The organism is Streptomyces sp. BBFR51 (assembly GCF_044591655.1).
Classification (GTDB): domain Bacteria; phylum Actinomycetota; class Actinomycetes; order Streptomycetales; family Streptomycetaceae; genus Streptomyces.
Map to the genome: position 1 here is coordinate 2,196,912 of NZ_CP172448.1, position 112,338 is coordinate 2,309,249.

Below are 112,338 nucleotides of genomic sequence, written 5' to 3' on the forward strand. Positions count from 1 at the left end.
GCGCTGCAGGTCGACGAGGACCGCCTCGTCGTCGCCGCCCTGGCCGACACCGCCGACGAGGTTGTCCCCGGTGTGGCGCACCGAGCCGTCGTCGCTCACCAGGTGGCGGAAGAAGACGACGTCGACCGGCTGCTTGTCCGCGAAGAGGACCGCGGAGGCGTCCAGGTCGATCTCCCGGGTGCGCGAACCGAACAGGCCGCGCCGGGGAGCCGCCTGCCAGCCGAGACCCATGCGCACCGACGTCAGGCTGCCGCCGTCGCTCTTCTGCAGACTGATGGCCTGACCCTTGGTCATGTTGACGGTCACGCGCTGATCCCCTCTCGAACTGTCCCCTGTTGCCGCGCTACCCGCGGTTGACCAGAACCCTACGCAGGGGCACTGACAGCGCCCCACCCCGGTCCGCGCTTTGTGTCGGTCTTGCAACACAGCGCGTGTCCGGGCGGGCCGTCAGGCCAGGCCCGCCTCCTTCATCTGGCGCAGTTCCTTCTTCATCTCGGAGACCTCGTCGCGCAGCCGGGCCGCGATCTCGAACTGGAGGTCGGCCGCGGCGGCCCGCATCCGGGTGGTGAGGTCCTCGATCTGTCCGGCGAGTTCCGCCGCCGGTCGGTCGGTCACCGCCGTCTCCTTGGCCCTGCCCCTGGCCGCCTTGGTGCCGCCCGTCGCCTGGCCGCCCAGCGCGGGCACGGGGGCCTTGGCGCCCTTGCCGTCCTTCGTCTGGCGGTAGCCCGAGCCGAGGAGCTGTTCGGTGTCGACGTCCTCCCGGGCGATCTGGGCGACGATGTCGTTGATCTTCTTGCGGAGCGGCTGCGGGTCGACGCCGTTCGCCTTGTTGAAGGCGACCTGCTTCTCGCGGCGGCGGTTGGTCTCGTCGATGGCCTTCTCCATCGCCGGCGTGATCTTGTCCGCGTACATGTGGACCTGGCCGGAGACGTTGCGCGCCGCGCGGCCGATGGTCTGGATGAGGGAGGTGCCGGAGCGCAGGAAGCCCTCCTTGTCGGCGTCGAGGATCGCCACCAGCGAGACCTCGGGCAGGTCGAGACCCTCACGCAGCAGGTTGATGCCGACCAGGACGTCGTACTCACCGGCACGCAGCTCACGCAGCAGTTCGACGCGGCGCAGGGTGTCGACGTCGCTGTGGAGGTAGCGGACCTGGATGCCGAGCTCCAGGAAGTAGTCGGTGAGGTCCTCGGCCATCTTCTTGGTGAGGGTGGTGACCAGGACGCGCTCGTCCTTCTCGGTCCGCTTGCGGATCTCGTGCACCAGGTCGTCGATCTGGCCCTCGGTGGGCTTGACGACGACCTCCGGGTCGACGAGGCCCGTGGGGCGGATGATCTGCTCGACGGCGCCGTCCGAGCGGGAGAGCTCGTAGGCGCCCGGGGTCGCCGACAGGTACACGGTCTGGCCGATGCGCCCCTGGAACTCCTCCCACTTCAGCGGGCGGTTGTCCAGCGCGGAGGGCAGCCGGAAGCCGTGGTCGACCAGCGTCCGCTTGCGGGAGGCGTCGCCCTCGTACATGGCGCCGATCTGCGGCACGGTGACGTGCGACTCGTCGATGACGAGCAGGAAGTCGTCCGGGAAGTAGTCCAGCAGGGTGTTCGGCGGGGAACCGGGCAGGCGGCCGTCGAAGTGCATCGAGTAGTTCTCGACGCCGGAGCAGGAGCCGATCTGGCGGAGCATCTCGAGGTCGTACGTCGTGCGCATCCGCAGGCGCTGGGCCTCCAGGAGCTTGCCCTGCTGCTCCAGCTCGGTCAGGCGCTCCGCCAGCTCCTTCTCGATGTCGTTGACCGCCCGCTCCAGGCGCTCGGGGCCGGCGACGTAGTGGGAGGCGGGGAAGACGTAGAGCTGCTGGTCGTCGCTGATGATCTCGCCGGTGACCGGGTGGAGCGTGGACAGGGCCTCGATCTCGTCGCCGAACATCTCGATGCGGACGGCCAGCTCCTCGTAGACCGGGAAGATCTCGATGGTGTCGCCGCGCACCCGGAAGGTGCCGCGGGCGAAGGCCATGTCGTTGCGCGTGTACTGGATGTCGACGAAGCGGCGCAGCAGCTCGTCCCGGTCGTGCTCCTCGCCGACCCGCAGCGGGACCATGCGGTCCACGTACTCCTGCGGGGTGCCGAGGCCGTAGATGCAGGAGACGGAGGCGACCACGACGACGTCACGGCGGGTGAGCAGCGAGTTGGTCGCGGAGTGGCGCAGGCGCTCCACCTCCTCGTTGATCGAGGAGTCCTTCTCGATGTAGGTGTCCGACTGGGGGACGTAGGCCTCGGGCTGGTAGTAGTCGTAGTACGAGACGAAGTACTCGACGGCGTTGTTCGGCAGCAGCTCGCGGAACTCGTTGGCCAGCTGGGCGGCCAGTGTCTTGTTCGGCGCCATCACGAGGGTGGGGCGCTGGAGCTTCTCGATCATCCACGCAGTGGTGGCGGACTTGCCGGTGCCGGTCGCGCCGAGCAGGACGACGTCCTTCTCGCCGGCCTCGACGCGCCGGGCCAGCTCGGCGATGGCCGCGGGCTGGTCGCCGTTCGGCTGGTAGGGGCTGACGACCTCGAAGGGCGCCACCGTGCGTTCGATCTGGGAAACGGGCCGCATGGGTTCCACCGTACGACCCCGCACTGACAACCGGTCCCGATCAGCGGTTCTGCGGGGTGCGGGGGCGCCGGTGGACGAGGGGGCGGCGGGTGTGGCCCACGGGGTGGTGGGCCTGGTGGCGGACACCGCGCGGGACCTCGGTGTGGGCGGGGATGCCCGGCTTCCGCTCGACGGGGACCCCGGCGGGCTTCCCCATGACCATCAGCGGGTCGAACAGGACGACGACGCCGGCGAGGACGAGGAAGGCGAGGGGGCCGATCAGCATGGGGGCGAGCAGTTCGGCCGGGGACCCGCCGACGGAGGGCTCGGACGTGCCGCTGACATGGACGTCGAGGGCGGCCATCCCCGTGTAGTGCATGCCGGTGACGGCCAGTCCCATGATCAGGGCGGCGCCCACGCTCCACAGGAAGCCCCGGACCTGTCCGGCCGCCCACAGGGCGGCGGTGGCGGCGGCCATGGCTATGACGACGGACACGGCGACGGTGAAGGTGTTGTACGTCAGCTGCCCGTCCAGATGCATCCCGGCCATCCCCAGGTAGTGCATCGAGGCGATGCCCAGGCCGGTGACGGTGCCGCCGGTGAACAGGGCCGTCCCGCGCGCGCCCCGGTAGCCGACGATGAAGATCCCCACGCCCACCATGACGATGGCGACGGCCAGGCTCGCGAAGGTCATCAGCCAGTCGTAGCGGATCGGTGTGTGTTCGATCGTGAACCCCATCATCGCGATGAAGTGCATGGTCCAGATGCCGGAGCCGATCGCCGCCGAGCCGAGGGCGAGCCACCCGGGGCGCCAGGAACGGGTGACCAGCATGGCCCTGGTGGTGCAGCGGAGGCCGAGGGCACCGCCGAGGCAGGCCATGAGGTAGGCCACCAGCGGTGTGACGAGTCCGTAGCTGAATCCGTCGACCGTGCTTTGCATGTGCGGCTGCCCTTCCGCCTACTTACGCCCCGGTTACGTCCCGGATTCTCCTGATGTGCGCCCCCTCCCGGGACCGCGCGAACGGTCAGGGTCGAGGCAGAGAGTATGACTTCCACCGGAATGGTCGAACGATTCTCCGGCAAAGAATCACGGTCTCGCCCCAGTTGTGCCGCCCCGGTGAGCGTAGTTGAGCAACTCCATTCAGCCTGTGGCCATTCTGCGCCCCTCTTTCGTTGACTCTCCGATGTCACAGTGGTGCTGTCCGTGATCGTTCGACGCGAGGAGTACGCATGCACGTGCGCGCAGTTGCCGTCACGACCACCGCCCTGCTGGGGGTCGCCCTCACGGCTCCCCTCTCGCACGCCCGAGCCGACGAGGCGGGCGGCGACGGGCCCACGGTCGTCGCCCACCGGGGTGCTTCCGGGTATGCGCCGGAGAACACGCTGGCCGCCGTCGACCTGGCGGCCGAGCTGGGCATCCGCTGGGTGGAGAACGACGTCCAGCGCACCCGGGACGGCGAACTCGTCGTCCTCCACGACGAGAGCCTGAAGCGTACGACCGACGTGGAGGAGGTCTTCCCGGACCGCTCGCCCTGGAACGTGAAGGACTTCACCGCCGCGGAGATCGCGCGGCTGGACGCGGGGAGCTGGTTCGGGTCCCAGTACGCGGGCGCGCGCGTGCCGACGCTGAAGCAGTACGTGGACCGTGTGGAGCACAACCACCAGAAGCTGCTGCTGGAGCTGAAGAGCCCCGGGCTGTACCCGGGCATCGAGCAGCAGACCCTCAAGGTGCTGGCCAACGAGGGCTGGCTCGACCGGTGGCATGTGGCCGGGCGGCTGGTCGTGCAGAGCTTCGACGCCGACAGCATCCGGACGGTCCACGACCTCAAGCCCGCCGTGAAGACCGGGTTCCTCGGCACCCCGGCCGTGTCGGATCTGCCGGCGTACGCGGAGTTCACCGACCAGATCAACCCGTCGTACGGCTCCCTCTCCATGAGCTACGTGTCGTCGGTCCACGCGTTCACGGGGCCGCACGGCAGGCCGCTGGAGGTTCTCACCTGGACGGTGAACGACGCGGACACCGCGCGCCGGGTCGCCGGGTACGACGTCGACGGCATCATCACCAACAAGCCGGACGTGGTGCGCGACGCCGTGGGCTGACCCGGGCGTTGTCAGTGGCCGGCCGTACGGTGGGCGCATGGACAGCCATGGGCAGTACGAGCAGCAGGCCGTGTGGACCGTCGTCGGCACCGACATCGGTCCGCTGCTGCTGGCCGCCACCCGCGACGGCCTGGTCAACGTCGTGTTCCACGCCACCGACGCCGCGCGCGACCGGGCGCTGGAAGGGCTCGCGGCCCGGCTGGGCACGGAGCCCGTCGAGGCGCCCGGCTCACCGTTGCTGGCCGAGGCGATACGCCAGGTGGAGGCGTACTTCGCGGGCGTCAGGCGCGACTTCGAGCTGCCGTTGGACTGGTCGCTGATCTCGGGCTTCAACCGGCAGGTGCTGCGTGAGCTGGCGTCCGGCGTCCCCTACGGCTCGGTCGTCGGCTACGGCGACCTGGCCGACCGGGTGGGCCGGCCGGGCGCCGCCCAGGCGGTGGGCATGGCCATGGGCGCCAATCCGCTGCCGGTCGTCGTGCCGTGCCACCGGGTCGTCGAGAGCGACGGCGGCATCGGCGGGTTCGGCGGCGGCGTGGACACCAAGCGGCGGCTGCTCGCGCTGGAGGGCGTGCTGCCCGAGCCCCTGTTCTGACCCGGTCCCTTGTTCTGACCCGAGCCCTTGTTCTGCGAGGCGGCCCCGGCCGGGCGGGGTCTACTCGTAGTGCCGGGCCTCGATGATGTTGCCGTCCGGGTCGCCGAAGTAGAAGCTTCGCCTGGCCATGCCGCGGGCTCCGTAGGAGTCGTAGGAGAGTTCCGAGACCGGAATCGACTGCTCCTCCAGCCGGACGCGCAGTGCGTCGAAGTCGTGCGGTGCCAGGGACAGGCAGATGTGGTTGACGGGATGGCCCGCACTGGCGTCGGCGCCGGGGACCACGCGCATGCGTTCCGCCATGGAGTGCGGCGCGAGGTCGAGGATGGTCTCGTCGTTGAGGCGCACGGAGGGGAAGCTCACGGTTCCCGCCGCGTACTCGGTGACCCGCAAGGGCTCCAGCCTCAGGTTCTTCTCGTAGAAGGCGGCCGCGGCGACCGGGTCGCGCACCCAGAGGACCACGTGGTCGAGACGTGTCGTGTTGTCCGTCATGGTCTCCAGGCTCGTGCCCCGTCCCGAGAGCCGCAAGGGCCCACTGCGGCTCCGTTGGGGTTTGGGCCGGTCCCCCGCCCGCCAGAGATGAGGTGAGACCGGGCAGCCGAGGGAGAACCGTCGGACAGGAGGCAGGCGCTGATGCTGGTGGTGTCGGAAGAGGTACGGGCGGCGATCGACGCACGCCGCCCCGTGGTGGCCCTGGAGTCCACGATCATCGCGCACGGCTTGCCGCGTCCCCGCAACCTGCTGGTGGCGCGGGAGCTGGAGGAAGCGGTGCGGCGGGAGGGCGCCATACCGGCGACGATCGCCGTGCTGGACGGACGGCCCCGTGTCGGCCTGGACAAGGAGCAGCTGGAGCGGGTCGCCAATGAGGACGGCATCCGGAAGCTGGGCCACCGGGACCTGCCGCTCGCGGCGGCCACCGGCGTGAGCGGGGCGACCACCGTGTCGGCCACCGCCCAGCTCGCGGCGCTGGCCAGCGTACGGGTGTTCGCGACCGGCGGGCTGGGCGGCGTCCACCGGGAGTGGACGGTGACGCAGGACGAGTCGGCCGACCTGGGCCTGCTGGCACGCACCAGGATCACGGTGGTCTGCGCGGGCGTGAAGTCCATCCTGGACGTGCCGGCGACCCTGCAACGCCTGGAGACGCTGGGTGTGGCGGTCGCCGGATACGGTACGGACCGCTTCCCCGGCTTCTACCTGTCCGACTCGGGGCATCCGGTGGACTGGACGCTGGACGATCCGGAGCAGGTGGCGGCGGTCATGCGGGCGCAGGACGCGCTGGGCGGGCCGCAGTCCGCACTCGTGGTCGCCAACCCCGTTCCGGAGGAGGAGCAGCTGGATCCCGCGCTCCACGCGCGCGTGCTGGCCGACGCGCTGCACGCGTGCGAGGCGGAGGGGATCACGGGCCAGGCGGTCACGCCGTTCCTCCTCGACCGTCTGGTGCGGCTCACCGACGGCGCCTCGCTGGACGCCAACCTGGCAGCCGTGCGCGGGAACGTGCGGCTGGCGGCCCGGATCGCCGCGGCCTGGACCGGGGCATGACCGCGAGGCCGGACGGTGCGCTGCTGGTCGTCGGGGACGTCGTCACGGACGTCGTCGCCCGGCACCAAAGACCGCTGGCCGCCGGCACGGACACCGCCGCCTCGATCCGGCGGCTGCCCGGCGGGGCGGGGGCCAACGTGGCCTGCTGGGCCGCGTACGAAGGGTGCGGGGACGTACGGCTGCTGGGCCGGGTCGGTGCCGACACGTCGGTCTGGCACGAGCGGGAGCTGGCGGCGCACGGTGTGCGCCCGCTTCTGGTCGTCGACGCGACGGCGCCCACGGGGACGGTGATCTGCCTGGTCGACACGGGTGACTCCGCCGAGCGGACGTTCCTGACGGACAGCGGGGCGTCGTTGCGGATCGGTCCGGGCGACTGGTCGGACACGCTGCTCGACGGCGTGGCGTGGCTGCACCTCTCGGGCTATCTCCTCTTCTCGGAGCCGAGCCGCGCCCTGGTGTCGGCAGCCCTGGCGGCGGCCCGGGCGCGTGGGGTGCCGGTCAGCCTGGACCCCGCGTCGGCCGGGTTCCTCACCGAACTGGGCGTCGACCGCTTCCTCGGCCTGGTCGAGGGCGTGGACGTCCTGCTGCCCAGTCGTGACGAGGCGTGCCTGCTCACCGGGCTGCCCGACACGGCGGACGCGGCCGCGAAGCTCAGTCGGCACGTACCGCTGGTGATCGTCAAGCAGGGCGCGGAAGGGGCCCTGGTGGCCCGGACCGGCGCCGTGAGCACGCGGGTAGCCTCCGTCACGGCGTCGCCGCGGGACAGTACGGGCGCCGGTGACGCCTTCACCGGTGCGTTCCTCGCCGCGCTGCTCGCGGGCGCGGAGCCGAGGGAGGCGGCGGCCGCGGGGTGCCGGGCAGGAGCACGGGCGGTCGAACGGGTGGGCGGGAGACCGCCAGGAACGGCCGACCGGTGACCGGCCGACCGGTGGGTGTGGAAAGGGGGGGAGGCGTCGGGAGCCGCCGAGGCGGCCGGCGGCGCGGGCGGCTCAGGGCAGGAGTCGGGACCCGCTCCCACGGGCCTCCTTACCCTTTGCGACCCCATGCCGAGATCATCGGGGCCGTCGCGAGGTCCATGTGTCCGGACGCGACGTTCGCGAGGTGGCGGTCGATGTCGTCGTGGGTGGCCACCCCGGCGTCGACCAGCTGGTCGCGGATCTGACGGACCGTCGCGGACTCCAGGGCGGCGCACGCGGGTGAGGTGACCGGGAAGTAGGCGTCGGCCTCGACCCGGCGCAGCCCCGCCTCCCGGAGCAGCCGCGGCAGCCGGCGGCCGTAGGAGAGGTCGGCGCCGCGACGGGACAGCAGCTGGCGGAAGCCGTGCCGCAGCCGGTTCGCCAGCTGCTGCTCGGGTCCGTGCTCGTCGGGGCAGAGCAAGGGCTGGAGCGCAGGGTCGGCGTCCTCGACCAGGAGGCGGCCGCCGGGACGCAAGGCCTTGATCATCGACCGCAACGCCGTCTCCCGGTCGGGGACATGGACGAGTACGAGCCTTGCGTGCACCAGGTCGAAGCCCTCCCCCGGCGGTTCCTCCGCGCCCACGTCGTGCACCCGCACCTCGACCGGCGGCCGGCCGGCCGGAGCGACCCGCGAGGTGTCGATGTCCGTCGCGAGGACCCTGCCGGTCGGCCCCACCTTCTTGGCCAGCCACGACACCACGGAGGTGCCTCCGGCCCCGACCTCCCAGCAGCGCCAGCCGGGGCCGACGCCGAGCGTCTCGAGGTGCCGGAACGTCGTGGGGTCGAAGAGCGTGGCGAAGGCGTCGAAGCGCTCCGCCGCCTCGGTCTGCCCGTTGTCGAGGAGATATCCGTCGGTTCGCGTCATGCCGCGATCATCCCAGTTCTCCCGCTCGGCCGAAGGGGGCGACGCTCCGGCGCGGGCGGCCCTGCGAGTCGGCCGGGCCGAGAGCGCGGGCGGGCCCGAACGGCCCGTCCACAGGCGGGAACAAAGCGGAATCCTCCGTTTCCACAGGCTCGTTCGTCGTATCCGCCGGCCTGGCAAACTGGCGTGCCAAGGCGCGGGAAGCACGGCGCGAGGGGACCCACGCGAGGAGATTCGGATGACCATGGCAGGCAATCTGCGGAAGGTCACGGGACTGGGCAGGGTCGGCGGCCTCCGGAAGGTGGCACGGCTGGCCCGGCGGCGGCCGCGGGTGGACCTGAGCCACCCCGCCCGCTCCCCACTGGGTTCCTCGGTGGTGAACTGCGTGACCTACCGGGACGGTGTCCGCACCCCCGAGGGTGGCGATCCGGTCGACGTGGTGGCGCGGATGCGCAGGCGCGGAGCGGGCTTCGTGTGGCTCGGGCTGCACGAGCCGACGGACCAGGAGTTCGAGGGCGTCGCGGAGCTCTTCGAGCTGCATCCGCTGGCGGTCGAGGACGCGATCGAGGCCCACCAGCGGCCCAAGGTGGAGCGGTACGGAGAGACGCTCTTCGCCGTGTTCAAGACGGTCTGCTACGTGGAGCACGAGGAACTCACGGCCACGAGCGAGGTGGTGAGCACCGGCGAGATCATGGTGTTCGTCGGTCAGGACTTCGTGATCACCGTGCGGCACGGGCGGCACGGCTCGCTGGGACCGTTGCGCGAGGGGCTGGAGTCCGATCCGGCGCAGCTCGCCAAGGGGCCCTCGGCGGTGCTGCACGCGATCGCGGACCATGTGGTGGACGACTTCCTCGGCGTCATCGAGTCGGTCCAGGCGGACATCGACCATGTCGAGACGGAGGTGTTCGCGGAGAACGGCGCACGGGTCGACCCGGGACGCATCTACCAGCTCAAGCGTGAACTCCTGGAGTTGCGGCGGGCCGTGGTGCCGCTCGGCCGGCCGCTGGAGGAGCTGGCCACGCGGCCGTTGCGCGTGGTCGAGCCGGAGATACAGGCCTACTTCCGCGACGTCGCCGACCATCTGCTGCGGGCCACCGAGCAGATCGCGGCCTTCGACGAACTGCTCAACTCCATCCTCCAGGCGCATCTCGCCCGTGTGACGGTCGCGCAGAACGAGGACATGCGGATGATCACGGCCTGGGCCGCGATCGTCGCCGTGCCCACGATGGTCTGCGGCGTGTACGGCATGAACTTCGACCACATGCCGGAACTGGGCTGGCGGTACGGCTACGGCCTGGTCATCGGCGTGATAGCCGTCGGCTGCCTGGCTCTGCACCGGGGCTTCAGGCGCAACGGCTGGCTCTGAGCGGCGACGGGCCCGCCGTGCACCGCGGGCGTCAGCCGTTCCACGCGGGATGCCGAGGATCGTCGGCACGCACCAGGACGTCGGCGGTGCCGGCGGGGTCGCTCTCCTCGTCGTAGCGCTCGTAGGCGGGCAGGGTCCAGTGCTCGGTTCCGGGAGTGCGGCGGCGCAGGGCGCCAGGGGTGAGGAGGAGATGGACGCTCAGATCGAGGGGGAACCAGTGGCGCAGCAGGAAGGGACCGTGGAGCAGCAGCGCACCGCCGGGAGGGAGCTGGGCATAGGGGCTGCGGGTGGCGCGGTCGGTGACCGGGTCCCACAGGTCGGGCAGGACCCGCCCGTTGCCGCCGGGCCCGAGGGGGTCGAAGACCTCGCGCCACAGGGCGCCGGTGTCGTACCAGCCGTTGTAGTAGGACTCGACGTCCTGGTGCCCGTACTCCAGACGGAGCGAGGCGGGGCGCAGGAAGCCCTCCGTCGCGACGACGAAGGAGGGGCGGCCGCGGACACGCAGTGCCTCGGAGACCCGTTCCGCGAGGTCGCCGGGGCGGGCGGCAGGGGCGCCGTCGACGGCGACGCGCGTCCAGGCGCTGCCGTCGGCGGGCTCGAGGTCGAGCAGGCGCTCGGCGAGCCGCTCGCCGAGCCGGTCCCAGGTGATCGCTTCCAGTCGCACCCGCCCATGATGCGTCAGTCGCCGCTCCGTGCGCGTGGACGTTCACGCATGGGCTCGCGGCGCTCGGCCATGGTCACCGTGCCGGTGCGGCGGTTGACTTGGGGTGATCGACGGCCGGCGGTGCCGGGCGGGCAGCTACTCGACGGGTGGGAGTGGACACGACATGATCGACGGACCGTACTTCGTGCTGACGGTGCTGGGCGTGCTCGGGACCGGTCTGGCGGCCGGTGTCTTCTGCGCCTTCTCGACCTTCGTCATGCGGGGGCTCGCCGCTCTGCCGCCGGCGCAGGGGGTCGCGGCGATGAACGCGATCAACACGGCGGCGGTACGGCCGGCCTTCATGTTCGTGTTCCTCGGGACGGCGGTGCTGGCGGCGGTGATCGCCGTGGTGACGTTCGTGCTGTGGCCCGAGGAGGCCGCGGTGGAGCTGCTGCTGGGCAGCGCGCTGTACCTGGTCGGGTCGTTCGGGGTGACCATGGCCGCCAATGTGCCCCGCAACGCCGCGCTGCTCCGGCTGGAGCCGGGCTCCGCGCAGGCGGCCGCCCGCTGGCCGTCGTACGTGCGCGAGTGGACGGCCTGGAATCACGTCCGCACCGGCGCCTCGGCCGCCGCGGCGGTGGCGTACGTGCTGGCCCTCGCCTGAGGGAGGGGCCTGGCGCCGCCACAGCCCGGGGCGCCCTGGTCGGGGAGTCGTCCGGCGCTCTGCGCGCGGGGCGGGCCGGTCGTATCGTGGAGCGCGAGAGCGCCGCCCGACGACGCACGGCCAGCCAGCCCGCACGCAAGGAAGACGGCCATGGCCGATCCCAAGGGTTTCCTGACGACGCCCCGCGAGGAGTGGCCCCGCAGGCCTGCCGGGGAGCGGGTCCGGGACTGGAACGAGGTGTACGTACCGGGCGCGTTGCTGCCGATCGTCGGCGGGCAGGCCGACCGCTGCATGGACTGCGGCGTCCCCTTCTGTCATGAGGCGTGTCCGCTGGGCAACCTGATCCCGGAGTGGAACGACCTGGTCTCCCGGTCGGACTGGCGGGCGGCGAGCGAGCGGCTGCACGCCACGAACAACTTCCCGGAGTTCACCGGCCGGCTGTGCCCCGCGCCGTGCGAGGCCGGCTGTGTGCTCGCCATCAACCAGCCCGCCGTCACCATCAAGAACGTCGAGTGTGCGATCGCCGACCGGGCCTGGGAGGAGGGCTTCACCCCGCCACGACCCCCGGACCGGCTGTCCGGGAGGACGGTGGCGGTGATCGGATCGGGACCCACGGGTCTCGCGGCGGCGCAGCAGCTGACCCGGGCCGGGCACACGGTCGCCGTGTACGAGCGGGACGACCGGATCGGTGGGCTGCTGCGGTACGGCATCCCCGAGTTCAAGATGGAGAAGCGGCACCTGGAGCGGCGCACGGACCAGATGCGGGCCGAGGGGACGAGGTTTCGTACGTCGACGGGGGTCGGACGGGACGTGGGCGCCGCCGAGCTGCGGGCCCGGTACGACGCGGTGGTGATCGCCACCGGGGCGACGGCGTGGCGGGAGCTGCCCATGCCCGGCCGGGAGCTGGCGGGGATCCATCAGGCGATGGAGTACCTGCCGCTGGCCAACCGGGTGTGCGAGGGCGACCTGGAGTCCTCCCCGCTGTCCGCCGCCGGGAAGCACGTCGTCATCGTCGGCGGTGGCGACACGGGCGCGGACTGTCTCGGTACGGCGGTGCGGGAGCGGGCCGCGTCCGTGACGCAGCTGGACATCTACGCGCAGCCGGGCGCGGAGCGTGACGAGGAGGCCGAGCCCTGGCCGACGTATCCGCGGCTGTACCGGTTGTCGGCCGCGCACGAGGAGGCACGGGACCTGCGGTCGGCGCCCGCGGCGGACGCGGACGCGCGGCTGTTCGCGGCGTCCACACTCCGCTTCACCGGTGACGCCGAGGGGCATGTGCGTTCGCTGCACCTGGTCGGGGTGGACGCCGGGCGGCGTCCGCTGCCCGGCACGGAGCGCTCGCTCCCCGCCGACCTGGTCCTGCTTGCCCTCGGCTTCTCGGGGCCCGACCGCGAGGACGGGCTCGTCGACGGGCTGGGGCTGGAGATGGAGCCCCGTGGCACGATCGCCCGGGACCGGGACTTCGCGACCAACGTCCCCGGGGTGTTCGCCGCCGGGGACGCGGCGCGCGGGCAGTCGCTGGTCGTATGGGCGATCGCGGAGGGGCGGGCGGTGGCGGCGGCCGTCGACCGCCACCTGTCCGGCGGCAGCACCCGGCTGCCGGCCCCGGTCGGCCCGTACGACCGTCCGATGACGGCCTGAGCGCCCGTCACCGGCGGCCCCGCCCGGTCACGGTTTGCGGGCGACGGCGCCGTACCCCGGGATGACCCCGTCCTCCTGTCCGGCGACCGGTTCGCCCAGTTCGGGGTGCCACAGGTGCGGCACCTCGACGCCGGGCTCGACAAGGTCGAGGCCGTCGAAGAAGCGGGTGAACTCCTCGCGTGAGCGCAGGGCCAGGGTGACCCCGGCGGCCCGGAGCTTCTCGGTTGCCGCCCGTGACTCCTCCGGCGTGAAGTCGGCCGTCGCGTGGGTCATCACCAGGTGACTGCCCGAGGGCAGCTCGGCCAGCAGCCGGCGGACCAGCTCGTGCGCGCCGTCCTGGTCGGAGACGAAGTGCAGCAGCGCCACCAGGGACAGCGCGACGGGCCGCTCGAAGTCCAGGATCTTCCTGGCGCCCTCCAGGATGGCGTCCGGATCCCGGACGTCGGCCTGGAGGTACTCGGTCGCCCCCTCGGGCGTGCCACGCAGCAGGGCCGCCGCGTGGGCCAGCACGATGGGGTCGTTGTCGCAGTAGACGACGCGGGCGTCGGGCGCGATCTCCTGGGCGACCTGGTGCAGGTTGGGCTCGGTCGGGATACCGGTGCCGACGTCCAGGAACTGCCGTGTGCCCTGGCCCGCCAGCCATCGGGTGGCCCGTTGCATGAAGGCGCGGTTGACCCGCGCCATCACGGGCACCCTCGGGTCGAGGGTGAGCATCTGCCGGCCCATCGCCTCGTCGACCGGGTAGTTGTCCTTTCCGCCGAGATACCAGTCGTACATCCGCGCGGGGTGCGGCTTGCTCGTGTCGATCTCGGAGCGGTTCTGCCCGGTCATGGCGCACTCCCAGGTGTTGAGTCCTCGTCGCGATGGGTGATCAACTCTGTGTCAAATCTGTGCCAAACAGCTTAAGAACAAGAACAAGAACAACAATCAACAGGGCGCGCGTTTCAGGACAGCAGGAAGTCCGCCTCTCCCGCCTTCGCTCCCTCGATGAAGGCCGTCATCTCGGCCGAGGTGTAGATCAGCGCCGGCCCGTCCGGGTCGGTGGACTGCCGTACCGCGATCCGGCCGTCGGAGAGCTTCATCGCCTCCAGGCAGTTGCCTCCGTTGCCGCCGCTCCACGGCTTGTGCCAGCCCTCGCTGCCCAGCTCACGGGCGGGCATGCCGTTGTAGATCCGCTCGGCGCGGTTGCGTGGCGAGCGCTGGGGCTTGATGCGATTCATTCACAGCTCCTTGCGGAGATCCCGGAGGATCTCCTTCGTGCGATGTGCCGTGGCGGCCTGCGCCGCCATGCGGTCCATGACCTCGAGGTGGGTCGCCACCTCGGAGCGCGCGTCGAGGTAGACGGCGCCGGTCAGGTACTCGCTGTAGACCATGTCGGGCAGTTCCGGCATGGCGAATCGGAACAGCACGAAGGGCCCGTACGTGCCGGGGTGCGGCCCGCTGGAGAACGGCGCGACCTGCAGCGTCACGTTGGGCAGCTTCGTGGCCTCGAGCAGCCGGTCGATCTGGGCCCGCATCACCTCCGGGCCCCCGACGGGGCGGCGCAGCGCGGTTTCGTCCATCACGACCCACAGCCGGGGTGCGTCCTCACGGGTGAGCAGTTCCTGGCGTTGCATGCGCAGGTCGACATGGCGCTCGATGTCGTCGGGCCGGGTCTGTCCGATGGCGCCGGAGCGCAGCACCCCGCGCGCGTAGTCCTCGGTCTGCAGCACCCCGGGGACGAAGTGGGGCTCGTAAGCGCGGATCAGGGCGGCCGCGCCCTCCAGGCTGACGTACAGCGAGAACCAGCCCGGGAGGATGTCGTGGAAGCGCTGCCACCACCCCGGTTTGTTGGCGTCCTCGGCCAGCCGGACGAACGCGTCGGCCTCCTCGTCGCCGACGCCGTAGGCCTTCAGCAGCAGCTGGAGGTACGGGATCTTGAGGGCGACCTCGGCCATCTCCATCCGGCGGACCGTGGCGGGGGCGACACGCAGGATGCGGGCGGCTTCCTCGCGCTTGAGACCGGCACGTTCCCGCAGTTCCAGCAGGCGCCGGCCGAGTACGACCTGGCCGACCGTCGGCGCGGACCGCGGCTCGCTCACCGCCCACCTCCTGAAGAGTCCCGAAAGAGTCCTTGCGTCCCTGTGCCCTCGTGCGGACAAGCCCGGTGTGTCCTGGTGCGGACAGCCCCGCGGTGCCCCGGTGCGGACAGCCCGGCGGCGCCATTCGAAGACCTGTTCGAAAACCCGGAAAGGGCCTTCGACGGCCTGAAGTGGCGCCGCTCGACGTGCTGTTGCGAGCAGTGTGCCACGGCCGTCCAGAACGTCACACAGCACTCTGCATTTTTCAGAGTGACACTTGCCAAGTGTTCACGGCGGGGCGATAGTGGCAAGCGTGATTCCGTCCGCGCCCTTAGGAACAGACGCCACCGCGGGCTCCCTGGGCCTCGGTGCCGCCATGGGAGCCGGCTCCTCGGGGGCCGCCGCCGTCGAGCGCCGGTTCCGTTTCGAGCTGGCCGCTCATCCGGGCTCTCCCTCACAGGCCAGACGCCTGACACGGGCCCGGCTGAGCGGCTGGTCGGTGTGCGAGGACACCTGTGACACCGCGGCCCTGGTGGTCTCCGAGCTGGTGACCAACGCGATCGTGCACACCGCGAGCAGACACATAGTGTGCGAGCTGCACGACGTCGACGACCTGGTCCGCATAGCCGTGCGCGACGAGGGCTGCGCTCCCGGCCAGCCCCACCCCTCGGCCGATCAGCAGCCCGAGGACGAGCACGGCAGGGGACTGCTCCTCGTCGACGCCCTGTGCGATGCCTGGGGGGCCCACGAGCACGGTCCCGGACTGCTGGTCTGGGCCGAGCTGCCGCGCAAGGCCGACGGACCGCGCGACCCGTCGGAGCCCCACAACGACCTGGGCTGGGGCGCCCGCCCGAAGCCCGGCCCCGCGGGGGACGAGGGCGAGGCGGAGGCGAGTCGTCGCGAGGCATTCCGCGGAACGGGGACCGAATGGCTATGAGGGCTGCGTCCGGGATCCGGCCGCTGGGTCTGGACACGATGGTCCGCCTCCAGCGCGGCCGAAGCGCTCCCGGGACACCCCTGAGGCTGCCCGTGCCGGACGGCATGACGGCGCCGCTGGGCTGCGACGCGGTGGCGGTGCCCGCCCGGCTCGGTCCCCTGGTACTGCCGCGGCTGCCGCGGGTGGGGTGCGTCTACGCCGATGAGACGCACTGGTGGTGGATCGTTCCGTCCGACTCCGACTACGCCCTGGAGTGGCCCGCGCCCGCGCGTTACGCCACCGGTGCGGTCGTACCCGACGGCCCGGGCCTGCCCGGCCTCATCCACCGCTCGGACGGCACGGTCCCCTACACCCCGCCGATTCCGCTCTACCTGGCCCTGTGCCGGCTGACGAACACGACGCCCACCTGGTCGCGCCCGGTGAGCGCGTAAGCCCACCCTGCGCTACGAGGCGGGCCGACCGCAGCACCGGACCGCGACCGCGTACCGGGCCGTCAGGCCGCCGCGCCGCCGGCGGTGTCGCCACCGCGCACGACGACCAGGAACATGTCCGTGGCGAGGTCCATGACGACCTCGGCGGGCAGACCCTCAAGACGCCGCGCCTGTGCGAACTCCTCCGCCGGCCAGGACCCCCGCGGCCCGCCGGCGGGAAAGCGTTCGAGCACCGTTCGCCCGTTCACCTCGCACCTCCATGTAGCGCTGTACTCGTAGAGTTAAACGCCAACCATGGAGCGAACGCCTCGCGCGGTGATGGTACTGAGACATAGTTGACACCTGTTCACCGCAAAGTGTGAGCGGCGCCTCGGCCGTTCGGCCGTTTTCGCTACGGAGCGTCTCAGTCCTCGTACTCGTCGTGGTGGCGGACCCTCCCACGTCCCGCGGGCGCACCGAGAGCCGACGCGCGTCCCTCGGGTTTCTCCCACGGCTCCTGCCGGCCCAGCGCGGTCAGGTCGAGCAGGCTGGTGGTCGAGCCGAGCCCGTCGAGGCCGCGCTCGTACGTCGAGTAGGTGTGGAAGACCCGGTCGCGGTCCCGCAGGAAGCAGCTGATCCCCGGCCTTTCGACCAGCTCGCCCTCGTGCTCGAGGGTCACCTCGAAGTCGCTGTTGAAGTCGCTGACGTACGACGAGTACCAGGGCACTGTCCAGCCCATCCGCGCCTTGAACGGCAGGATCCTCGGATACGGCGCCCGGGAGACGGCCGCGAACGACGTGCCGCGTGCCCTCAGGTGCGCGAGGTGGCCGATCTGGTCCAGGAAGGCCGAGCAGTTGGGGCAGCCCGCGTCCCACTCGGGCGCGAACATGAAGTGGTGCACGACCAGTTGGTCGCGGCCCTCGAAGAGGTCGAGCAGGGTGGTCTTGCCGTCGCCGCCCTCGAACACGTACTCCTTGTCGATCTCCACCATGGGCAGCCCGCGTCTGTCGGCGTTGAGGGCGTCACGCGCGCGGGTGGCCGCCTTCTCCTTGGCCAGTAAGGCCTCGCGCGCCGCGCGCCAGTCCGCGCGGGTGACGATCTCGGGCAGCGACATGGCTCCAGCCTCCTGTGCGGCGTGCTTCGGTCCGAGGACCCGACGGTCCGTCGGGGTGGTGACCGAAGGGCGGAGCGGAACTCATCGCTGCCCGGCAAGATTCTTTTCAGAGCGCCGTTGAGCCGGTCCTTCAGGTGTCGTACTCCTGGACGCGCCGGCCGTGCCCGCGGTCGGTCAGGGCGGGCAGCCGCTCCCCCAGCTCCCGCACCACCTCGGGCACGTCCACGGTGAGCAGTTCGCGGTCCCGCATGAGCACGCGCCCGTCGACGATCGTCGTCCGCACGTCGGCGGAGCGCGCACTGTGGACCAGGGTGGCGGCGAGGTCGTGCACGGGCTGGGTGTGCGGTCCGGTGAGGTCGACGAGGATCAGGTCGGCCCGCCGCCCCGGCGCGATACGGCCGACGGCGTCCCCGAGCCCGACCGCGTGGGCGCTCTGCACGGTGGCGTGGTGCAGGGCCTGACGGGAGGTCAGCCAACGGGGGTCGTTCTCGGTGGACTTCTGGATCAGGGACGTGAGCGCCATCGACTCCCACACGTCGAGGGAGTTGTTGGAGGCGGCGCCGTCGGTGGCGAGCCCTACGGGGACGCCGATGTCGCGCAGGGCGCGCACGGGTGTGGTGCTGGGCTAGGCGAACTTGAGATAGCCGCGGGGCGCGGTCGCCACCGCCGTACGGCCGCTCGCGCGCGCGAGGAGCGGCAGGTCGCCCTCGGTGATGCCGGTGCCGTGGGCGATGAGCACGTCGGTGTCGAGGATGCCGGTGCGTTCCAGGACCTCGATGGGCGTGACCCCGTACCGGGCGAGGCTGGTGTCGGTCTGGTCGCGGTTCTCGGCGGCGTGCAGGTGCACGGGCAGGCCGTGGGCGCGGGCGAGTTCCGCGGTGGCGGCGAGGTCGCCGTCGGTCACCGTGTAGGGGGCGTGCGGGGCGAGGGCGGTGGTGATCCGGCCACCGGCGGCATCACGGCGCCGCAGGGCGAACTCCAGTGACGCCTCCAGAGCTTCGGGCCCCTGCGAGGAGAAGTACGCCTGTCCCAGCTGCGCCCGCATCCCGCACTGGGTGACGACCGCTGCCACGGCGTCCATGTGGAAGTAGCTGTCCGCGAAGGTCGTGACCCCGGCGCGGATCATCTCGGCGCAGGCCAGTCGGGCGCCCAGGATCACGTCCCGTACCGTGAGGTTGGACTCGACGGGCCAGACGACGTCGTTGAACCACTCCTCGGTGGGCAGGTCCTCGGCGAGACCGCGCAGGGCGACCATGGGCGTGTGCGTGTGGCAGTTGATCAGGCCGGGGAGGGTGACCTGGCCCCGGGCGTCGATGCGGTCGGCGGCGGCCAGGCCGTCCACGGCCGCGGCGGTCGTCACGGACTCGACGACTCCGTCCCGTACGACGACGGCGGCGTCCTCCCGGAATCCGATCTCCTCCCGGTCGTCGTGCACGAGGACGGTGCAGCCGGTGATGACGAGATCCGCGGGCTTCCCGTGCGAAGAAGGCGTCATCACGCCAACGTACGGGGCGGGCGGCGGTCCGGCACCGGTCCGGCACGGACGCTCACCCCGCGAGCGGCAGTTCCGCGTCTCGCCGGCCCACGCGTCCGCGCCGCTCGGCGAGTTCGTCCCGCAGGGCGGCGAGCCGCTCGGTGTGGCGCGGGGTGAGCCGGCCGGTGTCGTCGAGGTGCACTGCGCAGGCGGTGGTGGTGTCGACGAGCCGTTCGAGGACCGCGGCGACCTCGTCCGTGCCCGCGGAGTGCCGGGCGAGGGCGGGCAGTTCGGCGGCGGCACGGGCGCCGGCGGCGCGGGCCTGAGCGAGGGTGCGGTAGGCCTCGCGGCGCAGCGTCCACCGGGTGGCCCGGTCGTCGGACTCGCTCAGTACGTGGGCGAGGTAGGCGTGCGCGGCGGCGTCGGCGGCCTCGAGGCCGGCCCGGATGCCGGCGCCGCGCCGCCCCGGCATCGGCAGGTGTCCGACGACCAGCACGATCGCGCAGGCCAGCAGCGTCTCCCCGATGCGGCCGGTGGAGGCCTGGGGTTCGCCGCCCATCATGACCAGGGCGAGGACGAGGACGGTGACGACCGTGGTCTGGGCGGCGAAGTGCCGGGCGGCGACCGGCACCAGGGCACCGCAGACGGCGACGAGCGCGACGAGCCCTCCTGGCCGGGGCAGCACGGCCGCGAACCCGGCGAACAGCAGCGCCCCGAGCACGGTGCCCGCCGCCCGGCACAGCACCCGGGACACGAGCGGGCCGAGGTCGGGCTTGACGAGGAAGACGGCGGTGGCGGGCAGCCAGTACCAGTGCTGGTGCGACCCGTGCCAGTGGCCGTGGTGCAGCATCTGGGCGACGGCGGCGCTTGCCCCGAAGCACAGCCCGACCCGCATCCCGTACTCCCTCCCGCCGGCCCCGAGGACGGCGCGGGCCAGGGTGCGGGGTGACCGCCTGCGGGTGTGCAGGTCCTGTCCGCCGCCGCGGTCGAAGGCCTCCGCGGCATGCAGCAGGGCGTCGTCCAGGGCACGCAGGGCGGGTTCGGTGCGGGTGGGCGCGGGCAGCGGGCCGGCGGGGGCGTTGCCGCGGACGGCCGCCGCGAGCCGCCTGGGTCCTTCGGCGGCTCGCGCGGACACCGCCTGCTCCGCCCAGGCGAGCGCGGTGGCCGCCTCGCCCAGGGGCAGTGCCGCGGCGTACTGGGCGTGCAGCCGCCGTTCGACCGCGGTGGAGGCACGGCGCCGCAGCCGGGGTCCGGCGAGCGCGTCCTGCGCGTGGTCGAGCGCGGCGGTGAGCGCGGCCCGGCGGGCCACGGCGTGCTCCGTGCCGACCGCGTCAAGGAGCGCGGCGACGGCTTCGTAGACGTCGGCGACGGCCGCCCGCTCCCCGTCGAAGCGGTAGTCGAGACGGAGATCGAGCCGTAGTTCGCCGCTGAGGGACCCGGGAGTGGGCAGGACCAGCCGCAGCACGAGCAGCCATCCGGCACCGGCGAGAAAGGCCAGCACGCTCTGCCATCCGGGGTCGGGCAGCGGCATCCCCGCGCCCACGGCACCGCCGACCAGCAACTGCGTCCCGGTCGCCGACGCCACGGGCCCCACCGCGCTGACGCCTCCGGCGACCAGTCCGAGCCCGGTCAGCACCAGGGTCAGCGCGACGGCCCCCAGGTGCTGCCCGGCGTACGTCCCGACGAGCAGCCCGGCCGCTCCCGCGAGCGCGGGGACGCCGATCCGCAGCACGGAGGTACGGCGGCTGCCCGGCCGGTCGTTGATGCCGGCCAGCATGGCGGCGATCGCGGCGACGACTCCCAGGGAGGCCCGGCCGGCGAGCAGCGCGGCGAGCAGCAGCGGTCCGCCGGCCAGCGCACCCCGCGTGACCGCGCTCCAGGGCACGGGACCGCGCTGGGCACTCAGGGCGTGCGCGAGCCAGGGAGGAAGCGCTTGGGCGGCGCGGCGAGCGGTACGGAGCACGGGGTGCGGGCCTCCTGTCGTCCGGTCGAGGGCGGGGGTGAGCCTTCGGACGACGGTGGCCGGGCTTGGGTGCGTGGTGCGTGGTGCGTGGTGCGTGCTTTCAACGATAGGGGAGCTTTTGGGCGAAGCGGGAACGCGCGTGTTGCGTGGGCGTGACGATCGTTTGTGTACCTTGTTCGGGCGAAGTCGACTCCGTCGACGCTGTCCGGGTCGAAGGGCGCCCCGACCCGGTCCGGCTCGTCGGTCCGGACGGCGCTTCCGTCACCTCCGACCCGGCGTGCGCGTCAGTCCGAGGCGCCCGAGGAGTTCGTCGAGCATCCGGTCGAACAAGGGGAGGCAGTCGTCGAAGGCGGTCGCCAGGTGCCCGTAGACCGCCATGCAGGTGAGACCGTAGATCTGCCGCCAGCAGCTGATCATCACGAAGGTGACACCCAAGGGCAGCTCAGGGCTGCGCATCAGGCGACGGTAGGCGGCCAGCTGCCGCGCCAGGTCCGGGGCGATCTCGCCGTCGGCCGGGTAGTCGAACCCCCTCTCCTTCAGCACTCGTCCGAACAGGGACGCGTACAGGCCGCCGAGCTCGCGCAGAAACACTGCGTCCATGGCCTCCACGGAGGCGGCCAGGCGCGCGTAGCCCGCACCCGTGAGCAGGTCGAACTCCGCAGGGTGGGCGACGGACCAGTCGAAGGCGGCACGGGTCGCCGCGTACAGACAGGCGGCCAGGTCCTCCTGGTCCTTCTGCCGGACGGCCTCGGCCACGACCGCCACGAACTCCGCGGTCACGTCCTCGTAGACGGCGAGCGCCAGCCCCTTCTTACCGTCGAAGTACCGGTAGAGCGCCGGCGGTGTGACCCCGACCGCCCTCGCCACCGCCGACAGGCTGAGACCGTCGATGCCGTGCGAGGCCGTCAGTCTCCGTGCCTCGGTCTTCGCCTCGCGTTCCAGTTCGGCGCGCAGACGTTCACGCCGCTTGCCCGTCAACTCTCCACCGCCATCTGCCTCTTGGGATGCACCACCGGCTTGCCTTCCACCCATCGTAGGTGGTTAATGGTCTTCACTTAATTTCACCCCCTCACGTGATCCCCGGAGTACGGATGACGACCACCCAGCCACCCGAACGCCCTCAGCACGCGCCTCCACCGGTGGAGCTCCCGCCACCCCCACCCCCCTCGGCCCCTCCGCCGGTCGGGTTGGCCACGTCGGTGGAACTGCGCATCAGCAGGCGGCTGCTGTGGATCGGGACCGCCGCGTATCCGCTTCAGAACATCGCACGGGTCTACACCCTCACGCTGCAACCGCGGCGCAAGGAGGCGGTCATGCGCTTCCTGAAGCGCTCGGGACTGATCGTGGCCGTGGCCATGATCGCCACTCTCCCCGCCATGGCCGACGCCGCACTGTCCGGCAACGGCACCTTCCTGGCCCTGATCTGGTTCGTCGCGGTGGGCCTGTGGATCTTCTGCCTGGTCGACATGATCATCGTCCTGAGCGCTCCCTCCCACTACGTTCTCGCCGTCGAGACCAACGGGGCGTCCACCGGCGTGGTGACCAGCCGGCACCCGCACTACCTGAACCAGCTCGTCGGGCAGATCTCGCACGCCATCGACCACCCGGACACCGAGCTCCACGTGACGGTCGAGAGCATCAACATCTCGCCGAGCCACTACTACTTCGGCGACAACGTCAACATGTACGGCGGCAGCGGGAACGTGGGGATGGCGGCATGAGCGGGAACAGCTACTACTACGGCGACAACGTGAACATGCACGGCACGCACAACAGCACCGGCATGGTCAAGAACCAGACGGGCGGCGGGGCCGAGCAACTGCCGCCGGCCGTGGTGGCGGCCATCGGCGAGCTCCACCGCATGATCGAGGAGTTGCGCACCCGGCTCGACGGGCCCGACGCCCAGCTCATCACCGAGTCGCTGCCCGCCCTCGACGCCGGGGCGGACGTCCCGGCGCAGGAGCGGCGCCGCGCCCTGATGACTGTCGCCGGTGTCGCCGGCACCCTGGGCGCGGTGGGCCAGCCGGTGGCCGAGGCCGTGCAGGCGGTTATCGGAATGCTGGCCGGCTAGCCGGCCGTTCAGCGCGGCTCCCCCTGGTTTCCCCCAGGTCGATTCGGTGCGTACGCCGCGTGTCCCCACGGCAGTGCAGTGAGCCACGGGCCCGCCACGTCGCGTCACCCGTGCCGGGCTGCATTCACTGCTCGGCCGAGCAGCGTCTCGCAGTCATCGATCGCCCGTGCCAGGCTCTCCGGTTCCGGTGTCAGGCCCGCCACCAGTGCGTCGACCGCGCTCAGCCCGGCCCGCCGGACCATCCCCTTCTCGTTGGTGACCCACTCACCGCGGGCGGCCAGTACCGCGTGTGCCGTCTGGGTCGCGGCGAGGGCGATCGCGCCGGCGACCTGGGTGAGCGCGCCCTTGGGTGCGTGGCCCGCCTTGGCGTAGGCGAGGGTGGCCGTGGCCGCGCCGTACCAGCGTTCGGGAGCGGTCGCGCGCAGGGCCTGCGGGTGGGCGGGGCGGGGCAGTACGCCGCGCAGCACCTCGTTGATAGCCAGTTCCGCGACCACGAGGTACGTCGGGATGCCCGCGAGGTGGAACATCAGCGGCTCGACGCCGAAGCGCCCGGCCTCCGCCTCGGCGGCCTCGTGCTCGACGACGTCGAGGTCGCGGTAGTGCACGTCGACCCGGCGCTCGTCGATCGTCAGCCAGGCGCCCCCGTTGAAGACCCCGCCGCCCCACGCGCCGATCTCCGAGACCTCGCCCGCCCAGCCGAGGGCGCGCAGGTCGTCCGGGTCGAAGGCGCCCCGGTAGTAGACCGCCAGGTCCCAGTCGCTGTCCGGTCCGTGGGTGCCCTGGGCCCGGGAGCCGCCGAGGGTGACCGCCCGGACGGTGGGCAGGGCGGCGAGCCGGTCGGCGGTCGTGTCGAGGAAGGCCTGGTCCGTGAGGGTGGGCACTGCTGCGGGCTCCTGATGGTTGGGGGGCGGGGTGGGACGGACGCCGGAAGCCTAGGCGGCCCGGTCGTGGGTCGCGAGGGAAATTCGGGTGCGCCGGGCGGGCGGAGCACGGACGATCGGGAGGTTGTCCGATCGCCGTCGGCCGTTCGCCCACCAGGAGCCCTCGTGATTCAGCGCGTCACCGTGCCCGGTCTGTTCCCGCCGCCCACCTACTCCCACGCCTCCGTCGTCGAGGCCGGGACCAGGCTCGCCTTCCTCGCCGGGTCCGTCCCGCTGGACGCGGAGGGAAAGCTGGTCGGCGAGGGCGATCCGGTCCGCCAGGCCCAGCAGGTGATCGCGAACCTCACCGAGCAGTTGCGCGCCGTCGGGAGCGGCCTGGAACACGTGCTGTCGACCGACGTGTACGTCGTGAGCACCGAGACAGCCGCGCTGTCCGCCGTCTGGGACGTCGTCGAGGCGTCGGGCCTCAGCGCCGGTCCGCACTCCTCGACGCTGCTCGGGGTGAGCTGCCTCGGCTATCCGGGGCAGCTGGTGGAGATCACGGCGACCGCGGTCGTGCCTGAGGAGCGCCGCCCGTGAGCCGGGATGCGAGCGCCGCGGCGGTCGTCCTGCGGCGCGCCTCCGCCGCCGACGCGCGCGCCGCCGCCGACGTCTGGCTGCGCTCCTTCACCGCCGCGCTGCCGACGGTGGTACGGCCCCGCACCGACGCGGAGGTCCGGGAGTACTTCCGGCACGTGGTGGTGCCCCGGCACGAGACATGGGTGGCGGAAGGGGCCGACAGCGCCGTCGTCGGCGTGATGGTGCTGGAGGGCGAAGAGCTGTCGCAGCTGTATCTCGCCCCCGACCTGCGCGGACACGGGATCGGGGACCGTTTCGTCGCCCTGGCCAAGGAACACCGGCCGGCCGGGCTGTCGCTGTGGACCTTCCAGGTCAACGCGCCCGCGCACCGCTTCTACGCGCGGCACGGTTTCACGGCCGTGGAGTGGACGGACGGCGCCCGGAACGAGGAGCGGGAGCCGGACGTGCGCTACGTGTGGCGGCCCTAGCCAGGTCTTCGCTCCTCGCGTGAGCGGGCGTCAGGCGTCGCCGCGCGCGTACCTGTCGGTCGCCGCGCACAGGACATCGTCCCCGGTCGCTCCGGCGTCGTGCCCCGCCTCGTCCACGATCACCAACTCGCTGTCCGGCCAGGCGTGGTGAAGGCGCCAGACGATGCCGAGGAGGTTGCCGAAGTCGAGGCTGCCCTGGACCAGGGTGCCGGGGACGCCCTTCAGCAGGTGCGCGTCCCTCAGGACCACGTCCTCGTCGTTGCCGTCACCGAGGAAGTGGTCGTTGCCCCAGTAGTGGGTGACGGTACGGACGAAGCCCATGCGGAAGTCCGGGTCCTCGTAGCGGGCGACCGAGCGGGGCGGCGCGGGGATCGTCGCCGTCTCCCAGTCGGTCCAGGCGCGCGCGGCCCGTTCGCGTACCGCAACATCCGGTGACTCCAGCAGCCGGTTGTACGCGGCGGCCACATTGCCGTCGCGTTCGTCCGGGGGCAACTCGGCGAGGAACCGCTCGTGCGCCTCGGGGAAGATCTTTCCCAACCCCCGGGTCAGAAGGGCCACCTCGGCGTTGGAGCCGGTCGCGACGCCGGTCAGCACCAGCTCGGACACCACCCCGGGGTGCGTCTGCGCGTACCGCAGGCCCAGGACCGAGCCCCACGACACGCCCCACACCAGCCAGCGCTCGATGCCCAGATGGGCACGCAGCCGCTCCAGGTCCGCCATGAGGTGCCTGGTCGTGTTGACGCTCATGTCCGTGTCGTGGGCGCTCGCGCGGGGCAGCGACCGTCCGGCGCCGCGCTGGTCGACGAGCACGATCCGGTAGGCCGCCGGGTCGAAGTACCGTCGGTGTCCCGGACTCGTGCGGGATCCCGGTCCGCCGTGCAGCACCAGCGCCGGCTTGCCGTGCGGGTTGCCGCTCGTCTCCCAGTAGACGTGGTTGCCGTCGCCGACGTCGAGCATGCCGTGGTCGTACGGTTCGATCTCCGGATACAGGCTCATCGGAGCATCGTAACCGCGGCGGCCCGGGCCGCTCACCTCCTTTGCCGGGCGGCCCTCACCTGACGGGCAGGCCCGCCGTCTCCGCCGCCGTGCGCAGCACGTCCCTGAGCATCTCGGGAGTGAGCCGGCCGGTGAACGTGTTGCGCTGGCTGACGTGGAAGCAGCCGAAGAGACGCAGGCCGGGCCCGTCGGCGGCGTCCAGTGTGACCTGCCCGCCGTGGGCGAAGGCGGGGCGCGGGCGGGGCACGGTCCAGCCGGCCCCGGCGAACGCGGGCAGCGCGGCCTGCCAGCCGAAGGCGCCGAGTACGACCACCGCCCGCAGCGTCGGCCGCAGCAGTCCCAGCTCCTGGACGAGCCAGGACCGGCAGGTGTCGCGTTCGGTGGGCGTGGGCTTGTTGGCGGGCGGGGCACAGTGCACCGGTGAGGTGACGCGCACGCCGTACAGCTCCAGGCCGTCGTCGGCGGAGACGGCCGTGGGCTGCGAGGCGAGTCCCACGTCGTACAGCGCCTGGTACAGGACGTCTCCGGAGCGGTCGCCGGTGAACATCCGGCCGGTGCGGTTGCCGCCGTGGGCCGCGGGGGCAAGACCGACGATCAGCAGCCGCGCGTCCGGCGGACCGAAGCCCGGTACCGGCCGGCCCCAGTACGTCCAGTCGGCGAAGGCGGCCCGCTTGGTACGGGCCACCTCCTCCCGCCAGTCGACCAGCCTCGGACAGGCCCGGCACCCCACGATCCGCTGGTCGAGCACGGAGAGGCCGCCGGTGTCCATGCCCCCACCGTAAGACCATCTCCGGGTACGCGATGGATCCGGTACGTCTGGAATCCGGTACGCGACGGCGCCCGTACCGGAGGGGCCCGGGCGCCCCAGCGGAAAATGCGGCCCCTCTCGCCGGCCGGGGCGGTTAAGGTCGAAGCATGGCTTCCGAGCATGACGAAGGCAGGAGTGACGGGGTGGCCGCCCCGCAGGCCGGTGCCCCTGCCGCCGCCCAGACACCGGACCCCAAGGCCACTGCCGCGATCGCCGCCGCCGAGGCGGCCGGGCCGAAGAACGGCGAGAGCGTCCGGGTGGACAGCTGGATCTGGGCCGTGCGCCTCATCAAGACCCGCTCCCTGGGCGCGACCGCCTGCCGCGGCGGCCATGTCCGGGTGAACGGCGAGCGTGTGAAGCCCGCGTACTCCCTGCGTGTCGGCGACGAGGTGCGCCTGCGGCAGGAGGGCCGGGAACGCGTCGTCGTCGTGAAGCGGCTGATCCGCAAGCGGGTCGGCGCCCCGGTCGCCGTCCAGTGCTACCTCGACAACTCCCCGCCGCCCCCGCCCCGCGAGGCCGTCGCCCCGGCCGGCATCCGCGACCGCGGCGCCGGCCGCCCGACCAAGCGCGACCGCCGCGAGATGGACCGTCTGCGCGGGCTGGAGAGCCTGAGCAGCGCCCGGAGGGACGCCGAGACCAGGCCCTGATCCGGCCCATGGGCCGCCGTCCCGGACGTCGTCGCCGGACCGCTACCCCCGCCGCACGGGAACCGCCCTGGCCCACGTCCCGTCGTCGGTCAGATAGCGGTCCACCGCGAGTCCCGCCTCTCCCAGTGCCTCCTCGAACTGTTCCCTGGTCAGCGGCCTGGCCCGGAAGGTCTGCGTCCAGACAGCGTCCGGGAACTCGTACTCCGCGCGGACCGAGTTGACGCCGTCGCCCACCGGCTCCGCGGACACGATCCGGACGGTGAAGCCGCTGGGGTCCACCCGCTCACGCGGCAGATTCGAGTGGTAGTCCGCGCCCTCCCGCTGGATCAGTACACAGCCGTCCTCGGCGACATGCCGGGCACAGGTGCGCAGCAGCCCCCGCCTCACCTCGACGTCCCCGGCGTGCACGAGGAACGACGCCAGCATCACGACGTCGAAGCCCTCGCCGAGGTCGAGCTCCTCGATCGGGCCGCATATGGTCCGCGCCCCGCGCACGTGCTCCAGCATCTCGGCGGACTCGTCCACCGCGGTGACGGTGAACCCCCGCTCCAGCAGTGGGTGGGTCATGCGCCCCACCCCACAGCCCAGCTCCAGGATCCGCGCACCGTCGGGCGCGGCGGCGGCGATGATGTCCGGCTCGGCTCCGGCGGGCAGCCGCGAATAGAGCTCGACCGCACAGCCGTCCGGGGTGATGGCTCCGGGTCCCGTGCCCTGGTGTCCCTCTCGCATTTTCAGCTCCATGCCCGTCCAACGGCCCGCTCCCGCACACCCGTTCCCACTCGACATGGGTTCACCCGACCGAGTGAACGCGGCGGTCCTGTGGCGCGGTCGGTCCGGTGGTGCACCTTGCCCTCCCTCGTGGCTTCCCCGCCGCGGCCCACCGGAGTACGTTCTTGACAGGAGTGGTGAACCGATGCGTACGGGCAGTGAACCGGCGACCGCGCGCAGTGCGCTGCGAGCGCGGTTCTGGCTGAGCCTGTGGGGGCTGGTCTGGGCGATCTTCGGCACGGCCGCCTTCGCGCTCACCGGGCGGTTTTGGTGGGCGCTCGCCTGCGGGGTGCTGTGGCTCGTCGTCACGGTCGACCTGACCGTGATCCTGCGGCACCTCCGCCAGGGCCCGCACTACCAGCCCGGCCGGGACATCCCGCCGTACCTGCCCCCGAGGCGCCGACAGCCCTGAAGCGCCCTCCGTCAGGAGTCGAACCGCGCCTGCTGCAGGTAGTCCGGATTCGGGTCCAGAGCCGCCGCCAGCCGGAAGTGGCGCCGGGCCTGGTCGGGGCAGCCACGGCGCTCGTAGGTGCGGGCGAGCGCGAAGTGGGCGAAGGCGTTGTCCGGCTCACGCTCCAGGACGATGGTGAACTCCAGCTCGGCCGGTCGCAGTTGCGCCGCCGCGAAGAAGGCACGCGCGCGCAGCAGCCGCGCGGCGGTGTTCTCGGGATGCGCGCCGATGACTCCGTCGAGCAGTTTCACCGCGCCCCGCGGGTCCCGCGCCGCGAGCAGATGCTCGGCGGCACGGAAGTCGATGACATCCGTCTCCGGAGTACGTCCGGTCGATCCGCTGGTCTCGGGCACGGCAGAGTCCTTCCCTCACTGAAAGGGATCAACGCCCGCGCGGGCACCGCTATTCCGTGTGCGCTCTGCGCACCAGTTCGGCCCAGACCTCTTTCACCCGGCGCCGCAGCTCCTCCAGCGGTACGTCGTTGTCGACGATCAGGTCCGCGATCGCCCGGCGCTGCTCCCGTGTCGCCTGGGCGGCCATGCGGGCGCGGGCGTCCTGCTCTGTCATGCCGCGCAGCCGGACCAGCCGGTCGAGCTGGGTGGCGGGGTCGGTGTCCACGACGACCACGAGGTCGTACAGCTGTGCCAGGCCGTTCTCCGTGAGCAGGGGGACGTCGTGGACGACGACGGCGTCCTCGGTGGCGGCCTCCTCGAGGGCGCGGGAGCGCTCACCGACCAGGGGGTGCACGATGGAGTTCAGGACGGCCAGCTTCTCCGGGTCGGAGAACACGATCGAGCCGAGTTTCGGCCGGTCCAGGCCGCCGTCCTCGGCGAGGACCTCCTCGCCGAAGGCCGCGACGACCGAGGCGAGCCCGGAAGTGCCCGGCGCGACGACCTCGCGCGCGATCCGGTCCGCGTCGATCAGTACGGCGCCGTGCTCCACGAGCAGCCGCGACACCTCGCTCTTGCCGGCGCCGATCCCGCCGGTCAGGCCCACGGACAGCATGACCGCGCCTCCACCTCACCAATCCCCGCAGGTGCGGGGAGCAACTTACCGACTCCGATACCGCCGGTCAGGCCCACCGGATCATCCCCGCTACGGCGGGGAGAGGTGGGGCGCGCTCGGCCGCCAGGATACGGGATCAGCCGTCGCCCTCCCGCTCCGCCAGGAACCGTTCGAACTCGCGCCCGATCTCGTCCGCCGAGGGGATCTCGACGGGCTCGGCGAGCATGTTGCCCCGGCTCTCGGCGCCCGCGGCCGCGTCGTACTGGTGCTCAAGGCCCTGGACGAGGGCGGTGAGTTCCTCGTCGCCCTCCTGGATCTGCCGGTCGATCTCCGTCTGGGTGCGGTGGGCGTCGGTGCGCAGGGAGTGCGCGATGCCCGGCAGGACCAGGCCGGTCGCCGCGGTGATCGCCTCCAGGACGGTCAGCGCCGCGTCCGGGTACGGGGAGCGGGCGATGTAGTGCGGGACGTGCGCGGCGACACCGAGCGCGTCGTGGCCGGCCTGCATCAGCCGGTACTCGACCAGCGCCTCCGCGCTGCCGGGGACCTGCGCCTCCTCGAAGGGGCTTCCGTGGCCCGGCACCAGGTCGGTGCGGCTGCCGTGCGGAGTGATGCCGACGGGACGGGTGTGCGGGACACCCATGGGGATGCCGTGGAAGCTGACCGCCAGGCGGACGCCCAGCCGCTCCACGATCTGCCCGACGGCGGCCGCAAAGCGCTCCCACTCGACGTCCGGCTCGGGGCCCGACAGCAGCAGGAACGGTGCCCCGGTGGCGTCCTGGACGAGCCGCACCTCGATGGTGGGCTCCTCGTAGTCCGTCCAGGTGTCCCGCTTGAAGGTCAGCAGCGGCCGGCGCGCCCGGTAGTCGACGAGCCGGTCGTGATCGAAGCGGGCGACGACCTGGTGGGGCAGCGAGTCGAGCACCTGGTCGACGATCTGGTCGCCGGTCTCGCCGGCGTCGATGTATCCGTCGAAGTGGTACAGCATGACCAGTCCGGCCGACTCCTGGGCAAGTGCCATGTCGACGACGGCCAGGCCCTTCGGCTCCCATGCGTACAAATCCTGCGGATCAAGCACAGTGACCGCTCCCCTCCTCGTGTTCGTATGTCACAACACCCTTGCGGGGTGCGGCATTCCCGGCGGGAAACACTGAAGGGGCCGCACCTCGAAAGGTGCGGCCCCTCAGTCAACCGCTGTACTTCAACCGCTGTGCGTCAGCGGCTGGTGTTCAGCTTCAGCTCTGACCGCCGGCCAGCTTCTCGCGCAGCGCGGCCAGCGCCTCGTCCGACGCCAGGGCGCCGGAGTTGTCGCCGCCCTCGGAGGAGTACGAGCCGCCGCCGCCACCGCCGCCGCCACCGGACGCGGCCGGAGCCGCACCCGCGGTGTCGACACCCTCGGCAGCGGCCTTCTCGTCCGCCTCGCGGGACTTGATGACCTGCGCCTGGTGCTGCTCGAAGCGCTGCTGGGCCTCGGCGTACTGCGTCTCCCACACCTCGCGCTGGGTCTCGTAGCCCTCGAGCCAGTCGTTGGTCTCGGGGTCGAAGCCCTCGGGGTAGATGTAGTTGCCCTGGTCGTCGTACGACGCGGCCATGCCGTACAGGGTCGGGTCGAACTCGACCACCGACGGGTCGGCACCGAAGGCCTCGTTGGCCTGCTTCAGCGAGAGGCTGATGCGGCGGCGCTCGAGGTCGATGTCGATGACCTTGACGAAGATCTCGTCGTTGACCTGGACGACCTGCTCCGGGATCTCCACGTGGCGCTCGGCCAGCTCGGAGATGTGGACCAGACCCTCGATGCCCTCGTCCACGCGGACGAACGCACCGAACGGAACCAGCTTCGTGACCTTGCCGGGCACGACCTGGCCGATCTGGTGGGTGCGGGCGAACTGCTGCCACGGGTCTTCCTGGGTCGCCTTCAGCGACAGGGAGACACGCTCGCGGTCCATGTCGACGTCGAGGACCTCGACGGTGACCTCCTGGCCGACCTCGACAACCTCGGACGGGTGGTCGATGTGCTTCCAGGACAGCTCGGAGACGTGGACCAGACCGTCGACGCCACCCAGGTCCACGAAGGCACCGAAGTTGACGATCGAGGAGACGACGCCGGAACGGACCTGACCCTTCTGGAGGGTGGTGAGGAACGTCTGGCGGACCTCGGACTGGGTCTGCTCCAGCCAGGCACGGCGGGACAGGACCACGTTGTTGCGGTTCTTGTCCAGCTCGATGATCTTCGCCTCGAGCTCCTTGCCCACGTAGGGCTGGAGGTCGCGGACGCGGCGCATCTCGACCAGGGAGGCCGGGAGGAAGCCACGGAGGCCGATGTCGAGGATGAGACCACCCTTGACGACCTCGATGACGGTACCGGTGACGATGCCGTCCTCTTCCTTGATCTTCTCGATGGTGCCCCAGGCGCGCTCGTACTGGGCGCGCTTCTTCGAGAGGATCAGGCGGCCTTCCTTGTCCTCCTTCTGGAGAACAAGGGCTTCGATCTCGTCACCGACGGCGACGACCTCGTTGGGGTCGACGTCGTGCTTGATCGAGAGCTCGCGGCTCGGGATGACACCTTCGGTCTTGTAACCGATGTCGAGCAGGACCTCGTCCCGGTCGACCTTCACGATGACGCCGTCGACGATGTCGCCGTCGTTGAAGTACTTGATCGTCTCGTCGATCGCGGCGAGGAAGGCTTCCTCGTTACCGATGTCGTTGACCGCAACCTGCGGGGTGGTGGCGGTGGTCTCGGTGCTGCTCGTCATGTGGGAAAGGGCTCCGGTACGGACATTGAAGTCGTAGGTACTGCTTACGCCGGGAGCCCGTTTCGCTCTGAAGAAGCCGGACAGCTTAGGAAGCGTCACCGAAACCAGGGGTGACACCTCGAGAACCGAGGGGACATACAACAGATGCGAGCGCGACCTGCTACGTCTGAGGTGCGCAGGCCCGCAGCGCAACTTGTAGCATACGGGGGCAGCCGGGCAGGGTCAATGCGCGAAGCCGCACACCCGGGGCGGATCGCCGCATACCCGGCACAAAAGCCGTCTCCCGAGGCCACGTGGACCCCCGGACGCCCCATGCGTGACACGGGGCAGGCGGCACGGAAGAGCCCGCAGACTAGTACGAGGGAGCCGGTCATCCAAGAGCCCGTAACGTCCGAGGCCGCATCCGGAGCCGCACCCGGGGACGAAGGAGCCGAACCCGAGGCCACCCGGCGTGCCGCCGGTGTCACGGAGAGTTCCCGCGCCAACCGCGGCTGGTGGGACCGGAACGCGGACGAGTACCAGACCGAGCACGGCACCTTCCTGGGCGACGACCGCTTCGTATGGTGTCCCGAGGGCCTGGACGAGGTGGAGGCCGAGCTGCTCGGTCCCCCGGAGGACCTCAAGGGCAAGGACGTCCTGGAGATCGGCGCCGGCGCGGCCCAGTGTTCGCGCTGGCTGACCGCCCAGGGTGCCCGGCCGGTCGCCCTGGACCTCTCTCACCGCCAGCTCCAGCACGCCCTGCGCATCGGCGGCTCGTTCCCGCTGGTCTGCGCCGACGCGACGGTGCTGCCCTTCGCGGACGGCTCGTTCGACCTGGCGTGCTCGGCGTACGGGGCGCTGCCCTTCGTGGCCGACCCGCGGCTGGTGCTGCGGGAGGTGCGCCGGGTGCTGCGGCCGGGCGGCCGTTTCGTCTTCTCGGTCACGCACCCGCTGCGCTGGGCGTTCCCGGACGAGCCGGGCCCCGAGGGGCTGTCGGTGGCCTCCTCGTACTTCGACCGCACGCCCTACGTCGAGCAGGACGACGAGGGCCACGCGGTCTACGTCGAGCACCACAGGACGCTCGGTGACCGCGTGCGGGACGTGGTGACGTCGGGGTTCCGGCTGGTGGACCTCGTGGAGCCGCAGTGGCCGGACTGGAACACCTCCGAGTGGGGCGGCTGGTCGCCGCTGCGCGGGCAGCTGATCCCGGGGACGGCGATCTTCGTGTGCGAGCGCGACTGACCCGTACCCACGGTGCGTGTGCACGCGCGCGTGGAGGAGTCGTTTCCCCGGCGTACGACACTGGGGGCGTGATCCGTTACGACGCCCTGGACGCGCTGCCCGTACGCGGTGCCCTGCCCGCGCTGCACGACGCCCTGGAGGGGCACGGCACGGCGGTGCTGGTCGCGCCGCCCGGCACCGGCAAGACGACACTGGTGCCGCTGGCGCTGGCCGGGCTGCTGGGCGAGGGTCCCGCGCGGCGCGTGGTGGTGGCCGAGCCGCGGCGGATCGCGGCGCGGGCGGCGGCCCGGCGCATGGCGTGGCTGCTGGGTGAGCAGCCCGGCGCGAGTGTCGGGTACACCGTGCGCGGCGAGCGGGTCGTCGGGCGCCACGCGCGCGTGGAGGTCGTCACGACGGGTGTGCTGTTGCAGCGGCTCCAGCGGGACCAGGAGCTGACGGGCGTCGACGTGGTGGTGCTCGACGAGTGCCATGAGCGGCATCTGGACGCGGACACGACGGCGGCGTTCCTGTGGGACGTGCGGCAGGCCCTGCGGCCGGAGCTGCGGCTGGTGGCCGCGTCGGCCACGACCGACGCGGAGGGCTGGGCCCGGCTGCTGGGCGGGGCGCCGGTCGTCGAGGCCCGGGGCGCGTCCTACCCCGTGGAGGTCGTGTGGGCGCCACCGGTGCGTCCGGTGCGGCCGCCGCACGGGATGCGGGTGGACCCCGCACTGCTCTCACACGTGGCGTCGGTGGTGCGGCGGGCACTGACCGAGCGGGACGGGGACGTGCTGTGTTTCCTGCCGGGGGTCGGGGAGATCTCCCGCGTCGCCGGACAGCTGGGCGCTCGCGGGGACGTGGACGTGCTCCAGGTGCACGGGCGGGCGCCGGCGGCCGTGCAGGACGCGGTGCTGGCGCCCGGGGCGCGGCGCCGGGTGGTGCTGGCGACGTCGGTGGCCGAGTCGTCGCTGACCGTTCCCGGCGTACGGGTGGTCGTGGACGCGGGGCTGGCGCGGGAGCCGCGGGTGGACCACGCGCGCGGACTGAGCGCGCTGACGACGGTACGGGCCTCACGGGCCGCGGCGGGGCAGCGGGCGGGCCGCGCCGGGCGTGAGGCGCCGGGGGCGGTCTACCGCTGCTGGGCGGAGGCGGAGGACGCCCGGCTGCCGCGGTTCCCGGCACCGGAGATCAAGGTGGCCGACCTGACGGCGTTCGCGTTGCAGGCGGCCTGCTGGGGCGATCCGGACGCGTCCGGTCTCGCACTGCTCGATCCGCCGCCGGGCGGGGCGATGGCGGCCGCCCGGTCGGTGCTGACGGCGGTCGGCGCGGTGGACTCCGCCGGCCGGGCCACAGAGCGCGGAGTACGCCTGGCCCGGCTCGGCCTGCACCCCCGGCTGGGCCGGGCACTGCTGGACGCGGAGGAACTGGCCGCGGGAGTGTCACCCGCGGCCGCCCCAGGAAGGGGAGCGGGGGCCTCGGACACACGGCACACCCGTGGAGGCGCCGCCCGACCGACCGCCGCCGGTGCGGGTGCGGGTGCGGGTGCGGGTGCGGCCAAGGGAGACGCGTCGGAGGTGGTGGCCGAGGTGGTGGGGCTGTTGAGTGAGGAGCCGCCGCGGGAGTACGGGGACGACCTGGTGTCCGTACTGCGGGCCGCTCGGCGGGGCGGGGACGCCTACGGGGCGCGGTGGCGGGCAGAGGTGCGGCGGCTGCGGGCCGCGGTGGAGCGCGGGAGCGCCGGGCGGGCTGGGCGGGCGGGGCGGGCGGGGCGGGCCACCGAGGACACTCTTGCCGGGCTGGTGGCCGCTCTGGCGTTTCCCGAGCGCGTGGCCAGGAAGGACGGCGGTTCGTATCTGATGGTCTCCGGCACCCGCGCCGAGCTGCCGGAGGCGTCGGCGCTGCGCGGAGCACCGTGGATCGCCGTCGCCGTGGCCGACCGGCCCGTGGGGAAGGGGCACGCGCGCGTACAGCTCGGCGCGGTCGTCGACGAGGGGACGGCCCGGCTCGCGGCGGGGGCGCTGCTGACGGAGCGGGACGAGGTGCACTGGGCCGACGGAGACGTGGTGGCCCGGCGTGTCGAGCGGCTCGGGGCCGTGGAACTGGCGGCGCGGCCGCTCACGGGCTCCGACCCCGCCCTCGTACGGGGCGCGCTGCTGGAAGGGCTGCGGCGGGAAGGGCTCGGGTTGCTGCGCCGGTCGGGCGAGGCGGACGTACTGCGCGGGCGGCTCGCGTTCTTGCGGCGGCATCTCGGTGAGCCCTGGCCGGACGTCCGCGACGACGCGCTGCTCGCGCGCGTGGACGAATGGCTGGAGCCCGAGCTGAGCCGGGCCCGGCGACGGGCCGACCTGGGCCGGATCGACGCCGGGCAGGCGCTGACACGGCTGCTGCCCTGGGCCTCCGGCGAGGCGGCGCGGCTCGACGAGCTGGCGCCCGAGCGGATCGTGGTCCCCAGTGGGTCCAGGATCCGGATCGACTACGCCGACCCTGAACAGCCGGTCCTCGCGGTGAAGTTGCAGGAGATGTTCGGGCTCCAGCGGTCGCCGGAGATCGCCGGGGTGCCGCTCCTCGTCCATCTGCTCTCTCCCGCGGGCCGTCCTGCCGCGGTCACCGCGGACCTGGCCTCGTTCTGGAAGGACGGCTACAGCGGCGTGCGGGCGGAGCTGCGCGGCCGGTATCCGAAGCATCCGTGGCCCGAGGACCCGGCCACGGCGGAGCCGACGCGGTACACGAAGGCCCGGCTCGGGAAGTGACGGCCCGGCGGCGGGGCGAAGGGCGCCCCGCCGGCCGGGACGGTGCCTACGCCTCCGGCTCGGTCGACGGCTCGGTGGAGGGGTTCTCGGACGGCTCCGTGGACGGGTCCGGTGTCGGTTCGGACTTGGCCGCCACCTTCAGGGTGACGTTGAGCGTGGCGCCGCCGGCCGTGGCGAGGTGGAGGACGTACGTGCCCTCGGCGTCGTCGGCGTACAGCTCCGGCAGCTTCAACTGGCCCTTGGCGTCGGTCTTCAGGCCGGACAGCGTACGGACGGCCTTTCCGTCGGCGTCCTTGAAGTAGGGGCCCTTGTCGTTCTCGGTCGGGTCGAGCACCGACTTGACGAGCGTGGCGGTGACGGCGACCTTGTCCGCGGCGGCGCCCTTGTGGGTGGCCTTCACCTCGACCCGGTCCGCGAACGTGCCACCGGGCGTGCATGTCAGGTCGGTCTCACCGGTGCGGGTGAGGGCGTCGGCGACGCGCTCGGTGACGGTGGCCTTGTAGTCGAGGCCCGCGACGGTACGGCCGATCACGGTGGCCCGGACGGTGAACCCGCCGGTCTTCTCACCCGCCACCAGCGCGGGCGCGACGGCCACGCCGGAGGCGTTGGTGGTGACCGCGGCGACCTTGTCGCCGCCGGTGAAGGTGGCGTCCGTGTCGCCCAGGACGGTGAAGCGGACGCGTACCTTGCCGACGGCCTCTCCGGTCTTGGTCTCGGCGCGGGTGCTGATCTTCTTTGCGAACGTGTCGCCCGCGATCGCGGTGAGCCCGGTGGTGCCGGCGTTCTCCAAGTGGTGGACCGTGTCGGTGGGGGTGGGCGTCTCCGTCGGCGGGTCCGGCTCCGTCGGAGGCTTGGGGTTCGAGGTGCCGGGGCTGGTGGGCTCGCCCGGCTGCGACGGCTTGCCCGGGCTCGGGCTGGGCGACGCCGTGCCGGGGGTCTGGGGCTTGCCGCTCGCGCCCGTCCGGCCCGGTGAGGGGCTGGAGCCGGAGCCGAACGTGTCGTCGCTGCGGCCGACCGGGAGGCTGCCGGTGCCGTCCGGGATCTCGTGGGTGCCCTTGCGGTAGTGCTCCAGCCACGACAGGACCGTGCTCAGGTAGTCCTGCGAGTTGTTGTAGCTGAGGATCGCGCTGTCGAGGTCGTCCTGGTCGGACAGGTCCCAGTCGAAGCGGCACAGGTAGTGGCCGGCGGCGAGCGCGGCGTCGTAGACGTTGTTGGGGTCTTCCTTGCCGTCGCCGTTGCCGTCGCGGCCCGCCCACGCCCAGGTGGAGGGGATGAACTGCATGGGGCCGACGGCGTTGTCGTAGCTGCTGTTGCCGTCGTAGACGCCGTTGTCGGTGTCCTTGATGAGCGCGAAGCCGTTGCCGTCGAGTTGCGGGCCGATGATGCGGCCGATGGTGGTGCCGTAGGCGTCGACGTGCCCCCCGCGGGCCTGTCCGGACTCCACCTTGCCGATGGCGGCGAGGAGTTGCCACGGCAGGTTGCAGCCGGGCTTGGACTGGCGCAGTTCCGACTCGGCCTTCTTGTAGGCGTCGAGGACGGTCGCCGGAATGCCCGCCTCGGACGAGCCCGGGGAGGAGGGGGTGCCTGCGGTCGGGGCGGGGCTGGGGCTGTTGAGCGGCGGCAGGTCGGTGTAGTAGGGCGAGTTGCCGGTGGCGCTGTCCTGGGAGGACGTGTCGGACGTCGGCGCGTTGTCGGCGGTGGTCCGTCTGCCGTTGCCGTCGGCCGTCACGTCGGGGGCCTGGGACGCGGACAGGGCCGCGACCGCGACCGCCGCCACGGTGGTGGTGACCGCCGCCTTGCGGAGCCTCCTGTCGAAATGCGCCGCCATAGAGTGAACCCCTCCCGTGGACGCTCGCGCGCGCCCTTCTCCGTACGTCTTCGGCTGTCGTACTCGCCCGTCGTACCGCTGCGCTCGACCTGTTGTGACGATCGGTTCGCGCCGACGGTTGCACCACAACTTTCCGAGCACGGTGTTCGTCTGTTCGACCAGTACGGTGCCGCAGGCGACCCTACGACAACTTGCTTTGCACGGGCACCCGTTCGCGCCCGATATTCACCAGTTGGCCATATGAGGAGTTCTGTTGCCGTTCACCCTCAGTCACGCCGCCGCCGTGCTGCCCGCCGTGCGGGGCGACGGCGGCGGCCGCGGGCGGCTGGTACCGGCCGTGCTGGTCGCGGGCTCGTTCGCGCCCGACTTGACCTACTACGCGGCGAGTTTTCTGTCCGGGGCGATGGAGTTCGGGGACGTCACGCACTCCTTCCCGGGCGTGTTCACCGTTGATGTGATCATCGCCTGGGCGCTGGTGGGGCTGTGGCTGCTGCTCCGTGAGCCGCTGGTGGCGCTGCTGCCGAGGGCCGGGCAGGGCCGGGCCGCCGCCCTGCTGCGCTGCGGGACGCCACGCGCGCGTGTGCTGCCGTCCCTGGTGGTGCGGTGGTACGTGTCGGCGGTGCTGGGGGCGTTGACGCACGTGGTGTGGGACGCGTTCACGCACCTCGACCGCTGGGGGATGCGGGTGTTCCCGGTCCTCGGCCGGGAGATCGCGGGCTCGCCGCTGTACTGGTATCTCCAGTACGGCGGTTCCGCGGTGGCCGCGGTCGTGATCGTCGTTTTCCTGGCGCGGTCGCTGCGCCGGGTGCCCCGGGCGGCCGAGCCGCCGGGTGTTCCGGTCCTCTCGGTACGGGACCGGTGGTGGGCCGGGGCGGTCCTCGGCGGCTGCGCGGTGGCCGGGGCGGTGCGGCGGGCGACGCGGTGGTGGGACTACTGGGGGGACGTCGCGAAGCCCTGGGAACTGATCCCGACGGTGTGCTTCGGGGCGGGCGCCGGTCTTGTACCGGCGCTGCTGCTGTACGCCGTGGGGGTCAGGGTGTGGCGCCCGGCCCCGGTCCCCACCAGCCCGTGGGGCGCCGGTACGGAACCGGACCGCCGGGTCGCGCGCTGAGGGTGTCGGCGGTCGCGACGAACACGGTGAAGGTGTGGGCGGGCCGTGACCGCGGCAGCAGGGTGAGGGCCAGCGCGAGGTAGCCGCGGGCCAGGTCGGCCCACAGGCGCCAGGGCGGTGTCTCGCGCGGGGCGGCGGTCGCCGGGGTCCGGTGGGCGAGTCTGCGGCGGAGGTCGGTCGCGGTGCGGCGAAGGACCGTCGCGACGGTGGCGGGGATGCGGCCGGTACTTGCGCCCGGCGCGAAGACCGGGACCGGGAGGAGTGGCACGCGGGCGGGTCCGTCTGTGCTTGCCCGTGCCGGTGTCGTCCGGTGGTGGAGCATGCGTATACCCATGCCCGCATCCTCACGGGAGACGTCGGCCGGGGCGTTTCGTCGGGGGCCACCGGAGTGACGGTCCCTGGGGAGGCGAGGCGCGGGTACCGTCGCGGCGGGCGGGGCGCGGGCGCTGCCCAGCCGGGCGAGGGCACCGACCGGGTGCCCTCACGGACCGACGCGGCGCGCGACCTCCGTGCCAGTACCGACCCACGTGTCCGCACCGACCGGCGCGTCCATACCGCCCGCGTGCGCCTACCGACCCGTGCCGGGCGGCGCGGCAGGCGGGAAACTTTGCGCCGCCGCCCGCTCCGCGCCGTGCCGCCAACCGCCGGAGGCTAGTGGGCCGCCGACTCCCAGTCCCGGCCGTCGCCGACCGAGACGCCCAGGGGGACGCTGAGCCGCACCGCGTTCGCCATTTCGCGGCGGACGAGTTCCTCGGCGGACGCGCGCTCGCCGGGGGCGATCTCCAGGACGATTTCGTCGTGGACCTGGAGCAGCATGCGGGACTTGAGGTCCGCCTCGCGCAGCGCCTTGTCGACGTTGAGCATGGCGATCTTGACGATGTCGGCCGCCGTGCCCTGGATCGGCGCGTTCAGGGCCATGCGCTCGGCCGCCTCGCGGCGCTGGCGGTTGTCGCTGTTGAGGTCGGGCAGGTAGCGGCGGCGGCCGAAGAGCGTCGCCGTGTAACCCGTGGCCCGTGCCTCGTCGACGACCCGGCGCAGGTAGTCCCGTACGCCGCCGAAGCGCTCGAAGTAGGCGTCCATCAGGCCGCGGGCCTCGGCCGCCTCGATGTTCAGCTGCTGGGACAGGCCGAAGGCGGACAGGCCGTACGCCAGGCCGTAGGACATGGCCTTGATCTTGCGGCGCATCTCCGCGTCGACCGCGGACTGCTCGACGGAGAAGACCTGGGCGGCGGCGGTGGTGTGCAGGTCCTCGCCCGACGTGAACGCCTCGGTCAGGCCCGCGTCCTCGGAGAGGTGGGCCATCACCCGCAGCTCGATCTGGCTGTAGTCGGCCGTCATCAGGGACTCGAAGCCCTCGCCGACCACGAAGCCGCGGCGGATCGCGCGGCCCTCGTCGGTGCGGACCGGGATGTTCTGCAGGTTCGGGTCGGTGGAGGAGAGGCGGCCGGTCGCGGCGACCGTCTGGTTGAACGTGGTGTGGATGCGGCCGTCCGCGGCGATCGTCTTGATCAGGCCCTCCACCGTGACGCGCAGCTTGGCCTGCTCGCGGTGGCGGAGCATGATCACCGGGAGTTCGTTGTCCGTCTGGGCGGCCAGCCAGGCCAGGGCGTCGGCGTCGGTGGTGTAGCCGGTCTTGGTCTTCTTGGTCTTCGGCAGGTTCAGCTCGCCGAAGAGGACTTCCTGGAGCTGCTTGGGCGAGCCCAGGTTGAATTCTCGTCCGGCCGCCGCGTGCGCCTCCTTCACCGCCTGCTGGACGGCGCCCGCGAACATCTGCTCCATGGCCTGGAGGTGCTCCCGGTCGGCCGCGATGCCGTGCCGCTCCATGCGGGCGAGCAGCGCGGACGTGGGCAGCTCCATGTCGCGCAGCAGGTTCGCGGCGCCGACGTCCGCCAGACGGCCCTCGAAGGCCTCGCCCAGGTCGAGGATCGCGCGGGCCTGCACCATCAGCACCTCGGCCTCGGCGCCCTCGTCCGCGCCGAACGCGAGCTGTCCGTCGGCCGCGGCGGCGGGGGCCAGCTCGCGGTGCAGGTACTCCAGGGACAGCGCGTCCAGGTCGAAGGAGCGGCGGCCCGGCTTGACCAGGTAGGCGGCGAGGGCGGTGTCCATGCCGACGCCGGCGACGCTCCAGCCGTGCTCGGCGAAGACGCGCATCGCGCCCTTGGCGTTGTGGAAGACCTTCGGCCGGTCCGGGTCCAAGAGCCAGGTCCTGAAGGCCGTCTCGTCGGCCTCGTCGATCTCCGTGGGGTCGAACCAGGCGGCCGTGCCGTCGGACGCGGCGAGCGCGACCTCGGCGACCGAGCCCGTGCCCAGTGCCCAGGTGTCGACCGTGGCCACGCCGAGTGGCTGCGCGCCGTGCTCGGCGAGCCAGCCGGCCAGCTCGCCGGTGCCCAGCACGGTGCCGTCCAGCTCCACGCCGTCCGCCACCACCGGGGTGGCCTCGGCCTCCTCGGCGCCCGGATCGACGGCGTAGAGCCGCTCGCGCAGGGAGGGGTTGCGGATTTCCAGGGTGTCCAGGATCACCGCGACGCCCTTGCGGTCGTACGCCGTCCGCTCCAGGTCGGTGACGGTCCTCGGCAGCTCGACGCGCCGCTCCAGCTCGGTGAGCCGGCGGTTGAGCTTGACGGACTCCAGGTGGTCGCGCAGATTCTGCCCGGCCTTGCCCTTGACCTCGTCGACGCGCTCGACCAGGTCGGCGAACGACCCGAACTGGTTGATCCACTTCGCGGCCGTCTTCTCGCCGACGCCCGGGATGCCCGGGAGGTTGTCGGAGGGGTCGCCGCGCAGGGCGGCGAAGTCGGGGTACTGGGCGGGGGTCAGCCCGTACTTCTCCAAGACCTTCTCCGGTGTGAAGCGGGTCAGCTCGGAGACGCCCTTGGTCGGATACAGGACCGTGGTGTGCTCGCTGACCAGCTGGAAGGAGTCCCGGTCACCGGTGACGATCAGCACGTCGAAGCCCTCGGCCTCGGCCTCGGTGGCGAGCGTGGCGATGACGTCGTCCGCCTCGAAGCCCTCGACGGCGAAGCGGGGCACGTGCATGGAGTCGAGCAGCTCGCCGATCAGCTCCACCTGCCCCTTGAACTCGTCCGGGGTCTTGGAGCGGTTCGCCTTGTACTCGGTGAACTCCTCCGAGCGCCAGGTCTTGCGGGAGACGTCGAACGCCACCGCGAAGTGCGTGGGCGCCTCGTCACGCAGGGTGTTGGCCAGCATCGACGCGAAGCCGTAGATCGCGTTGGTCGGCTGGCCCGTCGCGGTCGTGAAGTTCTCCGCGGGCAGCGCGAAGAACGCGCGGTACGCCAGCGAGTGCCCGTCCATGAGCATCAGCCGCGGGCGGGCGCCGCCGGAGGTGCTTTCGGTCTTCTTCGATGCTGTCTTCGCCACAACCCCGATCCTGCCACGGACCACTGACAGTCGGTCCCGGCCGCGCCCCTTCCACGTCGTGGGCGCGGCGGTGCGCGCGAAATCCGCGAACATCACTCACGATCTCCGCCCGGCCCGGCAGGACGAGTTGTCGGCGGGGCGTGCGAGGATCGGAGACGTACCTCACATGTGTAGGCGAAGGAGCGCGCGATGGCCACCAAGCCGCCCAAGGGTGATCCGGTTCAGGACGCGCCGCAGGTCTCGGAGCCCCAGCACGCGGCGGCGGGCATCCCGGCGATCGGTCACACCCTGCGCATCGCACAGCGGCAGATGGGCGTGAAGCGCACCGCGCTGACGCTGCTGAGTGTCAACCAGAAGGACGGCTTCGACTGCCCGGGCTGCGCCTGGCCGGAGGGGGACCACCGGCACAAGGCGGAGTTCTGCGAGAACGGCGCGAAGGCCGTGGCCGAGGAGGCCACCCTGCGCCGGGTCACGCCGGAGTTCTTCGCCGCGCACTCCGTGGCCGACCTCGCGACCCGCAGTGGCTACTGGCTGGGCCAGCAGGGCCGGCTGACGCACCCGGTGTACCTCCCGGAGGGCGGCGAGCACTACGAGCCGGTCACCTGGGAGCGCGCCTTCGACATCGTCGCTCAGGAGATCGCCGCGCTCGACTCGCCGGACGAGTCGGTCTTCTACACCTCGGGGCGCACCAGCAACGAGGCGGCGTTCCTCTACCAGCTCTTCGCGCGCGAGTTGGGTACGAACAACCTGCCGGACTGCTCCAACATGTGCCACGAGTCGTCCGGTTCGGCCCTGTCCGAGACCATCGGCGTCGGCAAGGGCAGTGTCCTTCTGGAGGACCTGTACAAGTCCGATCTGATCATCGTGGCGGGCCAGAACCCGGGGACCAACCACCCGCGGATGCTCTCCGCCCTGGAGAAGGCCAAGGCGAACGGCGCGAAGATCATCAGCGTCAATCCGCTGCCCGAGGCAGGCCTGGAGCGCTTCAAGAACCCGCAGACCCCCAAGGGGCTCACCGCGGGCGCCGCGCTCACCGACCTGTTCCTGCAGATCCGCCTCGGCGGCGACCAGGCCCTGTTCCGGCTCCTGAACAAGCTGATCCTCGACACCGAGGGCGCCGTCGACGAGGCCTTCGTCGAGGAACACACGCACGGCTACGAGGGGTTCGCCGAGGCCGCCCGCGCCGCCGACTGGGACGAGACGCTCGCGGCGACCGGTCTCACGCGCGCGGAGATCGAGGAAGCGCTGCGCATGGTGCTGGCCTCGAAGCGCACCATCGTGTGCTGGGCGATGGGCCTCACGCAGCACAAGCACTCGGTGCCCACCATCCGCGAGGTGGTGAACTTCCTGCTGCTGCGCGGCAACATCGGCCGCCCGGGCGCGGGCGTCTGCCCCGTGCGCGGCCACTCCAACGTGCAGGGCGACCGCACGATGGGCATCTTCGAGCGGCCCGCGACCGCGTTCCTTGACGCCCTGGAGAAGGAGTTCGGCTTCGCCCCGCCGCGCGAGCACGGCTACGACGTCGTACGGGCCATCCGCGCGCTGCGCGACGGCGAGGCGAAGGTCTTCTTCGCCATGGGCGGCAACTTCGTCTCCGCGTCCCCCGACACGGAGGTCACGGAGGCGGCCATGCGCCGCGCGCGGCTCACCGTGCACGTGTCGACGAAGCTGAACCGCTCGCACGCGGTCACGGGCGCGCGTGCGCTGATCCTGCCGACGCTGGGCCGTACGGAGCGGGATCTCCAGGGCGGCGGCGAGCAGTTCGTGACCGTCGAGGACTCCATGGGCATGGTGCACGCCTCCCGGGGCCGGCTGGAGCCCGCGAGCGGGCAGTTGCTGTCCGAGCCGGCGATCGTGTGCCGGCTGGCGCGCCGGGTGCTGGGCGAGGACAGCCGCACGCCGTGGGAGGAGTTCGAGAAGGACTACGCGACGATCCGCGACCGCATCGGGCGGGTCGTCCCCGGCTTCGAGGACTTCAACGCGCGCGTGGCGCACCCCGGGGGCTTCGCCCTCCCCCACGCCCCGCGCGACGAGCGCCGCTTCCCGACCGCCACCGGCAAGGCCAACTTCACCGCCGCGCCGGTCGAGTACCCCGAGCTGCCCGAGGGGCGGCTGCTGCTCCAGACGCTGCGCTCGCACGACCAGTACAACACCACCATCTACGGCCTGGACGACCGCTACCGGGGGATCAGGAACGGCCGCCGGGTCGTCCTGGTCAACCCGGAGGACGCCCGGAAGCTGGACGTCCGGGACGGCGCGTACGTCGACCTGGTCGGCGAGTGGAAGGACGGGGTGGAGCGTCGGGCGCCCGGTTTCCGCGTCGTGCACTACCCGACGGCCCGCGGCTGCGCGGCGGCGTACTACCCGGAGACCAACGTCCTGGTGCCGCTGGACGCCACCGCGGACACCAGCAACACCCCGGCCAGCAAGTCCGTGGTCGTCCGTCTGGAACAATCGGCGACCGACTGAGCGTTTGCTCAGCCGAACCGCCGGCCGCAGCGACCGGCCGGCGGACCGGACAGACGGAGAACGAAACGGAGCCGGCCCATGGGCGAGCAGCAGCAGGTGCAGTTCCCGCAGGAGGTCATCGACGAGTACGCGGCGCTCGGCGTCGACCTCGTCGCGATGTTCTCGGCCGGGCACCTGGGGACGCGCATGGGCGTCCAGATCGTCGAGGCGTCGGCCGACCGGGTCGTCGGCACCATGCCGGTGGAGGGCAACACCCAGCCCTACGGTCTCCTGCACGGCGGCGCGTCGGCCGTGCTGGCCGAGACGCTCGGGTCGGTCGGCTCGATGCTGCACGGCGGCAGTTCAAAGATCGCCGTCGGTGTCGACCTGAACTGCACCCACCACCGCGGGGCCCGCTCCGGCCTGGTCACCGGGGTGGCCACGCCGGTGCACCGGGGCCGGTCGACCGCGACGTACGAGATCGTGATCAGCGACGAGCAGGACCGCCGGGTGTGCACCGCCCGCCTGACCTGCCTGCTGCGGGACGTGAACCCCGGCGACGGAGCGCGGGCGGGCGCGGCGGGCTGAGCACCGGCCCGGGCCGACCACCGCGTCACCCGGCGCCGCCATTGCTCCCGGCCGTCGGGCACCCATAACGTCGGGGCATGGGACGGGGCGGGGCCCTCGGGCCGGGGGCGGTGGTGGCGGCGTCGCTGATCGCCGTCGCGGCCGTCGGCTGCGGCGACTTCGGTGACGGGGCGGGCGGTTCCGGTGCCCCCGGGCACCACGCGAGCGCGTCGTCCGTACCCCCGCGAGCCGTGTCCGGCGCGCGGTTGTGCGTGAGCGCCGTCGGGTACTGGGCGCGCGAGATGCTGGACGGCGGGGAGCCCTACGGCGACTATCAGTCGATGGGGCTGTCCAACCGGCAGTACGACGTCCTGCGGGAGGTCGTGGACACGGCGCGGGCCACGAGGCGCGATCAAGGCACCCGGGCCGCCCGGAAGTTGATGGACCGCCAGGTGCGGGCGGCGTGTGCCGAGGCGTACCGCGACGGCGGTCCGAGCGACGGTCCGTGGCAGTGACGAGCGGCGTCGGCCCCGTCGAGCCGGGCGAGGACACCCACGCCCGGGACACCCCGCGACCCCGGCCGCGCAGCCCGCTCGCCCGGCGCTACGACCGTCACCGCCGGACCGTCCTCGCGTCCGTCGCGGCCTTCGTCGTACTGGCGGGCGCCGGCTACCTGTACGCGAGCCGGCCAGAACCGCGGCCCGCTCCCCCGCCGCCCTACCCGTCCCAGGCGGTCGGCCTCGCCTACGTGTCCCCCGTGGCCGGTTCGCCCGGGGCCCCGGCCGGCGGCTTCAGCTTCGCCGTGCTGCTGAGCGTGCGGTCCGGCCCGCCCGTCACCCTGACGCGGCTGACCCAGCCCTACGACGGTCTGTCGCTGACGTCGTCCCCCGCGGCACCTTTCCAGACAAAATCGCATTCCTCCCGCAAGATCATCGTCACGCTCCGGGTGACGGAATGTGAAAAAGCGCCCCGGAATCCCGGACTCCCTTTCTTGGATGTAACACTGCGTAATGCACGCGCAATACAAGCGCACAGTTTCATCCTGGGGACGCGCTATGCGCAGGACCTCTCCCAGGCCCTTGAGGTCGCCTGCAGCAACGATTCGGGGTAATCACCAAAACGCCCCAGACACCTGAACGCGGGCCACCGGTCCTGCAAGTTCTCAGCATGTGGACAGGGCGAATCGGCCTGAATTCCGCCCTTCTTCCCACCCAGTACCGCTCTGCATTACCCGGTGTCATAACAAGAGAGTCACAGCATGAGTCAGACTCTCCTCCACCTTCCCCACACCCGCTTAGAGTCACGGCCAGTCACCGCGCCGTCGGATTGTCACTTCGGCCCAGCGCTCGACTCGACCGCCTCCACGGGGAAGCGGCCGTGCCAGGGAAAGGACTGATCGTGCGTCAACGTTCGCTCATCGCCATCACCGCCGCTCTGGCGGCGGGAGCGCTCACCCTCACCGCCTGCGGCTCGCGCGACGACGACGGCGGCTCGGACTCCGGCAACGGCGGCGGTGGCACCACCGTCGTCATCGGCGTCGACGCCCCGCTGACCGGCGACCTGTCCGCGCTCGGCCTCGGCATCAAGAACTCGGCGGACCTCGCGGCCAAGACGGCCAACAAGGAGAAGACCGTCGACGGCATCACCTTCAAGGTCGAGGCCCTCGACGACCAGGGCCAGCCCTCCGTCGGCCAGCAGAACGCCACCAAGCTCGTCGCCGACGACGAGGTCCTCGGCGTCGTCGGCCCGCTGAACTCCTCGGTCGGCGAGTCCATGCAGAAGGTCTTCGACACGGCCAAACTGGTCGAGGTCTCCCCGGCCAACACCAACCCTTCGCTCACCCAGGGCGTGGACTGGCAGACCAAGAAGGTCCGGCCGTACAAGTCGTACTTCCGCACCGCGACCACGGACGCCATCCAGGGCCCGTTCGCCGCGCAGTACGTCTACAACGACTCCAAGAAGCGCAAGGTCTTCGTCATCGACGACAAGAAGACCTACGGTGCCGGCCTCGCCGCCACCTTCACGCAGGAGTTCAAGAAGCTCGGCGGCAAGGTCGTCGGCACCGAGCACATCAACCCGGACACCAAGGACTTCAACGCGGTCGCCACCAAGGTCAAGAACTCCGGCGCCGACGTCGTCTACTACGGCGGCGAATACCCGCAGGCCGGTCCGCTCAGCAAGCAGATCAAGGCCGCCGGGGCCAAGATTCCGGTGGTCGGCGGCGACGGCATCTACAGCGCCGACTTCATCAAGCTCGCCGGCGCGAGCGGCACCGGCGACCTCGCGACCTCCGTCGGCGCCCCGGTGGAGGAGCTCCCCTCCGCCAAGGAGTTCGTCGCCAACTACAAGACGGAGGGATACAAGGAGGCCTACGAGGCGTACGGCGGCTACTCCTACGACTCCGCCTGGGCGATCATCGAGGCCGTCAAGAAGGTCGTCGAGGACAACGACGGGAAGCTTCCCGACGACGCCCGCGCCAAGGTCGTGGACGCCATGCAGAGCGTCTCCTTCGACGGTGTGACCGGCAAGGTCTCCTTCGACGAGTTCGGTGACGCCACCAACAAGCAGCTCACCGTGTACGCCGTCGAGAACGGTGCCTGGAAGTCGGTGAAGTCCGGCACCTACACCGGCTGACCCCCGCACCACTGAGACGAGCCGCGCGGGGCGCTGTTCCACTGGCGCCCCGCGCGGACTCGCATCCGGCCACACTCATCCGTCGAACGTCCGAAAGTCTCGGAGGACATGCGGTGAACGAACTGCCGCAGCAGCTGGTCAACGGCCTGCTACTGGGATCCATGTACGGGTTGATCGCCATCGGCTACACAATGGTCTACGGCATCGTCCAGCTCATCAACTTCGCCCACGGCGAGATCTTCATGACCGGGGCCTTCGGCGCGCTCACGGTCTACATATACATCCTGCCCGACGGCACCTCCATGCTGATCGCCCTGCCCCTGATGCTCCTCGGCGCCATGGTGGTCTCCGTCGCCGTGGCCGTCGGGGCGGAACGGTTCGCCTACCGGCCGCTGCGCGGCGCTCCCCGCCTCGCGCCCCTCATCACCGCCATCGGCCTCTCCCTCGCCCTCCAGCAGGCGGTGTGGGCCTGGTACCCCGAGGCCAAGTCGGCGCGGACCTTCCCCCAGATCGACGGCGGACCCTTCCACATCGGCAGTGTCACCCTCCAGACCGGCGACATCTTCCTGTTCATCGCCGCGCCGGTCAGCATGGCCATCCTCGGCTTCTTCGTGATGCGCACCCGCACCGGACGCGGCATGCAGGCCACCGCCCAGGACCCGGACACGGCCAAGCTGATGGGCGTCAACACCGACCGCATCATCGTGGTCGCGTTCGCGCTCGGCGCCGTCTTCGCCGCCGTGGGAGCCGTGGCCAACGGCCTCAAGTACGGCCAGATCGACTTCAAGATGGGCTTCATCCTCGGCCTGAAGGCCTTCACCGCGGCCGTTCTCGGCGGTATCGGCAACATCTACGGCGCCATGATCGGCGGCATCACCCTCGGTGTCGCCGAGACCCTGGCCACCGCCTACATCGCCGACATCCCCGGCCTGGACAAGTTCGGCAGCCAGTCCTGGTCCGACGTCTGGGCCTTCATCCTCCTCATCCTCGTGCTGTTGTTCAGGCCACAGGGCCTGCTCGGCGAACGCGTTGCGGACAGGGCGTGACACCGATGACCACACAGACCACCGCGCCGAAGAGCGCCGGCACCCCCGCCGCGGGCGACGCGTCCGGCCTCATCGGGATACCCCCGCACCTCGGCCGTGCCCTCGCCACCGGCGGCGGCGTCCTCACCGTCGTCTCCACGTTCCTCGCCTGGACCTGGACCGCCGAGTTCCCCGGTGACCTCACCGTCTACGGCTACCCGGGCGGCCTTCAGGTCCTGGTGCTGATCGCCGGCGCCCTCACCGCCCTGTTCGGCCTCGCGTCGTACGGCGTCAAGGGGCTGCGCTGGCTCGCGCCCGCGGGTGCCGACGCCGCGCTCAAGTTCGCCGCGCTCGCCGCCTTCGCCACCACCTGGTACACGGTCGTCGCGATCAGCGCCCAGCTCGGCGGCGTCGTCAACCTCGAACCCGGCGCCTACGTCGCCGCGGCCGTCACCCTCATCGCGTTCCTGGGCTCGCTCGCCCTGCCCTTCGAGCGCCCCGAGCCGGATCCCTTCGACCCCGACGACACCGGCTGGGACCGGTTCAAGCACAGCAGCTCGCAGAACTGGCAGACCGTCAGGGCGGCCTTCTCCTCGGACGACCCGCGCCCCGTGCGCGCGCTGCCGTCCTACGTCGAGATCCTGGTCATCGTCGCGATCCTCGCCGTGGCCCTGCTCGTGTTCACCTACGGCATCGGCACCGAGTACGACGAACTCTTCGTCGGCTTCCTGATCGTCGCCGGCTTCGGCTTCACCGCCCTGCACCGGTCCGGTCTGATCAGCCACGCCACCGAGATCACCTCGCGGCACCAGAACATCACCGTCTGCGGCGCCTTCATCGCGGCGGCCTGCTTCCCCTTCACCCAGTCCGACGACCAGTACGCCACCCTCGGCGTCTACATCCTGATCTTCGCGACGGTCGCGCTCGGCCTGAACATCGTCGTCGGCCTCGCCGGCCTGCTCGACCTCGGTTACGTGGCCTTCCTCGGCGTCGGCGCCTACGCCGCCTCCATGGTCTCCGGCTCCCCCAGCTCGCCGTTCGACCTGCACCTGCCCTTCTGGGCCGCCGTCCTCGTCGGCGCCGCCGCCTCCCTGGTGTTCGGCGTCCTGATCGGCGCGCCGACCCTGCGGCTGCGCGGCGACTACCTCGCCATCGTGACCCTCGGCTTCGGTGAGATCTTCCGGATCACCGCCAACAACCTGGACGGCACCTCGGGCCCGGACGTCACCAACGGCTCCAACGGCATCTCGTCCATCCCCGATCTCAACGTCCTCGGCTTCGACCTCGGGGTCGCGCACGACATCGGCGGCTTCACCCTCGGGCGGTTCGCCAACTACTTCCTGCTGATGCTGATCATCACGGCCGTCGTCGTCCTCGTCTTCCGGCGCAGCGGCGACTCCCGCATCGGCCGTGCCTGGGTCGCCATCCGCGAGGACGAGACCGCCGCGCTCGCCATGGGCATCAACGGCTTCCGCGTCAAGCTCATCGCGTTCGCCGTCGGCGCCTCGCTGGCCGGACTCGCCGGCACCGTCCAGGCGCACGTCACCTACACCGTCACCCCCGAGCAGTACCTCTTCGCCGGCACCACGCCGCCCAACTCGGCCTTCCTGCTCGCCGCGGTCGTCCTCGGCGGCATGGGCACCATCGCGGGACCGCTCATCGGTGCGGCGCTGCTGTTCCTGATTCCCAACAAGCTCCAGTTCCTCGACGACTACCAGCTCCTCGCCTTCGGACTCGCGCTCGTCCTGCTGATGCGCTTCCGCCCGGAGGGACTCATCGCCAACCGGCGCCGCAAGCTGGAGTTCCACGAAGAGGCCGAAGCGCCCACAGTCCTGAGCAAGACAGGGGCCTGACCACCATGACCACCGACACCACCACCAAGGACACCGCTCCGGGCGCCCCCGCCCCCGGCACCACCATCCTCGACGCACGCGGTGTCACGATGCGCTTCGGCGGTCTGACCGCCGTGAACGGCGTCGACCTCACGGTCAACAGCGGCGAGATCGTCGGCCTGATCGGGCCCAACGGCGCCGGCAAGACGACCTTCTTCAACTGTCTGACCGGTCTCTACACACCGACCGAGGGCGAGGTCCGCTACAAGGGCCAGATCCTGCCCGCGAAGTCCTTCAAGGTGACCGCCGCAGGCATCGCCCGTACGTTCCAGAACATCCGTCTGTTCGCCAACATGACGGTCCTGGAGAACGTCCTCGTCGGCCGTCACACCCGGACCAAGGAGGGCTTCTGGTCGGCCGTCCTGCGCGGTCCCGGCTTCCACCGGGCGGAGGCGGCCTCCCGGGAACGCGCCATGGAGCTGCTGGAGTTCGTGGGCCTGGACAGCAAGGCCGACCATCTCGCGCGGAACCTGCCCTACGGCGAGCAGCGCAAGCTGGAGATCGCCCGCGCGCTGGCCAGCGAGCCGGGGCTGCTGCTCCTGGACGAGCCGACGGCCGGCATGAACCCGCAGGAGACGCGGACCACCGAGGAACTGGTCTTCGCCATCCGCGACAAGGGCGTCGCCGTCCTCGTCATCGAGCACGACATGCGGTTCATCTTCAACCTCTGCGACCGTGTCGCCGTGCTCGTCCAGGGCGAGAAGCTCGTGGAGGGCGACAGCGCCACGGTGCAGGGCGACGAACGCGTCGTCGCCGCCTACCTCGGCGAACCCCTCGAGAACGACCCCGGCGCCGCGGAGGCGGCCGAGGTGGAGGCCGCCGAGGCCGCCCAGGCCGAGACCACCAAGGACACCGCGGCCGGCAAGGAGAACGACCGATGACCGCACTGCTCGAGGTCGAGGACCTCCGCGTCGCCTACGGCAAGATCGAGGCCGTCAAGGGCATCTCCTTCAAGGTGGACGCCGGTGAAGTGGTCACCCTCATCGGCACCAACGGCGCCGGCAAGACCACGACCCTGCGCACCCTGTCGGGTCTGCTGAAGCCGGTCGGCGGCCAGATCAGGTTCGGGGGCAAGTCGCTCAAGAAGGTTCCGGCCCACCAGATCGTCTCGCTGGGGCTCGCCCACTCGCCCGAGGGGCGGCACATCTTCCCCCGCATGACGATCGCCGACAACCTGCGCCTCGGCGCCTTCCTGCGCAACGACAGGCCGGGCATCGAGAAGGACATCCAGCGCGCCTACGACCTCTTCCCGATCCTCGGGGAGCGCCGCAAGCAGGCCGCGGGCACCCTGTCCGGCGGCGAGCAGCAGATGCTCGCCATGGGCCGTGCCCTGATGTCCCAGCCCAAACTGCTCATGCTCGACGAGCCCTCCATGGGGCTCTCCCCGATCATGATGCAGAAGATCATGTCCACGATCGCCGAGCTGAAGTCCCAGGGCACCACCATCCTGCTCGTCGAGCAGAACGCCCAGGCCGCCCTTTCCCTGGCCGACCACGGCCACGTCATGGAGGTCGGCAACATCGTCCTGTCCGGCAGCGGACAGGACCTGCTCCACGACGAGTCGGTCCGCAAGGCCTACCTCGGCGAGGACTGACGCTCCCGAGCCACGACGAGGCCCGCGCCCCCCGATGGGGACGCGGGCCTCGTCGTGGTCCCGGGTCTCAGCCCTTGGACGCCTTCTTCTCCTCGGCGTCCTGGATGACCGCCTCGGCCACCTGCTGCATCGACATCCGCCGGTCCATGGAGGTCTTCTGAATCCAGCGGAAGGCGGCCGGCTCGGTCAGGCCGTACTCCGTCTGGAGCACCGACTTGGCGCGGTCCACCAGCTTGCGGGTCTCCAGCCGCAGGCTGAGGTCGGCGACCTCCTGCTCCAGCGCCTTCAACTCGGTGAACCGCGAGACGGCCATCTCGATCGCCGGTACGACGTCGCTCTTGCTGAACGGCTTCACGAGGTACGCCATGGCCCCGGCGTCCCGGGCCCGCTCCACCAGGTCGCGCTGCGAGAAGGCGGTCAGCATCAGCACCGGCGCGATGCTCTCCTCGGCGATCTTCTCGGCCGCGGAGATGCCGTCCATCTTGGGCATCTTCACATCGAGAATCACCAGGTCGGGCTTGTGCTCCCGGGCCAGCTCCACGGCCTGCTCCCCGTCACCGGCCTCGCCGACGACGGAGTACCCCTCCTCCTCCAGCATCTCTTTGAGATCCAGCCGGATGAGCGCCTCGTCCTCGGCGATGACGACACGGGTCGTCAGCGGAGGCACGTGCGACTGGTCGTCGTCGGGCACGTCTACGGGCTGGGGCGGCTCGGGGGCGGTCACGTGAGCTCCTCGTTCGGGGCAGGGGTACTGCTGACAAGAGCCTACCTAGCTCCTGTATGTTTGAGTCACCGAGGGGCTACACTGACCTTCGGTTCGAAGAGGCTCCGGTAGTCCAATCGGCAGAGACGATGCCCTCAAAAGGCATTCAGTGTGGGTTCGAGTCCCACCCGGGGCACTTTACCTTCCTTTCGAAGGCACCCCCGAGCGCCTGCGGGGCACCCGTTCAGCGGTCGTCCTCCCCGATGTGGTGCACGCGCACGAGGTTCGTCGTGCCCGACACCCCGGGCGGGGAGCCGGCGGTGATGACCACGACGTCGCCCTTCTCGCAGCGCCCGTACCTGGTGAGCAGTTCGTCCACCTGGTCGACCATCGCGTCCGTGGAGTCCACGTGCGGGCCGAGGAAGGTCTCCACGCCCCAGGTCAGGCTCAGCTGCGAACGCGTCGCCGGCTCCGGGGTGAAGGCGAGCAGCGGAATGGGCGAGCGGTAGCGGGAGAGACGGCGGACGGTGTCGCCGGACTGCGTAAGGGCCACCAGGAACTTCGCGCCGAGGAAGTCACCCATCTCCGCCGCCGCGCGGGCGACCGCGCCGCCCTGGGTGCGGGGCTTGTTGCGCTCGGTCAGCGGGGGCAGCCCCTTGGCGAGGATGTCCTCCTCGGCCGCTTCGACGATCCGGGCCATCGTGCGCACCGTGTCGGTCGCGTGCTTGCCGACACTGGTCTCGCCGGAGAGCATCACGGCGTCCGTGCCGTCGATCACCGCGTTGGCGACGTCGGAGGCCTCCGCGCGGGTCGGTCGGGCGTTGTCGATCATCGAGTCGAGCATCTGGGTGGCGACGATGACCGGCTTGGCGTTGCGCTTCGCGAGCTTGACCGCGCGCTTCTGGACGATCGGCACCTGCTCCAGGGGCATCTCGACGCCGAGGTCGCCCCGGGCGACCATGATGCCGTCGAAGGCCGCGACGATGTCCTCGATGTTCTCCACGGCCTGCGGCTTCTCGACCTTGGCGATGACGGGGAGGCGGCGGCCCTCCTCGTCCATGATGCGGTGCACGTCGACGATGTCCCGGCCGCTGCGCACGAAGGACAGCGCGATGACGTCGAAGCCGCTGCGCAGGGCCCAGCGCAGGTCGTCCTCGTCCTTCTTGGACAGGGCGGGCACGGACACGGCGACGCCCGGCAGGTTGAGGCCCTTGTGGTCGGAGACCATGCCGCCCTCGATCACCGTCGTGCGGACGTGGGGGCCCTCGACGCCGGTCACCTCCAGGCAGACCTTGCCGTCGTCGACGAGGACGCGTTCACCGGGGGTGACGTCGGCGGCGAGGCCCGCGTAGGTGGTGCCGCAGGTGTGGCGGTCGCCGGCGACGCCCTCCTCGACGGTGATGGTGAAGGCGTCGCCGCGTTCAAGGAGTACGGGTCCTTCCGCGAAGCGGCCGAGGCGGATCTTCGGACCCTGAAGGTCGGCGAGGGCGCCGACGCTGCGGCCGGTCTCGTCGGACGCCTTCCGGACACGGTGGTAGCGCTCTTCGTGTTCGGCGTGGGTGCCGTGACTGAAATTGAAGCGGGCGATGTCCATTCCGGCGTCGACCAGGTCCTTGATCTGGTCGTACGAGTCGGTGGCGGGCCCAAGAGTACAGACGATCTTTGCTCGGCGCATGACTCGAGCCTATGACTTACCGGCCGGTAGCGAATTGGCCGCGTATGACCACTCAACAACCTTTGAGTAAAGGGTTATTGACAAGTGTTGAATTGTGCGCCGGGGCGCTCCGATGAGCATTCCGGGCGGTTCTTATTGCGCCTTTCGGGCAATTGAGCGACGACCTGTTGACACGCAGGGTGATCACGAAGGAATCTACGCGCGTTGTTGATGCCGTGTAGTCAAGGAGAACCAGCCATGCCGTTGAACCGCCGGAAGTTCCTGAGCAGGTCCGCCGTGACGGGGGCGGGGGTCGCGCTGGCCGGCGCGGCGGCGGCTCCGGCGGCCGAGGCGACCACCCCCGCGCACAAGGGACACAAGGGACACAAGAAGCCCAAGCGATACGCCCTGACCGTGCTCGGCACCACCGACCTGCACGGCCACGTCTTCAACTGGGACTACTTCAAGGACGCCGAGTACACGGACGCCGCGGGCAACGCCCAGGGCCTCGCCCGGATCTCCACGCTGGTGAACCAGGTCCGCGAGGAGAAGGGCCGCCACAACACGCTGCTGCTGGACGCGGGCGACACCATCCAGGGCACCCCGCTGACGTACTACTACGCGAAGGTGGACCCGATCACCGCCAAGGGCGGTCCGGTGCACCCCATGGCGCAGGCGATGAACACCATCGGCTACGACGCGGTGGCGCTCGGCAACCACGAGTTCAACTACGGCATCGAGACCCTGCGCAAGTTCGAGGAGCAGTGCGACTTCCCGCTGCTCGGCGCGAACGCGGTCGACGCGAAGACCCTGAGGCCCGCCTTCCCGCCGTACTTCATGAAGACGTTCCGGGTGAAGGGCGCGCCGCCGGTGAAGGTGGCGGTGCTGGGGCTGACCAACCCGGGCATCGCGATCTGGGACAAGGCGTACGTGCAGGGGAAGCTGGCCTTCCCGGGGCTCGAGGAGCAGGCGGCCAAGTGGGTGCCGAAGCTGCGCTCGATGGGCGCGGACGTGGTGGTCGTGTCGGCGCACTCCGGCTCGTCGGGCACCTCCTCCTACGGTGACCAGGTCCCGTACGTCGAGAACGCGGCGGCCAACGTGGCCAGGCAGGTGCCGGGCATCGACGCGATCCTCGTCGGGCACGCGCACGAGGAGATCGCGGAGCTGAGGGTCGTCAACGACGAGACGGGGAGGACGGTCGTGCTCTCCGAGCCGCTGTGCTTCGCCGAGCGGCTCACCCTGTTCGACTTCGAGCTGGTCTTCGAGCGGGGCCGCTGGCACGTGGAGTCGGTGAAGGCGTCGCTGCGCGACTCCGGCTCGGTCGCCGACGACCCGCGGATCACCAGGCTGCTGACGGACGAGCACGAGAAGGTGGTGGCGTACGTCAACCAGGTCGTCGGGAGTGCGACCGAGACGCTGACGACGGTCGAGGCGCGGTACAAGGACGCGCCGATCATCGACCTGATCACCAAGGTGCAGGAGGACGTGGTCAAGGAGGCGCTGGCGGGCACGGAGTACGCCTCGCTGCCGGTGCTGGCCCAGGCGTCGCCCTTCTCGCGGACCTCCGAGATCCCGGCCGGCGACGTGACGATCCGGGACCTGTCGAGCCTGTACGTGTACGACAACACGCTGGTCGCCAAGCTGATGACGGGCGCGCAGCTGCGGGCGTACCTGGAGTACTCGGCGGAGTACTACGTGCGGACCGCCGCCGGTGCGCCGGTGGACGTGGACAAGCTGACGAACGCGAACGGCCGTCCGGACTACAACTACGACTACGTGTCGGGCCTGAAGTACGAGATCGACGTCGCGCAGGCGCCCGGCTCGCGGATCAAGAACGTCACCCGCGACGGTGCTCCGCTGGACGACGCCCAGGAGTTCGTGCTGGCCGTGAACAACTACCGGGCCAACGGCGGCGGCGCCTTCCCGCACGTGGCTTCGGCCAAGGAGCTGTGGTCGGAGTCGACGGAGATCCGCACGCGGATCGCGGAGTGGGCGACGGAGAAGGGTGTGCTGGACCCGAAGGACTTCGCGTCCGTGGACTGGTCGCTGACGCGCGAGGGCGCACCGGTGTTCTGAACCCCGTCCAGGAGCCGCCCGTGCTTCGGCAGCCTCAGATTCCGTCCACCAGGGGGGTGAGCGCCCGGTGGTGGCGCGCGGACGGGATCTGGGGCTGCCCGTTTTCCAGGCCGAAGGTGGTGAAAGCGGTGCGGCCCGGCAGCGGGTACGGCTCCTGCCCCGTCAGGTCGTTGAGGATGGTCGCGCCGCGCCAGGCGGCGAGGCCCAGGTCGGGCGCGCCGACCCCGTGGGTGTGCGTCTCGGCGTTCTGGACGTAGACGGATCCGGTGACGCAGGGGTCGAGGACGAGGCGGAAGCGGTCGTCGACGCGGGGGCGTTCCCGGCTGTCGCGCCGCATGTAGGGGTCGAGGCCGGCCAGGACGCGGCCGAGGGGGCGTTCGCGGTAGCCGGTGGCGAGCACGACGGCGTCGGTGGTGAGGCGGGAGCGGGTCTTCTGCTGGGCGTGTTCCAGGTGGAGTTCGACCCTGGTGGTCGCGATGCGCCCGGCGGTGCGGACGTGGACGCCGGGGGTGAGGGTGGTGTCGGGCCAGCCGCCGTCGAGGGTGCGGTGGTACAGCTCGTCGTGGATGGCGGCGGTGGTGTCGGCGTCGATGCCCTTGTGCAGCTGCCACTGCTGGGCGACGAGGCGGTCGCGGACCGGTTCGGCCAGGCCGTGGAAGTAGCGGGTGTAGTCGGGGGTGAAGTGCTCGAGGCCGAGCCTGGAGTACTCCATGGGCGCGAAGGCCTCGGTGCGGCCGAGCCAGTGCAGCTTCTCCCGGCCGGCGGGGCGGTGGCGGAGCAGGTCGAGGAAGACCTCCGCGCCGGACTGGCCGGTGCCGATGACGGTGACGTGCCCGGCGGCGAGGAGGGCGTCGCGGTGGCCGAGGTAGTCGGCGGCGTGGACGACGGGGACGGCGGGATCGTCGACGAGGGGCCGGAGCGGGTCGGGGACGTGGGGTTCCGTGCCGACGCCGAGGACGACGTTCCTGGTGTGGGTGCGGCCGAGGGCCTCGGCCTCTCCCTCGGCGTCGAGCTGGGTGTAGTCGACCTCGAAGAGGCCCCGTTCGGGGTTCCAGCGGACGGCGTCGACCTGGTGGTGGAAGCGCAGGGAGGCCAGGTTCTGGGCGACCCAGCGGCAGTAGGCGTCGTACTCGGCGCGCTCGATGTGGAAGCGTTCGGCGAAGTAGAAGGGGAAGAGACGCTGTCTTGCCCTGAGGTGGTTGAGGAAGCTCCAGGGGCTGGCCGGGTCGGCGAGGGTGACCAGGTCGGCGAGGAAGGGGACCTGGACGCGCGCGCCGTCGATGAGCAGACCGGGGTGCCAGTGGAAGTCGGGGCGCTGGTCGTAGAAGACGGCGTCGAGGCCGGTGAGGGGGTCGGCGAGGGCCGCGAGGGAGAGGTTGAAGGGGCCGATGCCGATGCCGACGAGGTCGCGGGGGGCGTCGGGGGTGGGGTGCTGGGCGGCGTTCATCGGGGGGTGCGTCCTTCCAGGGAGCTTTCCACGAGGGTGAGGAGCCCGGCCAGGTCGTCGGGCCGGGTGTGGGGGTTGAGGAGCGTCGCCTTGAGCCAGAGCCGGCCGTCGGCGCGGGCCCGGCCGAGGACGGCGCGGCCGGTGGTGAGCAGCGTGCGGCGTACGGCGGCGACGGCGTCGTCGGTGGCGTGGGCGGGCCGGAACAGGACCGTGCTGATGGTGGGCGGGGTGTGCAGGTGGAACCCCGGGTGGGCCTCGACCAGGCCGGCGAACTCCTGGGCGAGGGAGCAGACCGCGTCGACGAGGGCGCCGAGTCCCGAGCGGCCCAGGGTCTTGAGGGTGACGGCGGTCTTGAGGACGTCGGGGCGGCGGCTGGTGCGCGGGGAACGGCCGAGGAGGTCGGGGAGGCCCGCCTCGGTGTCGTCGTCGGCGTTGAGGTAGTCGGCGCGGTGGTGGAGCGCGGCGAGGTCGTCGGCGTCCGTGACCGTGAGGAGGCCGGCGGGGATCGGTTGCCAGCCGAGTTTGTGCAGGTCGAGGGCGACGGTGTGGGCGGCTTCCAGTCCCGCCAGCCTGGGGCGGTGCCGGTCGCTGAACAGGAGGCCGGCACCGTAGGCGGCGTCGACGTGGAGGCGGGCGTCGTGGGCGGCGCAGCGGGCGGCGATCTCGGGCAGCGGGTCGACGAGCCCGGCGTCGGTGGTGCCGGCGGTGGCGGCGACGAGGTGCGGTCCGGGGACCTGGGTGAGGGCCTCGTCGAGGGCGGCGGGGTCGAGGGTGCCGGCGGGGGCGGGGACGACGACGGGCTCGGGCAGCCCCAGCAGCCAGACGGCGCGGGGCAGCGAGTGGTGGGCGTTCGCCCCGTGGACCAGCCGCAGGCCGGCGCCGTGCGTTTCGCGCGCGAGCAGGACGGCGAGCTGGTTGGACTCGGTGCCGCCGGTGGTGACGAGGGCGTCCGCGGCGCCGGTCTCGCGGGCGAGGGCACGAGTGACGAGGGCTTCCAGCGCGGAGGCGGCGGGCGCCTGGTCCCAGGAGTCGAGGGAGGGATTGAGGACGCTCGCGGCGAGGTCCGCGGCCGCGGCGACGGCGAGGGGCGGGGCGTGGAGGTGGGCGGCGCACAGGGGGTGCGCGGGGTCGGCGGCGCCCTCGGCGAGCGCGGTGACCAGGACGCGGAGCGCCTCGGGGTCGCCCCGGTCGGGCAGGATCTCACCGGCCGCGGCCGCCACCCGGGCGGCGACGGCACCGGGGCCGCCGGGGGGCAGCGGTCCGCCGCGTGCGGCCGTGCCGGTGCGCAGGGCGTCGAGCACGGTGTCGAGCAGGGGCCGCAGGGCGTCGGAGCCGTGCGGGCCCGAGGCGAGGGGCGGCAGGCCCATGGGCTGTCCTCCGGGGGCGGGGACTGGGGTTCCAGCTTGTACGCGGATGCGCGCGTACGCCCGGACAGCTCAGCGATCACAACCCGAACGGGGTACCGGCACAGCCCCTCCCCCGCTGATCCCGGCCCACACGGAACTCGGTGCACGCCGCCCCGCACCGCGAACACGCCCCGTGCCCGCAAGCCCACGACACGGCACCCGGCCGAGCCGACGAGACACACCGGCCTCACCCTGAGGCGGGCGGGCACCTGCCCCTACAGCTGATCCCCGCCCGCACCGGGCCCAGAGCAGGCCGCCCCCGCACCGCACACACCCCGAACCCCCGTGGCCACAGCCACAACACGGAACCCGACCGACCCAGCGAGACACACCGGCCTCACCCTGAGGCGGGCGGGCACCTGCCCCTACAGCTGATCCCCACCCGCACCGGGCCCAGAGCGGGCCGCCCCCGCACCGCGGACACACCCCGAACCCCCGTGGCCACAGCCACGACACGGAACCCGGCCGACCCGGCGAGAGACATCTACCGCGCCCAGGGCGAACACGCGCCCGCTCCCACCCCGCCCGCACTGGGCTCACTTCGGGCCGCCACCAACCTCAGCGCGAGCCGCCTCCTGCGCCGCCGGGCTCGGTGGGGCCCCCGCGGGCACCTCCCGAACCCGATGTCCACGTGCCCGCGGTACGAAAACCCCGGCCGGCCCGGCGGGAGGCACCCTCCGTGTCCGGGGCGGGTGGGCGCCTGGTCCCACGGTCGACCGCTTCCCGCCGGAAGCGGGGGCGTGCGGCCCGGGGGCCGGCTCCGGACATCGCGGGCCCCGGTGGAGCGTGGTAGCCGATTCGCGGGTCAGTCCGTGTCCGCCGCCCGTACTCGCAGCGCGCGGGCGAGGTCGTCGAGTTGGTCGGCGAGCTTGCGGCGCAGGGCGGGGATCGGGGCGGCGTCGCTCAGGCACTCCTGGCCCAGGCGCAGGTTGTCGGCGTCGACGGCGTGGCCGGGGAAGGCCCAGCGGCCGGCGGCGTCGGCGATGGCGGGGCCGCGGCGGGCGGCGAGCGCAACGGCCGCGGCGTAGTAGCGCGGCACGTAGTCGCGCACGAGGTCGGCCTGTTCGGGCTGCCAGAAGCCCTGGGCGGTGGCGGTGAACAGGTAGTTGGAGAGGTCGTCGGAGGCGAACATGGCCTCCCAGGCGCGGCTCTTGGCCTCGGCGTCGGGCAGCGCGGCACGGCAGCGGACGGCGCCCTCCTGGCCGGTGGCGCTCGGGTCGCGTTCGAGCTCGGCGGCGATGGCGGCCTCGTCGGTGGCGCCGAGGACGGCGAGCCGGGTGAGGATGCGCCAGCGCAGCTCCGGGTCGAGTTCGGGTCCGCCGGGCACGGTGCCGTCGGCGAGCCAGGCGGCGATGGTGTCGGGGTGGGCGGCGGTGGCGATGCGGTGGCGTACGGCGATCAGGCGCAGCCCGGGGTGGTCGCCGTCCTCGGTACGGCGGATGAGGTCGCGGCACAGCTCGGCGAGGGTGGTGAGGGCGGCGGGCCGCTCCTCGGGGGTGACGTAGCGGTCGGCGACCTGGCCGGCGGCGAAGGCGAGGACGCCGTCGACGAGCGCGAGGTCGGTCTCGTGGGGGAGGTGGGCGCGGGCGATGTCCAGGTAGGTGCGGGCGGGGAGTTCGCCGTCACGGACGGCGTCCCTGAGGGCGTTCCAGACGACGGCCCGGGTGAGCGGGTCGGGCAGGCCGGACAGGCCGGCGCGGATCGTCCGGAAGGACTCGGCGTCGAAGCGGATCTTGGCGTAGCTCAGGTCGCCGTCGTTGAGGACGATCAGGGCGGGGAGCTTGCCGATGGGCCGGGGCTCGGCCTGGGGCACGTCGATGTCGAGGCGTTCGCGCGGGGTGAGGCTGCCCTCGCCCGCGGGGTCCTGGTCGTAGAGGCCCACGGCGATGCGGTGGGGCCGTTCGCCGGTGCGGGCGACGGTGAGCGCGCGGGTGCCGTTGTCGCCGGTGACGCGCGGGGTGAGGGTGTCGACGCCGGTGGTGCGCAGCCAGGCGTCGGCCCAGGCGTGGACGTCGCGGTCGGTGGCGGCGGCGAGGGAGTCGATGAAGTCGGCGAGGGAGGCGTTGGCGAACTTGTGCCGCTCGAAGTGGATGTTGATGCCCGCCAGGAAGTCCTTCTCGCCGAGCCAGGCGACCAGCTGGCGCAGGGCGGAGGCGCCCTTGGCGTAGGAGATGCCGTCGAAGTTGAGGAGGGCGGAGGCGGTGTCCTCGACGTTCTCGGGGGCGACGGGGTGGGTGGAGGGGCGCTGGTCGGCGTCGTAGCCCCAGGCCTTGCGGGTGACGCCGAAGTCGGTCCAGGTGTCGGTGAAGCGGGTCGCCTCGGCGGTGGTCTGGTAGCCCATGTACTCGGCGAAGGACTCGTTCAGCCAGATGTCGTCCCACCAGCGCAGGGTGACGAGGTCGCCGAACCACATGTGGGCCATCTCGTGGGCGATGACCATGGCGCGGGTCTGCCGCTGGGTCTCGGTGACCGCGGACCGGAAGACGAACTCGTCGCGGAAGGTGACCAGGCCCGGGTTCTCCATCGCGCCGGCGTTGAACTCGGGGACGAACGCCTGGTCGTAGGAGTCGAAGGGGTAGGGCTCGGTGAACTTCTCGTGGTACCGGTCGAAGCAGCCGCGGGTGACCTCGAACAGTTCGTCGGCGTCCACGTCCAGGTGGGGCGCGAGCGAGCGGCGGCAGTGGATGCCGAAGGGCAGCCCGCGGTGCTCGGTGCGCACGGAGTGCCAGGGTCCGGCGGCGACGGCGACGAGGTAGGTGGAGATCAGCGGGGTGGTGGCGGCCTTCCAGTGGCCGTCGCCGGTGTGCTCGGTAATTCCGTTGGCCAGGACGGTCCAGCCCTCGGGGGCGGTGACGGTGAGGTCGAAGACCGCTTTGAGGTCGGGCTGGTCGAAGGCGGCGTACACGCGCTGGACGTCGTCGAGGAACAGCTGGGTGTAGACGTAGGTCTCGCCGTCGGCGGGGTCGGTGAAGCGGTGCATGCCCTCGCCGGTGCTGGAGTAGCGCATGGCCGCGTCGACGCGCAGTTCGTGCTCGCCGGGGGTGAGTCCCTTCAGCGCCAGCCGGTTCTCGTCCAGGCCGGCCGGGTCCAGGGGCTGTCCGTCCAGAGTGACGGCGCGCAGTTCGGCGGGCTTGACCTCGACGAAGGTGTCCGTGGTGTCCGTGCCGTCCGTGTCGCCGCGGACGGTGAACCGGATGACGGTACGGGAGTCGAAGGTCTCGTCCCCACGCGTCAGATCGAGGTCGATCGCGTAGTGGTGGACGTCGAGGAGCCGGGAACGGGTCTGCGCTTCGTCGCGCGTCAGTACGGACATGCACGACATGCTGCCTGATGCGGTGGGCAGCGCACAGAGGCGGTTCGGTACGCGGAGTATGTCCGGTCCGCCGCCCCTGCCACCGCGCGCCCCCGGGCGTGCGCCCCGTGGGCGGGGGCGCACCCCGCGTCAGTCGGCGGCCGGGGCCGGGCCGCTGCCGTTGCTCTCCGCGATGCGCTCGTGGTGGTGGATCACCTCGGCGATGATGAAGTTGAGGAACTTCTCGGCGAACGCCGGGTCGAGCTTGGCGCTCTCGGCGAGGGCGCGCAGCCGGGCGATCTGCTGGGCCTCACGGGCCGGATCGGCGGGCGGCAGCTGGTGGCGGGCCTTGAGGTGGCCGACCTGCTGGGTGCACTTGAAGCGCTCGGCGAGCATGTGGAGGACGGCCGCGTCGATGTTGTCGATGCTGTCCCGCAGCCGGGCCAGCTCCTCACGGACGGCGGGGTCGACGGCATCGGTACCGGTGTTGCTGGTGGTCATGGGCGCACACCCTACGGGCGGGGCCCCGGCTGTCGCAGACCGTCTCAGGCGCTGAACGCCTTACAGTCCTCGTAGAGTGGGAAACAGGGTTCAGGCGTCTTGGGGGTCGGGCGTGGCGAACGGCGGACCGGTCGAGCACGGGTTCCCGCACCTGGAGACGGTGCGGGAGGCCGTCACCGCGCTGTACCGGCGGCTGTCGTACGACACCGTGCAGACGTTCTCGGCCAGTGTGGCCCCGGTCGACGTGGCGTTCTGCGACACCGACGACCTGTATCTGGGCGCGCAGCGGGTGGCGCACGAGCTGGTACGGCACTACCGGCTGCCCGATGCCCGCATGATCGTCTCCTTCCGCGAGATGACCCACGCGGCGAACGTGGAGCTCACGGCGGGCCCGGAGTACTTCATCGAGCTGAACGACCGCTTCCGCACCCATCGCCGGGACATCGGCGCGGCCCTGGCGCACGAGGTGATGCACGTCTACCTGCACCGCCTCGACCTGTCCTTCCCCGGCACCCGGGACAACGAGATCCTCACCGACACGGCGACGACGTACCTGGGCGCCGGCTGGCTGCTCCTCGACGCCTTCCGGGAGGACTCGACGTCCTCGCAGAAGCTGGGGTACCTGACGCCGGAGGAGTTCGGTTACGTCCTGGCCAAGCGGGCGCTGCTGTTCGGCGAGGACCCCTCGGTGTGGTTCACGAGTCCGCAGGCCTACACGGCGTACGGCAAGGGCATGGCCCGGGCCCGCCGGGACGAGCAGCAGCCGCCCCTCACCGCGGCCGGCTGGGCGGGCCGCCGCCGCTACGCCCGGGACCGCCGCCACGCGCAGGACCCGCACGCCGCGGGCGCGGCGGCGGACGGCCCTTACTCCTTCACCGCGCAGGCGCCCGGACAGCTCCGGGTGTCGTTCCCCTGCCCGACCTGCCACCAGCGGATCAGGGTGCCGGTGCGCGGGCGGGTCCGGGCGCGGTGCGGGCTGTGCCGGACGGTGCTGGAGTGCGACACGTAATGCGGCGCGCGGGGCGCGGGGGCACTGCTTCAATGCGCCTATGACACAGGCCATCGAAGAACCCTGGGGCATCAGCGTGTTCGGCTCGGGCACGGTGCGGGCCGAGCCGGGACTCGCGCGGGTGCAGCCGGCGGTGGACGTGCTGGAGCCCTCGCCCGACCGGGCATTCCAGAAGGCCGGTGAGGCCGTGGCCCGGCTGCGGGAGGTGCTGCGCCGGCACGGCGTGCCGGACGTCTCGGTCTCGGGCTCCCGGCTCAGTCTCAGCTCCGAGTACGACGGGCACGGGGGTGAGCGGACACTGCTCGGGTACCGGTGCCAGGCCTCGTACTCGGTGGAGACCGAGGCACTGGACGACCTCGAGCGGCTGATCGTGGACGTGGTCGACGCGGGCGCCCACCGGATCGACAGCGTCGAGTTCGACGTACGCGACCGGCCCGCGCTGCTCGACGAGGCGCGGCGCAGGGCCGTGGCCGCCGCCCGCCGCAAGGCCCAGGTGTACGCGGAGGCGGCGGAGACGCGGCTGGGACCGGTGCTGCACATCCAGGACGTGGAGTCCGAGCCCTTCGCCGCGTTCCGCGCCGCCAAGGGCGGCGGTCCGTCCGGCGCCCTGGCTCCGGGCGCGGTGGAGGTGACCGCCAAGGTGGTTCTGGGCTTCTCCCTGAGGCACTGAACCTCTCAAAAGCCCCGCCCCACCCTCTACGGCCGCACGATGCCCTGCGCGCGTGCGGCCACGAGCCACTTGGGGAACTCGCCCACCAGCCGGTCGTACAGCTCGGCGTCGCTCACCTTGCGCGGGTCGCGGCCCGCGTGGAAGAAGCCCGCGTTGTCGACGACCCGCTTGTCGGGTACCGCGAGTTCGTCGAGCTTGCGCAGGTACTCGAACTGGCGGCTGCCCGGGTCGCCGAAGCCGACGAACTGCCAGAACAGCGGCAGCGGCGCCGCCTTGCACAGGTACCGCTCCGCGGCGAGCCGGTTGATCGGGCCGCCGTCGGTCTGGAAGACGACCAGAGCGGGGTGGCGGGAGCCGCTGTCCAGGTAGTGGTCGATGACCGCGTCCATGGCCAGGTGGTAGCTGGTCTTGCCCATGTGCCCGAGGCCCGCCACGATCCGCTCGACGCGCCCCTGGTGGTCGGCGAGCGCGATCTCGGTGACGGCGTCGACGTCCGTGGAGAAGAACACCACCGGCACGGTGCCGTCGTCGTCGAGGTGCGCCGACAGTCCGAGTACGCGGTCGGCGAGCGCCTGCACGCTGCCGTCCTTGTAGTACGGCTTCATCGAGCCGGAGTAGTCGACGACGAGGTAGACCGCCGCCCGGGTCCCCTCCATCCCGTTCTTCGTCAGGGACACCCCGGCGCTCTTGTACAGATCGACCAGCGCCGGCGCCGTTTCCTGCACCTTGGTGAGACTGATCGCGGCCATGCGGACTCCCCCGTCACCCCGTACGTACGGCATCTGGGTGCCGAGGCTACGGCACGGCGCACCCCGCCGACCGGCCCACTCTCCGGCATTCGCTATTTTGTTCGCCGCCGTCCCCACCGGCTCACCGTCCCCCGTCCCAAGGAGCCGGCCGTGGATTCCGAGTCCACCATCACCACGTGCTACCGCCATCCCGCGGTGGAGTGCCACGTGCGCTGCACCCGCTGCGAGCGCTACATCTGTCCGGACTGCATGCGCGAGGCGCCGGTGGGCCACCAGTGCCCCGAGTGCGTGAAGGAGGGGGCGCGGTCGGTCCGGCAGGCCCGGACCATCGTGGGCGGCCGGGTCTCGGCGACGCCCGTGGTGACGTACGTGCTGTTCGCGCTGAACGTGCTCGCGTACCTGGCGGAGGTGGTGCGGCCGGAGATCGTGGACCGGTTCGCCATGGTCGGTGCTCGGCTGGTCGGTCCGGACGGCACCTACTACGTCGGCGGAGGGCCGTACCTGACCTCCGGGCCCGTGCGGACCGAGGGCGTCGCCGGGGGTGAGTGGGAGCGGATGCTGACCAGCGCGTTCCTTCACCAGTCTCCCTTCGACGGCACCTTTGGGATCCTGCACATCACGCTGAACATGCTCGCGCTGTGGCAGTTGGGGCGGGTGGTGGAGCTTATGCTCGGCCGGTTGCGTTTCGCCGTCCTGTACCTGCTCTCGGCGCTCGGCGGTTCCGTCCTGGAACTGGTCCTCACCGACCCCGGGCAGGTCTCGGTCGGCGCGTCGGGTGCGGTCTTCGGCGTGGGGGCCGCGTACTACGTGCTGCACCGCCGGCTGGGCGCCGACATGGCACGGGTCAACCGTTTCATGGCCGGTCTGGTGCTGTGGCTGCTGGTCTCCGCCGCGTTCACCTCGTGGCAGGGGCATCTCGGCGGCCTCCTGGTGGGCGGCGCGCTGGCCCTGGCCTTCGCGTACGCGCCCCGGGACGGGCGCCGGGTGGCGGTGCAGGCCGGTGCGGGGGCCGGGCTGGTGGTGCTGCTGGCGGTGACGGCGGCGGTCAAGGTGTCCGAAATGACAGGCGGAGGTATTCCCCTATGAAACGTGCCGGAGTGCTGCTTCTCGCGGCCGTTCCCGTGATCGCCACGGGCGTGTACTTCGTGGTGCCGGGGGACTCCGCGGACTCGGCCGGGGTCCCGACCGCCGCGTCCTCCGCCACCGCCCGGTCGACCCGCGACCGCGACGACGCCAAGGACCGGGCCGAGGAGGAGCGGGAGGCGGACGACGCGCTGATCGCCGACCTGCCGCCGGGGCTCGCCGCGCCCGCGAAGAAGGAGCTGGCCCAGCAAATCGTCTCCAGCGCGGAGAACTCGACCACCGAGTGGCGCACCGCCTACGGCACCATCGAGGACCTCGGGGACGGCGACGGATACACCGCGGGCATCATCGGCTTCTGCACCGGCACCCACGACCTGCTCACCCTGGTCGAGCGCTACACCGAGGCCCACCCCGACAACGGCCTGGCCGAGTACCTGCCCGCCCTGCGCGAGGTCGACGGCACCGACTCCCACGAGGGCCTGGACCCGGGCTTCACGGCGGCCTGGCAGGCGGAGGCGGAGGTCCCGGCGTTCCGCACGGCCCAGGAGGAGGAGCGCGACCGCGTGTACTTCGAACCGGCGGTCCGCCTCGCCAAGCTGGACGGCCTCGGCACGCTCGGCCAGTTCGTCTACTACGACGCGATGGTCTTCCACGGCCCCGACACGGACGCCGAGGGCTTCTACGGGCTGCGCGAACAGGCCCTGGGCGAGGCGAAGACGCCGGGCCAGGGCGGCTCCGAGGAGGCCTACCTGGACACGTTCCTGGACGTCCGCGAGCAGGCCATGGAGGCCAAGCGTCCGGGCATCGACACCTCCCGCGTCGACACCGCCCAGCGCCGGTTCCTGAAGGCCGGGAACCTGAAGCTGGCGACGCCTCTGGTGTGGGAGATGTACGGGGACACCTACAACGTGCCCTGAGCGTGCGACGGCGCCTGCCCCTTCGTCCGGTCGGGGACAGGGCAGGCGCCATCAGTGTTCCGCACGCCATTGTGCGGGACGATCTTCGGTTGTTCCGTCTTCGGTTGTTCCGTCCGTCAGACCGCGAGGGCGCGGTCGGTCGGGCGGATCGGGGCCGGCAGTTCGCTGGCTCCGGTCAGGAAGCGGTCGGCGCCCCGCGCGGCCGAGCGGCCCTCGGCGATCGCCCAGACGATGAGCGACTGGCCGCGGCCGGCGTCACCGGCGACGAACACACCCGGCACGTTGGTCTGGAAGTCGGCGTCCCGGGCGATGTTACCGCGTGCGTCGAGCTCCAGTCGGAACTGGTCGACCAGACCGTTCTCCCGGTCCGTACCGGTGAAGCCCATGGCGAGGGTGACCAGCTGGGCAGGGATCTTGCGCTCGGTGCCCGGCTTCGGGGTGAGCTTGCCCTCGACGAACTCGACCTCGCTCATGTGCAGCCACTGGACGTTGCCGTCCTCGTCGCCCTCGAAGTGGGTGGTGGAGACGGCGTAGACCCGCTCGCCGCCCTCCTCGTGGGCGCTGGTGACCTTGTAGAGCATCGGGAAGGTCGGCCACGGCTGCGCGAGCGGGTTCCGCTCCTCGCCCGGCCGGGGCATGATCTCCAGCTGCGTGACGGAGGCCGCGCCCTGGCGGTGGGCGGTGCCCACGCAGTCGGCGCCGGTGTCGCCGCCGCCGATGACGACGACGTGCTTGCCCTCGGCCGAGATGGGGGGCGCCACGTAGTCGCCCTCCTGGACCTTGTTGGCCAGCGGCAGGTACTCCATGGCCTGGTGGATGCCCTTGAGTTCGCGGCCGGGGACCGGCAGGTCGCGGGAGGTGGTGGACCCGGCGGCGATGACGACGGCGTCGTACCGCTTCTTCAGGTCGGTGGCCTTGAGGTCGCGGCCGATCTCGACGCCGGTGCGGAAGCGGGTGCCCTCCGCGCGCATCTGCTCTATGCGGCGGTTGATGTGCCGCTTCTCCATCTTGAACTCGGGGATGCCGTAGCGCAGCAGGCCCCCGATGCGGTCCGCGCGCTCGTAGACGGCGACGGTGTGGCCGGCCCGGGTGAGCTGCTGGGCGGCGGCGAGACCCGCCGGGCCCGAGCCGATCACGGCGACGGTCTTGCCGGACAGGCGCTCGGGGATCCGCGGGGCGACGTCCCCGGTCTCCCACGCCTTGTCGATGATGGAGACCTCGACGTTCTTGATGGTGACCGGCGGCTGGTTGATGCCGAGCACGCACGCCGACTCGCACGGAGCCGGGCACAGGCGGCCGGTGAACTCCGGGAAGTTGTTGGTGGCGTGCAGGCGCTCGGACGCCGCCGACCAGTCCTCGCGGTAGGCGTAGTCGTTCCACTCGGGGATCAGGTTCCCGAGGGGACAGCCGTTGTGGCAGAACGGGATGCCGCAGTCCATGCAGCGGCTGGCCTGCTTGCTGATGATCGGCAGCAGGGAGCCGGGGACGTAGACCTCGTTCCAGTCCTTGACGCGCTCGTCGACCGGGCGGGTCCTGGCGACCTCGCGTCCGTGGTTCAGAAAGCCCTTGGGATCAGCCATTGGTCGCCGCCTCCATCATCTTCTCGGTGGTCTCGGTCTCGGAGAGACCGGCTCGCTCGGCGGCGTCCTTGGCGGCGAGCACTGCCTTGTACGTGCTGGGGATGATCTTGCTGAAGCGCTCCACGGCGACGGTCCAGTCGGCGAGCAGCTTCTCGGCGACCGTGGACCCGGTCTCCTCGGCGTGGCGGCGCACCACGTCGTGCAGCCAGTCCCTGTCGGAGTCGTCCAGCACCTGGACCGCGTCCACGTTGCCGACGTTGACGTTGGCCCGGTCGAGGTCGACGACGTAGGCGACGCCGCCGGACATGCCGGCCGCGAAGTTGCGCCCGGTCTCGCCGAGGACGACCGCGTGGCCGCCGGTCATGTACTCGCAGCCGTGGTCGCCCACGCCCTCGGAGACGACCAGCGCGCCGGAGTTGCGGACGCAGAAGCGCTCGCCGACCTTGCCGCGCAGGAACATCTCGCCGCCGGTGGCGCCGTATCCGATGGTGTTGCCGGCGATGGTGGAGTACTCGGCGAGGTGGTCGGCGCCCCGGTCGGGGCGGACGATCACACGGCCGCCGGAGAGGCCCTTGCCGACGTAGTCGTTGGCGTCGCCCTCCAGGCGCAGCGTGATGCCGCGCGGGACGAAGGCGCCGAAGGACTGGCCGGCCGAGCCGGTGAAGGTGATGTCGACGGTGTCGTCGGGCAGACCGCCGCCGCCGAACTTCTTCGTCACCTCGTGGCCGAGCATGGTGCCGACCGTGCGGTTGATGTTGCGGATCGCGACCTGGGCGCGCACCGGCGCGGCCTCGGTGGCGTCCGAGGCGGCCAGGGCGTCCGAGGCGAGCTTGATCAGCTGGTTGTCGAGCGCCTTCTCCAGGCCGTGGTCCTGGCCGACGGCCTGGTGGCGCACGGCGCCCTCGGCCAGCGCGGGCACGTGGAACAGCGGTGCCAGGTCGAGGCCCTGCGCCTTCCAGTGGTTGACGGCGCGGGTCACGTCGAGGGTCTCGGCGTGGCCGACGGCCTCCTCGATGGAGCGGTAGCCCAGCTCGGCGAGGATCTCGCGGACCTCCTCGGCGATGAACCTGAAGAAGTTCACGATGTACTCGGCCTTGCCGGAGAACCGGTCCCGCAGGACCGGGTTCTGGGTGGCGATGCCGACCGGGCAGGTGTCCAGGTGGCAGACGCGCATCATGACGCAGCCGGAGACGACGAGCGGCGCGGTCGCGAAACCGAACTCCTCGGCGCCGAGCAGCGCGGCGATGACGACGTCGCGGCCGGTCTTGAGCTGGCCGTCGGTCTGGACGACGATCCGGTCGCGCAGGCCGTTGAGCAGCAGGGTCTGCTGGGTCTCGGCGAGGCCCAGCTCCCAGGGGCCGCCCGCGTGCTTCAGCGAGGTGAGCGGGGAGGCGCCGGTGCCGCCGTCGTGGCCGGAGATGAGCACCACGTCCGCGTGCGCCTTGGACACACCCGCCGCGACCGTGCCGACGCCGACCTCGGAGACCAGCTTGACGTGAATCCGCGCCTGCGGGTTCGCGTTCTTCAGGTCGTGGATCAGCTGGGCCAGGTCCTCGATGGAGTAGATGTCGTGGTGCGGCGGCGGGGAGATCAGGCCGACGCCGGGGGTGGAGTGCCGGGTCTTGGCGACCCACGGGTACACCTTGTGGCCGGGCAGCTGGCCGCCCTCGCCGGGCTTGGCGCCCTGGGCCATCTTGATCTGGATGTCGTCCGCGTTGACCAGGTACTCGGAGGTGACGCCGAAGCGGCCGGAGGCGACCTGCTTGATGGACGAACGGCGCGCGGGGTCGTACAGGCGCTCCGCGTCCTCGCCGCCCTCACCGGTGTTGGACTTGCCGCCCAGCTGGTTCATGGCGATGGCGAGCGTCTCGTGCGCCTCCTGGGAGATGGAGCCGTACGACATGGCGCCGGTGGAGAAGCGCTTGACGATCTCGGAGACGGGCTCGACCTCGTCGACGGGGATCGGCTGCCGGTCGCTCTTGAAGCCGAACAGGCCGCGCAGCGTCATCAGCCGCTCGGACTGCTCGTTCACGCGCTCGGTGTACTTCTTGAAGGTGTCGTACGTGCCGGAGCGCGTGGAGTGCTGGAGGCGGAAGACCGTCTCCGGGTCGAACAGGTGCGGCTCGCCCTCGCGGCGCCACTGGTACTCGCCGCCGATCTCCAGGGCGCGGTGGGCGGGCGCGATGCCGCTGGCCGGGTACGCCTTGGCGTGGCGGGCGGCCACCTCCTTGGCGATGACGTCGATGCCGACGCCGCCGATCTTGGTGGCCGTGCCGTTGAAGTACTTGGCGACGAACTCCTCGTCGAGGCCGACGGCCTCGAAGACCTGGGCGCCGCGGTAGGAGGCGACGGTGGAGATGCCCATCTTGGACATGACCTTGAGGACGCCCTTGCCGAGGGCGTAGATCAGGTTGCGGATGGCCTGCTCGGGCTCGCCGTCGACGCTCTGCAGGAAGGTGCCGGCGCGGACCAGGTCCTCGACGGACTCCATCGCCAGGTACGGGTTGACCGCGGCGGCGCCGAAGCCGATCAGCAGGGCGACGTGGTGGACCTCGCGGACGTCGCCGGCCTCGACCAGCAGGCCCACCTCGGTGCGCTGCTTGGTGCGGATCAGGTGGTGGTGGACGGCCGCGGTGAGCAGCAGCGACGGGATCGGCGCGTGCTCGGCGTCCGAGTGGCGGTCGGACAGGACGATGAGCCGGGCGCCGTTCTCGATGGCGGCGTCGGTCTCGGCGTAGATCTCCTCTATGCGCGCGGCCAGCGAGTCGCCGCCGCCGTGCACCCGGTAGAGGCCGGAGAGGGTCGCGGCCTTGAAGCCGGGCATGTCGCCGTCGGCGTTGATGTGGATGAGCTTGGCCAGCTCGTCGTTGTCGATCACCGGGAAGGGCAGCAGGACGCTGCGGCAGGAGGCGGCCGTGGGGTCCAGCAGGTTGCCCTGGGGGCCCAGCGAGCTGCGCAGGGAGGTGACCAGTTCCTCGCGGATGGCGTCCAGCGGCGGGTTGGTGACCTGCGCGAACAGCTGGGTGAAGTAGTCGAAGAGCAGCCGGGGGCGCTCGGAGAGCGCGGCGATCGGCGAGTCGGTGCCCATGGAGCCGATCGGCTCGGCACCGGCCTTGGCCATCGGCGCAAGCAGGACGCGCAGCTCCTCCTCGGTGTACCCGAAGGTCTGCTGGCGGCGGGTGACCGAGGCGTGGGTGTGGACGATGTGCTCGCGCTCGGGCAGGTCGGACAGCTCGATCTCGCCGGCTTCGATCCACTCGGCGTACGGCTGCTCGGCGGCGAGCTGGGCCTTGATCTCGTCGTCCTCGATGATGCGGTGCTCGGCGGTGTCCACCAGGAACATGCGGCCGGGCTGGAGACGGCCCTTGCGGACGACCTTCGCGGGGTCGATGTCGAGGACGCCGACCTCGGAGCCGAGGACGACGAGGCCGTCGTCGGTGACCCAGTAGCGGCCGGGGCGCAGACCGTTGCGGTCGAGCACGGCGCCGACCTGGGTGCCGTCGGTGAAGGTGACGCAGGCGGGGCCGTCCCAGGGCTCCATCATCGTGGAGTGGAACTGGTAGAAGGCGCGCCGGTCCTGCTCCATGGAGGCGTGGTTCTCCCACGCCTCCGGGATCATCATCAGCACCGAGTGCGGCAGCGAGCGCCCGCCGAGGTGGAGCAGTTCCAGGACCTCGTCGAAGGAGGCGGAGTCCGAGGCGTCCGGCGTACAGATCGGGAAGATCCGCTCGAGGTCCGCGGAGGAGCCGCTGTGCCCATGGTCGGCAGAGCCGAACAGGCCGGACGCGAGCTGGGACTCGCGGGCGCGCATCCAGTTGCGGTTGCCCTTGACCGTGTTGATCTCGCCGTTGTGCGCGACGAAGCGGTACGGGTGGGCGAGCGGCCAGCTCGGGAAGGTGTTGGTGGAGAACCGGGAGTGCACGAGCGCGATCGCGGAGGCGAAGCGGCGGTCGGACAGGTCCGGGAAGAAGGGCTCCAGCTGGCCGGTGGTCAGCATGCCCTTGTAGACGATGGTCCGCGCGGACAGCGACGGGAAGTAGACACCGGCCTCCCGCTCGGCGCGCTTGCGCAGCGTGAAGGCGTGGCGGTCGAGGGCGATGCCCCGGGAGGCGCCGTCGCTCACGAAGATCTGGCGGAAGACCGGCATGGTCGAGCGGGCGGTGGCGCCGAGCATCTGCGGGGCGACCGGGACCTCGCGCCAGCCGAGGACGGTGAGGCCCTCCTCGGACGCGATGGTCTCGATCCGCGAGACGGCGTCCTCGGTGCCCTCGGGCGGCAGGAAGGCGATGCCGACGGCGTACGCCCCGGCCTCGGGCAGTTCGAATCCGGCCACCTCACGGAAGAAGGCGTCCGGCACCTGGGAGAGGATGCCCGCGCCGTCGCCCGAGTCGGGCTCGGAGCCGGTGGCGCCACGGTGCTCCAGGTTGCGCAGCACGGTGAGTGCCTGGTCGACCAGGGTGTGGGACGCCTCGCCGGTGAGAGTGGCGACGAAACCGACGCCGCAGGCGTCGTGCTCGTTGCGGGGGTCGTACATACCCTGGGCAGCAGGGCGAGCATCCATGAAGGACCAGTTCTGGCCATCCACGGAATGCTGGGACGGCTGGCGCGGCGTACGCATCGGCTCTCCCGTCGTCGTCATCTGGCAGGTGCAAAGTGCCGAGGGACGACGTTGGCCCTCTGCGGTTCGGTGCAAAATTTGGTGCAGGTTACATGATGGATTGGTTCTCGGTAAACGGGACAATCCGTTCCAACATGCGGACACCGGGGGCTACGGCGGGGGTACCGCGCCCGGCGGTGGAAGCTATGGAGACCGAAGCGAACAGATCGATGTCCGTCGGTCCGAGGGCGCGAAGGGGGCGTCGTCGCCCACTCCACGGATGCGCGTCAGGCCTCATTGCCCACAGCGCTTACGGCTCATGCCCGGAGATTACGTCCTCGAAACCAGCGAGTAACGGCTACTTATGCAGTCCCTCGCATAAGTTCGGGCCGGGCTATCCTACGACCGTTCCGAACAGGCTGCCCAGGGCGTACGTCACACCGGCCGCCGCGCCGCCGAGGGCGAGCTGCCGCAGTCCGCTGTACCACCAGCTGCGGGCCGTGACCTTGGCGACGACCGCGCCGCACAGGAAGAGGCCGGCCAGCGCGAGCAGCACGGCGGGCCACAGCGCGGTGGCGCCGAGCAGGAACGGCAGAACGGGAAGCAGCGCGCCCAGCGCGAAGGACCCGAACGACGAGACGGCCGCGACCAGCGGCGACGGCAGGTCGGAGGGGTCGATGCCCAGTTCCTCGCGGGCGTGTATCTCCAGGGCCTGCTCGGGGTCGCTCGACAACTGCCGGGCCACCTCGCGCGCGAGCTTCGGCTCGACACCCCGCGCCTCGTAGAGCGCGGCCAGCTCGGCCTCCTCGTCCGCCGGGTGCTTGCGCAGCTCGCGGCGCTCCACGTCCAGCTCGGCCTCGACCAGCTCGCGCTGCGAGGCGACGGAGGTGTACTCGCCGGCGGCCATGGAGAAGGCGCCGGCGGCCAGACCCGCCATGCCGCTCAGCACGACGGTCTGCTGGCTCGCCGCGCCCGCGACGCCGGTCATCAGGGCGAGGTTGGAGACCAGCCCGTCCATCGCGCCGAAGACGGCGGGTCGCAGCCAGCCGCCGTTCACGTCGCGGTGCGTGTGGTTGTCGCGGTGCGCCTCGTGCAGCGGCGCCTCGGTGTCGATGATGGCCACGCGGGTTCCCCCCGGGAACTAGTCTGGACTCGTTCTACCTTTTGACAACAACCAATCTACGCCGATCATTTCCATGTCGCCAGCAAGGAAAGGCTCGGCTTACCTGCGGTTATGCCGTTGTGCGCTCATTCGTGATCTTGCCCGCACAGATGTCGACCGGGTGACGCTGAGCCCGGTGAGGCTGCGGTGCGCACCGCACCGGGGACAGATGCGCAAAGGGAGAGGAGCGGCCGCATGGCATCCACCGCCTGCATTCCCCCGGTTCCCGCGCCCCACGGCGCCGTCGGACTCCGCGACCGGGCCCGGGGCGCCTTGCTCGGGCTGGCCGTCGGGGACGCCCTCGGGGCTCCGGCCGAGAACATGAAGCCCTCCGAGATCCGCGCCCGCTGGGGCCGCATCACGGGATACGTGGCCGAGAACCCGGCCGGTACGGACGACACCGAGTACGCGATCTTCTCGGGCCTGCTGCTGGCCCGGTACGGCTCCGCGCTCACCCCGGTCGACGTGGAGACGGCCTGGCACGAGTGGATCGCGGACCGGGAGGAGGGCCCGTTCCGGGGTGCGGGGTTCAGCGAACGCGGCACCCTGGAGAACCTGCGCCGGGGACTGGCCGCCCCCATCTCCGCCCAGCACCGCCACGCCTGGAGCGACGGGCTGGCCATGCGGGCCGCGCCCCACGGCGTGTTCGCGGCGGGGCGGCCCGCCGAGGCGGCCCGGCTGGTGGCGATCGACGGCTCGGTCAGCCACGAGGGCGAGGGCATCTACGGCGGCCAGGCGGTGGCGGCGGGTGTCGCGGCGGCGATGGCCGGGGCGCCGGCGGTCGTGGTCGTGGCCTCCGCCCTGGCCGTCGTACCGGACGACTCCTGGACCGCCCGCTGTCTGCGCCGCGCGATGACGGCGGCCCACCGCGGCGAACGCGCGGTGCGCTCCGCGGTGGTCATCGGCGGCTACCCGTGGACCGACCTGGCCCCCGAGGCGGTCGCCCTCGCCTTCGGCGCGTACGCGGCGGCCGACGGCGACTTCACGGACGCCGTGCTCACGGCCGTCAACATGGGCCGCGACGCCGACACCACGGCCGCGGTGGCCGGCGCCCTGGCGGGGGCGACGCGGGGCGTCCAGGCCATCCCCGCCGACTGGGCCGCCGCCATCGCCCCCGCCCGCGGCACCTGCCTCCCGACGATGGCGGGCCACCATGTGCTGGAGGTGGCGGACCTGCTGACACGCGCGGCGCGGGGAGTGCCCCGGAGTCCGGAGGACCCACCCGTCCCGGGCATCGGCACGGCGGCGGAGGTGTCGTCGTGAGCAGGGGCCGTCCTGTCGCCGGGACAACGGCCGCCACCACGGCGTACGTCGAGGCGCCCGATACGCCACAGGCCGCGCCGGCCGGGAGCGGGCACCGGCCGGGGGCCGATCCGGGGACCGATCCGGGGACGGCCGTGCCGGACGGTGCGGTGCCGCTCCCCGAGCGCATCGAGGGACTTCTCCTCGGTCTCGCCGCGGGAGACGCCGCCGGCTGGCCCGCCGCCCGGCACCGGGCCGCCCGGATGCCGCGGTGGACGCGTCGGCTCACCCGCGAGCTGGACACCTTCGCCGAGCAGAACGCGACCACCACCCTCCCCGTCCCCATCGCCCTGAACCAGCCCCCGGAACCGCTGCGTCTCGGTCCCTCGGACGACGCCGAGTGGGCGGCGTTCGCGGCGGAGGCGGTACTGCGGGCCGGGGACGACAGCGCGCTCGGGGATCTGAGCCGGGACCGCCGGATGCGGGCCGCGATCGACCTGACCTGGAACGCCGTCGCCAGTGAGGTCGCCGCGGCCTCCGAACGCGCCCCCGAGGTCGAGTCGGCGGTCCTGCCGCTGCGCGCCCGCATCTCGGTACGGGCCGGGCTCGGCAACCTCGCCGCCGGCCTGCGCCCGCCCGCCACCGGTCACGACAACCCGCACTACTTCGACGACGCCGCCTGCGTCCGGGCCTGCGTCCTCGCCGTCGTCCACCCCGGCGCCCCGCGGCTCGCCGCCGACCTCGCCGAGTTCGACGCCCGCTACACCCAGGACGGCGACGGCGTGCACGGCGCCCGGGCCATGGCGGCGGCACTGGCCTGCGCCCTGGACGGCGCCGACGTCCGCGACTGCGTGTCGGCCGCGCTCGCCGAGCTCCCCGAGGCGACCGAGATCGGCCGCAACGCCCGCCAGGCACTGGCCCTGGCGGCGGACGCCGAGAGCACCTTCGCCCTCGTCCCGCTGCTCGAGCACCGGATCGTCGACCACGTCTACAGCTACGGCATCGCCGCCGCCGAGACCGTCCCGGTCGCCCTCGCCCTGGCCACCGCCGCCCGGGGCCGCATCGCGGAGGCGGTACCGGCGGCGGCCTGTCTGTCCAGGGTCGCGGACTCCGCCCCCGCGCTGGCGGGCGCGCTCACCGGCGCGCTGGGCGGCGGCACGTCGGTCCCCGCTTCCTGGCGGGACGCCTGCCGCACCCTGCCCGGCTGCGTACTGCCCCGGCTCACCGGCACCGACCTGGTCGAACTCGCCGGTCTCCTGCACGCCCGGCATCCGTCCCAACCGGAAACCCGACCCGAAACCCGACCGGAAGCCCGATCAGATGCCCGGCCAGAAGGACGCCCAGAAGCCCGGCCAGAAGGACGACCAGAAGGACGAGACGCCCCATGACACCCATCACCCCGGAACCCGGCACGGCGAGCCTGGACGAGCGCGTCACCGGCGCCCTCGTCGGCGCGGCCGTCGGCGACGCGCTCGGCGGACCGGTCGAGGGCTACTCCCCCGAGCAGATCCTCGAACGCCACGGCGGCCGGATCCACGGCGTCGTCGGCCCCTGGAACGGCGACGCCTGGCGCACCGCGCGCCCCGTCGCGCCCTACCACAAGGGCGACGGCCACGTCACCGACGACACCCTGATGACCCACGCGCTGGTCCGGGTCTACGGCACGGTCCGCGATCACCTCGACGCGTACGCGGTCGCCGAGCACCTGGTCCCGGACCTGATCACGCACCCGCGCTGGATCCCGGAGCTGGAGGCCGAGGCACTCCCGCTCCAGCGGATCTTCCTGGCGGAGAAGTGGCTGGTGGCGCGGATCCACTACGGCCACGTGGACCCGCGCGAGGCGGGCACCGGCAACATCGTCAACTGCGGTGCCGCGATGTACATGGCCCCGGTCGGCCTGGTCAACGCGGCCCACCCCGCGGCCGCCTACGCCGAGGCCCTGGACGTCGCGGGCGCGCACCAGTCGTCGTACGGGCGTGAGGCGGCCGGTGTCTTCGCGGCGGCGGTCGCCGCGGCCTGCGCACCGCGGGCGACACCGGACTCGGTGGTGTCGGCCGCGCTGTCCCTGGCCAAGGACGGCACCCGGACGGCGATCGAGGCGGTCTGCGACGTGGCCTCGCGCCACTCGGACTTCGAGTCGGCGCTCGCGCCACTGAGGGAAGCGGTCACCCCGTACGACACGGTGGGCCCGGACTACCGGGCGCCCTCGCTGGCCGCCCGCCGCCCGTCCCGGCTGCACGCGATCGAGGAACTGCCGGTCGCCCTCGGCATGCTACTCGTCTCCGGCGGCGACTTCCGGCACGCGGTCCTCGGCGCGGTCAACTACGGCCGGGACTGCGACTCCATCGCCACGATGGCGGGCGCGCTCGCCGGGGCGCTGGGCTCGCCGGTGCCGGAGGACTGGGCCAAGACGGTCGCGGAGGCGAGCCGCCTGGACCTGTGGCAGCCGGCGACGACGCTCACCGAGGTCGCGCGGGAGGTCTTCGAACGGGACGTCCGGCGGCGCCGCGCCCACGAGCGGGCGTTCGCGGCGATCGGAGGCCCGGGATGCTCCGACTGACCTGGACGCAGCCCGAGGACCTGATCGGGCACGAGCTGCGCCAGGCGGCCCTGGACGGCCGGGACGCGTCGGCGGTCGCGGCCCGCTGGCGGGCGGCGGGCGGCTGCGGGGCCCCCGCCCGAGCCGGGGTCTCCCCGCAGCCGGCCTCCCCCCACCTGCGCCTGCTGGCGGAGGACCTGCTGGACGAACTGGCGGGGTTGCCGAGCCCCTTGGCGGACGCGGAGCCGACGGACCTGGCGGACATCAGAAGGCTCTGCCCCGACTGGCCGGCGCCGCCACCGGCAGCGCCCGGAGACCCGGACCAGAACCCGGACCAGAACCCGAACCCGAACCCGGACCCGGGCCTCCCGCTGCGGCTGGAGGCCGCCTGGCTGGGCCGGGCCGCCGGCTGCCTCCTCGGCAAACCCGTCGAGAAGCTCCCCCTCACCGGCATCCGTCGCCTCGCCCGGGCCGCCGGGAACTGGCCCCCGACCACGTACTTCACCGCCCGGGGCCTGCCCCGCGACCTGCTCACCGCCCACCCCTGGAACCGCCGCTCCGCGCCGAACTCCCTCGCCGAGAACATCGACGGCATGCCGGAGGACGACGACCTCAACTACCCCCTCCTGGGCCTGCTGCTCCTCCAGCGCCACGGCAGGGCCTTCACCACCGCCGACGTGGCCCGCGTCTGGCTCGACGAACTCCCGGCGGGCCGCACCTTCACCGCGGAACGCCTCGCCTACCGCAACCTCCTCAGCGGCCTGGAGCCCCCGCACACCGCCCGCCACCGCAACCCCTTCCGCGAGTGGATCGGCGCCCTGATCCGCGCCGACGTGCACGGCTGGACCAACCCCGGCGACCCGGCCGCCGCCGCCGCACAGGCCCACCGCGACGCGACCCTCACGCACACCGCGGGCGGCGTCCACGCGGCGATGTTCGCGGCGGCCGTCATCGCCACCGCCGCGTCCGGCGCCCACGACGTCCACGCCTGTGTGCGGGCCGGCCTCGCGGTCGTGCCGCCCGGCTCCCGTCTCGCCGGGGCCGTCCGCCACGCCGTACGGCTGGCCGGCGCGCACACCGACTTCGACACGGTCGTGGACGAGCTCCACGCCGTCCACTCCCCCGCCCACCACTGGGTGCACGCCGTCCCCAACACCGCCCTGATCGCCGCCGCGCTCACCCACGCGGACGGCGACTTCACCGGCTCCGTCTCGCGCGCCGTCTCGGGCGGCTGGGACACCGACTCCAACGGCGCCACCGCCGGCAGCGTCGCCGGCCTGCTCGCCGGTTCCCCGGCCGCCCTGCCCGAGCACTGGACGGCGCCGCTGAAGAACCGCCTGGCCACCTCCGTCGGCGACTTCGACGGCACCGGCTTCGACACCCTCGCCCACCTCACCCACCGGGAGGCCACCCGCCCATGCCCCAGCCCGCCGTGACCGCTGCCCCCGCCACCGCCCCGCTGACCGGCCTGCGCGTCCTCGACCTCGCCACCCTCTTCGCCGGCCCGCTCGCCGCCACCATGCTCGGCGACTTCGGCGCCGAGGTGATCAAGGTCGAGCACCCCACCCGGCCCGACCCCTCCCGGGGACACGGCCCGTCGAAGGACGGCGTGGGCCTGTGGTGGAAGCTGCTGGGCCGCAACAAGCACACGATCACCCTGGACCTGTCCAAGCCCGCGGGACGCACCACCCTGCTCCGGCTCGCCGCGACCGCGGACGTCGTCGTCGAGAACTTCCGCCCGGGCACCCTGGAGAAGTGGGACCTGGGCTGGGACGAGCTGTCCGCCGTCAACCCGCGCCTGGTCCTCACCCGGGTCACCGGCTTCGGCCAGTTCGGCCCGTACGCGCGCCGCCCCGGCTTCGGCACCCTCGCCGAGGCCATGAGCGGCTTCGCCGCGATGACCGGCGAGCCGGACGCGCCCCCGACCCTGCCGCCGTTCGGCCTCGCCGACTCGATCGCCGCGCTGGCGACGGCGTACGCCGTGATGACGGCGCTGGCCGCCCGGGAGCGCACCGGCGAGGGCCAGGTCGTCGACATGGCGATCATCGAGCCGATCCTGACCGTCCTCGGCCCGCAGCCCACCTGGTACGACCAGCTCGGCCACGTCCAGCCGCGCACCGGCAACCGCTCGCAGAACAACGCCCCGCGCAACACCTACCGCACCGCCGACGGCACCTGGGTCGCCGTGTCCACCTCGGCGCAGTCGGTCGCCGAGCGCGTGATGCGCCTGGTGGGGCGCCCGGAGCTGATCGACGAACCCTGGTTCGCGTCGGGCGCCGACCGGGCCCGGCACGCCGACGTGCTGGACGCGGCGGTCGGCGACTGGATCGCCCGGCACAGCCGCGCCGACGTGCTCGCCGCCTTCGAGAAGGCCGAGGCGGCGGTCGCGCCGGTCCAGGACGTGCGGGACGTGATGACGGACCCGCAGTACCGGGCCCTGGACACGGTCACCACCGTCGACGATCCCGAGCTGGGCCCACTGCGCATGCAGAACGTCCTCTTCCGGCTCTCCGCGACCCCGGGGGCGATCCGCTGGGCCGGCCGCCCGCACGGCGCGGACACGGAGGAGGTACTGACCGGGCTGGGCCTGACGCCGGCGGACGTGAAGGAGCTGCGTGAGGAGGGCGTCGTATGAACGCACCCCCGCTGACCTGGTTGTACGCGCCCGGGGACCGGCCCCGGGTGGTCGCCAAGGCGCTGGCCGCCGGTGCCGACGTGGTGGTGGTCGACCTGGAGGACGCGGTCGCCGCCGACCGCAAGGAGTACGCCCGCGAGGCCACCGCCGAGCTGCTCGCCGAGCCGCAGCCGGTCCCCGTCCACGTCCGCGTCAACGCCCTGGACGGGCCGCTCGCCGCCGGGGACCTGGCGGCGCTGGCCGCGCTGCCGGGGCTGTCCGGGCTGCGGCTGCCCAAGGTGACGTCGCCGGAGCAGGTCACCGGCGTCGCCGCGGCCGTCGGCGGGCCGCCGCTGTACGCCCTGCTGGAGTCGGCCCTGGGGGTGGAGCGGGCCTACCGGATCGCCGCCGCCCACCCGTCGCTGCGCGGCATCGCCCTCGGCGAGGCGGACCTCCGCGCCGACCTGGGGGTACGGGGGGACACCGGCCTGGACTGGTCGCGCTCGCGGGTGGTCGTGGCCGCGCGGGCGGCGGGGCTGGCGCCGCCGTCGCAGACGGTGCATCCGGACACCCGGGACCTGGAGGGCCTGGCCGCGTCCTGCGCCCACGGCCGTGCCCTGGGCTTCCTCGGGCGGGCCGCGATCCACCCCCGCCAGCTGCCGATCATCGAGCGGGCGTACCTGCCCACCGAACGGGAGCTGGAGGAGGCGGAGACGATCGTCAAGGCGGCGACGGTCCAGCCGGGCGCGCAGGCGCTGCCGGACGGCCGGTTCATCGACGCGGCGGTGGTGGCGACGGCCCGGCGCACCCTGTCACTGGCCCGGCGGCCCACCCTGTCCTGACCCCGCGCGTCCCGGCACACGCCGAGGGCGCCCGGGGAGAGTCCCGGGCGCCCTCGGCGGCGTACTGCGGGCCGTCAGCCCTTCTTGGCGGAGTCGGCCCCGTCCTTCACGTTCTCGGCGCTCTCGCCGTCCTTGGCGTCGTCGGCTTCGTCGGTCTGCCCGGCTTCGTCCGCGCCGTCGGCTCCGTCGTCAGCGGGGCGTGCCTCCGCGTCCGCCTTCGCTTCGTCGCCGGCGCTTCCGGCGTCCCCGGCCTCGCCGTCGGCCGACTCCGCGCCGGGTTCGACCACGGCCTCCCGGCCCGGCCGCGTCCGCGCCGAGAGCACGATGTACAGCACGGCGAGCAGGAACACGAAGAGCGCGGTCCAGTTGTTGAGCCTGAGGCCCAGGATGTGGTGGGCGTCGTCGACGCGCATGTACTCGATCCAGAACCGGCCCGCGCAGTACGCGGCGACGTACAGCGCGAAGGCCCGCCCGTGGCCGAGCTTGAAGCGGCGGTCGGCCCAGATGACGAGCAGCGCGACGCCGATGCACCACAGCGACTCGTACAGGAACGTCGGGTGGTAGGTGCCCGGTACCCGTCCGTCGGCCGTCGAGGTGATCTCCACGGCCCACGGCAGGTCGGTCGCCTTGCCGTACAGCTCCTGGTTGAACCAGTTGCCCCAACGGCCGATGGCCTGCGCCAGGGCGATGCCGGGGGCGACGGCGTCGGCGTACGCGGGCATCGGAACCCCCCGGCGCCGGGCGCCGATCCAGGCACCGACCGCGCCGAACGCGATCGCGCCCCAGATGCCGAGGCCGCCCTCCCAGATCTTGAAGGCGTCGACCCAGTCACGGCCCTCGCTGAAGTACAGCTGGTAGTCCGTGATCACGTGGTAGAGGCGTCCGCCGACCAGACCGAAGGGAACGGCCCAGACCGCGATGTCGGCCACCGTGCCGGGCCGCCCGCCCCGGGCGATCCAGCGCTTGTTGCCGAGCCAGACGGCAACGAAGACGCCGATGATGATGCAGAACGCGTAGCCGCGCAGCGGGATGGGACCGAGGTGCAGCACCCCGCGCGACGGGCTGGGAATGAAGGCAAGTTCCATGGCAGGGTCGACGCTACCGTGTCGGACGGGACGCGCGGCGGGCAGCCCGGCTACGGGTCCGTAACGAGCGGGCGCCCTACTTGTTGGCGTCCTCCACCATCTGCTTGAACTTGGCCGGTGTCATCGAGCGGTCCTGGTAGATGTTCTTGCCGTCCAGGAGGACCGTCGGGGTGCCGCTGAAGCCGCCCTTCTGGAAGGCCTTGTTGGACTTCTCCACCCAGCTGTTGTGCTTGCCGTTCTTCAGGCACTCCTGGAACAGGGTGGTGTCGAGGCCGTCGACCTTGCCCGCCAGGTCGAGCAGCTTGTTCTCGTCGGCAAAGGCGTCGTCGGTCTCGGACGGCTGGTTGTCGTAGAGCACGTCGTGGTACGGGGTGAACTTTCCGGCGTCCTGGGCGCAGGCCGCGGCATTGGCCGCCTTGCGGGAGCCGGTGCCGCCCATGTTGCCGTCGATGATCGTGGCCAGGTGGTACTCCACCTTGAGCTGTCCGGCGTCGGTGAGTTCGTGAACGGTGTCGCGGTACGCCAGCTCGAAGGCCTTGCAGGCCGGGCAGCGGAAGTCCTCCCAGATGGTGAGCGTGGACTTGGCGCTCTCCTTGCCGACGGGGATCGCGAGGCCGTCCTTGCCCTGCGCGCCGGAGGGCGCCACGATCGGGCCGGCGGACTCGCTGCCGTCGTCCTTGCCCGCGTTCGCGGCGACCACGCCGATCACCGCCGCGAGTCCCAGGACGCAGACCACGCTCGCGCCGACGATCAGCGCACGGCGGCGCTTGTCCCTGGACTTCTGCTTCTCGCGCTCGGCCGCCAGCTTCTCGCGGGCGCCGCGCTTTCCCTGTCGGTTCTTCTCGCTCACACCCCGCAGAACGAACCGGGGAGGCGCAGCGCGCCTCCCCGGTCCCAGGTCCACCCGTACGAGGGACCCGTATGACTTACCTGCGGTTGTGCCAGGTCCTACGCCTGTCCGCGCACGCCCTTCGCGAGGTCGGCGGCGAGTGCGCGGACGCCCTCCAGGCCGGCCGCGTCGTCGGGGGCGTCCAGCATCCGCTTGACGAATGCCGAGCCGACGATCACGCCGTCGGCGAAGCGGGCGACCTCGGCGGCCTGTGCGGCGTTGGAGACGCCGAGGCCGACGCAGACCGGGGTGTCGGTGGTGGCGCGGGTGCGCCGCACCAGGTCCTCGGCCTGCGCGCCGACCGACTCACGGGTGCCGGTGACGCCCATGAGGGAGGCGGCGTAGACGAAGCCGCTGCCGGCCGCGGTGATCTCGGCGAGCCGTGCGTCCTGGCTGCTGGGCGCGACCACGAAGACCGTGGCGAGCCCGTGCTTTTCGGCGTGCTCCCTCCACAGCGCCGACTCCTGGACGGGCAGGTCGGGCAGGATGCACCCGGCGCCGCCCGCCTCGGCCAGCTCGGCGGTGAAGCGCTCGACGCCGTAGCGGTCGATGGGGTTCCAGTAGGTCATGACGAGGATCGGCTTGCCGGTGGCCTCGTGCGCCTGACGGACGGTGCGCATCACGTCGGCGATCCGCACACCGCCGCGCAGGGCGATGTCGTCGGCGGTCTGGATGACCGGGCCGTCCAGGACTGGGTCGCTGTGCGGCAGGCCCACCTCGACGACGTCGGCGCCGCCGTCGACGGCGGCCTTGACCGCCTCGATGCCGCCGTCGACGGTCGGGAACCCGGCCGGGAGGTAGGCGATCAGGGCGGCGCGCCCCTCGGCCTTCGCCGCGGCGAGGGTGTCGTTCAGCAGTCGCACGTTCCCGCTCACTTCGCGTCCCCCTCGATCTCCGCGGCGCCGGTCTCGTCGGCCGCGACCTCCGCGTCGGTGTCGTACAGCCCGAAGTAGCGGGCCGCGGTGTCCATGTCCTTGTCGCCGCGGCCGGACAGGTTGACCACGATCAGCCCGTCCTTGCCCAGCTCCTTGCCGACCTCCAGGGCGCCGGCCAGTGCGTGGGCGCTCTCGATGGCCGGGATGATGCCCTCAGTGCGCGACAGCAGGCGCAGGGCCTGCATGGCGGCGTCGTCGGTGACCGCGCGGTACTCGCCGCGGCCGGAGTCCTTGAGGTAGGAGTGCTCGGGTCCGATGCCCGGGTAGTCCAGGCCGGCCGAGATCGAGTACGGCTCGGTGATCTGGCCCTCGTCGTCCTGGAGGACGTAGGACCGGGAGCCGTGCAGGATGCCGGGCTCGCCCGCGGTCAGGGTCGCCGCGTGCTCGCCGCTCTCGACGCCGTGCCCGGCGGGCTCGCAGCCGATGAGGCGGACGTCCGCGTCGGGGATGAAGGCGTGGAAGAGCCCGATGGCGTTGGAGCCGCCGCCGACGCAGGCGATCGCGGCGTCGGGGAGGCGTCCGGCCTGCTCCAGGAGCTGGCGGCGGGCCTCGACGCCGATGACGCGGTGGAAGTCGCGCACCATCGCCGGGAAGGGGTGGGGCCCGGCGACGGTGCCGAACAGGTAGTGGGTGCGGTCGACGTTGGCGACCCAGTCGCGGAAGGCCTCGTTGATCGCGTCCTTCAGCGTGCGGCTGCCGGACTTCACGGCGACGACCTCGGCGCCGAGCATGCGCATGCGGGCCACGTTGAGGGCCTGGCGCCGGGTGTCGATCTCGCCCATGTAGATGGTGCAGTCGAGGCCGAAGAGGGCGCAGGCGGTCGCCGTCGCCACGCCGTGCTGGCCGGCGCCGGTCTCGGCGATGACTCGGGTCTTGCCCATGCGCTTGGTGAGCAGGGCCTGGCCGAGCACGTTGTTGATCTTGTGCGAGCCGGTGTGGTTCAGGTCCTCGCGCTTGAGGAAGACCCGGGCACCGCCGGCGTGCTCCGCGAACCGCGGCACCTCGGTGAGGGAGCTGGGGCGGCCGGTGTAGTGGACGAGCAGGTCGTCCAGTTCGCGGGCGAACTCCGGGTCGGACTTGGCCTTGTCGTACTCGACGGCGACCTCGTCCACGGCGGCGACGAGTGCCTCCGGGATGAACTTGCCGCCGTAGGCGCCGAAGTAGCCTTCCGCGCTTGGAATGTGACCCTCGGGGTCGGGAATGAAGAAGTTGCTGGGCATGCGTGAACCTCACGGTGAGTGTCTGGTGGTGACTAATCGCCGTTGGGGTGGGGGCTGGTTGTCGGCTGCGGACCGGCTGTGGCTGGTCCCGCCCACGCGACGGAGTCGCAGATCAACAAGGCCCCGCGGCCCCTAGGTCGGCTGTTGCCATCGCATGCCGTTTACCTGCCCGGGCTCGGCTCCGATGACGTACCTGACCCGGCGGCCGTGCACCCGGCGGGCGGGCGCGCGGCAACCCCGGGGCCGGCAGCCGCGCGCGAGGCGGGCGTACGGGTCCCGGGGCGTCGGGGTGATCGGAAGCGTCATCGGGGCCAGATTAGCGGGGATCAGCCCCGGCCGTGCCGCAGAGCCGGGTGTTCGCCCGCGGCCACCAGGTCGGAGACGGCGGTCTTGGGGTCGCGGCCGGTCACCAGGGACTCGCCGACCAAGACGGCGTCGGCGCCCTCGTTGGCGTAGGCGATGAGGTCGTGCGGGCCGCGGACGCCGGACTCGGCGACCTTGACGATGTGCGCGGGGATCTCCGGGGCGACCCGCTCGAACGTGCCGCGGTCCACCTCGAGCGTCTTCAGGTTGCGCGCGTTGACGCCGATGACCTTGGCGCCGGCGTCCACCGCGCGTTCGACCTCGTCCTCGTCGTGCACCTCGACGAGCGGATTGAGTCCGATGGACTCGGCGCGCTCGATCAGCGACTCCAGGGCCGGCTGCTCGAGGGCCGCGACGATCAGCAGCACGAGATCGGCGCCGTGCGCCCGGGCCTCCCACAGCTGGTACGAGGTGACGACGAAGTCCTTGCGCAGCACGGGGATGTCCACGCGCGCGCGGACCGAGTCCAGGTCGGCGAGCGAGCCGCCGAAGCGGCGCTCCTCGGTGAGGACGGAGATGACGGCGGCGCCGCCCGCCTCGTAGTCCGCGGCGAGGGCGGCCGGGTCGGCGATGGCCGCCAGCGCGCCCTTGGACGGGCTGGAGCGCTTGACCTCGCAGATGACCTTGACACCGTCGCCGCGCAGCGCGGACACGCCGTCCTTGGCGGGGCGAGCCTTGGCCGCGCGCTCCTTGAGCTCGTCGAGGCTGACGCGCGCCTGCCGCTCCGCGAGGTCGGCACGGACTCCGTCGATGATCTCGTCGAGCACACTCACGCGAGCGGCCCCCTTTCTGACGGCAAAACGTGTGGTCACTGTGATGGTATCCGGAGCCGGGCACGGGACCCGCATCCGGCCGACGCCGGTCCCTCCCCGGCCCCGGGCCTTCGTCGGACGATCGAGGGAGGAATCAAGGGAGGAGCCAGCCACCGAACGGCAGGTTCCGGACCACCGTGAAGACCAGCAGCAACGTCCCCAGCGTCCACAGGTGGACGGGTCCGAGGTCGAGCCGCACCGGCCGGCCGCGGGCCGCGCGGATCACCCAGACGGTCCACAGGACGGCGAGGCCCAGATAGCCGAGGACGGCGGGCGCGTTGGCGTGCAGCGCGGTCAGCACGTCCCCGTGGACGAAGGCGTGGGCGCTGCGCAGGCCGCCGCAGCCGGGGCAGTACAGGCCCGTGAAGCGCAGCAGGGGGCAGACGGGGTAGTGACCGGGTTCGTTGGGATCGACGCTCCCGACGTACGCGAAGGCCCCGGCGACGGCCGCGAGCACCCCGGCCGGTACGGCCAGACGGGCGAAGGCGCCCCGTGTCGGGGTGCCGGTCCGGCTCACGACGCTGTTCGGGCGCGGCTCGGCGCTCTCGGCTTCCACGCCCGCATTCTGCCCCGGGCGGTCCGCACCCGCACGTGAGGGGCGGGTCGGCACCCGGGTGCCGGCCCGCCCCTCATGAGGTCCGTGACCGCCGCGGCCGGTCAGCCCCGGGCGCCGGCCTGCGCGCCGTCGCCGGCGACCTGGTGCACGGGGTGGTTCTGCTTCGGCTGGCCGAGGCCCATCATGCGCATGATGTAGCCCACCACACCGCCGAGGAGCACGACCGCCATGCCGGCCCAGAAGCCCCACGGCTGGGCCGCCACCATGAACAGGCCCGCGATGCAGAAACCGATGAAGGCGATGATGACACCGGTCCAGGCGGCCGGGGTGTGACCGTGGCTGCTGCCCGCCATTGCTTGCTCCTCGTTGCTGTGTGCCATGTCTGAGCAGGACGCTCGCGCCCATTGTCCCGCACGGGGGCACGCGCCGTGAGCGGGGGTGGCTCCGGCGGGTGAAAGCGGGTCAGGCGCCGGTGGGGTCCTCGCCGCGGTCGATGGCCTTCCACAGGTCCTCGGGGCGGTTCGGGTCGACGGTCTGCGGCCTGCGGCGCGGGCGCGGGGTGCCGTCGCGCTCGTATCGGCCGGACATCGCGGGCCACTGGCGGCCGTAGCGCAGCGCGAGCAGCCCGGCCAGCAGGAGCAGGGCGCCGCCCACGGCCGCGACGTACGGCCAGGCTGTGTGGGAGAGCGCGTCCACGGTGGCCGAGGTGTCGCCGGCTGCCTTGGCGGCCTGGTCGTCCAGCGCGGAGCTGTCGGAGGCACCGGCCAGGGCGGCGGCGACGGTGCCCGCGCCGCTCAGCGCGAGCAGGGCGGCGACGGCGAAACGGCCCGCCCGGCGGACGGCGAAGACGGCGACGAGCGCGGCGAGGCCCACTATGGCGAGCGCCGCGGGGACGCCCGTGACGTCGCTGCCCCTGGCGGTCAGGGGAAACGCGCCGCCGGCCACCGTCGCGGTGCCCTCGGCCCACTCCTGCCGGGTGGCGAGCAGGGCGACGGCGGCGCCGAGCGCGCCGCACATCAGGGCTACGGCGAGGCTCCGGCGGCCGGCCCGGGCGGGTCCTGCGGCTGGGGTGCGGGGGTGCGGAACAGCTGTCACGTACTCCACTATCACCCGAACCCCGGGCGAACCGTCACCCGGGGTTCGAATTGAGGGGCGTGAGAATCGCCCCACCGATCCGACCGGTTGGCCCTATTGCGCCAGCCGGTTGGCCGTGTGCACGGCCCGCAGGACCGCCGCCGCCTTGTTGCGGCACTCGGTGTCCTCGGCGACCGGGTCGGAGTCGGCGACGACTCCCGCGCCGGCCTGGACGTAGGCGGTGCCGTCGCGCAGCAGCGCCGTGCGGATGGCGATGGCGGTGTCGGAGTCGCCCGCGAAGTCGAGGTAGCCGACGCAGCCGCCGTACAGGCCGCGCCGGGAGGGTTCGAGTTCGTCGATGATCTGCAGGGCGCGCGGCTTGGGCGCGCCGGAGAGCGTGCCGGCCGGGAAGCAGGCGGTGAGGACGTCGAAGGCGGTGCGGTCCGGGGCGACCCTGCCGGTGACCGTCGAGACGATGTGCATGACGTGCGAGTACCGCTCGACGGACATGAAGTCGACGACCTCGACGGAGCCGGGCTCGCAGACGCGTCCGAGGTCGTTGCGGCCGAGGTCGACCAGCATGAGGTGCTCGGCGCGCTCCTTGGGGTCGGCGAGCAGTTCCTCGGCGAGGGCCTGGTCCTCCTGCGGGGTGGCGCCGCGCGGGCGGGTGCCGGCGATGGGGTGCACCATGGCGCGGCCGTCCTCGACCTTGACCAGCGCCTCGGGGGACGAGCCGACGACGTCGAAGCCGTCGAGGCGGAGCAGGTACATGTACGGGGAGGGGTTGGTGGCCCGCAGCACCCGGTACACGTCCAGGGCGCTCGCGGTGCACGGCGTCTCGAACCGCTGCGAGGGGACGACCTGGAAGGCCTCGCCCGCGCGGATGCGCTCCTTGATGTCCTCGACGGCGTCCTGGAAGTCGGGACCGCCCCACAGCGCGGTGTACTCGGGCAGCTCGGAGGGCGGCAGCGCGGCCGGGGGCTGGGCGACCGCGCGCGTGAGGTCGGCCTCCATGACGTCCAGGCGGGCGATCGCGTCGGCGTAGGCCTCGTCGACGCCGGTCTCCAGGTCGTTGTGGTTGATCGCGTTGGCGATCAGCAGGACCGAGCCCTCCCAGTGGTCCATGACGGCGAGGTCGCTGGTGAGCAGCATGGTCAGCTCGGGGAGTTTCAGGTCGTCGCGCTCTCCCGGGCCGACCTTCTCCAGGCGGCGCACGATGTCGTAGCCGAGGTAGCCGACCATGCCGCCGGTGAAGGGCGGCAGGCCCAGGTCGTCGGCGAGGTCGCGCGGGGTGTGCAGGGCCTGGACGGTGGCGCGCAGGGCGGCGAGCGGGTCGCCGTCGGTGGGGACGCCGACGGGCGGGGTGCCCTCCCAGTGGGCCTCGCTGTCCCGCTCGGTGAGGGTGGCGGCGCTGCGGACGCCGACGAAGGAGTAGCGAGACCATCGGAACGCCGCTCGCCCGTTCTCCGCGGACTCCAGCAGGAAGGTGCCGGGGCGCTCGGCGGCGAGCTTGCGGTACAGCGCGACCGGGGTGTCTCCGTCGGCCAGGAGCTTGCGGCTCACCGGGATCACCCGGCGGTCGACGGCCAGCTTGCGGAAGGTCTCGAGGTCCATGTCATCCATGGCGGCAGACCCTACTGATCCGCGCCGGGCGTGTCGGCCCCCGCGGCGTCGGCGCCCTCGGGGAGGAGGACGTCGGCGTCGAAGCAGGTGCGGGCGCCGGTGTGGCAGGCGGCGCCCACCTGGTCGACCTTGACCAGCACGGTGTCGGCGTCGCAGTCCAGGGCGACGGACTTCACCCACTGGAAGTGGCCGGAGGTGTCGCCCTTGACCCAGTACTCCTGGCGGCTGCGCGACCAGTAGGTGCAGCGGCCCGTGGTCAGCGTCCGGTGCAGTGCCTCGTCGTCCATCCAGCCGAGCATCAGCACCTCTCCGGTGTCGTACTGCTGGGCGATGGCGGGCAGGAGGCCGTCGGCGCCGCGCTTGAGGCGGGCCGCGATCTCCGGGGCGAGCGGGCTGGGCCGCCGGGGGGAGCTGCTGGTCATGCGCCCATTGTGCCGCGCGGGACGGACACGTCCCGGGGCTGTCCATTGGGCGGACCCGGCCGGCCGCCGTAGGCTGACTCCATGTCGACTTTCGCCAAGCGTGAACGACTTCTGCTCGCGGACCTGTTGGAGACGGCGGGTCCGGACGCCCCGACCCTGTGCGACGGCTGGCGCACCCGCGACCTCGCCGCGCACGTGGTGGTGCGCGAGCGCCGGCCGGACGCCGCCGGGGCCGGTCTGATCAAGCAGCTGGCGTCCCGGCTCGACCGGGTGATGGAGGAGTACGGCGCGAAGCCGTACGAGGAGCTGCTCCAGCTGATCCGCACCGGGCCGCCGCGGTTCTCGCCTTTCCAGCTCAAGCAGGTCGACGAGGCGGCGAACACGGTGGAGTTCTACGTGCACACCGAGGACGTCCGCCGGGCCCAGCCCGACTGGTCGCCGCGCGAGCTGGACCCGGTGTTCCAGGACGCCCTGTGGTCCCGCCTGGAGCGCGCGGCCCGCCTGATGGGCCGCGGCATCCCGACCGGCCTCGTGCTGCGCCGCCCCAACGGGCAGACGACGGTCGCCCACCGCGGTACGCCGGTGGTGACGGCGACGGGCGAGCCGTCCGAGCTGCTGCTGTTCGCCTACGGCCGGCAGAGCGCCGCGAAGGTGGAGCTGGAGGGCGAGCAGGACGCGATCGCCAAGCTCCGGGAGACGAAGCAGCTCGGGATCTGAGGTCCGCCTCTCACGTCGGCAGTTCGGCCCGGCGTACCCCCGGTGCGCACAGGGCGACGACCCCGCCGAGGCCGCAGACCGCGGCGCTGACGGCGAAGACCGGCCCTGTGCCCCAGATGCCGATGGCGGCGGCGGACAGCGGCATGCTCAGCGGCGCGATGCCCAGGCTGACGATCCCGGAGACCGCCGTGACGCGCCCGAGGAGTGCGGGGGCGGACTGGGTCTGGAGCAGGGCCCCGCACAGGGCGCCGCTGAGCCCCGCGAGCAGGCCGACGAGCAGCGCCGTGACGACGGCCGCGGGAAGGGCGGGCGCCTGTGCCAGCGCGCCGATCGCGACCGCGCCGGGGATGATGGCGCCGGCGACGACGTACCCGGCGTGCGGCACGCGTCCCCGGACGGTCAGCAGCAGGGCCGCCGCCCCGGCGCCCACCCCGAAGCCGGCGAGTATCCAGCCCATTCCGGAGGCTCCCCAGCCGCGTTCGTCGGCGAGCAGGGTCAGGCCGATGTTGAGCGGGCCGACGAAGCCGAGGTCGCCGAGGGCGATGACCAGCATCAGCGGGCCGAGGACGCGGTGCCGGCGGATGTACCGGAGCCCGTCCCGCAGGTCCCGCCACGCGGTGCCGCCGGGAGCGGCCGCCGCGTCGTCGGCGGGCAGCTCGCGCAGCCGTACGGCGATCAGCAGCGGCACGGACACGGCGATCAGCAGACCGGCGAAGGCGAAGGCGGCAGCCGCGCCGCCGATCGCCACCCCGAGGCCGCCGAGCGGGGCGCCCACGACGGAGGAGAAGCGGACGGCGAGGCCCCGCATGCCCTGGACGCGGGCGAGCTGGTCCTTGCCCGTCAGACGCGCCGGTAGTGCCCCGACGGCGGGCAGGAAGAGGGCGTCCACCGCGCCGAAGACGAGGGCGAGGACGGCGAGCAGCCACAGTCCGGGATCGGTCGCGAAGAGCAGCGCGGCCACCACGAGGACCGCCACGCACCGTACGGTGTCGCTGCCGATGACGACCCTGCGCGGCCCCAGCCGGTCGACGATCACTCCCCCGCCGAGCATGAGCAGCGCGCGCGGCACCGCGCTCACGGCGGTGACGATCCCGGCCTCGGCGGCGCTGCCGTGCTGCACGGCGGCCCAGGACAGCGCGAGGAAGAAGACGCTGTCGCCCAGCATGGAGGCGGTGTAGGCCGCGACCCAGCGCAGGACGTTGGCGTCGCGGTGGGCGGGACGGCCCGGGGCGGGGACCCGGGGTATGAGTGTGTCCGGCACGGCCGTGCCCCTCTCAGACACGGAACGGGAATCCGTACACGTGCAGCGCGACGTTCTCGCGGCCCTCGGTGTCGCCGTCGGCTTCGGCGGCCCGGCCCCGCTCGTCGTACTTCTTCGCCAGGGCGAGCAGCTCCGCGCCCAGTTCGCTCAGGTCGGCGGGGGTCAGCCGGAGCAGGGACTCGTTGTCGGGGGCGGCGGAGTTCCACTCGGGGCCCCAGGTGGGGCGTTCGTCGAGGTAGCGGCGGTACATGTCGGCGCGCTGCTCGTGGAAGAGCCGGGTGGCGGCGAGGTGGGCGGCGGCCCGCTCGGGGGCGTCGCGGAAGTTCTCGTCGCGGATGGTCACCCCGTCCGAGGCGGGCTGCCACCACCGCTCCCGGCCGTCTGCGCTCTGCGGGTCGGCCTGCTCGACCAGCCCGTGCTCGGCCAGCTTGCGCAGGTGGTAGCTGACCAGGGAGACGGCCTCGTCCACCTGCTCGGCGAGCTGCGAGGCGGTCGCCGTGCGCGCGACGCACAGCCCGCGGTAGAGCTGCATGCGCAGGGGGTGGGCCAGGGCTTTGAGAGTGCCCAGGTCGGTGATCGAGTGGTTCTCCTGGCTCGGCATGCCGCCACGCTAGATTACGAAAGGAAAATTGCGCAATACGCGTTGCGCAATTTTTCTTTCGTAATCTCCTGGGTGCGGCAGGTCCGCCCGCCCGTGCCTACCTGACGGGGTGTCCCGCCTCGCGCAGTGCGCTCTTGACCTGCCCGATCCGCAGGTCGCCGAAGTGGAAGACGGACGCCGCCAGCACCGCGTCGGCGCCCGCCGCGACGGCCGGCGGGAAGTCGGCGAGGCGGCCCGCGCCGCCGGAGGCGATCACCGGGACGCTCACGTGCCCCCGGACCGCCTCGATCATCTCCAGGTCGTAGCCGTCCTTCGTGCCGTCCGCGTCCATCGAGTTGAGCAGGATCTCCCCCGCGCCCAGCTCGGCGGCCCGGTGCGCCCACTCGACGGCGTCGATGCCGGTGCCGCGCCGGCCGCCGTGGGTGGTCACCTCGAAGGTGCCCGCCTCGGTGCGGCGGGCGTCGACCGACAGGACGAGCACCTGCCGGCCGAACCGCTCGGCGATCTCCCGGATCAGGTCGGGGCGGGCGATGGCGGCCGTGTTCACGCCCACCTTGTCCGCACCGGCCCGCAGCAGCTTGTCGACGTCCTCCGCGGTGCGCACGCCGCCGCCGACGGTCAGCGGGATGAACACCTGCTCGGCGGTGCGGCGCACCACGTCGTAGGTCGTCTCGCGGTCGCCCGACGAGGCGGTGATGTCCAGGAACGTCAACTCGTCGGCGCCCTCGGCGTCGTACACCTTGGCCATCTCGACGGGGTCGCCCGCGTCGCGCAGGTTCTGGAAGTTGACGCCCTTGACGACCCGGCCGTCGTCCACGTCCAGGCAGGGGATGACTCGGACCGCCAGGGTCATGAATCCACGGCTCCTCTATACGCTTCCACTTCGACTGACACCAGGACCCGCGAGTCGATGAAGCCCTGCACGACCAGCAGGGTCGTCACGGGGCGTACGGAGTCGAACAGCTCCTTGTGGGCGCGGCCCACCGCATCGACATCGCGCGAATGTGCCAGGCACACACGGGTCCGGATCACGGACTCGATGCCGAGCCCGAACTCGCCGATCGCCTCGACCGCGGAGGCGAAGGCGACCTTGGTCTGCTCGTACGGGTCGCCGTCGCCGTACAGCATGTCGCCCTTGAAGGCGGTGGTGCCCGCCACGATCACACGATCACCCGCCGCCACGGCCCGTGCGAAACCGAAGGACTCTTCCCAGGGACTTCCGCTCTGCACGCGCCGTACGGCTTCGGATGTCATGACGCCACAGCCTCCAAGGCTTCTTCCAGGGTGAACGCCTTCGCGTACAGGGCCTTCCCGACGATGGCCCCCTCGACACCGGCCGGGACGAGACCGGCGATCGCCCGCAGGTCGTCCAGGGACGAGACACCGCCGGAGGCGACGACCGGGCGGTCGGTGGCGGCGCAGACGTTCTTCAGGAGCTCCAGGTTCGGGCCCTGGAGGGTGCCGTCCTTGGCGATGTCGGTGACGACGTACCGGGCGCAGCCCTCCTGGTCGAGGCGCGCCAGCGTCTCGTAGAGGTCGCCGCCGTCCCGGGTCCAGCCGCGGCCCCGCAGCGTCGTGCCGCGTACGTCGAGGCCCACCGCGATCTTGTCGCCGTGCTCGGCGATGACCTTGGCGACCCACTCGGGGGTCTCCAGGGCGGCGGTGCCGAGGTTCACCCGGGTGCAGCCCGTGGCGAGCGCGGCGGCGAGGGTGCCGTCGTCGCGGATGCCGCCGGACAGCTCGACCTTGATGTCCATGGCCTTGGCGACCTCGGCGATCAGCTCGCGGTTGTCCCCGGTGCCGAACGCGGCGTCCAGGTCCACCAGGTGCAGCCATTCGGCGCCGGAGCGCTGCCAGGCGAGAGCGGCCTCCAGGGGCGAGCCGTAGGAGGTCTCGGAGCCGGACTCGCCGTGCACGAGGCGCACGGCCTGGCCGTCGCGGACGTCGACGGCGGGGAGGAGTTCGAGCTTGCTCATCTCTACAGGGTCTCGATCCAGTTGGTGAGGAGCTGGGCTCCGGCGTCGCCGGACTTCTCGGGGTGGAACTGCGTGGCCCACAGTGCACCGTTCTCCACGGCGGCCACGAAGGGCTTGCCGTGGGTGGTCCAGGTGACCCTGGGGGCGGCGATCAGCGGGTTGTGCGACTCCTGGGCCCAGTCGTGGACGGCGTAGGAGTGCACGAAGTAGAAGCGGGCGTCCGCGTCCAGGCCGGCGAAGAGCTGGGAGTCGGCCGGTGAATCGACGGTGTTCCAGCCCATGTGGGGCACGACGTCGGCCTGGAGCGGTCCGACCGTGCCGGGCCACTCGTCCAGGCCCTCGGCCTCCACGTCGTGCTCGATGCCGCGCGTGAAGAGGATCTGCATGCCGACGCAGATGCCCATGACCGGGCGCCCGCCCGACAGCCGGCGGTCGACGATCCAGTCGCCGCGCGCGGCCTTGAGTCCCTCCATGCAGGCGGCGAAGGCGCCGACGCCGGGCACCAGCAGCCCGTCGGCGTTCATGGCCTTGTCGTAGTCACGGGTGATCTCGACGTCGGCCCCCGCGCGCGCGAGGGCACGCTCGGCGGAACGGACGTTGCCGAAGCCGTAGTCGAAGACGACGACCTTCTTGGCCGGGGCGGCACTGGTCAATTCCAGACCTCCAGCCTCAGGACGCCCGCGAGCAGACACATGCCGGCGCCGATGGAGAGCAGCACGATCAGGCCCTTGGGCATCTGCTGCTTGGCGAAGGAGTAGATGCCGCCGAGGAAGAAGAGACCGACGACGATCAGCGCGGTGGACGTACCGTTCATGGGTTACAGCGCGCCCTTCGTGGAAGGCAGGATGCCCACCGCGCGCGGGTCGCGCTCGGAGGCGTAGCGCAGGGCGCGGGCCAGCGCCTTGAACTGGCACTCCACGATGTGGTGCGCGTTGCGTCCGTACGGCACGTGCACGTGCAGGGCGATCTGTGCCTGGGCGACGAAGGACTCCAGGATGTGCCGGGTCATCGTCGTGTCGTACTCGCCGATCATCGGCGCCATCTTCTCGGGCTCGGTGTGCACGAGGTAGGGGCGGCCGGACAGGTCGACGGTGACCTGGGCGAGGGACTCGTCCAGCGGGACCGTGCAGTTGCCGAAGCGGTAGACGCCCACCTTGTCGCCGAGGGCCTGCTTGAAGGCGGCGCCCAGCGCGAGGGCGGTGTCCTCGATGGTGTGGTGGGAGTCGATGTGCAGGTCGCCGTCGGTCTTCACGGTCAGGTCGAACAGACCGTGCCGGCCGAGCTGGTCGAGCATGTGGTCGTAGAAGCCGACGCCGGTGGCGATGTCGGTCTTGCCGGTGCCGTCGAGGTCGATCTCGACGAGGACCGAGGTCTCCTTGGTGGTGCGCTCCACGCGCCCTACGCGGCTCATGTGTGCTGCTCCTTCTTGACTTCACGTACCGCGTCGAGGAACGCGTCGTTCTCCTGCGGGGTGCCGGCGGTGACCCGCAGCCACCCCGGCACGCCGTTGTCCCGGACCAGGACGCCCCGGTCGAGGATCTTCCGCCAGGTCGCGTGCGAGTCCGCGAACCGCCCGAACTGGACGAAGTTGGCGTCGGACTCGGTCACCTCGTAGCCGATGGCCCGCAGTTCGGCGACCAGCCGGTCCCGCTCGGTCTTCAGCTGCTCGACGTACTTCAGCAGCGTGTCCGTGTGCTCCAGGGCGGCCAGCGCGGTCGCCTGGGTGACGGCCGACAGGTGGTACGGCAGCCGTACGAGCTGGACGGCGTCGACGACGGCCGGGTGCGCGGCGAGGTAGCCCAGGCGCAGGCCCGCGGCGCCGAACGCCTTTGACATCGTGCGGGAGACGACGAGGTGGGGGCGGCCCTCCAGCAGCGGCAGCAGCGAGGCGCCGTGGCTGAACTCGATGTAGGCCTCGTCGACCACGACCATCGAGGGTTTCGCGGCCTGCGCCGCCTCGTAGAGGGCGAGGACCGTCTCGGCCGGAACCGCGTTGCCCGTGGGGTTGTTGGGGGTGGTGATGAAGACGACGTCCGGGCGGTGCTCGGCGATCGCCCGCTCGGCGGCGGGCACGTCGATGGTGAAGTCCTCGTGCCGCGGACCGGAGATCCAGCCGGTGCCGGTGCCGCGCGCGATGAGGCCGTGCATCGAGTACGACGGCTCGAAGCCGATCGCGGTGCGGCCCGGCCCGCCGAAGGTCTGCAGCAGTTGCTGGATGACCTCGTTGGAGCCGTTGGCGGCCCAGACGTTGCTGACGTCCAGGGGGTGTCCCGAGGTGTTCGTCAGGTACGCGGCCAGCCCGGTGCGCAGTTCGACCGCGTCCCGGTCCGGGTAGCGGTTGAGGTCGCGGGCGGCCTCGCGGACGCGCTCGGCGATCCGCTCGACCAGCGCCTCGGGCAGCGGGTAGGGGTTCTCGTTGGTGTTCAGCCGTACCGGCACGTCCAGCTGGGGCGCGCCGTAGGGGGACTTGCCGCGCAGCTCGTCCCGTACGGGGAGGTCGTCGATTCCGAACGTCACTTGCCTGCCGGGACCTTCCACTCGAACCTCGCCTTGATCGCCGCGCCGTGCGCGGGCAGGTCCTCGGCCTCCGCCAGCGTCACCACGTGCCGCGCGACCTCGGCGAGCGCGTCGCGCGTGTAGTCGACGATGTGGATGCCGCGCAGGAAGGACTGCACGGACAGTCCCGAGGAGTGGCAGGCGCAGCCGCCGGTGGGCAGGACGTGGTTGGACCCGGCCGCGTAGTCGCCGAGCGAGACGGGGGCCCACGGGCCGACGAAGATCGCACCGGCGTTCCTGACGCGCTCGGCGACGGCGGCGGCGTCGGCGGTCTGGATCTCCAGGTGCTCCGCACCGTAGGCGTCGACCACGCGCAGGCCCTCGTCGATGCCGTCGACGAGCACGATCGCGGACTGGCGGCCGGCGAGGGCCGGGCGGATCCGGTCCTCGACGTGCTTGGTCGCCTCGACCTGCGGCGCGAGTTCCTTCTCGACCGCGTCCGCGAGGTCCACGGAGTCGGTGACCAGGACGGCGGCGGCCAGCGGGTCGTGCTCGGCCTGGCTGATCAGGTCGGAGGCGACGTGCACCGGGTCGGCGGTGGCGTCGGCGAGGACCGCGATCTCGGTCGGTCCCGCCTCGGCGTCGATGCCGATCTTCCCGGTGAAGAAGCGCTTGGCGGCGGCGACCCAGATGTTGCCGGGGCCGGTGACCATGTTGGCGGGCGGGCAGGACTCGGTGCCGTACGCGAACATGGCGACGGCGGTGGCACCGCCCGCCGCGTACACCTCGTCGACGCCGAGCAGGGCGCAGGCGGCCAGGATGGTGGGGTGCGGGATCCCGCCGAACTCGGCCTGCGCGGGCGAGGCGAGCGCGACGGAGCCGACACCGGCCTCCTGCGCGGGCACGACGTTCATGATCACGGACGACGGGTAGACCGACCGGCCGCCGGGCACGTAGAGCCCGACCCGCTCGACCGGCACCCACTTCTCGGTGACCGAGCCGCCGGGCACGACCTGCGTGGTGTGGGTGGTGCGGCGCTGCTCGCGGTGGACGAGGCGGGCGCGGCGGACGGACTCCTCCAGGGCCGCGCGGACGGCCGGGTCGAGCTCCTCCAGCGCGCGCGTGAGCGCGGCGGCCGGAACCCGCACCCGGTCAAGGCGGACGCCGTCGAACTGCTCGGTGAAGTCGATCAGCGCCGCGTCGCCACGATGATGCACGGCCTCGCAGATCGGACGCACCTTCTCCAGGGCGACCGAGACGTCGAAGTCGGCTCGGGGCAGCAGGTCGCGCAGGGCGGGTCCCTCGGGGAGGGCGTCGCCGCGCAGATCGATTCGGGAGATCACGGAACCAATTCTCTCAGACCCGCGTCCGGCACGGTCCGCGCGTATCAATGGCTGATACAGAACGCGGCGGGCGCTCGCGGCCCACGGCGAACTCGCGTGATCCGTGCTCACTTTGAGTGTTCGGAGTGTCACGGAATGGGCATGAACGGTTGTACGAAGAGTGAGCGACCGACGAGTAGTTGGGGAGGGAGTGAAGCACCGTGACCGAGGGGGCCGGCCATCGTGACGGAGAGCTGCCGGATGACCTGACCGCCGCCGAGGCCGGCATGTGGCAGGCCTTCCGCAACGGCAGCGTGTACGACCTGAGCAGCGGCGACGCGCTCGCCGACGACCCGCACGGCGGGCATCCGTGGGGGCCGGAGCGGACCGTGCGGGCCCGCATCGTGTGCTGGCTGCTTCTCGACGGTCCGCCGGCGCTCGCGGGCCGGGTGTCCTCGCTCCAGCTGGTGGGCGTGCGGATCAGCGACACGGTCGACCTCGCGGGCGGCACGGTGGTGCCCTACGTCGAGCTGCGGGGCTGCCGTTTCGAGCGGGAGGTGCTGCTGCCGGAGACCCGGTTCACCACCGTGCGGCTGGTGGACTGCGCGGTGCCGCGCCTGGAGGCGGCCCGGCTGCACACCGAGGGCGACCTGCACCTGCCGCGCTCCCGCTTCCCCGGGGGGATCCGGCTCACGGACGCGCAGATAGGCACCGACCTGCTGCTCAACCAGGCGATCGTGCACCGGGACCGCAGCGGCCGCTCCATCGCCGCGGACGGGATGACGGTCGGGCAGGACCTCCAGGCCGAGATGCTGGAGTCGCACGGGGAGGTGAGCCTGCGCAGCGCCCAGGTCGGTGTCTCGCTGAGCCTGCGCGGCGCCCGGCTCCTCAATCCGTACACGCGGCACGCGCTGAACGCCCCGCAGCTGACGGTGGAGCGCACGCTGTACCTGACCCCGGCGGGCCTGGGCAGCCCGCTGCTGCGGGGCACCACCCCCGCGCAGGGCACCCGCATCCAGCGCTTCGAGTGCGAGGGCGGGGTGCGGCTGGACGACGGGCGGTTCGGCGACGCGCTCGACCTGGAGCACGCCCGGTTCACCTTCACCGACGACCAGGAGCTGTCGCTGCGCCGGGTGCAGACGCCCGAGCTGCGGTTCCTGGGCGAGCGGCCGGCACGCGGGCGGGTGGTGCTGTCGGGGGCGCGGGTGGTCAACCTGATGGACCGTGCGGACAGCTGGCCGGGCCCCGGCCGGCTGCACATGGGCGGCTTCGCCTACGAGAACCTGGTGCCGCGCGGTCCTTTCCCGCTTCAGAAGCGGCTGCGCTGGGTGGGCGCCGCGACCGCCGAGTACCACCCGGAGCCGTACGAGCGGCTCGCCGCCGTGCTGCGGGCCGGCGGCGAGGACGAGGACGCCCGCGAGGTGCTGCTCGCCAAGCATCGCAGGCGCCGCGAGAGCCTGCCGCTCGCCGCGAAGCTGGTGGGTTTCGCGCAGGACTGGACGGTCGCCTACGGCTACCGGCCGGGCCGGGCGGCGGTGTGGATGGCGGTCCTGTGGGCGGCGGGCGCGCTCGCCTTCGCCCGCGCCGACCCGCCACCGCTGAAACACGGCGAGCACCCGGACTGGAACCCGGCCCTCTTCGCCCTCGACCTGCTCCTTCCGGTGATCGACCTGGGCCAGGCCGGCTCCTGGCAGCTCCACGACGGCTGGCAGTGGCTGGCGACGGCCCTGGTCCTGCTCGGCTGGGTCCTGGCCACGACGGTGGCAGCAGGCGCAACCCGCCTACTCCGCCGCAGCTGAGCCCGCCGGGGCTCAGGGGGACACGTCCGTCCGAAGGCGAGGGGGGCCGGAGCCGGAGCCGGGGCGGGGGCCGGGGCCGAGGCCGGGCCGGGGCGCACAGCCATCGCGAACCCTCGGCCGTGGTACCGGCGGGCTGGCCACGACGGTGGCAGCGGGAGCGCACCCGCCTACTCCGCCGCAGCTGAGCCCGCCGAGGCCCCCCGGGGGGACACGCGTTCCCCCCGAGTGACACGTCCGGCCGAAGGCGGGGCGGGGGCCGAGGCGGGGCCGAGGCCGGGGGGCCGAGGCCGGGGGGCCGAGGCCGGGGGGCCGAGGCCGGGGGGCCGAGGCCGGGGGGCCGAGGCCGGGGGGGGGCCGAGGCCGGGGGGGGCCGAGGCCGGAGCCGGAGCCGGGGCCGGAGCCGGAGCGGAACCGGAGCGGAGCCAGGGCGGGGCCGGGGCGGGGCCGGGGCGCACAGCCATCGCGTACCCTCGGCCGGCGTACCGGCGGTCGTGGCCGCGACGGTGGCAGCACCCGCCTACTCCGCCGCAGCTGAGCCCGCCGGGGCCCCCCGGAGGGACACGCGTTCCCCCGGGTGACACGTCCGGCCGAAGGCGGGGCCGGGGGTGCACAACCATCACGAACCCTCGGTCGTCGTACTGGCCATGCTGCGCGCGTTCCTTCGGACCGCGGCCCGGGCCCGGTCCCGGTCGCCACGGCCCGCCCAAGACGACGACGTGCTCCTCGACGCCCCCGACGACCGCCTCGGCCCCGCCCTCGTCGCCGCGGCCCGCGGCGAGCACGGCCTGGCCGCCGGCCTCCTCGCCGGCACCCGCGAGAACGCCGCCTGGGACCACCGCGACCGCTACGCGACCCGGCTCGCCGCCTTCGCCCGCTCCCGTGCCCAGTGGCTGGACGACTGGCAGGGCGCCGCCCCGGACGACCCGGACGCCCTGCTGGTCGCGGCCCGCCTGTCGGTCCACCGGCACTGGGACTCACCGGCCCGCACTGAACTCCTGCGCCAGGTGATCCCCGCGGTCGTCGCCGCCGCCGAGGCCGCAGGACCCGACCCGGTGCCGTGGCGGACCGCGCTGGACGCCGCACGCGGCGCGGGCGCCGGACACGCCGAGTTCGAGCGGCTGTGGGGGCAGGCGGTCCGCCGCTGCCCGCACCACTACGGCTGTCATGTCGCCGCCCTCGACTACCTGGCCGCCGCCTCGCCCGACGCGCACGGCGAGTGCCTGGACTTCGCGGAGACGGCCGCGCAGGACGCCCCCGAGGACGCGCTCGTACGGGCACTGCCGCTGCGCGCGGCCTTCACCTGCCTGACGACCACGACCGGCGGCGCCACCGCGACCGCCCTGCGCACGCACCGCCGGCGCCTGGACGCCGCGGCCGACAGCGCGATCGCCCTCTCGGCGGGCCGCCCGGCGGACGACCCGTGGGCGGCTGAGCTGCGGAACCTGCTGGTGTACGTCCTCCTACGCCTGGAACGCCTCCGGGACGCGGCGGAGCAACTGCGGCTGACCGGCCCGTACGTCACGTCGTTTCCGTGGGACCGGGACACGGACGACCCGCTCGGCCGCTTCCTCCAGGTGCGCGAGGACGTCCGTACGGCGGTGGCCTCCACGACCGGCATCGCGGCCGGCGGGAAGGGGGCGGGGCATCCACGAAATGGGCACGGCGGACGCGTCCGCCCCGGCGACCATTAGGCTTCTGCGTCGTGACCACCGTCCGGCTCCCCCTCTTCCCCCTGAACTCTGTCCTGTTCCCGGGGCTGGTGCTCCCGCTCAACATCTTCGAGGAGCGCTATCGCGCCATGATGCGCGAACTGCTGAAGACCTCCGAGGACGAACCGCGCCGGTTCGCCGTCGTGGCGATCCGTGACGGCCACGAGGTGGCCCAGACCGCCCCCGGCCTGCCCGACCCGACGGCCACCGTCGAGCGCGGGCCGACGGCCGGGTTCGGCACCGACCCGGTGAAGTCCTTCCACAAGGTGGGCTGCATCGCGGACGCGGCGACCATCCGCGAGCGGGCCGACGGCTCCTTCGAGGTGCTGGCGACCGGCACGAACCGGGTGCGACTGCTCTCGGTCGAGGCCTCGGGTCCCTTCCTGACGGCCGAGCTGGAGCAGTTGCCCGAGGAGCCGGGCGACGAGGCGGGCGCGCTGGCCGAGGGCGTACTGCGGTCCTTCCGGCAGTACCAGAAGCGGCTGGCGGGGGCACGCGAACGGTCGCTGGCGACCGGCGCCGAACTGCCGGACGAACCGGGCGTGGTCTCCTACCTGGTCGCCGCCGCGATGATGCTGGACACGCCGACGAAACAGCGGCTGCTCCAGGCCCCGGACACCGCCTCCCGGCTGCGGGACGAGCTGAAACTCCTTCGCTCCGAGACCTCCATCATCCGTACGCTGCCGTCCCTGCCGGCGTTGGAACTGACGCGCGGCCCGACGAGTCTCAACTGAGGTACTGGCGCGCATGGCGAAGAAGTCCAAGAAGCAGCAACCGTCCGGCGGCACCCCGGCCACCGTGGCGCTCACGGCCGCCGGGGTGACCTACACGGTCCACGCCTACGAGCACGACCCGGCCCACCCCTCCTACGGCGAGGAGGCGGCCGAGGCGATGGGCGTCTCGCCGGCGCGGGTCTTCAAGACGCTGGTGGCGGACGTCGACGGCGCCCTGACGGTCGCGGTGGTGCCGGTGGCGGGCCAGCTGGACCTCAAGGCGCTGGCGGCCGCGGTGGGCGGCAAGCGCGCGGCGATGGCCGACCCCGCCCTGGCCGAGCGCACCACCGGCTACGTGCGGGGCGGTATCTCCCCGCTGGGCCAGCGCAAGAGGCTCGCGACGGTTCTGGACGCGTCGGCCTCGGACCACGCCACGATCTGCGTCTCGGCGGGCCGCCGCGGCCTGGAGGTCGAACTCTCCCCCGACGACCTGGCCAGGCTCACAGGCGCGGTCCTCGCCCCGATCGGCCGCGCGTAGCCCCTCGACGAACGCCCCGTTCTCGGCTAATCAGACAGGACATGTCGAAGCGAACGCGCAAACGCAGGTGGCGCACCAAAAAGGGCCGGGCGAACCACGGCCGCCGTCCCGCCTAGGCCGACTTGTCTCCGTATGGGGTCGGCTTGTCCCCGTACGGTGCCGGCCAGGCGTCGGGCTCCGGATCGCGGGGCCCGAACAGTCCCGTCAGACCCAGGTGGACCACGAGCGCCGCCACCGACCAGGCAAGCAGCGCCCCCTTGGCGCCCAGTTTCAGCGGCGCGGAGAACGTCACCCCTTTGCCGACGTCCTTGGCGTGGGCGATCACGTCCTGCGCGGGCCCGAGCCACACCCCGATCCGCCATGCCAGCAGCGATCCGAGGAGCCCGCCGACGCCGAGGGCCGCCACCAGGGGCACGCCCCCGCGCCGCCGCACCAGGAAGACCACCACCGCGCTGAGTACCCCGAAGGCCAGCGCGAGCAGGGTGAACGTGCCGTCGACGCCGACCGCCTGCTCGCCCTCGGAGTCCTTGAGGTAGACGATCCACCGGTCGTCGACCAGATCGCCGACCAGCGGCACGCTCGGTGCCAGCTTCCACCACAGCACGCCCAGCAGCGCGCCGGAGAGGGCGACCGCCACCACGGTCACGGCGGCCTGCCGCACTTCGCTCAACATCCCTGGGCCGTCCTGTTCGCCGTGATCGTCGTACGGGGCGCCGAAGGCGGTACCCACCGCGTGGGCACCGGCGGGCGGCGGCACCGGCGCGCCCTGGTACGACGAGCGTTCGTTCGGCGGCGGTGGCGGAGTCAGAGGTGCGGTCACCCCGCCATCGTGCCAAACCCGCCCGTGCGGCGCGTCACCGGACGGCGGCCCGGCGGTACGCCCAGGTGGCGACGGCCAGCGAGATCACCCCGACCGCGGCGCACACCGCGAGGTCGCCGAGGACGAAGGCCCAGTCGGGCCGCGGGCCGAACGTGCGGGCGAAGGCCTCCACGCCGTAGGTGGACGGCAGCAGGTCCCGGGCCAGGCGGACCACCCCCGGCAACCGTTCGGGCGGCAGCACGCCAAGCAGCAGCGCCGCCGACATGCCGAGCTGGCCCAGCAGGGTGGCGAACTCGGGCCGGGGGGCGAGCAGGCCCAGCGCCGCGCCCAGTCCGGCGAGCGCGGCGCCGGCCAGCGGGATCACGGCCACCAGCACCCACAGGTGGGTCATCGGCAGCCCGAACAGCAGGCACCCGAACACCGCCGTCACCACGGTCCCGGGCACGGTGAAGGACGCGTACGCGCCCGCCGCGCCCAGCACCACCGCGGCGGGCGGCACGGGCAGCGTCGCGTAGTGGTCGAGGCCGCCGCTCGCGCGCAGCTGACCGAAGTACTGGGCGAGGAGGTTCAGCGCCACGAAGGCCACGACGAGTACCGCCGAACCGGCGACCACGGCCTGCGCCTCGCCGCCACCGTCCACGACGCCGCGCATCAGGATCATGATGCCGATCGACTGGAAGGTCGCCACGAACAGCAGCGGGATGCGCGCGACCCGCGCCCGGGACAGCTGCGCCCGGTACACGGCCACCAGGGAGGGCCACAGCCGCGCCTTGGGCCCCAGCTCGGCCGGGGCGGCCACGCGCTGCTGTTCGACGGCCAGGGCAGCGCCCGGCAGGGCATCGGCGGGTACGACACTCACGTCGCGCTGTTCCCCTTCGCTAGGGCCGTTCGAAGCGGTCGCCCTGATGGGTACGGATGCGGTGGCCGGTGTTCTCACCGCTCGCGTGCTCAAGCCCTCACCAGTCCCTGCCGGGCGGCGCCGCCCAGTGCCAGGTAGACGTCCTCCAGGCTGGGCGTGGCCAGGGTGAAGTCGTCCAGGGCGGCGAAGGCCGCGCCGCCGGTGACGGTGGCGACGACCGCGCGGGCCTCCTCGGGGGCGAGCCGCAGCGTCCAGCGGCGCCCCGACTCGACGACGCGGTCGCGCAGGGCGGCGACCTCCGGGACGTGCAGGGGGGCCGTCTCGCGCCACACCAGGTCGACGCGGACCTCTCCGGCGACCTTCTCCTTGAGCCCGGAGGGCGTGTCGCAGGCGATCACGCGGCCCCGGTCGAGGACGGCGACCCGGTCGAGGACGGTCTCGGCCTCGATGACGTTGTGGGTGACGAGCAGCACGGTGGTGCCGTGTCCGGCGCGCCGCCGGTCGACGGCCGACCACACCGCGCGCCGGGCCACCGGGTCCATGCCGGTGGTCGGCTCGTCCAGGACGAGCAGCGGACGCTCCCCCACCAGTGCGGCGGCGAAGCAGGCCAGGCGGCGCTGGCCGCCGGAGAGCTTCTTGATCGGGCGGCCGGCGAGGGGGGTCAGGCCCAGTTCCTCGAGGACGGCGTCCCGCTCGGCGCGCGCCCGCCGCGCCTCCAGGCCGCGCAGCCGCCCGGTGGTCTCGGCGGCGAGCGACACGGTCAGCTCGTCCAGGGCACTGGACTCCTGTCCGAGGTAGGCGAGGATCCGCGCGGCCAGCTCGGGGTGGCGCACGATGTCGTGCCCGAGGATCTCGACGCCGCCGCGATCGGGGCGCATCAGCCCGGTGAGCTGGCGTACGAGGGTGGACTTTCCGGCGCCGTTGGGTCCGAGCAGTCCGAAGATCTCACCGCGGCGGATGTCCAGGGTCACGTCGTCGGTGGCCCGTACCTCGGGAGTCGCCACAACGCCGCGCCTGCCGCGCACGGCGGGATAGGTCTTCGTCAGTCCGCGCACCACGCACACGGCATCCCCACCGGGACGAAGTGCCTGTGCCGCGCGCGTACTCACAAGGGACGAGACTACGGGGTCGGTCCTCGCGCCCCGCTCCCGGGTCCGCCCATAAGTGTCGATTCAGCCGAGGGAATGCCAGGGGAATGCCGGGGGAATGCCGGGGGATCTCACTCCGCCGCGGGGGTGCGTTCGGTCGCCGTCCGCACGTCGATCTCCCGCCAGAACCCGGCCCGGATCGCGTACCGGTCGTGCTCGTCGATCTGGTCGTCCTTGTGGGCCAGCAGACCGAAGCGGGCCGCGTAGCGCAGCAGCTCCCCGTCCACGCGGTGCGGGATGCGGGGGTACATCCCGGAGAGTTTCTGCAGGTGGCCCTGGTCGCCGAGGCGGTCCAGCCAGCGGCGGGCGAAGACCTGCCCGACCTCGTAGGGGTCGCCGCCGACCGTGGTGATGTCCTCCTCGCGGTCGGCCCAGCGCTGCTCGGCGGTGGTGAGCTGGGCCAGCGTCGGCATGGAGGCGGCCTCGGACGGCTCGGCGCCGGGCCGGTCGACCCAGCCCTTGTCGGAGGACCAGCGCAGGGTGGCGCTCGTCGGCTGCGGGGCGGGGTGGGCGCCGGGTGCGCGCAGGGCGGCCAGGTCCTTGGGGGTGGGGACGCCCTTGGCGGGCGGCACCCGCTCGCCGGTGCCGCCCGGCCCCGCGGTGGTCGTGGTGGGGTGCTCGGGTTCCTCGACGGGCCGCGCGGGAGCGGAGGAGAGCGCGGACTCGGGCAGCGGCGCGGAGAGGATCGCGGCGATCTCGGGGCGAGGCACGGGCGGCGGCGCGCAGATACCGCCGAGTTCCTTGGCGCGTACGGCCTTCGTGATCCAGATGCGGTCCAGCACGCGGCGTTCGTCGGCCTCGGCGACCAGGTCCTCGGACTGGTTGTAGTCGCCGTCGGCGGCCTGTACGGCCCACAGGTGGACGGCGACGCCGTGTTCCTTCGCGGCCATCATCCCGGGCAGCAGGTCGCCGTCGCCGGTCACCAGGACGACGTCGGAGCAGGCGCGGTTGCGGGCCAGCTCGGTCAGTTCGGCGTGCATGGCGGCGTCCACGCCCTTCTGCGCCCAGCGTCCGTCACTGCGCGTGAGGGCTCCCAGCCGGACGGTGACCCGGGGCATCACGCGCAGCCGCCGGTGTTCGGGCTGCGGGACGCGGTCGGGGGCGCCGTCGAACCAGTAGATGCGCAGCAGGGGCTGCTGCGTGTCGGACTCGGCACGGTCGCGCAACCCCTGGACGAGGGCGGCGTGATCGACGGTGATGCGCGAGCGCGAGGGCTCCCCGGCGAGGAGACTCGCGGCCGCCCCCAGCAGATACCCGGCGTCCACCAGGACGATGCAGCGGTCCACGCGATCCACCCTCTTTCCGGGAGGTTTGCTTCGGGCTTCCTTCGAGTCTGCCCGACCACGCGGAGGTTAACGGCCCGAACTCGATCTTCGGCGTGGCGTTTCGGCACCCCGCGCTCCGTCGAACCGCGTCACACACGGTAATTGCCCGATATGCGTTCTTTGTTGACCTATGTGAGTCTGGTTGCGGCCCTGGCCCCTAGATGCCCCATCAGGAGGTAGATCACCATGGCCAAGAACAAGAACAACCGTGATCGTAAGCAGCCCCAGGCCGAGCGCACCCCGCAGTCCGCCGAGTCGTCCGTGCTGGACCGCGAGGAGCAGCACTCCCCGCAGCTGACGACGCCCGGCGACGCGGCCTCCCGCAAGCGGCAGAAGCGCTTCGGCCACAACTGACATCCGCGGAACGGGCCGTTGCGGCCCCCGCACGACGAGGGGCGCACCCGGCAAACCGGGTGCGCCCCTCGTCCGTCGTGGTGCCGAATACGGCTCAACCCGCCAGGCAGGACGGCCCGAGCAGCACCTTCAGGTCTCCGAACAGGGCCGGGTCGGGCTTCACCCGGTGCCGGTCCAGGCGCAGCACCGTCGTCTTCGTCGGCCCCTGGAGCTTGATCCGCACCTCGCTGTCGCCCCGGTGGTGGGTGAGGATCTCGCCGAGGCGGCTGACCATCGGCGGCGTGATACGGGTCGCCGGGATGGTGAGGACCACGGGCGCGTTGGTCCCCGCGTTGGACAGGTCGGGAATCATCAGCTCCATCGCGACCAGCCTGGGCACGTCCTCGCGCTTGTCGAGGCGCCCCTTGACGAACACCACGGCGTCCTCGACGAGTTGGGTGGACACCAACTGGTACGTCGCCGGGAAGAACATGCACTCCAGCGAGCCGGCGAGGTCCTCGACGGTGGCGATGGCCCAGGCGTTGCCCTGCTTGGTCATCTTGCGCTGGAGGCCCGAGATGATGCCGCCGATGGTGACGACCGCGCCGTCGCCGAAGTCACCGCCGGTGAGCTGTTGGATGCCCGCGTCGGCCTTGTCGGACAGCACGTGCTCCAGGCCGAAGAGCGGGTGGTCGGAGACGTAGAGACCGAGCATCTCCCGCTCCTGGGCGAGGAGATAGGTCTTGTCCCACTCGTCCTCGCCGAAGACGACGTCGAGTCCGAAGCCGGGCTCCTCGCTCTGCTCCTCGCCCATGCCGCCGAAGAGGTCGAACTGGCCCTCGGCCTCCTTGCGCTTGACCGCGACCACATTGTCGATCATGGGTTCGTACTGCGCGGTGAGGCCCTTGCGGGTGTGCCCCATCTCGTCGAAGGCGCCGGCCTTGATCAGCGACTCCGTCGTCCGCTTGTTGCAGACGACGGCCTCCACCTTGTCCAGGTAGTCGGGGAAGGAGGCGTACTTCCCCTTGGCCTTGCGGCTTCTGATGATCGACTCGACGACGTTGGTGCCGACGTTGCGCACGGCGGACAGGCCGAAGAGGATCACGTCGTCGCCCTGCGCGGCGAAGTTCGACATGGACTCGTTGACGTTGGGCGGCAGCACCTTGATGCCCATGCGCCGGCACTCGTTCAGATAGACGGCCGACTTGTCCTTGTCGTCCTTGACCGAGGTGAGCAGGGCGGCCATGTACTCGGCCGGGTAGTTCGCCTTCAGGTAGCCGGTCCAGTACGAGACCAGTCCGTACGCGGCGGAGTGCGCCTTGTTGAACGCGTAGCCGGCGAAGGGCACCAGCACGTCCCACAGGGCCTGGATCGCCTCGTCGCTGTAGCCGTTCTTCCTGGCGCCCTCCTGGAAGAGGACGAAGTTCTTCGCCAGTTCGTCGGGCTTCTTCTTGCCCATCACGCGGCGCAGGATGTCGGCCTCGCCGAGCGAGTAGCCCGCGATGATCTGGGCGGCCTTCTGCACCTGCTCCTGGTAGACGATCAGGCCGTGGGTGACCGCGAGGACCTCCTGGAGGGGCTCCTCCAGCTCCTTGTGGATCGGCGTGATCTCCTGGAGGCCGTTCTTGCGCAGCGCGTAGTTGGTGTGCGAGTCCATGCCCATGGGGCCGGGACGGTAGAGCGCGGAGACGGCGGAGATGTCTTCGAAGTTGTCGGGCTTCATCAGCCGCAGCAGGGAGCGCATGGGGCCGCCGTCGAACTGGAAGACGCCGAGCGTGTCGCCGCGCTGGAGCAGTTCGAAGGTCGTGGGGTCGTCCAGCGGCAGCGACAGCAGGTCGAGGTCGATGCCCTTGTTGGACTTCACCATCTTGACGGCGTCGTCCATGATCGTGAGGTTGCGCAGGCCCAGGAAGTCCATCTTCAGCAGGCCGAGCGACTCGCACTGCGGGTAGTCCCACTGCGTGATGGTCACACCGTCGGTGTGCCGCACCCAGATCGGGGCGTGGTCGACGATGGGCTCGCTGGACATGATCACACCGGCCGCGTGCACGCCCATCTGCCGGACCAGGCCCTCGACGCCCTTGGCGGTGTCGATGACCTTCTTCACGTCCGGCTCGGCCTCGTACATCCCGCGGATCTCGCCGGCCTCGCTGTAGCGCGGGTGCGTCGGGTCGGTGATGCCGTTGAGGTCGATGCCCTTGCCGAGCACGTCGGCGGGCATGGCCTTGGTGAGCCGGTCGCCCATCGCGTACGGGTAGCCGAGGACGCGCGCCGAGTCCTTGATGGCGTTCTTCGCCTTGATCTTGCCGTAGGTGCCGATCATGGCGACCTTGTCGGCGCCGTACTTCTCGGTCACGTACCTGATCACCTCGACGCGCCTGCGCTCGTCGAAGTCGATGTCGACGTCGGGCATGGAGACGCGCTCGGGGTTGAGGAACCGCTCGAAGATCAGGCCGTGCGGGATCGGGTCGAGGTCGGTGATGCCCATCGCGTACGCCACGATCGAACCGGCCGCGGAGCCTCGGCCGGGGCCGACCGCGATGCCCTGGTTCTTGGCCCACATGATGAAGTCGGCGACCACGAGGAAGTAGCCCGGGAACCCCATCTGGATGATGACGTCCATCTCGTACTCGGCCTGCTTCTGGCGGTCCTCGGGGACCTGGCCCGCGAAGCGGCGTTCCATGCCGCGGCGGACCTCCTCCTGGAACCAGGTGACCTCGGTGAAGCCGTCGGGGATGTCGAACTTCGGCATGAGGTCGCGCTTCTCGAACATGCCGGTGGTGTCGATCATCTCGGCGATCAGGCGCGTGTTGGCGCAGCCCTCCTGCCAGGCGTCGGAGGAGTCGATGGCGTACATCTCGTCCGTCGACTTCAGGTAGTAGCCGGTACCGTCGAAGCGGAAGCGGTCCGGGTCGGACAGGTTCTTGCC

104 protein-coding genes, 1 tRNA gene and 1 pseudogene (2 of these 106 running past the window's edge) are annotated in these 112,338 nt (G+C 72.1%); 45 read left to right on the forward strand and 61 right to left on the reverse strand.

All coding sequences use genetic code 11. The features are described from left to right. The 3 genes from ACGH7X_RS09970 to ACGH7X_RS09980 form a co-directional block, all read right to left on the reverse strand. Window positions 1–306, reverse strand: the 5' portion of a protein-coding gene (locus ACGH7X_RS09970) for a TerD family protein (protein ID WP_282086252.1). It extends 273 nt beyond the left edge of the window; only the first 306 of its 579 coding nucleotides appear in the window; it begins with the start codon at window positions 304–306; the stop codon falls past the left edge of the window. Window positions 307–447: 141 nt separating this feature from the next. After that, on the reverse strand, window positions 448–2,586 hold the full coding sequence (gene uvrB, locus ACGH7X_RS09975; RefSeq protein WP_399883793.1) for an excinuclease ABC subunit UvrB: 2,139 nt from the start codon (window positions 2,584–2,586) through the stop codon (window positions 448–450). A gap of 40 nt (window positions 2,587–2,626) precedes the next feature. Next, window positions 2,627–3,505, reverse strand: a complete 879-nt coding sequence (locus tag ACGH7X_RS09980) for an MHYT domain-containing protein (RefSeq protein ID WP_399883795.1) — start codon at window positions 3,503–3,505, stop codon at window positions 2,627–2,629. A 290-nt stretch (window positions 3,506–3,795) separates the two neighbouring features. Here ACGH7X_RS09980 and ACGH7X_RS09985 point away from each other — a divergent pair, with 290 nt between their 5' ends. Together ACGH7X_RS09985 and ACGH7X_RS09990 are read left to right on the forward strand one after the other, a co-directional pair. Continuing rightward, window positions 3,796–4,665 carry a glycerophosphodiester phosphodiesterase gene (locus ACGH7X_RS09985; RefSeq protein WP_399883797.1) on the forward strand — a complete coding sequence of 290 codons (870 nt, stop codon included), beginning with the start codon at window positions 3,796–3,798 and terminating at the stop codon, window positions 4,663–4,665. Between the two features lie 37 nt (window positions 4,666–4,702). Next, the gene (locus tag ACGH7X_RS09990) at window positions 4,703–5,257 is read left to right on the forward strand and encodes a methylated-DNA--[protein]-cysteine S-methyltransferase (protein ID WP_399883799.1); all 555 of its coding nucleotides are present in this window, start codon (window positions 4,703–4,705) and stop codon (window positions 5,255–5,257) included. Window positions 5,258–5,317: 60 nt separating this feature from the next. Here the strand turns inward: ACGH7X_RS09990 and ACGH7X_RS09995 are convergent, their stop codons facing one another. Then, window positions 5,318–5,746 carry a VOC family protein gene (locus ACGH7X_RS09995; protein WP_399883801.1) on the reverse strand — a complete coding sequence of 143 codons (429 nt, stop codon included), beginning with the start codon at window positions 5,744–5,746 and terminating at the stop codon, window positions 5,318–5,320. Window positions 5,747–5,887: 141 nt separating this feature from the next. On the opposite strand from ACGH7X_RS09995, the gene ACGH7X_RS10000 reads away from it, so the two are divergent. After that, complete coding sequence (locus tag ACGH7X_RS10000; RefSeq protein WP_399883803.1) at window positions 5,888–6,793, forward strand: pseudouridine-5'-phosphate glycosidase; 906 nt, start codon at window positions 5,888–5,890, stop codon at window positions 6,791–6,793. Beyond that, window positions 6,790–7,710 (forward strand): carbohydrate kinase family protein, encoded by a 921-nt coding sequence (locus ACGH7X_RS10005; protein ID WP_399883805.1) that lies wholly within the window; start codon window positions 6,790–6,792, stop codon window positions 7,708–7,710. Before ACGH7X_RS10000 ends, ACGH7X_RS10005 begins: the two co-directional genes overlap by 4 nt. Window positions 7,711–7,819: 109 nt before the next feature. On the opposite strand, the gene ACGH7X_RS10010 is transcribed toward ACGH7X_RS10005, so the two are convergent. Next, window positions 7,820–8,614: a methyltransferase domain-containing protein gene (locus tag ACGH7X_RS10010; RefSeq protein ID WP_399883807.1), complete on the reverse strand. Its 795-nt coding sequence runs from the start codon at window positions 8,612–8,614 to the stop codon at window positions 7,820–7,822. A 235-nt stretch (window positions 8,615–8,849) separates the two neighbouring features. On the opposite strand from ACGH7X_RS10010, the gene ACGH7X_RS10015 reads away from it, so the two are divergent. Then, window positions 8,850–9,977 (forward strand): magnesium and cobalt transport protein CorA, encoded by a 1,128-nt coding sequence (locus ACGH7X_RS10015; protein ID WP_399883809.1) that lies wholly within the window; start codon window positions 8,850–8,852, stop codon window positions 9,975–9,977. A 31-nt stretch (window positions 9,978–10,008) separates the two neighbouring features. Here ACGH7X_RS10015 and ACGH7X_RS10020 read toward each other — a convergent pair whose 3' ends face one another. Next, a complete protein-coding gene (locus ACGH7X_RS10020; protein ID WP_399883811.1) occupies window positions 10,009–10,641 on the reverse strand; it encodes a uridine kinase in 633 nt (210 codons plus the stop codon). Between the two features lie 163 nt (window positions 10,642–10,804). On the opposite strand from ACGH7X_RS10020, the gene ACGH7X_RS10025 reads away from it, so the two are divergent. Next, entirely contained in the window at window positions 10,805–11,284 is a 480-nt protein-coding gene (locus tag ACGH7X_RS10025) for a DUF1772 domain-containing protein (protein ID WP_399883813.1), read from the forward strand. Window positions 11,285–11,434: 150 nt separating this feature from the next. Then, window positions 11,435–12,925 (forward strand): glutamate synthase subunit beta, encoded by a 1,491-nt coding sequence (locus tag ACGH7X_RS10030; protein WP_399883815.1) that lies wholly within the window; start codon window positions 11,435–11,437, stop codon window positions 12,923–12,925. A 27-nt stretch (window positions 12,926–12,952) separates the two neighbouring features. Here the strand turns inward: ACGH7X_RS10030 and ACGH7X_RS10035 are convergent, their stop codons facing one another. The 3 genes from ACGH7X_RS10035 to ACGH7X_RS10045 all read right to left on the reverse strand — a co-directional run bounded on the left by ACGH7X_RS10035 (window position 12,953) and on the right by ACGH7X_RS10045 (window position 15,006). Beyond that, window positions 12,953–13,756: an SAM-dependent methyltransferase gene (locus ACGH7X_RS10035; protein ID WP_399883817.1), complete on the reverse strand. Its 804-nt coding sequence runs from the start codon at window positions 13,754–13,756 to the stop codon at window positions 12,953–12,955. Window positions 13,757–13,869: 113 nt separating this feature from the next. Next, on the reverse strand, window positions 13,870–14,145 hold the full coding sequence (locus tag ACGH7X_RS10040) for a DUF397 domain-containing protein (protein ID WP_399883818.1): 276 nt from the start codon (window positions 14,143–14,145) through the stop codon (window positions 13,870–13,872). Further along, on the reverse strand, window positions 14,146–15,006 hold the full coding sequence (locus ACGH7X_RS10045) for a helix-turn-helix transcriptional regulator (protein ID WP_399883820.1): 861 nt from the start codon (window positions 15,004–15,006) through the stop codon (window positions 14,146–14,148). Between the two features lie 283 nt (window positions 15,007–15,289). Between ACGH7X_RS10045 and ACGH7X_RS10050 the strand changes: the two genes are divergently transcribed. Both ACGH7X_RS10050 and ACGH7X_RS10055 read left to right on the forward strand, forming a co-directional pair. Continuing rightward, window positions 15,290–15,922, forward strand: a complete 633-nt coding sequence (locus ACGH7X_RS10050; RefSeq protein ID WP_399883822.1) for an ATP-binding protein — start codon at window positions 15,290–15,292, stop codon at window positions 15,920–15,922. Further along, the gene (locus tag ACGH7X_RS10055) at window positions 15,919–16,353 is read left to right on the forward strand and encodes a hypothetical protein (protein ID WP_399883824.1); all 435 of its coding nucleotides are present in this window, start codon (window positions 15,919–15,921) and stop codon (window positions 16,351–16,353) included. The genes ACGH7X_RS10050 and ACGH7X_RS10055 overlap by 4 nt, the downstream gene beginning before the upstream one ends. Before the next feature lie 62 nt (window positions 16,354–16,415). Here ACGH7X_RS10055 and ACGH7X_RS10060 read toward each other — a convergent pair whose 3' ends face one another. From ACGH7X_RS10060 to ACGH7X_RS10080, 5 genes and pseudogenes are all read right to left on the reverse strand, one after another. After that, window positions 16,416–16,601: a hypothetical protein gene (locus ACGH7X_RS10060; protein WP_399883826.1), complete on the reverse strand. Its 186-nt coding sequence runs from the start codon at window positions 16,599–16,601 to the stop codon at window positions 16,416–16,418. Window positions 16,602–16,756: 155 nt separating this feature from the next. Then, window positions 16,757–17,446 (reverse strand): DUF899 domain-containing protein, encoded by a 690-nt coding sequence (locus tag ACGH7X_RS10065; protein WP_399883828.1) that lies wholly within the window; start codon window positions 17,444–17,446, stop codon window positions 16,757–16,759. Between the two features lie 130 nt (window positions 17,447–17,576). Next, window positions 17,577–18,941, reverse strand: a pseudogene (locus tag ACGH7X_RS10070) (amidohydrolase). 52 nt (window positions 18,942–18,993) lie between these two features. After that, window positions 18,994–20,883, reverse strand: coding sequence for an FUSC family protein (locus ACGH7X_RS10075; protein WP_399883830.1), 1,890 nt, complete (start codon window positions 20,881–20,883; stop codon window positions 18,994–18,996). A gap of 261 nt (window positions 20,884–21,144) precedes the next feature. Then, the gene (locus ACGH7X_RS10080; RefSeq protein WP_399883832.1) at window positions 21,145–21,861 is read right to left on the reverse strand and encodes a TetR/AcrR family transcriptional regulator; all 717 of its coding nucleotides are present in this window, start codon (window positions 21,859–21,861) and stop codon (window positions 21,145–21,147) included. Between the two features lie 221 nt (window positions 21,862–22,082). Here ACGH7X_RS10080 and ACGH7X_RS10085 point away from each other — a divergent pair, with 221 nt between their 5' ends. Both ACGH7X_RS10085 and ACGH7X_RS10090 read left to right on the forward strand, forming a co-directional pair. After that, entirely contained in the window at window positions 22,083–22,604 is a 522-nt protein-coding gene (locus ACGH7X_RS10085; RefSeq protein WP_399883834.1) for a DUF6232 family protein, read from the forward strand. Next, entirely contained in the window at window positions 22,601–22,954 is a 354-nt protein-coding gene (locus ACGH7X_RS10090; RefSeq protein WP_399883836.1) for a hypothetical protein, read from the forward strand. The genes ACGH7X_RS10085 and ACGH7X_RS10090 overlap by 4 nt, the downstream gene beginning before the upstream one ends. A gap of 104 nt (window positions 22,955–23,058) precedes the next feature. Here ACGH7X_RS10090 and ACGH7X_RS10095 read toward each other — a convergent pair whose 3' ends face one another. Next, on the reverse strand, window positions 23,059–23,835 hold the full coding sequence (locus ACGH7X_RS10095; RefSeq protein WP_399883838.1) for a nucleotidyltransferase domain-containing protein: 777 nt from the start codon (window positions 23,833–23,835) through the stop codon (window positions 23,059–23,061). A 165-nt stretch (window positions 23,836–24,000) separates the two neighbouring features. Between ACGH7X_RS10095 and ACGH7X_RS10100 the strand changes: the two genes are divergently transcribed. Together ACGH7X_RS10100 and ACGH7X_RS10105 are read left to right on the forward strand one after the other, a co-directional pair. Further along, a complete protein-coding gene (locus tag ACGH7X_RS10100) occupies window positions 24,001–24,414 on the forward strand; it encodes a RidA family protein (protein WP_399883840.1) in 414 nt (137 codons plus the stop codon). Next, window positions 24,411–24,881, forward strand: a complete 471-nt coding sequence (locus ACGH7X_RS10105; RefSeq protein ID WP_399883842.1) for a GNAT family N-acetyltransferase — start codon at window positions 24,411–24,413, stop codon at window positions 24,879–24,881. Before ACGH7X_RS10100 ends, ACGH7X_RS10105 begins: the two co-directional genes overlap by 4 nt. Before the next feature lie 30 nt (window positions 24,882–24,911). Here the strand turns inward: ACGH7X_RS10105 and pip are convergent, their stop codons facing one another. Together pip and ACGH7X_RS10115 are read right to left on the reverse strand one after the other, a co-directional pair. After that, window positions 24,912–25,877, reverse strand: a complete 966-nt coding sequence (pip, locus tag ACGH7X_RS10110) for a prolyl aminopeptidase (protein ID WP_399883844.1) — start codon at window positions 25,875–25,877, stop codon at window positions 24,912–24,914. A 55-nt stretch (window positions 25,878–25,932) separates the two neighbouring features. Continuing rightward, window positions 25,933–26,646 (reverse strand): uracil-DNA glycosylase, encoded by a 714-nt coding sequence (locus ACGH7X_RS10115; RefSeq protein ID WP_399883846.1) that lies wholly within the window; start codon window positions 26,644–26,646, stop codon window positions 25,933–25,935. A 146-nt stretch (window positions 26,647–26,792) separates the two neighbouring features. On the opposite strand from ACGH7X_RS10115, the gene ACGH7X_RS10120 reads away from it, so the two are divergent. Continuing rightward, window positions 26,793–27,332 (forward strand): RNA-binding S4 domain-containing protein, encoded by a 540-nt coding sequence (locus ACGH7X_RS10120; protein ID WP_399883848.1) that lies wholly within the window; start codon window positions 26,793–26,795, stop codon window positions 27,330–27,332. Window positions 27,333–27,374: 42 nt separating this feature from the next. Here the strand turns inward: ACGH7X_RS10120 and ACGH7X_RS10125 are convergent, their stop codons facing one another. Beyond that, window positions 27,375–28,073 carry a class I SAM-dependent methyltransferase gene (locus tag ACGH7X_RS10125; RefSeq protein ID WP_399883850.1) on the reverse strand — a complete coding sequence of 233 codons (699 nt, stop codon included), beginning with the start codon at window positions 28,071–28,073 and terminating at the stop codon, window positions 27,375–27,377. A 172-nt stretch (window positions 28,074–28,245) separates the two neighbouring features. On the opposite strand from ACGH7X_RS10125, the gene ACGH7X_RS10130 reads away from it, so the two are divergent. Then, entirely contained in the window at window positions 28,246–28,512 is a 267-nt protein-coding gene (locus ACGH7X_RS10130) for a DUF6343 family protein (protein ID WP_399883852.1), read from the forward strand. A gap of 11 nt (window positions 28,513–28,523) precedes the next feature. Here ACGH7X_RS10130 and ACGH7X_RS10135 read toward each other — a convergent pair whose 3' ends face one another. The 4 genes from ACGH7X_RS10135 to rpsA form a co-directional block, all read right to left on the reverse strand. Further along, window positions 28,524–28,904, reverse strand: coding sequence for a tetratricopeptide repeat protein (locus ACGH7X_RS10135; protein ID WP_399883854.1), 381 nt, complete (start codon window positions 28,902–28,904; stop codon window positions 28,524–28,526). 49 nt (window positions 28,905–28,953) lie between these two features. Further along, on the reverse strand, window positions 28,954–29,556 hold the full coding sequence (gene coaE, locus ACGH7X_RS10140; protein WP_399883856.1) for a dephospho-CoA kinase: 603 nt from the start codon (window positions 29,554–29,556) through the stop codon (window positions 28,954–28,956). A 136-nt stretch (window positions 29,557–29,692) separates the two neighbouring features. Further along, complete coding sequence (locus ACGH7X_RS10145; RefSeq protein ID WP_399883858.1) at window positions 29,693–30,631, reverse strand: PAC2 family protein; 939 nt, start codon at window positions 30,629–30,631, stop codon at window positions 29,693–29,695. Window positions 30,632–30,788: 157 nt separating this feature from the next. Next, window positions 30,789–32,306 (reverse strand): 30S ribosomal protein S1, encoded by a 1,518-nt coding sequence (gene rpsA / locus ACGH7X_RS10150; RefSeq protein ID WP_399883859.1) that lies wholly within the window; start codon window positions 32,304–32,306, stop codon window positions 30,789–30,791. 312 nt (window positions 32,307–32,618) lie between these two features. Between rpsA and ACGH7X_RS10155 the strand changes: the two genes are divergently transcribed. Then, entirely contained in the window at window positions 32,619–33,527 is a 909-nt protein-coding gene (locus tag ACGH7X_RS10155; RefSeq protein WP_399883861.1) for a class I SAM-dependent methyltransferase, read from the forward strand. Window positions 33,528–33,595: 68 nt separating this feature from the next. After that, a complete protein-coding gene (locus ACGH7X_RS10160; RefSeq protein WP_399883863.1) occupies window positions 33,596–36,253 on the forward strand; it encodes an ATP-dependent RNA helicase in 2,658 nt (885 codons plus the stop codon). 46 nt (window positions 36,254–36,299) lie between these two features. On the opposite strand, the gene ACGH7X_RS10165 is transcribed toward ACGH7X_RS10160, so the two are convergent. Then, on the reverse strand, window positions 36,300–38,081 hold the full coding sequence (locus ACGH7X_RS10165; RefSeq protein ID WP_399883865.1) for a lytic transglycosylase domain-containing protein: 1,782 nt from the start codon (window positions 38,079–38,081) through the stop codon (window positions 36,300–36,302). A 253-nt stretch (window positions 38,082–38,334) separates the two neighbouring features. On the opposite strand from ACGH7X_RS10165, the gene ACGH7X_RS10170 reads away from it, so the two are divergent. After that, entirely contained in the window at window positions 38,335–39,192 is an 858-nt protein-coding gene (locus tag ACGH7X_RS10170) for a DUF4184 family protein (RefSeq protein ID WP_399883867.1), read from the forward strand. On the opposite strand, the gene ACGH7X_RS10175 is transcribed toward ACGH7X_RS10170, so the two are convergent. Next, window positions 39,113–39,460, reverse strand: coding sequence for a hypothetical protein (locus ACGH7X_RS10175; RefSeq protein WP_399883869.1), 348 nt, complete (start codon window positions 39,458–39,460; stop codon window positions 39,113–39,115). The two genes, ACGH7X_RS10170 and ACGH7X_RS10175, sit on opposite strands and share 80 nt — an antisense overlap. Window positions 39,461–39,843: 383 nt before the next feature. Then, window positions 39,844–42,570, reverse strand: coding sequence for a DNA polymerase I (polA, locus tag ACGH7X_RS10180; RefSeq protein WP_399883871.1), 2,727 nt, complete (start codon window positions 42,568–42,570; stop codon window positions 39,844–39,846). Window positions 42,571–42,759: 189 nt separating this feature from the next. Between polA and ACGH7X_RS10185 the strand changes: the two genes are divergently transcribed. The 9 genes from ACGH7X_RS10185 to ACGH7X_RS10225 all read left to right on the forward strand — a co-directional run bounded on the left by ACGH7X_RS10185 (window position 42,760) and on the right by ACGH7X_RS10225 (window position 52,730). Continuing rightward, the gene (locus ACGH7X_RS10185) at window positions 42,760–45,039 is read left to right on the forward strand and encodes an FdhF/YdeP family oxidoreductase (RefSeq protein ID WP_399883873.1); all 2,280 of its coding nucleotides are present in this window, start codon (window positions 42,760–42,762) and stop codon (window positions 45,037–45,039) included. A 78-nt stretch (window positions 45,040–45,117) separates the two neighbouring features. After that, window positions 45,118–45,606, forward strand: a complete 489-nt coding sequence (locus ACGH7X_RS10190; RefSeq protein ID WP_399883875.1) for a PaaI family thioesterase — start codon at window positions 45,118–45,120, stop codon at window positions 45,604–45,606. A gap of 77 nt (window positions 45,607–45,683) precedes the next feature. Beyond that, on the forward strand, window positions 45,684–46,100 hold the full coding sequence (locus ACGH7X_RS10195) for a hypothetical protein (RefSeq protein WP_399883877.1): 417 nt from the start codon (window positions 45,684–45,686) through the stop codon (window positions 46,098–46,100). Beyond that, on the forward strand, window positions 46,097–46,696 hold the full coding sequence (locus tag ACGH7X_RS10200; RefSeq protein WP_399883879.1) for a Tat pathway signal sequence domain protein: 600 nt from the start codon (window positions 46,097–46,099) through the stop codon (window positions 46,694–46,696). The genes ACGH7X_RS10195 and ACGH7X_RS10200 overlap by 4 nt, the downstream gene beginning before the upstream one ends. A gap of 287 nt (window positions 46,697–46,983) precedes the next feature. After that, window positions 46,984–48,219, forward strand: coding sequence for a branched-chain amino acid ABC transporter substrate-binding protein (locus ACGH7X_RS10205; RefSeq protein WP_399883881.1), 1,236 nt, complete (start codon window positions 46,984–46,986; stop codon window positions 48,217–48,219). Window positions 48,220–48,332: 113 nt separating this feature from the next. Then, a complete protein-coding gene (locus tag ACGH7X_RS10210) occupies window positions 48,333–49,265 on the forward strand; it encodes a branched-chain amino acid ABC transporter permease (RefSeq protein ID WP_153180351.1) in 933 nt (310 codons plus the stop codon). A gap of 5 nt (window positions 49,266–49,270) precedes the next feature. Next, complete coding sequence (locus tag ACGH7X_RS10215; RefSeq protein ID WP_399883883.1) at window positions 49,271–51,097, forward strand: branched-chain amino acid ABC transporter permease; 1,827 nt, start codon at window positions 49,271–49,273, stop codon at window positions 51,095–51,097. Window positions 51,098–51,102: 5 nt separating this feature from the next. Next, window positions 51,103–52,017: an ABC transporter ATP-binding protein gene (locus tag ACGH7X_RS10220; protein WP_399883885.1), complete on the forward strand. Its 915-nt coding sequence runs from the start codon at window positions 51,103–51,105 to the stop codon at window positions 52,015–52,017. After that, on the forward strand, window positions 52,014–52,730 hold the full coding sequence (locus ACGH7X_RS10225; protein ID WP_399883887.1) for an ABC transporter ATP-binding protein: 717 nt from the start codon (window positions 52,014–52,016) through the stop codon (window positions 52,728–52,730). Before ACGH7X_RS10220 ends, ACGH7X_RS10225 begins: the two co-directional genes overlap by 4 nt. Window positions 52,731–52,797: 67 nt before the next feature. Here ACGH7X_RS10225 and ACGH7X_RS10230 read toward each other — a convergent pair whose 3' ends face one another. Beyond that, window positions 52,798–53,454, reverse strand: coding sequence for an ANTAR domain-containing response regulator (locus ACGH7X_RS10230; protein ID WP_399883889.1), 657 nt, complete (start codon window positions 53,452–53,454; stop codon window positions 52,798–52,800). 101 nt (window positions 53,455–53,555) lie between these two features. Here ACGH7X_RS10230 and ACGH7X_RS10235 point away from each other — a divergent pair. Next, window positions 53,556–53,629: transfer RNA gene (locus ACGH7X_RS10235), tRNA-Leu, on the forward strand. A gap of 48 nt (window positions 53,630–53,677) precedes the next feature. On the opposite strand, the gene pyk is transcribed toward ACGH7X_RS10235, so the two are convergent. After that, the gene (gene pyk / locus ACGH7X_RS10240; RefSeq protein WP_399883891.1) at window positions 53,678–55,108 is read right to left on the reverse strand and encodes a pyruvate kinase; all 1,431 of its coding nucleotides are present in this window, start codon (window positions 55,106–55,108) and stop codon (window positions 53,678–53,680) included. A 237-nt stretch (window positions 55,109–55,345) separates the two neighbouring features. On the opposite strand from pyk, the gene ACGH7X_RS10245 reads away from it, so the two are divergent. Then, entirely contained in the window at window positions 55,346–57,163 is a 1,818-nt protein-coding gene (locus ACGH7X_RS10245) for a bifunctional metallophosphatase/5'-nucleotidase (RefSeq protein ID WP_399883892.1), read from the forward strand. 34 nt (window positions 57,164–57,197) lie between these two features. Here the strand turns inward: ACGH7X_RS10245 and ACGH7X_RS10250 are convergent, their stop codons facing one another. The 4 genes from ACGH7X_RS10250 to ACGH7X_RS10265 all read right to left on the reverse strand — a co-directional run bounded on the left by ACGH7X_RS10250 (window position 57,198) and on the right by ACGH7X_RS10265 (window position 63,809). Beyond that, on the reverse strand, window positions 57,198–58,610 hold the full coding sequence (locus ACGH7X_RS10250; protein ID WP_399883894.1) for a lysine N(6)-hydroxylase/L-ornithine N(5)-oxygenase family protein: 1,413 nt from the start codon (window positions 58,608–58,610) through the stop codon (window positions 57,198–57,200). Further along, window positions 58,607–59,977, reverse strand: a complete 1,371-nt coding sequence (locus tag ACGH7X_RS10255) for a pyridoxal phosphate-dependent decarboxylase family protein (protein WP_399883896.1) — start codon at window positions 59,975–59,977, stop codon at window positions 58,607–58,609. The genes ACGH7X_RS10250 and ACGH7X_RS10255 overlap by 4 nt, the downstream gene beginning before the upstream one ends. 844 nt (window positions 59,978–60,821) lie before the next feature. Beyond that, window positions 60,822–63,329: an aminopeptidase N gene (pepN, locus tag ACGH7X_RS10260; protein ID WP_399883898.1), complete on the reverse strand. Its 2,508-nt coding sequence runs from the start codon at window positions 63,327–63,329 to the stop codon at window positions 60,822–60,824. A gap of 129 nt (window positions 63,330–63,458) precedes the next feature. Further along, the gene (locus ACGH7X_RS10265; RefSeq protein ID WP_399883900.1) at window positions 63,459–63,809 is read right to left on the reverse strand and encodes a chorismate mutase; all 351 of its coding nucleotides are present in this window, start codon (window positions 63,807–63,809) and stop codon (window positions 63,459–63,461) included. A gap of 112 nt (window positions 63,810–63,921) precedes the next feature. Here ACGH7X_RS10265 and ACGH7X_RS10270 point away from each other — a divergent pair, with 112 nt between their 5' ends. Next, on the forward strand, window positions 63,922–64,818 hold the full coding sequence (locus ACGH7X_RS10270; protein WP_399883902.1) for a hypothetical protein: 897 nt from the start codon (window positions 63,922–63,924) through the stop codon (window positions 64,816–64,818). Window positions 64,819–64,858: 40 nt separating this feature from the next. Further along, the gene (locus ACGH7X_RS10275) at window positions 64,859–65,488 is read left to right on the forward strand and encodes an SIMPL domain-containing protein (RefSeq protein ID WP_399883904.1); all 630 of its coding nucleotides are present in this window, start codon (window positions 64,859–64,861) and stop codon (window positions 65,486–65,488) included. Window positions 65,489–65,514: 26 nt separating this feature from the next. Here ACGH7X_RS10275 and ACGH7X_RS10280 read toward each other — a convergent pair whose 3' ends face one another. Next, entirely contained in the window at window positions 65,515–66,237 is a 723-nt protein-coding gene (locus tag ACGH7X_RS10280) for a vWA domain-containing protein (protein WP_399883906.1), read from the reverse strand. A gap of 150 nt (window positions 66,238–66,387) precedes the next feature. Between ACGH7X_RS10280 and ACGH7X_RS10285 the strand changes: the two genes are divergently transcribed. Together ACGH7X_RS10285 and ACGH7X_RS10290 are read left to right on the forward strand one after the other, a co-directional pair. After that, a complete protein-coding gene (locus ACGH7X_RS10285) occupies window positions 66,388–67,323 on the forward strand; it encodes a rhomboid family intramembrane serine protease (protein WP_399883908.1) in 936 nt (311 codons plus the stop codon). Continuing rightward, window positions 67,320–68,237: a chitosanase gene (locus tag ACGH7X_RS10290; protein ID WP_399883910.1), complete on the forward strand. Its 918-nt coding sequence runs from the start codon at window positions 67,320–67,322 to the stop codon at window positions 68,235–68,237. The genes ACGH7X_RS10285 and ACGH7X_RS10290 overlap by 4 nt, the downstream gene beginning before the upstream one ends. Before the next feature lie 116 nt (window positions 68,238–68,353). Here ACGH7X_RS10290 and ACGH7X_RS10295 read toward each other — a convergent pair whose 3' ends face one another. The 3 genes from ACGH7X_RS10295 to ACGH7X_RS10305 form a co-directional block, all read right to left on the reverse strand. Then, on the reverse strand, window positions 68,354–69,817 hold the full coding sequence (locus ACGH7X_RS10295) for a glutamate synthase subunit beta (RefSeq protein ID WP_399883912.1): 1,464 nt from the start codon (window positions 69,815–69,817) through the stop codon (window positions 68,354–68,356). Further along, the gene (gltB, locus tag ACGH7X_RS10300; RefSeq protein ID WP_399883914.1) at window positions 69,810–74,435 is read right to left on the reverse strand and encodes a glutamate synthase large subunit; all 4,626 of its coding nucleotides are present in this window, start codon (window positions 74,433–74,435) and stop codon (window positions 69,810–69,812) included. The genes ACGH7X_RS10295 and gltB overlap by 8 nt, the downstream gene beginning before the upstream one ends. A gap of 373 nt (window positions 74,436–74,808) precedes the next feature. Further along, window positions 74,809–75,537 carry a VIT1/CCC1 transporter family protein gene (locus tag ACGH7X_RS10305; protein ID WP_399883916.1) on the reverse strand — a complete coding sequence of 243 codons (729 nt, stop codon included), beginning with the start codon at window positions 75,535–75,537 and terminating at the stop codon, window positions 74,809–74,811. A gap of 234 nt (window positions 75,538–75,771) precedes the next feature. On the opposite strand from ACGH7X_RS10305, the gene ACGH7X_RS10310 reads away from it, so the two are divergent. The 6 genes from ACGH7X_RS10310 to ACGH7X_RS10335 are packed head-to-tail and all read left to right on the forward strand — an operon-like array spanning window position 75,772 to window position 82,813. Beyond that, window positions 75,772–76,839, forward strand: coding sequence for an ADP-ribosylglycohydrolase family protein (locus ACGH7X_RS10310; protein ID WP_399883919.1), 1,068 nt, complete (start codon window positions 75,772–75,774; stop codon window positions 76,837–76,839). Continuing rightward, window positions 76,836–78,206 carry an ADP-ribosylglycohydrolase family protein gene (locus ACGH7X_RS10315; RefSeq protein WP_399883920.1) on the forward strand — a complete coding sequence of 457 codons (1,371 nt, stop codon included), beginning with the start codon at window positions 76,836–76,838 and terminating at the stop codon, window positions 78,204–78,206. The genes ACGH7X_RS10310 and ACGH7X_RS10315 overlap by 4 nt, the downstream gene beginning before the upstream one ends. Further along, window positions 78,203–79,378, forward strand: a complete 1,176-nt coding sequence (locus tag ACGH7X_RS10320; RefSeq protein ID WP_399883922.1) for an ADP-ribosylglycohydrolase family protein — start codon at window positions 78,203–78,205, stop codon at window positions 79,376–79,378. Before ACGH7X_RS10315 ends, ACGH7X_RS10320 begins: the two co-directional genes overlap by 4 nt. Beyond that, window positions 79,366–80,793, forward strand: a complete 1,428-nt coding sequence (locus tag ACGH7X_RS10325; protein WP_399883924.1) for an ADP-ribosylglycohydrolase family protein — start codon at window positions 79,366–79,368, stop codon at window positions 80,791–80,793. The genes ACGH7X_RS10320 and ACGH7X_RS10325 overlap by 13 nt, the downstream gene beginning before the upstream one ends. After that, window positions 80,775–81,992, forward strand: a complete 1,218-nt coding sequence (locus ACGH7X_RS10330) for a CaiB/BaiF CoA transferase family protein (protein ID WP_399883926.1) — start codon at window positions 80,775–80,777, stop codon at window positions 81,990–81,992. Before ACGH7X_RS10325 ends, ACGH7X_RS10330 begins: the two co-directional genes overlap by 19 nt. Beyond that, window positions 81,989–82,813, forward strand: a complete 825-nt coding sequence (locus ACGH7X_RS10335; RefSeq protein WP_399883928.1) for an HpcH/HpaI aldolase/citrate lyase family protein — start codon at window positions 81,989–81,991, stop codon at window positions 82,811–82,813. Before ACGH7X_RS10330 ends, ACGH7X_RS10335 begins: the two co-directional genes overlap by 4 nt. A gap of 74 nt (window positions 82,814–82,887) precedes the next feature. Here the strand turns inward: ACGH7X_RS10335 and lgt are convergent, their stop codons facing one another. From lgt to hisI, 11 genes are all read right to left on the reverse strand, one after another. After that, complete coding sequence (gene lgt / locus ACGH7X_RS10340) at window positions 82,888–83,898, reverse strand: prolipoprotein diacylglyceryl transferase (RefSeq protein WP_399883930.1); 1,011 nt, start codon at window positions 83,896–83,898, stop codon at window positions 82,888–82,890. 76 nt (window positions 83,899–83,974) lie between these two features. Further along, on the reverse strand, window positions 83,975–84,748 hold the full coding sequence (locus tag ACGH7X_RS10345; RefSeq protein WP_399883932.1) for a DsbA family protein: 774 nt from the start codon (window positions 84,746–84,748) through the stop codon (window positions 83,975–83,977). Between the two features lie 98 nt (window positions 84,749–84,846). Next, window positions 84,847–85,662: a tryptophan synthase subunit alpha gene (gene trpA, locus ACGH7X_RS10350; RefSeq protein WP_399883934.1), complete on the reverse strand. Its 816-nt coding sequence runs from the start codon at window positions 85,660–85,662 to the stop codon at window positions 84,847–84,849. Then, complete coding sequence (gene trpB, locus ACGH7X_RS10355; protein ID WP_399883936.1) at window positions 85,659–86,942, reverse strand: tryptophan synthase subunit beta; 1,284 nt, start codon at window positions 86,940–86,942, stop codon at window positions 85,659–85,661. The genes trpA and trpB overlap by 4 nt, the downstream gene beginning before the upstream one ends. A 132-nt stretch (window positions 86,943–87,074) precedes the next feature. After that, a complete protein-coding gene (gene trpM / locus ACGH7X_RS10360; RefSeq protein ID WP_399883938.1) occupies window positions 87,075–87,248 on the reverse strand; it encodes a tryptophan biosynthesis modulator TrpM in 174 nt (57 codons plus the stop codon). A gap of 20 nt (window positions 87,249–87,268) precedes the next feature. Continuing rightward, a complete protein-coding gene (gene trpC, locus ACGH7X_RS10365) occupies window positions 87,269–88,078 on the reverse strand; it encodes an indole-3-glycerol phosphate synthase TrpC (RefSeq protein WP_399883940.1) in 810 nt (269 codons plus the stop codon). Window positions 88,079–88,211: 133 nt separating this feature from the next. Then, window positions 88,212–88,634 (reverse strand): DUF2752 domain-containing protein, encoded by a 423-nt coding sequence (locus ACGH7X_RS10370; protein WP_399896897.1) that lies wholly within the window; start codon window positions 88,632–88,634, stop codon window positions 88,212–88,214. 140 nt (window positions 88,635–88,774) lie between these two features. Next, entirely contained in the window at window positions 88,775–89,026 is a 252-nt protein-coding gene (locus ACGH7X_RS10375) for an HGxxPAAW family protein (RefSeq protein ID WP_399883942.1), read from the reverse strand. Between the two features lie 109 nt (window positions 89,027–89,135). Next, window positions 89,136–89,777 (reverse strand): TIGR02234 family membrane protein, encoded by a 642-nt coding sequence (locus ACGH7X_RS10380; RefSeq protein WP_399883944.1) that lies wholly within the window; start codon window positions 89,775–89,777, stop codon window positions 89,136–89,138. 84 nt (window positions 89,778–89,861) lie between these two features. Next, on the reverse strand, window positions 89,862–91,361 hold the full coding sequence (locus ACGH7X_RS10385; RefSeq protein WP_399896900.1) for an anthranilate synthase component I: 1,500 nt from the start codon (window positions 91,359–91,361) through the stop codon (window positions 89,862–89,864). Between the two features lie 20 nt (window positions 91,362–91,381). Beyond that, window positions 91,382–91,792: a phosphoribosyl-AMP cyclohydrolase gene (gene hisI / locus ACGH7X_RS10390; RefSeq protein ID WP_399883946.1), complete on the reverse strand. Its 411-nt coding sequence runs from the start codon at window positions 91,790–91,792 to the stop codon at window positions 91,382–91,384. An 81-nt stretch (window positions 91,793–91,873) separates the two neighbouring features. Between hisI and ACGH7X_RS10395 the strand changes: the two genes are divergently transcribed. Beyond that, window positions 91,874–92,509 carry a TIGR03085 family metal-binding protein gene (locus ACGH7X_RS10395; RefSeq protein WP_399883948.1) on the forward strand — a complete coding sequence of 212 codons (636 nt, stop codon included), beginning with the start codon at window positions 91,874–91,876 and terminating at the stop codon, window positions 92,507–92,509. A gap of 10 nt (window positions 92,510–92,519) precedes the next feature. On the opposite strand, the gene ACGH7X_RS10400 is transcribed toward ACGH7X_RS10395, so the two are convergent. From ACGH7X_RS10400 to hisD, 10 genes are all read right to left on the reverse strand, one after another. Then, on the reverse strand, window positions 92,520–93,770 hold the full coding sequence (locus tag ACGH7X_RS10400) for an MFS transporter (protein ID WP_399883950.1): 1,251 nt from the start codon (window positions 93,768–93,770) through the stop codon (window positions 92,520–92,522). A 13-nt stretch (window positions 93,771–93,783) separates the two neighbouring features. Further along, complete coding sequence (locus ACGH7X_RS10405) at window positions 93,784–94,371, reverse strand: ArsR/SmtB family transcription factor (RefSeq protein ID WP_399883952.1); 588 nt, start codon at window positions 94,369–94,371, stop codon at window positions 93,784–93,786. 97 nt (window positions 94,372–94,468) lie between these two features. Next, complete coding sequence (hisF, locus tag ACGH7X_RS10410; protein WP_399883954.1) at window positions 94,469–95,224, reverse strand: imidazole glycerol phosphate synthase subunit HisF; 756 nt, start codon at window positions 95,222–95,224, stop codon at window positions 94,469–94,471. Further along, complete coding sequence (locus ACGH7X_RS10415) at window positions 95,221–95,625, reverse strand: RidA family protein (RefSeq protein WP_399883956.1); 405 nt, start codon at window positions 95,623–95,625, stop codon at window positions 95,221–95,223. The genes hisF and ACGH7X_RS10415 overlap by 4 nt, the downstream gene beginning before the upstream one ends. Beyond that, a complete protein-coding gene (priA, locus tag ACGH7X_RS10420; RefSeq protein ID WP_399883958.1) occupies window positions 95,622–96,347 on the reverse strand; it encodes a bifunctional 1-(5-phosphoribosyl)-5-((5-phosphoribosylamino)methylideneamino)imidazole-4-carboxamide isomerase/phosphoribosylanthranilate isomerase PriA in 726 nt (241 codons plus the stop codon). The genes ACGH7X_RS10415 and priA overlap by 4 nt, the downstream gene beginning before the upstream one ends. 2 nt (window positions 96,348–96,349) lie before the next feature. Then, window positions 96,350–97,000: an imidazole glycerol phosphate synthase subunit HisH gene (hisH, locus tag ACGH7X_RS10425; protein WP_399883960.1), complete on the reverse strand. Its 651-nt coding sequence runs from the start codon at window positions 96,998–97,000 to the stop codon at window positions 96,350–96,352. Continuing rightward, window positions 96,997–97,161, reverse strand: coding sequence for a hypothetical protein (locus ACGH7X_RS10430; protein ID WP_399883961.1), 165 nt, complete (start codon window positions 97,159–97,161; stop codon window positions 96,997–96,999). The genes hisH and ACGH7X_RS10430 overlap by 4 nt, the downstream gene beginning before the upstream one ends. A gap of 3 nt (window positions 97,162–97,164) precedes the next feature. Continuing rightward, a complete protein-coding gene (gene hisB, locus ACGH7X_RS10435; protein ID WP_217170469.1) occupies window positions 97,165–97,758 on the reverse strand; it encodes an imidazoleglycerol-phosphate dehydratase HisB in 594 nt (197 codons plus the stop codon). Beyond that, on the reverse strand, window positions 97,755–98,864 hold the full coding sequence (locus ACGH7X_RS10440) for a histidinol-phosphate transaminase (protein WP_399883963.1): 1,110 nt from the start codon (window positions 98,862–98,864) through the stop codon (window positions 97,755–97,757). Before ACGH7X_RS10440 ends, hisB begins: the two co-directional genes overlap by 4 nt. Further along, window positions 98,861–100,186 carry a histidinol dehydrogenase gene (gene hisD / locus ACGH7X_RS10445; RefSeq protein WP_399883965.1) on the reverse strand — a complete coding sequence of 442 codons (1,326 nt, stop codon included), beginning with the start codon at window positions 100,184–100,186 and terminating at the stop codon, window positions 98,861–98,863. Before hisD ends, ACGH7X_RS10440 begins: the two co-directional genes overlap by 4 nt. A gap of 200 nt (window positions 100,187–100,386) precedes the next feature. On the opposite strand from hisD, the gene ACGH7X_RS10450 reads away from it, so the two are divergent. From ACGH7X_RS10450 to ybaK, 4 genes are all read left to right on the forward strand, one after another. Beyond that, a complete protein-coding gene (locus ACGH7X_RS10450; protein WP_399883967.1) occupies window positions 100,387–101,964 on the forward strand; it encodes an oxidoreductase in 1,578 nt (525 codons plus the stop codon). Between the two features lie 644 nt (window positions 101,965–102,608). Beyond that, window positions 102,609–103,655 (forward strand): hypothetical protein, encoded by a 1,047-nt coding sequence (locus ACGH7X_RS10455; RefSeq protein ID WP_399896903.1) that lies wholly within the window; start codon window positions 102,609–102,611, stop codon window positions 103,653–103,655. 11 nt (window positions 103,656–103,666) lie between these two features. After that, entirely contained in the window at window positions 103,667–104,407 is a 741-nt protein-coding gene (locus tag ACGH7X_RS10460) for an LON peptidase substrate-binding domain-containing protein (RefSeq protein ID WP_399883969.1), read from the forward strand. A gap of 13 nt (window positions 104,408–104,420) precedes the next feature. Continuing rightward, entirely contained in the window at window positions 104,421–104,924 is a 504-nt protein-coding gene (ybaK, locus tag ACGH7X_RS10465; RefSeq protein WP_399883971.1) for a Cys-tRNA(Pro) deacylase, read from the forward strand. Window positions 104,925–105,036: 112 nt separating this feature from the next. On the opposite strand, the gene ACGH7X_RS10470 is transcribed toward ybaK, so the two are convergent. The 4 genes from ACGH7X_RS10470 to ACGH7X_RS10485 all read right to left on the reverse strand — a co-directional run bounded on the left by ACGH7X_RS10470 (window position 105,037) and on the right by ACGH7X_RS10485 (window position 109,037). Further along, window positions 105,037–105,744, reverse strand: a complete 708-nt coding sequence (locus ACGH7X_RS10470) for an AAA family ATPase (protein WP_399883973.1) — start codon at window positions 105,742–105,744, stop codon at window positions 105,037–105,039. Between the two features lie 34 nt (window positions 105,745–105,778). Then, window positions 105,779–106,603, reverse strand: coding sequence for an ABC transporter permease (locus ACGH7X_RS10475; RefSeq protein WP_399883975.1), 825 nt, complete (start codon window positions 106,601–106,603; stop codon window positions 105,779–105,781). 89 nt (window positions 106,604–106,692) lie between these two features. After that, on the reverse strand, window positions 106,693–107,667 hold the full coding sequence (locus ACGH7X_RS10480; RefSeq protein ID WP_399896906.1) for an ABC transporter ATP-binding protein: 975 nt from the start codon (window positions 107,665–107,667) through the stop codon (window positions 106,693–106,695). 155 nt (window positions 107,668–107,822) lie between these two features. Continuing rightward, complete coding sequence (locus tag ACGH7X_RS10485) at window positions 107,823–109,037, reverse strand: NYN domain-containing protein (RefSeq protein ID WP_399883977.1); 1,215 nt, start codon at window positions 109,035–109,037, stop codon at window positions 107,823–107,825. Window positions 109,038–109,262: 225 nt separating this feature from the next. On the opposite strand from ACGH7X_RS10485, the gene ACGH7X_RS10490 reads away from it, so the two are divergent. Continuing rightward, window positions 109,263–109,430 (forward strand): hypothetical protein, encoded by a 168-nt coding sequence (locus ACGH7X_RS10490; protein WP_399883979.1) that lies wholly within the window; start codon window positions 109,263–109,265, stop codon window positions 109,428–109,430. A 94-nt stretch (window positions 109,431–109,524) separates the two neighbouring features. Here ACGH7X_RS10490 and dnaE read toward each other — a convergent pair whose 3' ends face one another. Next, window positions 109,525–112,338 carry the 3' portion of a DNA polymerase III subunit alpha gene (gene dnaE / locus ACGH7X_RS10495; protein ID WP_399883981.1) on the reverse strand. The gene runs 726 nt beyond the window's last position, so the window shows 2,814 of its 3,540 coding nt (coding positions 727–3,540); its start codon lies off the right edge, out of view; the stop codon is at window positions 109,525–109,527.

Excerpts from the sequence above, each read along its gene's own strand:
- uvrB (WP_399883793.1), bottom strand. The coding sequence starts at position 2,586 with ATGCGGCCCGTTTCCCAGATCGAACGCACGGTGGCGCCCTTCGAGGTC.
- ACGH7X_RS09980 (WP_399883795.1), bottom strand. The coding sequence starts at position 3,505 with ATGCAAAGCACGGTCGACGGATTCAGCTACGGACTCGTCACACCGCTG.
- ACGH7X_RS09985 (WP_399883797.1), top strand. The coding sequence starts at position 3,796 with ATGCACGTGCGCGCAGTTGCCGTCACGACCACCGCCCTGCTGGGGGTC.
- ACGH7X_RS09990 (WP_399883799.1), top strand. The coding sequence starts at position 4,703 with ATGGACAGCCATGGGCAGTACGAGCAGCAGGCCGTGTGGACCGTCGTC.
- ACGH7X_RS09995 (WP_399883801.1), bottom strand. The coding sequence starts at position 5,746 with ATGACGGACAACACGACACGTCTCGACCACGTGGTCCTCTGGGTGCGC.
- ACGH7X_RS10000 (WP_399883803.1), top strand. The coding sequence starts at position 5,888 with ATGCTGGTGGTGTCGGAAGAGGTACGGGCGGCGATCGACGCACGCCGC.
- ACGH7X_RS10005 (WP_399883805.1), top strand. The coding sequence starts at position 6,790 with ATGACCGCGAGGCCGGACGGTGCGCTGCTGGTCGTCGGGGACGTCGTC.
- ACGH7X_RS10010 (WP_399883807.1), bottom strand. The coding sequence starts at position 8,614 with ATGACGCGAACCGACGGATATCTCCTCGACAACGGGCAGACCGAGGCG.
- ACGH7X_RS10015 (WP_399883809.1), top strand. The coding sequence starts at position 8,850 with ATGACCATGGCAGGCAATCTGCGGAAGGTCACGGGACTGGGCAGGGTC.
- ACGH7X_RS10025 (WP_399883813.1), top strand. The coding sequence starts at position 10,805 with ATGATCGACGGACCGTACTTCGTGCTGACGGTGCTGGGCGTGCTCGGG.
- ACGH7X_RS10030 (WP_399883815.1), top strand. The coding sequence starts at position 11,435 with ATGGCCGATCCCAAGGGTTTCCTGACGACGCCCCGCGAGGAGTGGCCC.
- ACGH7X_RS10035 (WP_399883817.1), bottom strand. The coding sequence starts at position 13,756 with ATGACCGGGCAGAACCGCTCCGAGATCGACACGAGCAAGCCGCACCCC.
- ACGH7X_RS10040 (WP_399883818.1), bottom strand. The coding sequence starts at position 14,145 with ATGAATCGCATCAAGCCCCAGCGCTCGCCACGCAACCGCGCCGAGCGG.
- ACGH7X_RS10055 (WP_399883824.1), top strand. The coding sequence starts at position 15,919 with ATGAGGGCTGCGTCCGGGATCCGGCCGCTGGGTCTGGACACGATGGTC.
- ACGH7X_RS10065 (WP_399883828.1), bottom strand. The coding sequence starts at position 17,446 with ATGTCGCTGCCCGAGATCGTCACCCGCGCGGACTGGCGCGCGGCGCGC.
- ACGH7X_RS10090 (WP_399883836.1), top strand. The coding sequence starts at position 22,601 with ATGAGCGGGAACAGCTACTACTACGGCGACAACGTGAACATGCACGGC.
- pip (WP_399883844.1), bottom strand. The coding sequence starts at position 25,877 with ATGAGCCTGTATCCGGAGATCGAACCGTACGACCACGGCATGCTCGAC.
- ACGH7X_RS10115 (WP_399883846.1), bottom strand. The coding sequence starts at position 26,646 with ATGGACACCGGCGGCCTCTCCGTGCTCGACCAGCGGATCGTGGGGTGC.
- ACGH7X_RS10120 (WP_399883848.1), top strand. The coding sequence starts at position 26,793 with ATGGCTTCCGAGCATGACGAAGGCAGGAGTGACGGGGTGGCCGCCCCG.
- ACGH7X_RS10125 (WP_399883850.1), bottom strand. The coding sequence starts at position 28,073 with ATGGAGCTGAAAATGCGAGAGGGACACCAGGGCACGGGACCCGGAGCC.
- ACGH7X_RS10130 (WP_399883852.1), top strand. The coding sequence starts at position 28,246 with ATGCGTACGGGCAGTGAACCGGCGACCGCGCGCAGTGCGCTGCGAGCG.
- coaE (WP_399883856.1), bottom strand. The coding sequence starts at position 29,556 with ATGCTGTCCGTGGGCCTGACCGGCGGGATCGGCGCCGGCAAGAGCGAG.
- rpsA (WP_399883859.1), bottom strand. The coding sequence starts at position 32,306 with ATGACGAGCAGCACCGAGACCACCGCCACCACCCCGCAGGTTGCGGTC.
- ACGH7X_RS10155 (WP_399883861.1), top strand. The coding sequence starts at position 32,619 with ATGCGTGACACGGGGCAGGCGGCACGGAAGAGCCCGCAGACTAGTACG.
- ACGH7X_RS10165 (WP_399883865.1), bottom strand. The coding sequence starts at position 38,081 with ATGGCGGCGCATTTCGACAGGAGGCTCCGCAAGGCGGCGGTCACCACC.
- ACGH7X_RS10185 (WP_399883873.1), top strand. The coding sequence starts at position 42,760 with ATGGCCACCAAGCCGCCCAAGGGTGATCCGGTTCAGGACGCGCCGCAG.
- ACGH7X_RS10190 (WP_399883875.1), top strand. The coding sequence starts at position 45,118 with ATGGGCGAGCAGCAGCAGGTGCAGTTCCCGCAGGAGGTCATCGACGAG.
- ACGH7X_RS10195 (WP_399883877.1), top strand. The coding sequence starts at position 45,684 with ATGGGACGGGGCGGGGCCCTCGGGCCGGGGGCGGTGGTGGCGGCGTCG.
- ACGH7X_RS10215 (WP_399883883.1), top strand. The coding sequence starts at position 49,271 with ATGACCACACAGACCACCGCGCCGAAGAGCGCCGGCACCCCCGCCGCG.
- ACGH7X_RS10220 (WP_399883885.1), top strand. The coding sequence starts at position 51,103 with ATGACCACCGACACCACCACCAAGGACACCGCTCCGGGCGCCCCCGCC.
- ACGH7X_RS10225 (WP_399883887.1), top strand. The coding sequence starts at position 52,014 with ATGACCGCACTGCTCGAGGTCGAGGACCTCCGCGTCGCCTACGGCAAG.
- pyk (WP_399883891.1), bottom strand. The coding sequence starts at position 55,108 with ATGCGCCGAGCAAAGATCGTCTGTACTCTTGGGCCCGCCACCGACTCG.
- ACGH7X_RS10245 (WP_399883892.1), top strand. The coding sequence starts at position 55,346 with ATGCCGTTGAACCGCCGGAAGTTCCTGAGCAGGTCCGCCGTGACGGGG.
- ACGH7X_RS10250 (WP_399883894.1), bottom strand. The coding sequence starts at position 58,610 with ATGAACGCCGCCCAGCACCCCACCCCCGACGCCCCCCGCGACCTCGTC.
- ACGH7X_RS10255 (WP_399883896.1), bottom strand. The coding sequence starts at position 59,977 with ATGGGCCTGCCGCCCCTCGCCTCGGGCCCGCACGGCTCCGACGCCCTG.
- pepN (WP_399883898.1), bottom strand. The coding sequence starts at position 63,329 with ATGTCCGTACTGACGCGCGACGAAGCGCAGACCCGTTCCCGGCTCCTC.
- ACGH7X_RS10265 (WP_399883900.1), bottom strand. The coding sequence starts at position 63,809 with ATGACCACCAGCAACACCGGTACCGATGCCGTCGACCCCGCCGTCCGT.
- ACGH7X_RS10275 (WP_399883904.1), top strand. The coding sequence starts at position 64,859 with ATGACACAGGCCATCGAAGAACCCTGGGGCATCAGCGTGTTCGGCTCG.
- ACGH7X_RS10280 (WP_399883906.1), bottom strand. The coding sequence starts at position 66,237 with ATGGCCGCGATCAGTCTCACCAAGGTGCAGGAAACGGCGCCGGCGCTG.
- ACGH7X_RS10290 (WP_399883910.1), top strand. The coding sequence starts at position 67,320 with ATGAAACGTGCCGGAGTGCTGCTTCTCGCGGCCGTTCCCGTGATCGCC.
- ACGH7X_RS10295 (WP_399883912.1), bottom strand. The coding sequence starts at position 69,817 with ATGGCTGATCCCAAGGGCTTTCTGAACCACGGACGCGAGGTCGCCAGG.
- gltB (WP_399883914.1), bottom strand. The coding sequence starts at position 74,435 with ATGCGTACGCCGCGCCAGCCGTCCCAGCATTCCGTGGATGGCCAGAAC.
- ACGH7X_RS10310 (WP_399883919.1), top strand. The coding sequence starts at position 75,772 with ATGGCATCCACCGCCTGCATTCCCCCGGTTCCCGCGCCCCACGGCGCC.
- ACGH7X_RS10320 (WP_399883922.1), top strand. The coding sequence starts at position 78,203 with ATGACACCCATCACCCCGGAACCCGGCACGGCGAGCCTGGACGAGCGC.
- ACGH7X_RS10325 (WP_399883924.1), top strand. The coding sequence starts at position 79,366 with ATGCTCCGACTGACCTGGACGCAGCCCGAGGACCTGATCGGGCACGAG.
- ACGH7X_RS10330 (WP_399883926.1), top strand. The coding sequence starts at position 80,775 with ATGCCCCAGCCCGCCGTGACCGCTGCCCCCGCCACCGCCCCGCTGACC.
- ACGH7X_RS10335 (WP_399883928.1), top strand. The coding sequence starts at position 81,989 with ATGAACGCACCCCCGCTGACCTGGTTGTACGCGCCCGGGGACCGGCCC.
- lgt (WP_399883930.1), bottom strand. The coding sequence starts at position 83,898 with ATGGAACTTGCCTTCATTCCCAGCCCGTCGCGCGGGGTGCTGCACCTC.
- trpB (WP_399883936.1), bottom strand. The coding sequence starts at position 86,942 with ATGCCCAGCAACTTCTTCATTCCCGACCCCGAGGGTCACATTCCAAGC.
- trpM (WP_399883938.1), bottom strand. The coding sequence starts at position 87,248 with ATGACGCTTCCGATCACCCCGACGCCCCGGGACCCGTACGCCCGCCTC.
- ACGH7X_RS10375 (WP_399883942.1), bottom strand. The coding sequence starts at position 89,026 with ATGGCGGGCAGCAGCCACGGTCACACCCCGGCCGCCTGGACCGGTGTC.
- ACGH7X_RS10385 (WP_399896900.1), bottom strand. The coding sequence starts at position 91,361 with ATGGACCTCGAGACCTTCCGCAAGCTGGCCGTCGACCGCCGGGTGATC.
- hisI (WP_399883946.1), bottom strand. The coding sequence starts at position 91,792 with ATGACCAGCAGCTCCCCCCGGCGGCCCAGCCCGCTCGCCCCGGAGATC.
- ACGH7X_RS10395 (WP_399883948.1), top strand. The coding sequence starts at position 91,874 with ATGTCGACTTTCGCCAAGCGTGAACGACTTCTGCTCGCGGACCTGTTG.
- ACGH7X_RS10405 (WP_399883952.1), bottom strand. The coding sequence starts at position 94,371 with ATGCCGAGCCAGGAGAACCACTCGATCACCGACCTGGGCACTCTCAAA.
- hisF (WP_399883954.1), bottom strand. The coding sequence starts at position 95,224 with ATGACCCTGGCGGTCCGAGTCATCCCCTGCCTGGACGTGGACGACGGC.
- ACGH7X_RS10415 (WP_399883956.1), bottom strand. The coding sequence starts at position 95,625 with ATGACATCCGAAGCCGTACGGCGCGTGCAGAGCGGAAGTCCCTGGGAA.
- priA (WP_399883958.1), bottom strand. The coding sequence starts at position 96,347 with ATGAGCAAGCTCGAACTCCTCCCCGCCGTCGACGTCCGCGACGGCCAG.
- ACGH7X_RS10430 (WP_399883961.1), bottom strand. The coding sequence starts at position 97,161 with ATGAACGGTACGTCCACCGCGCTGATCGTCGTCGGTCTCTTCTTCCTC.
- hisB (WP_217170469.1), bottom strand. The coding sequence starts at position 97,758 with ATGAGCCGCGTAGGGCGCGTGGAGCGCACCACCAAGGAGACCTCGGTC.
- ACGH7X_RS10455 (WP_399896903.1), top strand. The coding sequence starts at position 102,609 with ATGCTGCGCGCGTTCCTTCGGACCGCGGCCCGGGCCCGGTCCCGGTCG.
- ybaK (WP_399883971.1), top strand. The coding sequence starts at position 104,421 with ATGGCGAAGAAGTCCAAGAAGCAGCAACCGTCCGGCGGCACCCCGGCC.
- ACGH7X_RS10490 (WP_399883979.1), top strand. The coding sequence starts at position 109,263 with ATGGCCAAGAACAAGAACAACCGTGATCGTAAGCAGCCCCAGGCCGAG.